The 89,058-nt window shown below is 56.0% G+C and carries 85 protein-coding genes and 1 riboswitch; of the genes, 54 read left to right on the top strand and 31 right to left on the bottom strand.

Annotation, left to right across the window (positions count from 1 at the left end; translation table 11 throughout):
• Positions 1-78 precede the first annotated feature (78 nt).
• Both AAF465_08925 and AAF465_08920 read left to right on the top strand, forming a co-directional pair.
• Positions 79-1,935, top strand: a complete 1,857-nt coding sequence (locus AAF465_08925) for a dockerin type I domain-containing protein (protein MEM7082845.1) — start codon at positions 79-81, stop codon at positions 1,933-1,935.
• Between the two features lie 16 nt (positions 1,936-1,951).
• Positions 1,952-3,376: a hypothetical protein gene (locus AAF465_08920; protein MEM7082844.1), complete on the top strand. Its 1,425-nt coding sequence runs from the start codon at positions 1,952-1,954 to the stop codon at positions 3,374-3,376.
• 3 nt (positions 3,377-3,379) lie between these two features.
• Here AAF465_08920 and AAF465_08915 read toward each other — a convergent pair whose 3' ends face one another.
• The 4 genes from AAF465_08915 to AAF465_08900 form a co-directional block, all read right to left on the bottom strand.
• Entirely contained in the window at positions 3,380-3,532 is a 153-nt protein-coding gene (locus AAF465_08915; protein ID MEM7082843.1) for a hypothetical protein, read from the bottom strand.
• A gap of 78 nt (positions 3,533-3,610) precedes the next feature.
• Positions 3,611-4,141, bottom strand: a complete 531-nt coding sequence (locus tag AAF465_08910; GenBank protein ID MEM7082842.1) for a dockerin type I domain-containing protein — start codon at positions 4,139-4,141, stop codon at positions 3,611-3,613.
• Between the two features lie 47 nt (positions 4,142-4,188).
• The gene (locus AAF465_08905; protein ID MEM7082841.1) at positions 4,189-5,073 is read right to left on the bottom strand and encodes a hypothetical protein; all 885 of its coding nucleotides are present in this window, start codon (positions 5,071-5,073) and stop codon (positions 4,189-4,191) included.
• A gap of 26 nt (positions 5,074-5,099) precedes the next feature.
• Positions 5,100-6,431, bottom strand: a complete 1,332-nt coding sequence (locus AAF465_08900; protein ID MEM7082840.1) for a hypothetical protein — start codon at positions 6,429-6,431, stop codon at positions 5,100-5,102.
• Between the two features lie 311 nt (positions 6,432-6,742).
• Between AAF465_08900 and AAF465_08895 the strand changes: the two genes are divergently transcribed.
• The 7 genes from AAF465_08895 (at position 6,743) to AAF465_08865 (ending at position 12,671) form a co-directional block, all read left to right on the top strand.
• Entirely contained in the window at positions 6,743-7,333 is a 591-nt protein-coding gene (locus AAF465_08895; GenBank protein ID MEM7082839.1) for a M15 family metallopeptidase, read from the top strand.
• Positions 7,334-7,381: 48 nt separating this feature from the next.
• Positions 7,382-7,804 (top strand): hypothetical protein, encoded by a 423-nt coding sequence (locus AAF465_08890; protein MEM7082838.1) that lies wholly within the window; start codon positions 7,382-7,384, stop codon positions 7,802-7,804.
• 20 nt (positions 7,805-7,824) lie between these two features.
• On the top strand, positions 7,825-8,187 hold the full coding sequence (locus tag AAF465_08885; protein MEM7082837.1) for a cupin domain-containing protein: 363 nt from the start codon (positions 7,825-7,827) through the stop codon (positions 8,185-8,187).
• Positions 8,187-8,729 carry a GNAT family N-acetyltransferase gene (locus AAF465_08880; protein ID MEM7082836.1) on the top strand — a complete coding sequence of 181 codons (543 nt, stop codon included), beginning with the start codon at positions 8,187-8,189 and terminating at the stop codon, positions 8,727-8,729. Before AAF465_08885 ends, AAF465_08880 begins: the two co-directional genes overlap by 1 nt.
• A 47-nt stretch (positions 8,730-8,776) precedes the next feature.
• Positions 8,777-9,292, top strand: coding sequence for a DNA-deoxyinosine glycosylase (locus AAF465_08875; protein MEM7082835.1), 516 nt, complete (start codon positions 8,777-8,779; stop codon positions 9,290-9,292).
• A gap of 85 nt (positions 9,293-9,377) precedes the next feature.
• Positions 9,378-10,196, top strand: coding sequence for a phosphatase PAP2 family protein (locus tag AAF465_08870; GenBank protein MEM7082834.1), 819 nt, complete (start codon positions 9,378-9,380; stop codon positions 10,194-10,196).
• A 306-nt stretch (positions 10,197-10,502) separates the two neighbouring features.
• Complete coding sequence (locus AAF465_08865; GenBank protein ID MEM7082833.1) at positions 10,503-12,671, top strand: FG-GAP-like repeat-containing protein; 2,169 nt, start codon at positions 10,503-10,505, stop codon at positions 12,669-12,671.
• Here AAF465_08865 and AAF465_08860 read toward each other — a convergent pair.
• Positions 12,668-14,278, bottom strand: a complete 1,611-nt coding sequence (locus tag AAF465_08860) for a hypothetical protein (GenBank protein ID MEM7082832.1) — start codon at positions 14,276-14,278, stop codon at positions 12,668-12,670. The two genes, AAF465_08865 and AAF465_08860, sit on opposite strands and share 4 nt — an antisense overlap.
• A 286-nt stretch (positions 14,279-14,564) precedes the next feature.
• On the opposite strand from AAF465_08860, the gene AAF465_08855 reads away from it, so the two are divergent.
• Both AAF465_08855 and mscL read left to right on the top strand, forming a co-directional pair.
• The gene (locus AAF465_08855; GenBank protein MEM7082831.1) at positions 14,565-14,906 is read left to right on the top strand and encodes a tRNA-binding protein; all 342 of its coding nucleotides are present in this window, start codon (positions 14,565-14,567) and stop codon (positions 14,904-14,906) included.
• Positions 14,907-15,111: 205 nt separating this feature from the next.
• Positions 15,112-15,522 (top strand): large conductance mechanosensitive channel protein MscL, encoded by a 411-nt coding sequence (gene mscL / locus AAF465_08850; GenBank protein ID MEM7082830.1) that lies wholly within the window; start codon positions 15,112-15,114, stop codon positions 15,520-15,522.
• An 89-nt stretch (positions 15,523-15,611) separates the two neighbouring features.
• On the opposite strand, the gene AAF465_08845 is transcribed toward mscL, so the two are convergent.
• A complete protein-coding gene (locus tag AAF465_08845; GenBank protein ID MEM7082829.1) occupies positions 15,612-16,820 on the bottom strand; it encodes a bifunctional alpha/beta hydrolase/OsmC family protein in 1,209 nt (402 codons plus the stop codon).
• Between the two features lie 50 nt (positions 16,821-16,870).
• Here AAF465_08845 and mnmE point away from each other — a divergent pair, with 50 nt between their 5' ends.
• The gene (gene mnmE, locus AAF465_08840; protein MEM7082828.1) at positions 16,871-18,223 is read left to right on the top strand and encodes a tRNA uridine-5-carboxymethylaminomethyl(34) synthesis GTPase MnmE; all 1,353 of its coding nucleotides are present in this window, start codon (positions 16,871-16,873) and stop codon (positions 18,221-18,223) included.
• Between the two features lie 18 nt (positions 18,224-18,241).
• Here mnmE and AAF465_08835 read toward each other — a convergent pair whose 3' ends face one another.
• From AAF465_08835 to AAF465_08825, 3 genes are all read right to left on the bottom strand, one after another.
• On the bottom strand, positions 18,242-19,444 hold the full coding sequence (locus AAF465_08835; GenBank protein ID MEM7082827.1) for a GGDEF domain-containing protein: 1,203 nt from the start codon (positions 19,442-19,444) through the stop codon (positions 18,242-18,244).
• 202 nt (positions 19,445-19,646) lie between these two features.
• On the bottom strand, positions 19,647-20,378 hold the full coding sequence (locus tag AAF465_08830) for an ATP-binding cassette domain-containing protein (protein ID MEM7082826.1): 732 nt from the start codon (positions 20,376-20,378) through the stop codon (positions 19,647-19,649).
• A complete protein-coding gene (locus AAF465_08825; protein ID MEM7082825.1) occupies positions 20,375-21,856 on the bottom strand; it encodes an alpha/beta hydrolase in 1,482 nt (493 codons plus the stop codon). The genes AAF465_08830 and AAF465_08825 overlap by 4 nt, the downstream gene beginning before the upstream one ends.
• A 301-nt stretch (positions 21,857-22,157) precedes the next feature.
• Here AAF465_08825 and mnmG point away from each other — a divergent pair, with 301 nt between their 5' ends.
• Together mnmG and AAF465_08815 are read left to right on the top strand one after the other, a co-directional pair.
• Positions 22,158-24,017, top strand: coding sequence for a tRNA uridine-5-carboxymethylaminomethyl(34) synthesis enzyme MnmG (gene mnmG, locus AAF465_08820; protein ID MEM7082824.1), 1,860 nt, complete (start codon positions 22,158-22,160; stop codon positions 24,015-24,017).
• A 361-nt stretch (positions 24,018-24,378) separates the two neighbouring features.
• A complete protein-coding gene (locus AAF465_08815; protein ID MEM7082823.1) occupies positions 24,379-24,588 on the top strand; it encodes a cold-shock protein in 210 nt (69 codons plus the stop codon).
• Between the two features lie 268 nt (positions 24,589-24,856).
• Here AAF465_08815 and AAF465_08810 read toward each other — a convergent pair whose 3' ends face one another.
• Positions 24,857-26,164, bottom strand: coding sequence for a DUF945 family protein (locus tag AAF465_08810; GenBank protein MEM7082822.1), 1,308 nt, complete (start codon positions 26,162-26,164; stop codon positions 24,857-24,859).
• A gap of 273 nt (positions 26,165-26,437) precedes the next feature.
• On the opposite strand from AAF465_08810, the gene AAF465_08805 reads away from it, so the two are divergent.
• From AAF465_08805 to AAF465_08775, 7 genes are all read left to right on the top strand, one after another.
• Complete coding sequence (locus tag AAF465_08805) at positions 26,438-27,424, top strand: MBL fold metallo-hydrolase (protein MEM7082821.1); 987 nt, start codon at positions 26,438-26,440, stop codon at positions 27,422-27,424.
• A gap of 109 nt (positions 27,425-27,533) precedes the next feature.
• Positions 27,534-29,003 (top strand): pyridoxal-dependent decarboxylase, encoded by a 1,470-nt coding sequence (locus AAF465_08800; GenBank protein MEM7082820.1) that lies wholly within the window; start codon positions 27,534-27,536, stop codon positions 29,001-29,003.
• 222 nt (positions 29,004-29,225) lie between these two features.
• Positions 29,226-29,411 carry a hypothetical protein gene (locus AAF465_08795; protein ID MEM7082819.1) on the top strand — a complete coding sequence of 62 codons (186 nt, stop codon included), beginning with the start codon at positions 29,226-29,228 and terminating at the stop codon, positions 29,409-29,411.
• 37 nt (positions 29,412-29,448) lie between these two features.
• Entirely contained in the window at positions 29,449-29,922 is a 474-nt protein-coding gene (sodN, locus tag AAF465_08790) for a superoxide dismutase, Ni (GenBank protein ID MEM7082818.1), read from the top strand.
• Positions 29,904-30,278 carry a nickel-type superoxide dismutase maturation protease gene (gene sodX / locus AAF465_08785; protein ID MEM7082817.1) on the top strand — a complete coding sequence of 125 codons (375 nt, stop codon included), beginning with the start codon at positions 29,904-29,906 and terminating at the stop codon, positions 30,276-30,278. Before sodN ends, sodX begins: the two co-directional genes overlap by 19 nt.
• 64 nt (positions 30,279-30,342) lie before the next feature.
• Complete coding sequence (gene rsmG / locus AAF465_08780; protein MEM7082816.1) at positions 30,343-30,990, top strand: 16S rRNA (guanine(527)-N(7))-methyltransferase RsmG; 648 nt, start codon at positions 30,343-30,345, stop codon at positions 30,988-30,990.
• Between the two features lie 28 nt (positions 30,991-31,018).
• Complete coding sequence (locus AAF465_08775) at positions 31,019-31,804, top strand: ParA family protein (GenBank protein ID MEM7082815.1); 786 nt, start codon at positions 31,019-31,021, stop codon at positions 31,802-31,804.
• A gap of 86 nt (positions 31,805-31,890) precedes the next feature.
• On the opposite strand, the gene AAF465_08770 is transcribed toward AAF465_08775, so the two are convergent.
• On the bottom strand, positions 31,891-32,100 hold the full coding sequence (locus tag AAF465_08770) for a hypothetical protein (protein MEM7082814.1): 210 nt from the start codon (positions 32,098-32,100) through the stop codon (positions 31,891-31,893).
• Between the two features lie 106 nt (positions 32,101-32,206).
• On the opposite strand from AAF465_08770, the gene AAF465_08765 reads away from it, so the two are divergent.
• Both AAF465_08765 and AAF465_08760 read left to right on the top strand, forming a co-directional pair.
• On the top strand, positions 32,207-36,385 hold the full coding sequence (locus AAF465_08765) for an EAL domain-containing protein (GenBank protein MEM7082813.1): 4,179 nt from the start codon (positions 32,207-32,209) through the stop codon (positions 36,383-36,385).
• Positions 36,386-36,477: 92 nt separating this feature from the next.
• On the top strand, positions 36,478-37,374 hold the full coding sequence (locus AAF465_08760; GenBank protein ID MEM7082812.1) for an HDOD domain-containing protein: 897 nt from the start codon (positions 36,478-36,480) through the stop codon (positions 37,372-37,374).
• A gap of 142 nt (positions 37,375-37,516) precedes the next feature.
• Here the strand turns inward: AAF465_08760 and AAF465_08755 are convergent, their stop codons facing one another.
• Complete coding sequence (locus AAF465_08755) at positions 37,517-37,786, bottom strand: GIY-YIG nuclease family protein (GenBank protein MEM7082811.1); 270 nt, start codon at positions 37,784-37,786, stop codon at positions 37,517-37,519.
• A 54-nt stretch (positions 37,787-37,840) separates the two neighbouring features.
• Between AAF465_08755 and glk the strand changes: the two genes are divergently transcribed.
• From glk to AAF465_08700, 11 genes are all read left to right on the top strand, one after another.
• On the top strand, positions 37,841-38,812 hold the full coding sequence (gene glk, locus AAF465_08750; protein MEM7082810.1) for a glucokinase: 972 nt from the start codon (positions 37,841-37,843) through the stop codon (positions 38,810-38,812).
• 152 nt (positions 38,813-38,964) lie between these two features.
• Positions 38,965-39,843, top strand: coding sequence for a ParB/RepB/Spo0J family partition protein (locus AAF465_08745; protein MEM7082809.1), 879 nt, complete (start codon positions 38,965-38,967; stop codon positions 39,841-39,843).
• Positions 39,844-40,447: 604 nt separating this feature from the next.
• On the top strand, positions 40,448-40,816 hold the full coding sequence (locus tag AAF465_08740) for an ATP synthase subunit I (GenBank protein MEM7082808.1): 369 nt from the start codon (positions 40,448-40,450) through the stop codon (positions 40,814-40,816).
• A gap of 17 nt (positions 40,817-40,833) precedes the next feature.
• Positions 40,834-41,853: a F0F1 ATP synthase subunit A gene (gene atpB / locus AAF465_08735; protein MEM7082807.1), complete on the top strand. Its 1,020-nt coding sequence runs from the start codon at positions 40,834-40,836 to the stop codon at positions 41,851-41,853.
• A gap of 50 nt (positions 41,854-41,903) precedes the next feature.
• Complete coding sequence (gene atpE, locus AAF465_08730) at positions 41,904-42,173, top strand: F0F1 ATP synthase subunit C (GenBank protein ID MEM7082806.1); 270 nt, start codon at positions 41,904-41,906, stop codon at positions 42,171-42,173.
• Between the two features lie 223 nt (positions 42,174-42,396).
• Positions 42,397-42,867 (top strand): F0F1 ATP synthase subunit B, encoded by a 471-nt coding sequence (locus tag AAF465_08725; protein MEM7082805.1) that lies wholly within the window; start codon positions 42,397-42,399, stop codon positions 42,865-42,867.
• On the top strand, positions 42,867-43,403 hold the full coding sequence (locus tag AAF465_08720; GenBank protein ID MEM7082804.1) for a F0F1 ATP synthase subunit delta: 537 nt from the start codon (positions 42,867-42,869) through the stop codon (positions 43,401-43,403). Before AAF465_08725 ends, AAF465_08720 begins: the two co-directional genes overlap by 1 nt.
• Positions 43,404-43,487: 84 nt before the next feature.
• Entirely contained in the window at positions 43,488-45,029 is a 1,542-nt protein-coding gene (gene atpA, locus AAF465_08715) for a F0F1 ATP synthase subunit alpha (GenBank protein MEM7082803.1), read from the top strand.
• 43 nt (positions 45,030-45,072) lie between these two features.
• Entirely contained in the window at positions 45,073-45,936 is an 864-nt protein-coding gene (gene atpG, locus AAF465_08710; GenBank protein ID MEM7082802.1) for a F0F1 ATP synthase subunit gamma, read from the top strand.
• A 75-nt stretch (positions 45,937-46,011) separates the two neighbouring features.
• Positions 46,012-47,391 (top strand): F0F1 ATP synthase subunit beta, encoded by a 1,380-nt coding sequence (gene atpD, locus AAF465_08705; protein MEM7082801.1) that lies wholly within the window; start codon positions 46,012-46,014, stop codon positions 47,389-47,391.
• Positions 47,392-47,467: 76 nt separating this feature from the next.
• Complete coding sequence (locus AAF465_08700; protein ID MEM7082800.1) at positions 47,468-47,890, top strand: F0F1 ATP synthase subunit epsilon; 423 nt, start codon at positions 47,468-47,470, stop codon at positions 47,888-47,890.
• A gap of 74 nt (positions 47,891-47,964) precedes the next feature.
• On the opposite strand, the gene AAF465_08695 is transcribed toward AAF465_08700, so the two are convergent.
• Positions 47,965-48,195 (bottom strand): hypothetical protein, encoded by a 231-nt coding sequence (locus AAF465_08695; protein MEM7082799.1) that lies wholly within the window; start codon positions 48,193-48,195, stop codon positions 47,965-47,967.
• A gap of 235 nt (positions 48,196-48,430) precedes the next feature.
• On the opposite strand from AAF465_08695, the gene AAF465_08690 reads away from it, so the two are divergent.
• From AAF465_08690 to AAF465_08665, 6 genes are all read left to right on the top strand, one after another.
• Positions 48,431-50,482, top strand: coding sequence for a multicopper oxidase domain-containing protein (locus tag AAF465_08690; protein ID MEM7082798.1), 2,052 nt, complete (start codon positions 48,431-48,433; stop codon positions 50,480-50,482).
• A gap of 83 nt (positions 50,483-50,565) precedes the next feature.
• Positions 50,566-52,389, top strand: a complete 1,824-nt coding sequence (locus AAF465_08685) for an FAD-dependent oxidoreductase (protein ID MEM7082797.1) — start codon at positions 50,566-50,568, stop codon at positions 52,387-52,389.
• Between the two features lie 416 nt (positions 52,390-52,805).
• Positions 52,806-53,666: a DUF6502 family protein gene (locus AAF465_08680; protein MEM7082796.1), complete on the top strand. Its 861-nt coding sequence runs from the start codon at positions 52,806-52,808 to the stop codon at positions 53,664-53,666.
• A gap of 42 nt (positions 53,667-53,708) precedes the next feature.
• On the top strand, positions 53,709-54,200 hold the full coding sequence (locus AAF465_08675) for a hypothetical protein (protein MEM7082795.1): 492 nt from the start codon (positions 53,709-53,711) through the stop codon (positions 54,198-54,200).
• Positions 54,201-54,370: 170 nt separating this feature from the next.
• A complete protein-coding gene (locus AAF465_08670) occupies positions 54,371-54,859 on the top strand; it encodes a hypothetical protein (GenBank protein MEM7082794.1) in 489 nt (162 codons plus the stop codon).
• Between the two features lie 96 nt (positions 54,860-54,955).
• Positions 54,956-55,705: a 2OG-Fe(II) oxygenase family protein gene (locus tag AAF465_08665; GenBank protein MEM7082793.1), complete on the top strand. Its 750-nt coding sequence runs from the start codon at positions 54,956-54,958 to the stop codon at positions 55,703-55,705.
• Positions 55,706-55,747: 42 nt separating this feature from the next.
• On the opposite strand, the gene AAF465_08660 is transcribed toward AAF465_08665, so the two are convergent.
• The gene (locus AAF465_08660) at positions 55,748-56,956 is read right to left on the bottom strand and encodes a TIGR04063 family PEP-CTERM/XrtA system glycosyltransferase (GenBank protein MEM7082792.1); all 1,209 of its coding nucleotides are present in this window, start codon (positions 56,954-56,956) and stop codon (positions 55,748-55,750) included.
• Positions 56,957-57,157: 201 nt separating this feature from the next.
• Between AAF465_08660 and AAF465_08655 the strand changes: the two genes are divergently transcribed.
• The 4 genes from AAF465_08655 (at position 57,158) to AAF465_08640 (ending at position 60,346) form a co-directional block, all read left to right on the top strand.
• The gene (locus AAF465_08655) at positions 57,158-57,994 is read left to right on the top strand and encodes a methylenetetrahydrofolate reductase (protein ID MEM7082791.1); all 837 of its coding nucleotides are present in this window, start codon (positions 57,158-57,160) and stop codon (positions 57,992-57,994) included.
• Between the two features lie 335 nt (positions 57,995-58,329).
• Positions 58,330-58,416: riboswitch (cyclic di-GMP riboswitch) on the top strand.
• 61 nt (positions 58,417-58,477) lie between these two features.
• Positions 58,478-59,014, top strand: a complete 537-nt coding sequence (locus tag AAF465_08650) for a hypothetical protein (protein MEM7082790.1) — start codon at positions 58,478-58,480, stop codon at positions 59,012-59,014.
• A gap of 63 nt (positions 59,015-59,077) precedes the next feature.
• A complete protein-coding gene (locus AAF465_08645) occupies positions 59,078-59,662 on the top strand; it encodes a hypothetical protein (protein ID MEM7082789.1) in 585 nt (194 codons plus the stop codon).
• Positions 59,663-59,866: 204 nt separating this feature from the next.
• Complete coding sequence (locus AAF465_08640; GenBank protein ID MEM7082788.1) at positions 59,867-60,346, top strand: hypothetical protein; 480 nt, start codon at positions 59,867-59,869, stop codon at positions 60,344-60,346.
• A gap of 70 nt (positions 60,347-60,416) precedes the next feature.
• On the opposite strand, the gene AAF465_08635 is transcribed toward AAF465_08640, so the two are convergent.
• From AAF465_08635 to AAF465_08625, 3 genes are all read right to left on the bottom strand, one after another.
• Positions 60,417-63,431 (bottom strand): TcfC E-set like domain-containing protein, encoded by a 3,015-nt coding sequence (locus tag AAF465_08635; protein MEM7082787.1) that lies wholly within the window; start codon positions 63,429-63,431, stop codon positions 60,417-60,419.
• A gap of 31 nt (positions 63,432-63,462) precedes the next feature.
• Positions 63,463-64,155 (bottom strand): hypothetical protein, encoded by a 693-nt coding sequence (locus AAF465_08630; protein MEM7082786.1) that lies wholly within the window; start codon positions 64,153-64,155, stop codon positions 63,463-63,465.
• A 630-nt stretch (positions 64,156-64,785) separates the two neighbouring features.
• Positions 64,786-65,418 carry a helix-turn-helix domain-containing protein gene (locus tag AAF465_08625; GenBank protein ID MEM7082785.1) on the bottom strand — a complete coding sequence of 211 codons (633 nt, stop codon included), beginning with the start codon at positions 65,416-65,418 and terminating at the stop codon, positions 64,786-64,788.
• 80 nt (positions 65,419-65,498) lie between these two features.
• Here AAF465_08625 and AAF465_08620 point away from each other — a divergent pair, with 80 nt between their 5' ends.
• Both AAF465_08620 and AAF465_08615 read left to right on the top strand, forming a co-directional pair.
• Positions 65,499-66,332, top strand: coding sequence for a metal-dependent hydrolase (locus AAF465_08620; GenBank protein ID MEM7082784.1), 834 nt, complete (start codon positions 65,499-65,501; stop codon positions 66,330-66,332).
• A gap of 147 nt (positions 66,333-66,479) precedes the next feature.
• Complete coding sequence (locus AAF465_08615) at positions 66,480-67,016, top strand: NlpC/P60 family protein (protein ID MEM7082783.1); 537 nt, start codon at positions 66,480-66,482, stop codon at positions 67,014-67,016.
• Here AAF465_08615 and rdgC read toward each other — a convergent pair whose 3' ends face one another.
• Entirely contained in the window at positions 67,017-67,916 is a 900-nt protein-coding gene (rdgC, locus tag AAF465_08610) for a recombination-associated protein RdgC (protein ID MEM7082782.1), read from the bottom strand.
• A gap of 340 nt (positions 67,917-68,256) precedes the next feature.
• Here rdgC and AAF465_08605 point away from each other — a divergent pair, with 340 nt between their 5' ends.
• The 5 genes from AAF465_08605 (at position 68,257) to AAF465_08585 (ending at position 71,867) form a co-directional block, all read left to right on the top strand.
• Entirely contained in the window at positions 68,257-69,027 is a 771-nt protein-coding gene (locus tag AAF465_08605; protein ID MEM7082781.1) for a hypothetical protein, read from the top strand.
• Positions 69,028-69,042: 15 nt separating this feature from the next.
• Positions 69,043-69,798: a hypothetical protein gene (locus tag AAF465_08600; GenBank protein MEM7082780.1), complete on the top strand. Its 756-nt coding sequence runs from the start codon at positions 69,043-69,045 to the stop codon at positions 69,796-69,798.
• A gap of 41 nt (positions 69,799-69,839) precedes the next feature.
• Positions 69,840-70,508: a glutathione S-transferase gene (locus AAF465_08595; protein ID MEM7082779.1), complete on the top strand. Its 669-nt coding sequence runs from the start codon at positions 69,840-69,842 to the stop codon at positions 70,506-70,508.
• Positions 70,456-71,049 carry a toprim domain-containing protein gene (locus tag AAF465_08590; GenBank protein MEM7082778.1) on the top strand — a complete coding sequence of 198 codons (594 nt, stop codon included), beginning with the start codon at positions 70,456-70,458 and terminating at the stop codon, positions 71,047-71,049. Before AAF465_08595 ends, AAF465_08590 begins: the two co-directional genes overlap by 53 nt.
• Before the next feature lie 137 nt (positions 71,050-71,186).
• A complete protein-coding gene (locus AAF465_08585) occupies positions 71,187-71,867 on the top strand; it encodes an SOS response-associated peptidase (protein ID MEM7082777.1) in 681 nt (226 codons plus the stop codon).
• A 122-nt stretch (positions 71,868-71,989) separates the two neighbouring features.
• On the opposite strand, the gene AAF465_08580 is transcribed toward AAF465_08585, so the two are convergent.
• From AAF465_08580 to AAF465_08565, 4 genes are all read right to left on the bottom strand, one after another.
• Positions 71,990-72,586 carry a protein tyrosine phosphatase family protein gene (locus tag AAF465_08580; protein ID MEM7082776.1) on the bottom strand — a complete coding sequence of 199 codons (597 nt, stop codon included), beginning with the start codon at positions 72,584-72,586 and terminating at the stop codon, positions 71,990-71,992.
• Complete coding sequence (gene asnS / locus AAF465_08575) at positions 72,573-73,952, bottom strand: asparagine--tRNA ligase (protein MEM7082775.1); 1,380 nt, start codon at positions 73,950-73,952, stop codon at positions 72,573-72,575. Before asnS ends, AAF465_08580 begins: the two co-directional genes overlap by 14 nt.
• Before the next feature lie 170 nt (positions 73,953-74,122).
• Positions 74,123-74,923, bottom strand: coding sequence for a choice-of-anchor H family protein (locus AAF465_08570; protein ID MEM7082774.1), 801 nt, complete (start codon positions 74,921-74,923; stop codon positions 74,123-74,125).
• 285 nt (positions 74,924-75,208) lie between these two features.
• Entirely contained in the window at positions 75,209-76,141 is a 933-nt protein-coding gene (locus AAF465_08565; protein ID MEM7082773.1) for an SDR family NAD(P)-dependent oxidoreductase, read from the bottom strand.
• A 451-nt stretch (positions 76,142-76,592) separates the two neighbouring features.
• Here AAF465_08565 and AAF465_08560 point away from each other — a divergent pair, with 451 nt between their 5' ends.
• Positions 76,593-79,157, top strand: coding sequence for a TonB-dependent receptor (locus AAF465_08560; protein ID MEM7082772.1), 2,565 nt, complete (start codon positions 76,593-76,595; stop codon positions 79,155-79,157).
• Between the two features lie 63 nt (positions 79,158-79,220).
• Here the strand turns inward: AAF465_08560 and icmF are convergent, their stop codons facing one another.
• From icmF to AAF465_08545, 3 genes are all read right to left on the bottom strand, one after another.
• The gene (icmF, locus tag AAF465_08555; protein ID MEM7082771.1) at positions 79,221-82,481 is read right to left on the bottom strand and encodes a fused isobutyryl-CoA mutase/GTPase IcmF; all 3,261 of its coding nucleotides are present in this window, start codon (positions 82,479-82,481) and stop codon (positions 79,221-79,223) included.
• Positions 82,478-83,107: a TetR/AcrR family transcriptional regulator gene (locus AAF465_08550; GenBank protein ID MEM7082770.1), complete on the bottom strand. Its 630-nt coding sequence runs from the start codon at positions 83,105-83,107 to the stop codon at positions 82,478-82,480. Before AAF465_08550 ends, icmF begins: the two co-directional genes overlap by 4 nt.
• Before the next feature lie 260 nt (positions 83,108-83,367).
• Complete coding sequence (locus tag AAF465_08545; protein ID MEM7082769.1) at positions 83,368-83,928, bottom strand: hypothetical protein; 561 nt, start codon at positions 83,926-83,928, stop codon at positions 83,368-83,370.
• Between the two features lie 165 nt (positions 83,929-84,093).
• Between AAF465_08545 and AAF465_08540 the strand changes: the two genes are divergently transcribed.
• The gene (locus AAF465_08540) at positions 84,094-84,546 is read left to right on the top strand and encodes an NAD(P)H-dependent oxidoreductase (GenBank protein MEM7082768.1); all 453 of its coding nucleotides are present in this window, start codon (positions 84,094-84,096) and stop codon (positions 84,544-84,546) included.
• Positions 84,547-84,567: 21 nt separating this feature from the next.
• Here the strand turns inward: AAF465_08540 and AAF465_08535 are convergent, their stop codons facing one another.
• The 6 genes from AAF465_08535 to AAF465_08510 form a co-directional block, all read right to left on the bottom strand.
• Positions 84,568-84,897: a multidrug efflux SMR transporter gene (locus AAF465_08535; protein MEM7082767.1), complete on the bottom strand. Its 330-nt coding sequence runs from the start codon at positions 84,895-84,897 to the stop codon at positions 84,568-84,570.
• Positions 84,898-84,939: 42 nt separating this feature from the next.
• Complete coding sequence (locus tag AAF465_08530; GenBank protein ID MEM7082766.1) at positions 84,940-85,701, bottom strand: HesA/MoeB/ThiF family protein; 762 nt, start codon at positions 85,699-85,701, stop codon at positions 84,940-84,942.
• 141 nt (positions 85,702-85,842) lie between these two features.
• Positions 85,843-86,865, bottom strand: coding sequence for an NAD(P)H-dependent glycerol-3-phosphate dehydrogenase (locus AAF465_08525; GenBank protein ID MEM7082765.1), 1,023 nt, complete (start codon positions 86,863-86,865; stop codon positions 85,843-85,845).
• A gap of 14 nt (positions 86,866-86,879) precedes the next feature.
• Positions 86,880-87,359 carry a protein-export chaperone SecB gene (gene secB / locus AAF465_08520; protein MEM7082764.1) on the bottom strand — a complete coding sequence of 160 codons (480 nt, stop codon included), beginning with the start codon at positions 87,357-87,359 and terminating at the stop codon, positions 86,880-86,882.
• Positions 87,360-87,400: 41 nt separating this feature from the next.
• Positions 87,401-87,655, bottom strand: a complete 255-nt coding sequence (gene grxC / locus AAF465_08515; protein MEM7082763.1) for a glutaredoxin 3 — start codon at positions 87,653-87,655, stop codon at positions 87,401-87,403.
• A 4-nt stretch (positions 87,656-87,659) separates the two neighbouring features.
• A complete protein-coding gene (locus AAF465_08510) occupies positions 87,660-88,085 on the bottom strand; it encodes a rhodanese-like domain-containing protein (protein ID MEM7082762.1) in 426 nt (141 codons plus the stop codon).
• Between the two features lie 316 nt (positions 88,086-88,401).
• On the opposite strand from AAF465_08510, the gene AAF465_08505 reads away from it, so the two are divergent.
• The coding region (locus tag AAF465_08505) for a 2,3-bisphosphoglycerate-independent phosphoglycerate mutase (GenBank protein MEM7082761.1) at positions 88,402-89,058 on the top strand (657 nt) is incomplete at its 3' end.

Below are 89,058 nucleotides of genomic sequence, written 5' to 3'. Positions count from 1 at the left end.
GTAAAGGAAGCGATTTATTGCTTACCCGTAGTAACACCAATCGAAAAACAAAGAACAACGTAAAAAAGGGGCAGGACAATGAGACAGGTTTCTTGGGCGCTGGCAGGTGCGCTCTTGCTGGCTATGCAGCCAGCAGTGGCGAGTGATCGAGACAATGACGGGGTGGAGGACCGCCGCGATAACTGTGTGGATCGGGCCAATCCACTGCAGATCGATTCGAACCGCGATGGCTTCGGTAACGCGTGTGATGCGGACTTAAATAACGACAACATTGTCGATGCGCACGACCGCGCGCTGATGCGGGCACGTTTGGGCAGTGCCGATCGCAATGCGGATATGGACGCGGACGGCAAGGTGACGGAAGCGGATTTGGCCGAGTTGGAAACACAACTATCGCGTGCGCCCGGTCCGAGTGGACTCTCGCGCCAAAACAACACGGCGATTGCCGATTTTAATGGCGACGGGCTATCCGACATGCTCATTGGCGTGCCTGGCAAGGTGGTCGAGGATGACTTTGGTATCGATGTTGATCAGGGTGCGGCGTTTTCGGCGTACAGCAACGGTAATGCCATCTCGCTGTCCGGCGAACAGTATTGGCATCAAGGCACAAGCGGCATTGCCGGGGCCATAGAAAACGACGATTTTTTTGGTCGGGCACTGGCAACGGGCGACTTCAACAACGACGGCTACGCCGACGCGGTGTTTGGCTTGCCCGAAGAGAATTTCGAAGACGGCTTTAATCGTTATGATGCCGGCATGATTGTGGTGGTGTATGGCTCATCCAGTGGACTCACGAGCAGCGGATCCGAGTCGTTCCACCAAGATACGCCCAATGTGCGCGGTGGAACCGAATCAGGTGACCTATTTGGCAGTTCATTTGCGGTCGGCGATTTTGATAACGACGGGTTTGACGATCTTGCGGTGGGCGTGCCCGGCGAAGACATTGAAGATAGTCCCGAAGGCGCGGGCATGGTGCAGGTGTTTTACGGGAATAACGGTGGCGTATCGACCGAAGACGACGTATGGCATCAGGGCAATACCGGTAATGGCTCGGTACACGAGTTTAATGACGAGTTTGGTACGTCACTGGCGGCGGGTGATTTCAATGGTGACGGTTACGACGATCTGGCCATCGGTGCGCCCAAAGAAGACCTCAGTGGTAACAACGATGCGGGCATGGTAACGGTGATTTACGGTAGGTCCGGCGGCTTATCCGCGGCCAATGACCAGGAGTGGACGCAAGACTCAAGCGGTATTGAAGGAGCGTCAGAAACCAATGACTTTTTTGGTGCGGCGTTGGCAACCGGCGATTTTGATGGCGACGGGTACGACGATCTGGCGATCGGCGTGCCAGAAGAAAATCTGACGGGGGCGGTTAATGCCGGGGCGGTCGCGGTGCTCTTTGGCAGTAGTAATCGGCTGACCAATCGCGACGAGTTTATTTCGCTTTCGAGCGCCACCATATCGTTGGCGACGAGCTTTGACGATAAGTTTGGTAGCGCGTTGGCGGTCGGCGATTTCGACGGGGATGGCATCGATGATTTGGCGGCCAGCGCGCCTTCGAAGGTGAGCGATAAGGATTTTGGCTGCGGCGTTGTGTATGTGATGCGCTATGACACAAGCGATGAGCGCTTTGAGCAAATTGTGGCGCTACCCGGCCAGGGTTGCCTATCGGGACTGATTGATGCCGAACAGTATGGCGCGACGCTCATGGCGCTCGACATTAATGGTGATGGTATTAGCGACCTCGCCGTCGGTGCGCCCAATGCACAAGGCACCTCAGCCACGCGAGCCGGCAAAGTGTATTACCACTTTGGCCGGCCCGATTTGCTGAACTACTACAACACGCTGCAGCAGGATCGACTGTGTTGTTCTAATCCCGATGGTTCCGATGATTTTGGCGCGGCATTGCCGTTCTCATCGTGGTGGAAGTGAGGTGAGGACAATGATAATGCGATTTAAAATGTGTGTGTCTGTATTGCTGCTGTGCGCATCGCTGCCCGGCGCGGCACAGTTCGATGAAGTGGTCGTCACGATTTACTTTTCGGGCACCAACCTTGACGGCTCGATGTGGAACGACAGTGACAGCCCCTTTGACCGACCCGAGACCGTGGCGTCTTTACATCGCGCGCAGTTGGCCGACGATCACCACCACAAGGGTATCGTCGACGGGATTGTGCAGAACCTAACGAACGATCCCTTCACGCCGCCCTGGGCCGAACAGCTCGATAAAGCGGAGGACATTTTTGATGAGCGGCCCGCGTGCAGCGGTGAATGCGTGATTCTCAACTTGGTCGGTTTTAGCCGCGGCGCGGTGTCGACTCTGCATACGGCGCATTCCTTTTACGCCAACGAACCGTCGCTGAAGAAGATCAACATCCTGGCGTTTGATCCGGTGCCGGGTGATCGACTGCGGACTAGCGCGATCTTCGTGCTGCCGCCGATCGCCGAATACGTGGGGTTTTATGCCAACGATGAACGATCGCTCGGGTTTGCGCCGGTGATTCCTTCTGACGCGAATACCGACGAAGCCGTGGATCTTTTCTTGGTGCCCGGCGCCCACAACACCATGATCGGCAGTGTGTATCGCAATGGTCATCGAGACGCGCACGGTGAGAGTGAATCTCGGCTTGATCCGATCTCGCGCGCGCTGCGTATTGTCGCGACCGAGCTGCTCGGGTCGAGCGCCTGGGGTGCTGTGCGGTTTGATCCCGATGGCAATGGGTCGGTAGCCATGGACTGGTACGAGGGCCAGGACGATGCAGCCGCTTTGCGCGATCAGTTTGTGAACAATACGCTGTTGCCGATATTCGATTCGTACTATGGCTTTATGCGCGAATTCAGTTTGGTTGCACCGGCCGATATCGATTTTCGTGAGGGTTGGTCGGGAGGCGATTGTGTGAATACCGACACAGCGGATCATTCGCGTCTGTCGCAGCGCTGTGTGTACACCGACGGATTTAATGGCACACCGATTGGCCAATCCGACGGCCCCCTCACTGGGGTAGACGATCTTCATTGGGTCGATGACTTTGTCAATGGCGAGTATCGCTTGTGGCGCTTGATAGAAGAACGTGGCCGGTTTGACACCGATAACGATGATATTGACTTTGCGGTCGACAACTGTCGGGCGAGGTTTAATCCGGATCAGATCGACGCCGATGGCGACGGCTATGGCAATGTGTGCGATGCGGACTTTAACAATGATTGCATTGTGAATTTTCTCGACTTCAGCCTATTCTCGAGTGCTTTTTTGAGCACGGATGCCGTGTACGACACCAACAATGATGGCATCGTCAATTTCTTGGATTTGACGCTGGTGGTCAATATGTTCTTTAACCCACCCGGACCCGGGGCGGGAAGTTGCGGTTCTTAGGTGCTACGACCCGTCATTGTTTTTTTCGTCGAGGACCTTGAGTTGGCGTTGAATGACTTGAAGTTTTCGGCGATCGGCGAGTGCCTTTTGTCGGAGCGACCATATGTAGGCCACAAGTGGAAAACCAAAGGCGAGAATGGCGAGCAGTGCAATCATAGAGACGCAGCGTAGCGCCGTCGCATCGTCCGCACAATGCCCCACGCACCGCAAGAAGCGGTGCGCGGGATGATGTGATCAGTCGTTGCCGCTCGGGCCGGGCGGGCCCAGGAAAAACAGCTGGAATCGAGCGATATCGATAAAGTTGACGACGTTGTCGCCAGTCAGATCCGCGTCAGGGTTCCAGTTGGGTGCGCCGGGCGAGGACAAGAAGGCGTCGATCATCAACGAATAGTCCACAAAGTTGACGCTCCCGTTGTTGTCGAGATCGGGGTCACACACGTTGCCATAGCCGTCGCCGTTGGAGTCGTACTGGGACGCATTAGGGTCCAATGTGCAGTTGTCCATAAAGTCGAGAATGGCATCGGTGTCGGTATCGGGTGCCGCCAAAAAGCCAGGCGTGAGCCGATAGTTGGCGCTCGTCGATTCGCCCAATGCAGAAGGTTGGGCCGGCGAATCGATCACGGTGTAGTTGGCCGAGCTCATCGGCACACCGCTTGCGTCGACCACGTCCCAGTCGATGCGGTAGTTGGCACTCGACTGTTGGCTGGCTGCGCTGCTCGTCGCAAGCGCGATGGACGTCAGGGCGAAAACTAGGAACTTTGTCATTGTCGGTTGCATGATTTTTCCATCGAGTCATTAAATTGGTGAAAACGTCAGGAACCCGGCTGGGAGATTCCCGTGGGGTTGGTGGGCGGTTTGGGCAGTCGTGAGACGTTACGTGTGTCCTCCCGGCTAGTAGCGGGCTCCGCATCGGTGACTGTCGAGATGGCCGGTGGTGACTGGCCTCCGGGTGCTGCGTTGCGCTCACCGCCGTCATGGACGCCAGCGGTTAGCTGCTCGTCAAGTCGACGTTGTTCGGCGTGCGCGTCTGGCAATGGATCAGTCGAGGGTGCCGTTGAGGCCAGTCGTTGTCGCTGTTCAGCCGATCGCTCTTGCCGAAACTCAAAGAGCTGTTGATATTCTCGCCGAATACTGGGGAGCTTGCTGATTTGCGACATGAGATCGTTGGTTTGGCCTGGAATGAGCGTGAGCGACTCACGCTTAAACGCGAGAGTTATTTGTTCAATAGGGTGATCATTGCCGGATACAGAGCGTTCGGGCGTCAGCACGACATCGATGGTCTCCCCCGAGATCAGCTGCGTACGCACGGTATTCCCGTTAAAGGCGAGCAGGGTGCCGGTGAGCAGTCGCTCACAACGCGGTCCGCTCTGTTCACGCGGCCGATTCGATCGCGCATCGAAGAACCCGTAGTGTTTGCAGCGGTCGATGAGCAAGCGTCGCTGGCTGGTGTCAAGTAGCAGAGCGTAGCCACTGGGCTTGTCCGTAAAAGCCGTGCGCCATTCCTTCGGCGCACGTGTCAGCCAGTCCGGCACTTGATAGGGGTCCGGCGTGGGCAGAGCATCGGGTTCTGTAGCGCTAGTCGTCGCTGCGTTCAATGCCGTTTGCTGAGCACCCGATTGCCCGATGAGCATACCCGCAAGCACCAGTGATGTGGCGGTCGCGGTAATCGCCAGCAGAGTCATTGGCGTGAGTTTCATGTCGTTGTCTCCTTTCCCACTATCACTCAATCAACGCGTGCGCAGATGGCAAAGCAGTTGCGTGTGCTGTTGGCGATATCGTATGAGGCGCCGCACTGGAAGGCTGAATCAGTGATGGGTGCCGCGATAGAGACACTGCCAAACAGTCCAGAGCTGCCGCTCGAGCCGCCACCCAGCAATTTCTTGCCCACCGGGCACGAGACTGTCACCAAGCCGTAGTAGCAGGGCAGATTACCGTGGGAATGACAGGAGACGCTCATTGAATCGAGAGGGTACGATTGGGAGACACGCTCCAGACCGATATCAACGTTGCCGGTGACCGCGAGCGAGGGGATGGTCACCGCGTGCGTGGACACGGGAATGCCGGTGCCGATGCCAATACCGTTGGTATCGGATTCAAAGATGATGCGACCACGTGCGACGTCTCGAAATTTGGTGTCGTTTTCGCGAACTTCAATAGACGCGAATTGTTGAGAGCCATCCGCGCTACGCCATCGGAAGCCGTTGAAATCGTCATAGATGTTGATATCAAACGCGCTATCGAAATCCACCTGTCCCTCCAGTGACGTGGCGCCGTTTACGGTCATGCCGTTTACCGCGTAATTGCCGCTACTGTCGAGTTCATCAGGACCGACCGCATCGTCGGCAATTTTTGGGCCGGTGACGGCATTGTCACCGAGCAATCCGTTGGTGACGCCGCCCGGCGCAATGGCGACACTGGCATTGCCGGACAAGGAACCGCCGATGAGTCCTGCACCGACGGACACACTTGTAATGTCGGCGCCAACGGCCTGCAACGCGGCAATGCTTGCCGTGTTGGCATTGATGTCGGCGTTATTGTTGTTGATGGCGACTTGGTTGGTCACGATGTCGCCGCTCGCGACGGCCACGTCTGACTGTACGGTCGACAGACCGGTTTGCACCGATGACACATCGCTTTGCAGATCGCCCACAGAGGTATTGATCGACGCGATGTCGGAGGATTGATCCAGATCGGCTGCCGTGGCGCCGGTCAGGGTATCGGCATCGGCCGATTTGAATGCGTAAGCGGAGGTGTTGAGTGCCCGACGGGGCAGCATCTCTTCGCCCGCGACGAATAATCCAACGTAGATGGGTGTGTCAAACAGTCCTGCTGGAAAGGGGTTCACCGGGTTGCCCAGCACGACGCTAAATAGACCATTGTCGGGCGACACGAGCTGGGTTTGGCTCCAGAGCGGTACGCCGCCGGTGTCGACGTTGTACGCCGCAAACGTGATCGACACGTCGCTGGTGATCGGCGAACCGGTGCTGTCAGTGAGGTAGGCCTGATAGCTGATGCCGTCGGGTACCGCTGCCTGGGCGGCTGCTGTGGACGCCATAAATATGGCTATAAAAACTATATTATTTAGATAGTTACGGAGTTTCATAAACGCCCCCATTTCCTTTCAGATAGTCACAAAGCTGTGGATGCGCCGACGTCCGGATTGTCTGCGGATCGGTGCGCGCCTAATGAGACATACCGTAAGGCGTTCGAAAGTGGCTCATCGGGCTGGGGCGGGCAAAATTAGACAGTTTGCGGGCCGTTCCGCCATGATGGACACTGAGCAGGGGTAGCCGCGTCTCAATCGAGGCACAACCGCGACCTTTGCGGTCATACTCGGCAAAAGAGGGCCATAGACAGGTCGACAACATGACGGTGGAAACAATCGGCGGTGGGGCGTATCGCGACGAATGGGTGGGCGACCTCGAGGCGAGAGCGCGCGCGGCCATCCGGCAACTCGGTGGCGACCCTCGACTGCTCAAAGAGCGCGATTTGCCGCTCTACGCGGATGGCACGGGACTGGTTGTGGGGGACACGAGCCGCCGGGGCATCGAACATCGACTAACGCCTGTGGCGGCTCAGGCCTGGCAATCAATGAAACGCAGTGCCGCCGAGGATCAGGTGTCGCTAATTTTGATCTCTGGGTTCCGCAGCTTTGCGCGGCAGTTCGAGATCGTGCGGCGCCGAGTCGAAGCGGGTGAGGCGATCGACGCGGTTTTTCGGGTGCTTGCGCCGCCGGGTTGTAGCCAACATCATTCTGGACGCGCGCTGGATATTGGTACGCTCGGCTGTGAGCCCGCCTCTCACCATTTTGCACGCACCTTGGCTTACGACTGGCTGTGTCGCCGCGCCGGTGAATTTGGTTTTGTCCTGTCGTATCCTGAGGGCAATCGTTTTGGCTATGCCTATGAGCCGTGGCATTGGTATTTGCCGCAAGCCAATCACGGTCAGACGTCCTGAACGCACTCGCACTTGCCGGATCGGCAAGGCTCAATTGGGGGAATAGAAATGAGAAACTCGATCGCCAATCGCGCGACAACACACCAACCGCTCGGTCTTCTCGCCGGGCTATGCCTGCTGATGATGGGGTTGCAAGCTTGCGCCGCCGAACCAGAGAGCCCTGATCATCGCAACGGCGAGGTGCGCGAACAGGACGGGTATCAAGTGTGGAGCACAGAGCTCAATCGGTGGGTGGGGCCAGTGCAGTTTTGGCGCACCTACGCGGCGATGAACGGCGGTCTGACCTGGGGAGAGCGCTCGGAATACCCCGAATACAACAAGGTCAAGGAAAACGATCTGATGATTATTCAGGTCGACAGCGGTCCGTGTTTGATGGAGTTTTTTCATCGTCGCTGGCGGCGTGCCAATGACGTGCGGCGTTGGGATCCAAAATTTAATGAGCTGGGTGGCTGCCCCAACGTGTTCGACTGATCACGTACCCGTATCACTCGATGACCGTCACCAATCTTGATAATGAATTTGCGACGCTTACCGAGTATTGGTCGCCTCGCATTGTCGAACGCGTCAATGACCAGTACATAAAGGTTGCGAAGGTAAAGGGCGAATTTACCTGGCACAAGCACGACGATGAGGACGAGCTCTTTTACGTGGTCAAAGGCCAACTCACTATTCAGTATGAGACCTATGAGGCACAGCTTGGTCCGGGCGATATGCATGTGGTGCCGCGCGATACGCTGCACCGACCCGTTGCGGAAAACGAGTGCTGGATTTGTCTTGTCGAACCTGTGTCGACGCGGCATACGGGCGATGTGGTCTCTGCGTTAACCAAGTCGCACGACGAGCAGCTACGCTAATGGCCTCGTCGGTCGGTCAGCCGCCGCCGTTGTCGACAGAGCGGCTGCGTATTCGGCCGTTTGTGCTCGACGACGCGCCCTTTATTGTGGCGTTGCTCAACGACCCCGATTTTATTCGCCATATCCGTGATCGCGGCGTACGCACGCTTGCCGACGCGCGCGAGTATCTGGCCGGCCCGCTCGACAGTTATGCTCGCCACGGGTTTGGATTGTGTTGTGTTATCGAAGTGGCAAGCGGCCAGGCGGTGGGGATGTGTGGACTGCTCCAACGAGAGCGGCTTCCGGCCCCCGATATCGGCTACGCGTTTTTGCCAGCGGCTAGGCGAAAAGGGTACGCGTATGAAGCTGCGCGCGGTGTGCTCCAGTTCGCTGGCGCGCAGGGCATCGGGCGTGTGCTGGCGATTACCAATGAACACAATCGAGCGTCGCAACAACTGTTGACCAAGCTGGGGTTTGATTACCTGGAGCAGGTCGTCTTCGATGACGATGAGCCACCGGTACACTGCTACGAAGTGCGACTCACGCCCGCCAGCAGTGAATGACTCGATCGAACTAGATTGACGGTACGGGCGGCCAACAGGGTGAACACATGAATGCAGAGGTCGCCTTTGCACCCATCGCGCGAACGGACGCTCGGGTACTGATTTTGGGCTCAATGCCCGGCCGTCGCTCATTGACCGAACAGCAATACTACGCGCACCAGCAGAACGCATTTTGGCGTATCGTGCAGCGGTTTACGGGCGTGGCGGCCACCGAACCGTATACGCGGCGCGTGGCCGGGCTGCTGGCGGCGCGCATCGCGGTATGGGATGTCATTCATTCCTGCGAGCGGCCCGGCAGCCTCGATGCCGATATAAACGGCGACACCATTGCCGTGAACGACTTTGAACGGTTCTATGCAGACCATACGGACGTTCATGCTGTGTTTTTCAACGGTGCGAAGGCCGCCAGCGAATATCGGCGTCGGGTAATACCGATGTTGAGTGAATCGTACGCCCAATTGATGACGCAACAGCTGTTGTCGACAAGTCCAGCGAATGCGCGCTATTCGATATCAGAAAAAAGTGCAGATTGGGCAGCGGTTGGCGCGGCGTTGGTTTCGTAGTCAGCGGCTTTCGATACTGTCGCGGCGCCAATTATTGGGCGACCGCGAGTTGGTTAATCCGTCACAGAGTTTGTACAATCCGCGCATGACCGACTATAAGTATTACGAAGCCTCGCCGCATGAGATTCAGTCAAAGGCGCTTTGGCCCATGATTCTTGGCGTGCTCCTCGTCGCCACCAGTTTTCTATTACCACCGTATGGAGGTGCCGCTTGGGTACAGCAGTACGGTGAGTTGACCGCGCCTGTTATCGCGCTGTCGGATTCAGTAAAAACGGCCGGCGCGGGATTGATCACCGTGTTATGCGTGGCGCTTTTAGCCACGCGGCGACGATTGTCGAGTCAATATCGGATTAAAGAAGCCGTCGCGTTGATCGGTGCCGTTATTATTTTTGCGGCGGGCGGTGCGATGGTGAATGAAAACACAATCAAACCGATATTCGAATCGCCCCGACCCAACGTTGTGTGGTTGGCGACTCAACAGGCCAGCAGTGAGGCGGGATTTTCGGTCGACGCCTATCACGCTCGTGAGTTGGCGACAGATCGTGCCCGCTTCATGCAGTCGGCGATCAATGCGCTCGGAACCGACGTGCCTAAGGCGATCGGACAACACTGGGTAAGTGAGCCTGGCTACTCGTTGCCTTCCGGGCACGCCTTTGCGAGCTTTTTCATCGCCACGTTTTTTGTGTTCTTTGCAACATCGTTTGTGAGCACCCGTCGTCATCTGCTGTTTTATTTGCTCATACCTTGGGCCGTGATGGTGAGTTACTCGCGCGTGTTCCTCAATGCGCACCGCCCACTGGATGTCACGCTTGGCGCGATTCAGGGGCTAGCAATTGGCATTCTCGCTTGGCTTGTCGCGCGTTGGATTGTGCGCAAGCTGGTGCATAGTGAAATCGGTGCCTAATTAAAACGCCCAACCCCTCGACTCAGCAGTCGACGGCAAGCCGCGCGATAACCACACGAGTCGCCCAGAGTTAACATAAATCGCATGGCCAACACCGTTTTTGGCTGCGGTGTTGCGTGGTTATGACATCTTTGCCACGTTGCAGCCTGGCATCACTGAATTTAAACGCTCATTGCATTGATCTTGAGGGGCGAAACGCAGTAGCCTGAACCTTGGTATTGCTGTCGAATAACATCGTCATTCAACCGAGCGTTGTTACGCGCCGTTGAAACGAAGACGAGACTGTCGATATACGTTGAGATGGATATGCAACTAACTACGCGTTTTAGTCTGGCTGTCGCTGTTCTTATGGTCATGTCATTTGCTCAGGCGATGGATATTAGCTTTACGGACGTTGCCGGCGATGTGGGCCTAAGCTATGCCGGGCAAACCTTCGGTCATTCGTGGGGAGATTTTGATCGAGATGGGTTTGTTGATGTTTATGTCAGTAATCATGGCCGAGATACCCGTATCTACCGAAACGTAAATGGGCAGATGTTTCAGGACATGAATGGACAGGTGACCGGCGACCTCACCGGCGACGTTCATGGCGGCGCTTGGGGCGATTTTGATAATGACGGCGATCGCGATCTGCTGTTCGTCGTGGGTTCAGTTGGTGGGATTGGCTCGGCACCGAATAGGCTCTTGGTCTATGAGGATGGCGCCTTCGTTGATCGGGCGGCGGAATTTGGCTTGGATAATCCGCTGTCGCGCGGTCGAATGGTGACTTGGCTCGATTGGAATATGGATGGGCTACTTGATGTTGGCTTTGCTAACTGGCCTCGGCCCGATGATCAGGCGCCCACCTCAATTTATACGCGGCAAGGGGTTGATGCGGGTTTCGTGTTCGACAATGATAATCTCAACTTCACGACGAATTTGAGTAACAGCTTTTTGGGGTTGGTGCAGGTCAACATACAACCTGAACCGGCGATGCTTGTGCACACCGTGTTTGGGTTTCCAGAAGGTTTCTACAACATCTCTCAGGCGCCGTTTTTCTCGATCGAACAGGCTACAGGGTTGCCTAATGTGGCGTCGGTGGGTGATTTCCAGGCAGATGACTTCGACGGCAATCTCGATCAAGAGTTGTTCTTTGTTCGTCATGTCGATTTTAACGAAGTTGAACTGGTCTCCAGCACCGATTTGCGCGCGCGCGTTTTCGGCCAGTCCTTTGGGGAGTTGAGTTTTACGTTTGAAGCGGAAGGGCCGATCGAGGTGACGGTTGGTCCAGACTTCAATGTTGCGCGTACGGCGATCAACATTGGCCCAACCGAAATAGCCCCAGATGACTATACGTTTATTTTGGATCCAACCGATGAATCGGTTATCGGCACGGCGCTTCATTTGCTGACCGTATCGCAGCTTTATATTCACTTTGATGAGCTCGAGCAGCATTGGGTATTTGCGATTACGAACCGGTTGCGAGCCAATGTGCACGTCGTCGCTCAGAATCCAATTACTAACGTTCAAACCTTGGGCTTTACGTCAGATCAAGGTGATCTCACGGCAGTTAAATTTAATCAATCGCCCCAAGGTTACGAGAGTTTCCCTTTCGCCTTCGGTCTTCAGAACGAGTACTCGTGCCGCTCAATCGCCACGGCCGATTTTGATAACGACATGGACCTCGATGTGTATATGGGCTGTTCAAGTGGCGCGGTCAATCGGACCAACGTGCTGCTGGAAAACGATGGCACCGGTAGCTTTACGGAAGTGCCCAACAGTGCCGGTGCGGCAGGTACGATTGAAGGCCGAACCGACGTTGTGACGGTGGCGGACTACAACAACGATGGTTTCATGGATATTTTGGTGGCGAACGGCATGGGCGACCTACCCTTCGCGACAGGCGAGACAGAGCTGTTTGAAAACAGTGCCGATAACGGCAACAACTGGATACATGTTGATCTCGAAGGTGTGACAGTAAATCGCGATGCAGTTGGAGCGTGGGTCGAGATCACTGCCGGTGGTAAGACTCAGAGCATGCTGCAAGACAACGGCACCAAGCGCTTTGCTCAAGATGATCAGCGCATGCATTTTGGTTTAGCGGACAACTCGACGGTCGACCAGATTTTTATTCGCTGGCCGGGTGGCCAAGAACAAACCGTCGGACCCTTTGCAGCGAATCAGATCGTGCATGTTTATCAGAATGTGGACTCGGACGGCGACGGCGTTTTCGATCACCTAGACAACTGCCGAGCGCTTGCGAACCCTCAGCAGCTCGATCCGGATGCGGACGGGTTTGGTAATCGATGCGACCCCGACTTAAACAATGATGGGGTTGTGAACTTTATCGATGTGCAGCAATTTCAAGCGAGTTTTTTGACGACCGACGTGCCCGCTGATTTTAGCGGCGACGGCAGCGTGAACTTTGTCGATTTGGCCATCCTCAGTAGCTTCTTTTTACAAGCGCCGGGGCCCGGCGCGTTTGGGCAAGACTAAAAACCTTGTTTCGCTTCGATCACCAGCTGCATGCTGTCGATCCCTTCTTTGCTGGTTAGTGGAAAGGCTAGGTCAATGTGTATGACTTTATTGCTGCCGCCGCGCTGACTGGCCAAGCGTAGACCGACGCCGGCATTCACCAACAGATCATCGTTGGTTTCACCTAGAATATTTTCGCCCCACACTTGTCCTACATCGGCAAATATCGCACCGCCGACGCGGAATATACGCAGCGGGTAAAACGTGCTGTAGTAACGTTGTTCTACGGTTAGGACTGCGCGGCCCCGTCCGTTGCGAAAACGCGTAGGGTAACCGCGCAGTCCCGATGAGCCGCCGAGCACTGTAAAGTCTTCCAAGTCGGGTCGCTCGGAATGAGTGGCGCTAAAGCGAGAGAAAAATCGCCACTTATCCGATTGACGCACGCTGAAACTGACAAACCCATTGGCGCGCAAATTCTGAGGTCGCCCGGACTCGATGCGCGTATTGAGGTTTGTTCCAATTTGCCATAGGACGGTGTCCGGTGAGCCGATGCTGCGAGAGGCGTTTGCGCCCAAAAACACGGCGTCACGATCCGATCCTAACAATTGGGGCGCGTAGCCGAACAGCAATGAGTACTGAGTACCCAAATAGACATCTTCTGTGCGTTCAATGCTCTGAAAATTCTGAGTGGTCACGAAGTTGTCTTCGAGTACATTGAGCGACACGTACGGGTAGTAAAATTCTCGGTCTGCCGGTCGCGCGATCGCCAGTTGGGGGTCGTCAGACAACGCGAATCGCGTGCGATCACCGGTAACGCCGGCGGTCAGTCGACGCACCCAACCGTTTTCCCGGCCTCTGGACCAGCCTTTGAAGAGGTTAAACTGATTTGAGAGTTGCTGAAACTCGGCGATGTCGTCGCCGTTTCGATACCACAGACGTGAGCCCTCGAAATAGTTAAGGCTGCCGCCTTGCGCGCGACGACTGTCCAGCGAAAAAAATGGCTGACTTAGGCCCAGTGAAAACGCGCCGCCATCATCGCTGTTCACGATGCCGAGATTAAAGCGCAGTCGGTTAAGCAGAAAGTTATTATTGCTATACAAGAGGAGGTTTGATGTTCGCTCAAGCTCCTCCGCGCGCGAGAGCGTGAGGCTTGCGCCCGTGCCCAGCAGGTTGTCATCTTCAATGCCCAGCGTGTAGAACGTATCGCCACCGGTTTTTGAAAAATCGATTTCCGGTGTCAGTGTCCAGATGTCGCGCGTAGTGACGAGTAAGTCGACCACGCCATTCGCCACCTGTTTTACTGACACACGTGCGTCGAACAGGTAGCGGTTGTTTCGCAGAATGCGCTCGGTCTCTCGGATAGTCGTCAGGTTAAGTGCGTCGCCTGGCGCAAACAAAATCTGTGAACGAATGACGTTTTCGCGTGTGACAATATGAAGGCGATTAGCCAAGTGGTGAAGGGCTTTGCCGTTTCCCTTATCGGGGGACTCAAACACGTTGTGTCGCTGGATGTCGATTTGGCCGATGTGTGCGCCCCGCGCTTCGAGTTCCGCCAGGGTTGGCCAGGCCGCCACCGGAAGGTGACTGACAAAGGCGAGCATCACGATCCAAGTGCGAAATGCGGTCACGCGGCTTAACCATCCGTGAAAAGAGCAGGTAGTATACGGCGAAACAGACGCCGTCTGTGTGCGCGACGTCTAATAAAGTGTGTCTGACCCGCTCAGGGTTCTTAGCTTTTTGGGCCGATGAGTGGCTAAACTGCCACACCGCAGTCGCGTGTGAAACGAACACTCGACTGGGTGGTGACCCACCGTGAATAAATCGCCTTAGTGGCCTTGAACGATGCATTTGGGACGTCGCCGCGCGACGCTCAGTCGAACGACTGGATATTTGGCTTATGATGAGGGAGTGGATATGACCGACACGATTGCCTGGCACGATTTTGAAAAAATCGCACTGTGCGTTGGCACAGTCATTGAGGTGAAGGCGTTTCCAGAAGCGCGTCGACCCGCGTGGATTTTGCACATCGATTTTGGCGACAAAATCGGCAAGCGCAAATCCAGCGCGCAGATCACTCAGTTGTACACCCCCGACGATTTAGTCGGGCGCCAGGTGATCGCTGTGGTTAATTTTCCGCCGAAGCAAATCGGTCCGTTGATGTCAGAGTGTCTTGTTACCGGTTTTGCCGATGCGGATGGCGCGATCGTGCTCGCGCAACCTGAGCGCGACGTGCCTAACGGCGCGCGATTGTGTTGAAAAACACGGCATATTCATTCGATATCCGACAATCAATCGCCATGCAGCAGGATAAACCTGTTCAGCAACTACGCGTTGACCCCCCAAATTATGTACAATTCCGGGCCATCGGAGTGAAGTGGAGCTCTGATACTCGGTCGGGTGTGCACACAGGGAGTCCGCCGCCCGCATCACAGTAATTAAACGGGAGGAACAGCTCGTGGGTATGATGAGTGAATTTAAAGATTTTGCCATGCGTGGCAATGTGATGGATATGGCAATCGGGATTGTGCTCGGTGGCGCGTTTGGCAAGATCGTTGCCTCGTTCGTCGGTGACGTATTGATGCCGTTGATCGGTAAGCTGTTGGGAGGTGTCGACTTTACGTCGAAGTTCATCAACCTCAGCGCCGAAAACTACGACACCCTGGCTGCGGCCGAAGAGGCTGGGGCATCGGTATTGCGCCATGGCAATTTCATCCAAACCGTCGTCGATTTTGTGATTATTGCCTTCGCTATTTTCTTGGTTGTCAAAGCGATTAATAGCGCTAAGAAAAAAGAAGAGGAAGCACCACCACCGGCGCCACCGGCCAACGAAGTGTTATTGGCGGAAATTCGCGATTTGCTTAAAAAGCAATAAGCCATGTAGTTCGCAAAAAAGCCGGCTGTTTCGACAGCCGGCTTTTTTGTGTCTGAGCGACTCGATAACGCGCCAACGGTGGCGACGACTCAGGCATCGGTTAATGTCGTGCGTACGTCAATCGTATTGTGCAGCGTCCGATGCACCGGGCAGCGGTTGGCGATTTCCAGCATTCGCGCGCGTTGCGTCTCGGATAAGTCGCCATCGAGGGTTAATATCCGGTCAAACACATCGATGGGCTTGGCGTCGGCGGAATCGGACTTCTCCTTGCGATGGGTCACATGACAAGTGGAGGACTCGAGCGGCCATTGTTTGCGCTCGGCATACATTTTGAGGGTCATCGTCGTGCAGGCCGCCAACGATGAACTCAATAGATCGAACGGCGCGGGTCCCGTGTTGGTGCCACCGACTGTCACGGGTTCGTCGGCCAGCATCGGGTGACCACCCACGTTCAAATGCGTTTTAAATCCGTCGGCGCGCGTGCGGGCGGCGGCGCCATGCATGCCTTCCTGAGGATAGGACGATTGCTCGGGTTCGAGGGATAAAAACCGTGTCGCCCACGCCGCGATCATTTTGCCGACGTACTCGGAATCTTCGCGGCGCGTGAGCAAATGATCCGCGTTATCAAGGCTCACAAAGCTCTTGGGGTGTTTCGCCGCTTTGAAAATGTCGGTCGCGTTGCTGATTTCGACGGTGTCATCGAGCGGCGCATGCATGACCAGTAAAGCCTTGCGAAGGTGCGCGACGGCGTCGAGCGCAGATTGATGTTCGATATCGTCTAAAAATTGGCGCTTGATCGTGAACGGACGCCCACCCAATGTCACATTGGCTACGCCGTGTTGTTGTATTTCGTCGCGTTTGCTGGTCATGAGCTTGGCCACATGGGCAGGTTCTGACGGTGAACCGATAGACGCCACGGCAAGCGCAGAATCAATTCGAGCGGCGGCTTTTAGTACTGCCGTACCACCCAACGAATGACCGGCGAGTAATCGAGGTGCGTCGAAATGCGCGGCTAAAAAGTCGGCGGCGGCGACCAGGTCGTCGACGTTGGAGGAAAAGTTCGTGTCAGCGAATTCCCCTTCGCTGTTGCCAAGTCCCGTGAAATCGAAAATCAGTGTGGCGATACCGGCCTCAGCGAGCGCGCGCGCAATATTGCGGGTAGCCGCAAGATTCTTGGTGCAGGTAAAGCAATGGGCAAACAGTGCATACGCCTTGGTCTCACCTGTGATTGGGGTGATGAGGCGGCCGGCCAGGGTGTCGCCGGAGCGGTTGGTAAAACTCACCGTCTGTGTGCTCACAATGTCTCCTTCAAGTGACGGATTAGACCGAGCGCTTTACAATACCGCGAATGGTTGACGCAGGCTTAACATTTACCGACGACACGATTGTCGCAGTGGCGACACCTCCAGGACGTGGTGGCGTCGGCATTGTGCGCGTATCCGGAGATCGAGCCGCAAAAATCGCCAAGGCGATCGGTGGCCGTGTACCGCCCGCACGCGTGGCAACGGCCGCCACCTTTCGAGATGCGGTCGGCGAGGCAATCGATCAGGGCATCATGTTGTATTTTGCTGCGCCAGCTTCATTCACCGGCGAGGATGTGTTGGAGTTGCACGGTCATGGCGGGCCAGTACCGATGGACATGCTCGTACACAGCTGCATCGCCCTCGGCGCGCGACTGGCGATGCCGGGTGAGTTTTCAAAGCGCGCGTTTCTCAATAATAAAATCGATTTAACTCAAGCCGAAGCGATCAGCGACCTGATCGACAGCGCCTCGCAGCAGGCTGCACGGGCGGCCGTGCGGTCGTTGTCGGGCGAGTTTGCCAAACGGATACGCATGCTGGTGATTGCGCTCACCGAGCTTCGTATGTACGTGGAAGCGGCGATTGATTTCCCCGAAGAAGAAGTCGATTTTCTGGCCGATCAAGAAGTGCAGCAACGAATTTCTTCACTTGAGCGATTGTTTGTCAATTTGCAAGAAGACGCTCAGCAGGGCCAGCTTCTTCGCGATGGCATGGTGCTTGTACTGGCCGGACCGCCCAACGTCGGCAAGTCCAGCTTACTGAATCGATTGGCGGGTTATGACGCGGCGATCGTGACGGCGCGACCCGGCACGACACGGGACGTGTTGCGCGAGGATCTGCATTTGGACGGTATGCCGCTCAGGGTGATCGATACGGCGGGTTTGCATGATTCGGATGATGAAATTGAGAAAGAAGGCATGCGGCGTGCGCGGGAAGCAATCCAACACGCGGATCACGTCTTGGTTCTCAGCGACATCAGCGACGTTGACGCGCCGTCGTTTACGGAGAATCTCCCCGACGGTGTGCCGGTGACACGGGTGGTGAACAAGATTGATCTTTCCCCTGATACGCCGCCCGGTAACCAGGGCGACGCCATGCTGTATGTGTCAGCCAAGTCCGGTGCCGGTATTGATTCGCTCAAGGCCCATTTAGCGAACGTGATGGGATACAGTGCGGTCGACGGTGGCAAACTCATTGCGCGTCGTCGTCATATACACGCGATTGAGCGCGCCTTTGCGCACATGGCGCTGGGTCGAGACGCGCTCTACAACATGAAGGCAGGCGAAATCATGGCTGAGGAATTGCGACTGGCGCAGCAGTGCCTGGGCGAAATCACGGGCCGTTTTACCAGCGATGACTTGCTCGGTCAGATTTTTTCGCGTTTTTGTATCGGCAAGTGAGCCTGAATCAGAGGTGATCTATTCGGTTTTTTTGCGCGCGCCAAACGAGCCCACAACAATATTGACCGCGGTGTTTTGATAATCGCTTTGCTCGATGCGTCCAAGCTGACTTTGGTCGATCTCGACCCGATTTCGGCCTTTGTTTTTTGCTTCGTAGAGTGCCACATCCGCGCGTCGAAGCATGTCTTCGATTGATTCATCCATTTCATACTGGCTGACCCCCGCTGACAAGGTCACCCGAAACACTTCATCAAACGAGGATTCTTCGGTCACTCGGCGAATTCGCTCAGCGCAACGAATGGCGCCGGCCAACGGTGTGTCAGGCAACACAACAATAAACTCTTCGCCGCCGTACCGACCGAAAAAACGATCTGTGACCCCGTGATCCACCAGGTCCATGCCGCGTAGTGTGCCTTTAATGCGTTCGGAAAAAGCCATGAGTACGCGGTCTCCCGCTAAATGGCCGTAGCGATCGTTGATGGTTTTGAAGTGATCCAGATCGAGCAAGCACACCGAGAACGTCGAGCCGGTACGCTGAGCACGCGCCACCTCTTGCTTCAACGCGTCCATGATGTAGCGGCGATTGAACGCATTGGTCAGATCGTCATGACTGGCCAGCTTGCCGATTTCATCGAGCGCCACACTGAGATCGCGATTACGTCGCCGCAGCTTATCGCGAAGCTGGCTCACATGACCCGCAAACACCGTGGCCCAGGCGACCAGACTGAGCAACACGCCGCCGCGAATTAACTCGGTGGCCACATCAAAGCGGTGAGGGAAAAAGACCGCATCCAGTGCGACCACCAGCGCGTAACCGGACACGGCAACCGCCGCCAGGGTCGCCATTTGGTGTGTGCGCAAACGGAACAGTCCAAACATGATGATCATGGTGTAGACCGACAAGAACAAACCGCGATGTTGTGCGTCGGCAAACATCAGGCAGAGCATCCAGGCCAGCGCCACCATTTGCTGAGGAATCGTTAGTGATGGATCGTCGTACTGTTTGTTGTAGCCGGAGCGAATGACCCAATAAAAATACAGGTTGCTCAAGCAGACGCCTGCGAAGATCACCATCATTAGATCGGTGCTAATTAGGCTATTGCCGGTGACCACGCTGAAGCTGCCGAATCCGACCGCGATCATGTACGACCCGAACGCCAAGAAGAAACGCTTGAGAATCAGCGTTTGCTTGGGATCGTTCTTCGGAAAGAGTCCGGGCATGGGGTGGCCATTGAACTGGGTGCGCAGTGGACCACAGCGTCTCAGTACGACCATTTTTATGGTGTGACCGGTGTCTCAAATGCCTTGATTTATAGGGAAAAAGGACTGGTTTTGGTATTAAGTTAAACCGGTTTTGCGCCGTTATTCTCTGTGCGCCGTCGGTTTCAGGCGAGCGTGGAGTGGTCGGTTTGGTTTGCGCTCGTTAGCCCAGCCCGCGTTCGCTACCGATTAGATGGATAAAAGCGTCTTCGAGCGAGTCTTGGCCACTGAGTGTGCGCAGAGAATCGATGCTGCCCTCAGCGGCGATGGTGCCGTCGGCGATGATAACGGCGTGATCGCACAATGCCCCGACCTCCTGCATCACGTGGCTGGAAAATAATACGCATTTACCCTGCGCTTTGAGCGCTCGAATGATGCGCCGAAGCGCGCGCGTGGCCATCACGTCGAGTCCGTTAGTGGGTTCATCGAGCAAGATGTTTTGCGGTTCGTGGATAAGAGCTCTGGCAAGGGCGACTTTCGTGCGCTGACCCTGCGAGAATCCTTTGGCTCGACGGTGCAGTATGTCCTCCATGTCGAGCAGTTCGGTCAGTTCGTCGATGCGGCGTCGAATGACGTTTGCCGGCAGTCCATACAATTTGCCAAAGTACGCCACGTTTTCCTTTGCGGTTAAGTTGGGATAGATGCCGGGGTTGTGCGTAAACACCCCCATATGGCGGCGCGCCTCGAGCGGATTTTGCCTGACGTCGATGTCGTCGACCAACGCCGTGCCTTGGTCTGGCTCGAGGATCGTATAGAGCATGCGAAGGGTGGTGGACTTGCCGGCACCGTTCGGTCCTAGCAGACCCGTGATCACGCCGTTGCTCGCGGTAAAGCTGACGTCGCGCACAGCGTCTACCTCGCCAAAGGATTTTTTTAACTGCTTTGCAACAATCACGGTGCCGATCCTGAGGGGCTAATAAAAAAGGGAGCGGGCTGCTGAACATCGAGACACTCAATATCGAGGGCCGCGTGGTCGGCCGTGCTGACAAAGGTTGCGAGCAATGTCGGCATGCAGCCGAGCTGAATCTGGCCATGCCCTTGGCCAGGCAGTGTGATGGCGCGGGCATTGCCCAGATAACGCGCGGCACGATCGCCATAAGCAGGCGGCGTAACCGGGTCCACTTCACCGGACAGCACGAGCACCGGCACGTCACTGGCAAACGGTTTGGTGAAGCCGTCATCGATCGGGCCCGAAGGCCAAACCGTGCAGGTTTCAATCAGACTCTGGTAAGAAAGGTCGCCCATGTACGCATTCATTAGCGTGGAACGGTCGATCCCCTCCTCGGTATAAAACGGCACGTCTTCGGTGCATACCACTGAATTGTGCATGCCGTACGCGAGCATGGTGCCAAGATTTTCCGCATTCAGTAACGCTTGTGCAGCAAGTGGCTGCAGGTTGCCTTGATCGGCTTCATTGATCATGTACGGCAGCAGGGCCGCGGTTTCGGGTGAGTAGCTCATCAAGCGCACAGCCATTAATAGATCGGTATAGCCAAAGTCGTCGAGCGACCGCTCCCCTGAAATGGGGTCAACGAACTCCAGCGCAATCGGCGCTGTTTGGGTGCGCTCAAGCAGACGCGTGAATTTGCGTTCAATGTCGCCGAACGCAACGTGACAGTCTGAGTCATTAATGCAGCGCGAGAAAATTAAGTCGAGCGCCCGTTGCGCGTCGGTGGCAATGGCTGGTCCCAGTGGTACATCGACCGGCACGACGCCATCGAGTACAACGGTGCGGGTGTGCTGCGGGTACTGGCGAAGATAATGCTGCGCCACGCGCGTACCATAGGACACGCCATAGATATCGAGTGTGTCGTAGCCCAGCGCGGCCCGCAGCTGATCCAGGTCGCGTACCGCCAGGCTGGTGGTATAAAACCGCGTATCGTCGCCCAACGTATCGAGGCATTGCTGCGCCAGAGCCCGCACTTGAGCCGGTGAGTAATTGCTGAGGTCCGCATCAGTGTCGTCAAACTCACACGCTTGGGCATTGGACTTTCCTGTGCCGCGCTGATCGATCAAAATAATGTCGCGCTCGCGTCGCACACGTTCAAACGCGCCGCGCAAACTGGCGTAGGCCTGCGTTGAAGCCTGGCCAGGTCCGCCGGCAATAATGGTAAAGGCGCTGTCGGCGGCGGCTCGCGAAAGCGCCGGCACTTTGGCGACAAACAGGGTCACGGTAGCCCCGTCGGGCGTTGCAGGATCGAGCGGTACGATCAATTCACCACACAGTGCTTTCGTGCGGGTGAACCCACCAAATCCCTCGATGCGGCACTCACTGAGCGCCAGCGCCTCGTTGGCTTGGAGTGGGTCGTCAGTGCAGGCGTTCAGCGCCCACAGCGTGGCCAACAAGAACAAGGCAGAGAGCGGACGACGCACGACGCGTGCGGGGTGGCGGAAGTGGGTCATAAGCCCGAAGAGTCAGCAAAAAACGGCCACAGTTTACACCAATGATCGGAACGAGTTGCGTCAGGGCGCGGTGTGCAGTGGCTTGGCGCGTCAAGACCAGTTTGCCCGATGGTGGCCGTGCGACAATGGCCCTTAAGAAAGTGTGAGTGGCGAAAATTTGGCCATTTTCATACAATCGCCCGCCGTAGGCGACTCCCCCCACTCTGTGGGTGCCGCGTAGCGGGAAGTGGGATTCGGCAGAAGGCGGCGCGTGCGCGCTGATCAGAGCAATATGAGCAGTACATTTGATGTCATTGTGGTCGGTGGTGGCCACGCCGGCACCGAGGCGAGTCTCGCCGCGGCGCGCTCGGGTGCGCGCACATTATTGCTCACACAAAACATCGAAACACTCGGCATGATGAGCTGCAATCCTGCGATTGGAGGGATTGGCAAAGGGCATCTAACGCGGGAAATCGATGCGCTCGGTGGCGTGATGGCCAAAGCGGCGGACGCCGCCGGGATTCAGTTTCGGGTGCTCAATGCGAGCAAAGGTCCTGCCGTGCGCGCGACCCGAGCACAGGCCGACCGCGCACTGTATCGACAGTACGTGCGCCAGGCCCTCGAGCAAGCGCCTAATCTCACGTTGTTCCAACAAAATGTTGAAGATCTACTATTGAGTCAGGACCGAGTGACGGGTGTTGTCACGCAGATGGGTCTTGAATTTCATGCGCAAGCGGTCGTGCTCACGGTGGGCACATTCCTCGGCGGAAAGATTCATATCGGCCGCAATCACTACTCGGGGGGTCGCGCGGGTGACGCGGCGTCGATTGGTCTTGCCGAGCGACTGCGCGAGCTGCCGTTTTGCGTCGAGCGATTAAAAACCGGCACGCCGCCTCGACTCGATGGGCGCACAATTGATTTTTCGCGGCTCACTCCACAGCCCGGAGACGATCCGCGACCGGTGTTTTCGTACACGGGCAGCGTTGACGACCATCCTCGACAGGTGCCGTGCTATCTCACGAAAACGAACGAACGTACGCACGACATCATTCGTGCGGCCATTCCAGACTCGCCGATGTACAGTGGTGCGATTGACGGTGTGGGGCCGCGCTATTGTCCGTCGGTAGAAGACAAAATCGTGCGCTTTGCGGACCGCACGTCACATCAGGTGTTTGTTGAGCCAGAAGGATTGACGGTATCGGAATACTACCCAAATGGTATTTCCACCAGTTTGCCGTACGCCGCGCAACTGGAGTTTGTGCACAGTATTGCCGGCTTTGAGCGCGCGCACATAACGCGGCCGGGGTATGCGATCGAGTACGACTTCTTTGATCCGCGCGGTTTGCATCACACACTCGAAACCCGCTACATCGATAGCCTGTATTTCGCCGGTCAAATCAATGGCACAACCGGTTATGAAGAGGCGGCTGCTCAGGGCTTGCTGGCTGGAGTTAATGCGGCGCGCCGTGCAGCGGGTACTGATGCCTGGTATCCCCGCCGCGACGAGGCGTACCTTGGCGTGTTGGTGGATGATCTGGTGACGCAAGGCACGCAAGAGCCCTATCGCATGTTTACCTCGCGTGCTGAGTACCGACTTTTACTGCGCGAAGACAACGCCGATTTGCGCTTGACGCCAGTCGGCCGTGAATTGGGTCTCGTCGACGATGAGCGGTGGGCGCGCTTCAATCGAAAGCGCGAGGCGATTGAGCAAGAAACCGCACGCTTGGCTGGGATCACTGTCCATCCTCATCACTTGTCCGACGAACAACAAGCGGCGATGGGTGGCATGAGTCGTGAAGCCAAGGCACTCGAGATGCTCAAGCGTCCTGACATGACCTATGCGACGCTCACGGATATCGAACGCGTCGGTGCGCCGGTTGATGATCCCCAGGTGGCGGAGCAGATCGAAATACAGGCGCGCTATGCCGGTTATATTGTGCGTCAACAATCCGAGATTGCGCGGCATCGTAAGAACGAATCCCTGCGCATCCCGGCGCATGTGGATTACGACACCGTTAACGGGTTGTCGAACGAGGTTCGCCAAAAACTCAAAGAGATCCAACCGGCCACGCTGGGCCAGGCGGGCCGCATCGCCGGTATGACCCCCGCCGCGCTGTCGCTGCTGTTAGTGCATCTTAAAAAATCCGCTTGACGCGGTGTGCACCGTCACTATCGCCGAGACTACGCCCCGGTTCGAGGTTCAAACACCGATCATCGTTCGCCTGCATCAGGTGCCGGCGTGTGGCGATAGCCGCGTCGGATGGTGAGCTGGAATCGGTCTAGCGGTGGTGTGCCAGGCCACTTGCTAGCGCAGAGTTTGAGGTTAGGGGATCGAATCGGTGAGAAAATAGACAAAAAGCCGGAAATCAGGGCTTTTTTTCGTTGCACCGAGCGCCGAAACAGGTACACTGACGTCGCTGGTTTGGGAGAGCTTCACTGAATTTTCACCCATCCAGTCTGGTTTTACCGAGTAAGTCGGCGTAAGCCGACCGTTAGTTTTTTAAGAGGATAGTATGTCAGATCTAATTACGGGAACCGTTAAGTGGTTCAATGACGAGAAAGGTTTTGGTTTCATCGAGCGCGAAGGCGGCAAAGATGTCTTTGTCCACTTCAGCGCGATCAACGGCGAAGGTCGCCGCACGTTGACCGAAGGCCAACAAGTCACCATGAAGGTTACTCAGGGCCAAAAGGGCCCACAAGCCGAAGAGGTTACGCCTCAGTAACAACGGCTGTCTCGACGATACTATCGTTCGACGCTGAGTTACGACAAAAGGCCGGTTCCGTGAGGAGCCGGCCTTTTTTCGTCGGCATCCGTTTGATAATCGAGTTGCCGGTGCGGGTTAATGCATCGGTTACGGGTTCGACACAGAGTGAACATGGCGCTGATCAAAACCCGTCTGACTAAAATGAGGGATAAAAAATACCCGCAGTCATGCGGGTATTTTAGTGTGTCGTATCGGCGCAATCCCGCGCTGGCGCGGGTAAGGCGTGTTAGAAGGGAAGCGGCACCGGCAGATCGTTGAGTAACAATACGCCGTCTTTGTAACTCATGCGCGCTTCAAAGGCGCCGTCTTTTTCTTCGACAAAACCCATCATCGAAGCCATCATGAAGCCGTTGGCCACATCGGGCGACAGCTCACTGATCGCGCTGACGACTCCTTCCGGAATCACCATGTTGCCAGAGGCTTGGCCATTGGCCATCACGGCCGGCAATGAGGTAGTGCCGGGCGGTAGCTGCATGTCGAGATCCATCTTGAGTGTATCGCCGCCCATTTCCACATTGAAACGCTCGAGTGTGAAGCCCACACCCTCGGCCAGCAGATCTTGCATCGCTGCCATCATGGCTGCGGGGTCTTCAAGCTCCGACTCATCCGCTAACGCGGAGGATTGAAGTTCTTGCGTCAGCTCAATGAATTTTTCCAGGGCGGCGGCGTTTACATTGTAGATCGCGCTCATGTCGATTCCATCGATGTTCATGACGGAGGTTTGAATGTCGCCGATCAAAAAGTCGGATTGGGCAATCGCGCGTCCATCGTCAACCGCCATGCTGCTTTTTACCGCCAGGTCGTTGAGTTCGAATGAGCCGGCCTGAGCCGCTGAAAAACGCATGTTGTCGAGTTTAATGTTGGTTTCGCCCTCACCGAGCTTGAAGCGTCGGATGTCATGCGTGCCCTCAATAGTCATCTCGCTGGTATTCATGGTGCCTTCTGCACTCGCAAGCTGAACGCTGCCGAGCGAACCGCTGAAGGTTGATTTGTCTCCAATCGTTGCGGAGATATCGGCACCATCCCAGCTGACGGTTGCCTCGTCTTCGAGTTTGAAATTGTCGATCGGGTCGGCCACGATGCGCGCCCATTGGCCAGCGCCAAGCGATGAGTACACGGTAACGGGTAGCTCGATCATCTCGCCGTTGCCGTATTTCAGCGACAGCGCACTTTCGGTTTGCGCGATGGCAGGACGCAAACCGCCTTTGGCTGGACTGGCCAGCGGTATCACGCCATGGGTCGCTTTGGTTTCGATGACCAATTTTGGCAACCCGTCATGATCCGCACCACCAATCAGATGTAGGCCGGCCGCGACCGCCGGATCGGTCAGGTCAAGTTCCACCGTTTGATCACTGCTGAACCAGCCGCGCTCAAACGACGAATCGGCAAGCTTAAAGGGACCCTGCTCGATCATCTGGGTGTAGGCGCTTTCCTCTTTTTCGATGGCGGATTCGACCAGGAAGCCGGTGACGCCGGGCGCGACAATAAACACGATGAGCGCTAGGGCGAGGGCAATTTTCAGGAACTTGGACATGTTGATTTCCGTGATTTTTCAAGGGTAAAAGAGAATACCACGGCCGTTCGGGGCGGGCACCCCAATCACCGTTTCAGGCGCGGCAATGGGGCGACGAAGACCGTGCGTGTAAGCATGGCTGTTGCCGGTCGTGAGCGGTACACTACCCACGGTCGCATCAATACGGTTTTGCACGGTCGCGTGCGCATGAACAACCGGCTTGGATTGCCGACGCGTCGTTCATTTTCCGCCTGCTGCGTCTCGCGGCGGGCGTAACCCAACATCGGAGCACACATGTCAGGTTCATCATCAGTGATGCCAAAATACACCGAAGTGGGCGAGGGCATCTACGCCGTTGACACCGAGTATATGCGCCCGCTGATGGACGCGAGTCATTTGATTGTCGATAAGGGTGAGGCGGCGTATGTCGACACCGGCACGTCACTGTCGGTGAGCAATCTCCTCGCGGCGTTGGCCGACATCGGACTCGATGTTAGTGCCGTCACCGCCGTTTTTCTGACCCATATCCACCTCGATCACGCGGGCGGCGCCGGTGAACTCATGCGTCACTTGCCCAACGCGCGTGCCTACATACACCCGCGCGGTGCGCCCCATATGCACGAACCGGAAAAGCTCATTGCCGGGACGATAGCGGTATACGGCGAAGCGCTGTATCACGCCACCTACGGTGAGATTGTGCCGATCGAAAAAGCGCGCATCGTTGAAGTCACCGACGGCATGCGCGTGACAGTAGGCACACGTGAATTCGAATTAATCCATACGCCCGGCCACGCACTGCATCACTATTGCCTGGTTGATCAGTCCGCTGAGCTCGTGTTTACCGGCGACACGTTTGGCGTGTCCTATCGCGAAACCGATACGGGCAAGGGAGCCTTTATTATTCCCACTACAACGCCCGTGCACTTCGATCCCGATGCCGCTCATGCGTCGATCGATCGAATTATGAGTTATGCACCCAAAAGTGCGTATCTGACTCACTATAGCCGCGTCACCGACCTCGAGCGACTGGCGGGCGATCTGCATGAAGGACTCGATCGGTATGTGCATATCTGTCAAGACTGTGAGGACGCAGATGATCGCGTGCGGGCCATTTTTGAACGACTCACTGACTACGTCTTTGGTCGATTGGACGAGCATGGTTACGATGGCGACTACGACGCGCGCAGCAGTATCCTAAAGGGTGATTTGATGCTGAACGCCCAAGGCCTGGACGTGTGGTTAAAGCGTCTGGCGAAACAGCGCGCCAGGGCGGAGGTATGATTTACCGCATTACGCTGGACGTGTTCCGCGTGCCGCGCCGCGTGTGCCAACGCTCGGCACCCGCCGATCGCAGCCCGTCGATTCATGGGACAAACAGCGGTAAGTGGGCATGAAAGAGGCTCACTATTCGCGTGATACTGCCTTAGCGCAACTCGCCGAGTTTGAAGAGGCGGTGGTGGCGACGCTGGCGACACATAGGGCTCACGCGCGAGCGAATATTGATGGCCTCGATGCCGCAACCGGTTGGGCGCCGATCGGCGACATTCTGCGTAACCTCGACATTGAGCGCTGGATCGATGAGGGGGGCATGGATGCGACCGCTTTCCAGGCGTTTTTGGCAAAGTACCTGAACTACAGCGTCAAATTTCGCCACCCTGGCTACATCGCGCATCAAGTCTCAGTGCCCGACTACCCGGCCGCCCTCGCGTCGCTCATCAACGGCGTCACCAACAACCCGATGGGTATTTTTGAAATGGGCTCGGCGGCCGCCACACTGGAGTTCAGCGTCATCAACTGGATGCTCCGTAAGGTTGGCTGGCCGCCGCAGGTGCTTGACGCGGCCCCCGGCGCGCCGCCCACCGCCGGCGGTGTGATGACCCACGGTGGATCGCTGGCAAACCTCACCGCGCTGCTCGCCGCCCGAGCTCGTGTCGCGCCGGATGCCTGGGAACAGGGGGTACCACATGACTTGGCGGTGCTGGTCCCGGCAAGCTCGCATTATTCCAACGCGCGAGCCGTATCGATTCTTGGGCTTGGCCGACAGGCGGTTTATGAACTGGAAGTCGATGCGTTTGGGGTGGTGCGTGTTGATCGTCTGGAGCAGGCGTTGGCCACCATTAAGTCGGACAACCGGCGCTGCATGGCGCTCATTGCCAATGCGTGTTCGACAGCCACCGGGTTGCATGATCCACTGCGACCGATCGGCGAGTTTTGCCGTACGCATAATATTTGGTTTCACGCCGATGCGTGTCACGGCGCGAGTGCGCTGATGAGTCCGGCGGTGCGCCATCATCTCGACGGGATTGAGCTGGCGGATTCCATCGTGTGGGATACCCACAAGATGATGCAGGTGCCCGTGTTGAGTGCGGCCGTCCTTCTGCGCGATGTCAGTGATTTTGATCGTGCGTTTCATCAAGAGGCGAGCTATCTCGCCTACGGCCAGAGTCTCGATAACTACGACACGATCACCCGCACCGTTGAATGCACGCGCAGCGCCATGGGCTTTAAGGTGTTTTTGAATCTCGCCTGGCGGGGCGAGGCGGCACTCGGTGACTATGTGCGTGAGCGCTACGAAGCGGCGCAGCGCTTTTATGCCCTGATTAGCGCCCGCCCGGGATTCAGTTGTCCCTATCGGCCCGAGACCAATATTCTGTGTTTTCGCTACGGCGAGGACGATGCCGAACAGGAGGCGGTGCGTGAACACCTGATGCGCACCGGACAGTTTCACATCACCTCGACATTGCTCAATGGCCGGCGCTACCTTCGCCTCACCGTGATGAATCGATTGACCAATGAAGCAACGATCGAGCGTCTGCTTGACGCCATTGAGCAAACGGCTCAAGAACGCCGCAACCCCTGACGCGGCATTAACGTACTGCATGGCTCACGTGCGGTATGAGTGATACCCTTTGGCACAGTTGAAGACAGGTTGGCGCTTGCGCTGCGTATCGAACCAGGAGTACATCCCGGCTACACCTCAGCAACCCCAGCGCACCTGAGTATTTTTCGACAAGCAGTGGCCGATGGTAGTAACGCCGCCCACTGTTGGGTATGTGATTCGTCTCTGAACAGGAATTTGATAATGAAAACACTCGTAACACTACTGGGTTCGGCCGCAGCACTGGCAAGTGGCGCGGCTATGGCGCACCCAGGCCATGAGCATCATCCGTTTCAAAGCAGCCTTCACGCCGAAAGCGGGTGGCTGATCGCCGCCATCGTGGTGGCGGTGCTGGTCACGGGCGCGGTAATTCGTCGCCGCAATGGTTAATCGCACGCGATTATCGACTGACATCGAGGAAAACATCATGTTAAAGACTTTAATGACACTGGCTGATCGCGTATCGGCCGCCCCCGAAGCCAGCGCGCACTGCGATGGACCCTGTGGCATCTACGACCCAGCGTCGGCGCGCATCAGTGCCGAAGCTGTGCGTTCGATGACCAAAAAAATGTTGGCGCTCGAGGCGCCTGCCGGCGGTGATAATGCTGCAATGGCGGCGTATCAAAACACCATGAGTCGCTACATTGCCATCAAAGAGCAGCAGGCGCACGAAACCAAGGAACACCTGCTGGTGCTGTGGACCGATTACTTCAAGCCCGAGCACCTTGAGCAATTTCCAAATCTACACGATGTATTTTGGAAAGCGGCGAAGCTGTGCTCGTCATGCAAGGTGGAAGTTTCACCACAGCATTGCGATGAGTTGATCGATGCGGTCAAAGACATTCACGATATCTTCTGGAAGTCGAAAAACCGAGACGTCGAATGGGTGTTGGCCGGGTAACGGTTGGCGATGGCCTTCCCGGGTGGCGTACCACCCGGGAAGTGTTGCTGTGGTTATTGGGCCGCCGGCGTCGATTCCGCGTGGTTAACCAAAGCATGCAACCCACGTTGCAAGCGGGCGGTTACGTGTTGGTCGATCCGAATGCGAGTGCGCACGGCGATTTGCGACCCGGAGAGTTGGTGGTTGCCTGTCATCCCCGTCAACCCGATCTGATCGTGGTTAAGCGGGTTGCCGCGATCCAACCGGGCGGCATTGTGCTCTTGAGCGATAATCCAAGTGGGAGTGAAGACAGCCGTCATTTTGGTCCGGTCCCGCATGCACTCATTCGCGGGCGGGTGACGCACGTCATTCACTAGGCGTCGCCTGGCACGTTGACCTTGCCTGAGCCACACAACGTACACACTTGTCTCCTCGGTATGCATGTCTGACCTAAACGAAACCGCGCTTCGACGCCAGCTCGACGAAGGCCTATCGGGCCTACAGAATGCGACACGGCCCAACGACACGCAGTGCGGTCAGTTGGTGGCCTTTGTCGCGCTCCTGGCAAAGTGGAATAAGGCGTATAACCTCACCGCGATTCGCGAGCCAGCCGATATGGTCAGCCACCATCTCCTCGATAGTCTAACGGTGGCGCCGCATCTGCATGGTCAACGCTGTGTTGATATCGGTACTGGGGCGGGTTTGCCCGGACTGCCGCTGGCCATCACGCATCCGGACAAATCGTTCTTACTGATTGATTCAAATAGTAAAAAAACACGTTTTATTACGCAGGCGGTGGCCGCGCTGTCGTTATTGAATGTGGAGGTGTGGCAGGGTCGTTCCGAACACTATGAAGCGGGCGCGGGCTTTGATACGGTGATGTGCCGGGCGGTGGCGAGTCTGCCTCGGCTGGTGGAGATTGGGGGACACCTGTTAAATAACGGTGGGCGTTTGGTCGCACAAAAAGGCCGGATGCCCGATGCCGAGCTGGCGGAGCTGCCGGTTGGCTGGCGCGCGACGACACATGTCGCACAGGTACCTGGACTGGAAAACAAAACACGGCACATTATTGTGCTCACACATCACTGACGCCGTCGTGGCGCAGCGGGTAGGCCGCATGAACAAGATTATTGCCATCGCAAACCAAAAAGGCGGTGTGGGAAAAACCACCACGTGCGTCAACCTCGCGGCCTCATTGAGTGCCACCAAGCGGCGGGTGTTGCTTGTTGATCTCGATCCACAAGGCAACGCTACGATGGGCAGCGGAGTGAACAAACACACGGCGGAAAATACCGCGGGTGCGGTGATGCTCGGTGAAGCCACCATCCAAAACACCATTGTCGCGGCCGACAAGTCCGGTTTTGATGTGGTGCCTGGCAATGATCAGCTGACCGCCGCGGAAGTGAATCTCATGAAAGAGTTTGGCCGTGAAACGCGGCTGAGCAAGGCGCTGGAACAGGTTCGCGACCAATACGACTACATTCTTATTGACTGCCCGCCGTCGCTAAATATGCTCACGGTGAATGCGCTGACAGCGGCGGACGGCGTCCTGATTCCAATGCAGTGTGAGTATTACGCGCTCGAGGGCTTAAGTGCGCTGGTGCAGACCATCGAACAGATCCGCGACGCGGTCAATCCGTCGTTGGAAATCGAGGGGATACTGCGCACTATGTTTGATCCGCGCAATAATTTGGCCAACGACGTGTCGTCTCAGCTTATCCTGCACTTTGGTGACACGGTGTACAGCACGGTCATTCCCCGCAACGTACGATTGGCCGAAGCCCCCAGTTTTGGCGTGCCGGTGATAAAACACGACAAGTCGTCCCGCGGTGCACTGGCGTATTTGGCGCTTGCCGGTGAAGTCAATCGTCGTCATGGCGATCGGCTACGCGAATCCGCCTAGCCCGACCATCGCTCGATCGCTGCGCAACACCTTATAAAAGCACCGCCCTAGCCCAAACCGGCACAAAAGCGCTCAACAGATTCGGCCTAGCCCAGGCCAGCCGACCCGTCTGCGCGTTCGATACTCTTTGTAAAGGCCACGCTGACCGGCGAATGCCGGTGCAGCCGAACGCGAATCCAGTCCAGTAACGCGCGGCGTAGCGCGCGCTGCGCCCAACCGTCGTTGCCGGTTGCCCGCCACGGCGCATCGTGCGTCGAACGTCGCCATTCTGGCGAGCCTGAACACGACCGTGTCATCGAGCGATCCTCCTTGCGAAGTGGACATAACGTCCTGATTTTCATCGCTCAAGTTCTGTCGGTGGCGGTCGCTATCTTATTCAGCAGGGGCTCGATGGCAGACAGCATGAAACTATATCAACAGCTTGCGCTTATTGTTGCAGTCGGCGTGTGCGCCTATGCGAATGCCGCTCATAAGGAACCGAAGGGTACCCTGTGGGAGGCAGAACCGCCGATGTTGCAATACGACACGGTGGATGGATTGAGTCAGGGCGACGTGTTGGCCATTACACAAGATGACGCGGGTCATCTTTGGGTGGCCACTCATCGAGGACTCAATCGCTATGATGGGGTTGAGTTTCTAAATTTCACCAAGGCCGATGGGCTGCTTTATAACTACGTAACGGCGCTTCACACCACCTCCGCTGGCCAGATTTGGCTGACCGATGCCAAAAGCAACCTGATTTTAATCGATAACACCTCGGTGACGAGCATCACCCCGCTCAAGGGGTTGAGTGATTCGGTTGTGCGAGAGTTCGTTCGGTTTCGCGGTCGCTTTGTGTTTGCGACAGAAGATGCAGGCCTGTTCAGTTTGCCAATTGGAAACCTCGATGCCACCCCGGCTCTCCTACGTGGTAGCCAGGAGAAAACATCGCAACTGAGCGTTTGGAATGATGCGCTATGGTTTGTGCAAGACAACCAACTCTTCAAATGGTCAGGTGGCAGCGACGTCGACATCGAGCTCGTGCAGGAGAACGTTGTCAGCAGCTACATGTTGGACGGCGTGCATTGGCTTGTGAATGAGCAGCGCGAAGTGGGCGTGCTCAAAGACGGTTGGTTTAGTGTTCGGCATACGGTCCCTGGCACCGACCCGATCAATAACATCGTCGCCGGTCGAACCGGCGATGTGTGGATCAGCACCGATGAAAGCGTCTATGGCTTCCTGTCACGCGTGGACTTAAGCGGCGAGCGTCGCGAAGAGTTCGTCTCGTTCCCCGATTTGGCAGAGGTCAATACCCTGTATATCGATCACGAGGACACGCTGTGGTTGGGGCGCTATGGCGGTCTATATCGCCATCTGGGTAATCGATTCACGCATTACCGAAATCGCTTTTCCGCCAACTCAAGTGTTGTTTGGGTGGTGACCCAAGACGATGCGGGTAATTTCTATTACGGCACCGGCACTTCCTTGCTGAAACACTCCACCAACCGTGTTGTCACAGACCTGTCTGCGCGCTACGACCTGCCTTCGGGCCGTGTTCGGGTGGTTGAATCCTATGTCGACGGTGTGCTTTATGTGGGTGTGGCGGGGCGAGGCCTTTTTCGTCTTGATACACAGCGTGATGTGGCAACGTTGGTGGCAGGTACGGCCAACCAGATCATTCTCGACTCCCATTTGGATGGCACCGGCCGTCTTTGGCTAGCCACAGACGGCGCGGGCATCTTGACTATTGATGTCGATGCGGCGGGTCCTGCAGTGCCGGTGGACGACTCCTCCAAAGGACCGATCTATTCACTGTCTGAGGACCCAGCGGGAAACATTTGGTACGGCGTCGATGAAGACGGTCTCGGCGTACTGCGACCGATGGCGAATGGCCAATATCGGCATGAATTTTACGGCGAGAAATACGGTCTGACCGACAAATTGTTTAGCCATGTCGAGGCGGCGGGCGAGAACGAAGTGTGGTTGGCCGGCGAGGATAGCGTTCTCATTCACTTCAAAGAGGGCCAAACTCGGGACTACACGCGGGATTCCCCAATGAGTGACCAAAACGTCTACTCCGTGTTTGTCCAAGACGATGGCTCGCTATTGTTGGGCGGCGAGAAAGGGGTGTTCTTCTTTGACCCGGCGACACTCTACAGTCGTGGACTCAGTTTGCTTCATGGGTTTATGGGGCTGGAAGTCAATGCGCACGCGAATTTTCTCGATCGCGATGGCTATCTGTGGTTTGGTACGATCGATGGCGCGACGCGCATGGATTTACGCTATGAAATGCCGACACGGGTGCCGATCACGCCGCAGGTGCTGAGCGCACGAACGCAAAAAACGCAAACGGGTCTTACGCCGGGTAGTCAGGTTGAGTACAGCGACAACGGCATGCAGTTTGTGTTTGATGGAGTCTCGCTGCTCGAGCCCCATTCGGTTGAATACAGCTATCGCCTAGTCGGCCACGACATTAATTGGAGCACGCCCGATCGCTCGCGTAGCGTGAACTACTCTGGTCTCCCGCCCGGTCAATACCGCTTCGAAGTTCGAGCTCGATATCTCGATGGACAGTGGTTTTTCAATAACGAGGCGTTCTCGTTCGAGGTGCTTGCACCGTTTTGGCTAAAGCGCTGGTTCCTGTTGTCGGTGCTTGCCGCCATCTTGTTTGTGTTGTACGCGGGATACGCCGTCCGGACACGGGCAATCAAGCGTCACAACCTCAAGTTGCGACGAGAAGTGGACGATCGCACAAAATCGATCGAAGAAGGGCACCGACGATTAGTTGCCAGCAATGAACAATTATTGCAGGAAAGCGAGGAGCGACGGCTTGCAGACATTGCTCGTGAAGAAGTTGAGACCCGGTTTCGCGTCGCGTTTCAATCGACACCCATCGGCATGGCATTTATTGATCGGGACGGTCTGATCCTGAATTCGAATCGTGCCTATCAGGAGATGTTTGTCCGGCCCGAGCGGCGTCAAGATGGCAGGCTTCGCATTAATGCTCTGACGTTCGTCGATGAGGAAGATCGCGGCACAATGCGCACGCAGTTTCTGCGGTTGTTAAATGATGAGTACGAATACTACGACACCGAATGTAGTTGTATTGCGCACGATGGTGAATTGCTCAATGCACGGCTGTTCTTAACGGCGGTGCGAAACGAACAGGGAGAGTTTGTTTATTGCATTGTACAGATACAAGACATCACAGAGGCTCGACGATTGACCGATGCGTTGGAGTATCAGGCGAGTTATGACGAACTGACTGGACTGGTCAATCGCCGCTCATTTCAGGCGGCGCTACAAAAGGCGCATAAGCAAAGCGAAGATGGCGATATACCGTCTTATCTCGTGCTCATGGATCTGGACCAATTTAAGATTGTCAATGATACATCCGGGCATTTAGCGGGTGATGAGTTGCTTCGACAGGTCAGCCAGATTATCCGCGACCAAGTGCGCGCCGATGATACCGTGGCGCGTCTGGGTGGCGATGAGTTTGGCCTTATTTTATGGCGATGTCCGAATGATGTGGCGCATCGCGTGGCGGAGTCGATTCGAGCCGCTGTTGAGGATTTCCAGTTCCAATGGGATACCAATACGTACCGTATTGGGGTCAGCATGGGCGCGGTGCGAGTCGACCAGTCATTGGGCACGATCGAAGAGATTACCCAGCTCGCTGACGCGGCGTGTTATCACTCAAAGGACGCTGGCAGAAACCGTGTTCACTTCGTTCAAGGCGATGGCGAGTCGGTGAATGAAAAGCGCGGCGAAGTGCGTTGGGTGCAGAGACTCAACGAAGCGATGGATAACAGCAGCTTCGCGCTCTACGGGCAGTTCATTCGCCCGGTTGAACCCATCGAGGGTGAGCCTGAGCGCATGGAAGTGTTGTTGCGCATGCGCGATCCAGACTCACGTAAGCTGATTCCACCTGGCGCCTTCTTACCGTCTGCCGAGCGATACGGACTCATTGTGAAGCTCGATAAGTGGGTTGTGGAGAATCTGTTCAAAACGCTGTATCTCCATCAGTCATTTGGCAGCCTCGGTCGTCGCTATTGGATTAATTTATCGGGCTCTAGCGTTGGAGATAAGCGGTTCGTTGATTTCTTGATCGACGCGGTTAAAAACTGTCGCCTACCCGAAGGCATGATCAATTTCGAAATTACCGAGACCGCCGTTATACGAAATGTCGGTGAGGCCGGTCGGATGATGTCGGCGCTGCACGATATGGGCTGCCAGTTTGCACTCGATGACTTCGGCAGCGGCCTGTCGTCTTTTGGTTACCTTAAGAAACTGCCGGTCGATTTCATAAAAATCGACGGCATGTTTATTCGCGATATCTTGACCGACGAAATCGATCGCATTTTTGTGCGTTCGATTATTGATATCGCTCGCACGATGAATATTAAGTCGATCGCTGAGTTTGTTGAGAATGACCAGATTCTCAATGCGGTAAAAGAGCTTGGCATCGATTACGTCCAGGGCTTTGGTGTTCATCGCCCTGAAACGGTGTTTGCCGAGTTACCTATGGGCGCCATGATCGGCCCTGACCCCGAAGCCGAAAACAAACTGATCCTGCCGCCTGACATCGAGCGTTCGGCATGAGGTCTTTCTTAATCTTCCCTGCGTTTCGACCCTGCCGTAGTGCTCGCACCGCGACGGCGTCGAAACCAATTAGCCATGAGTGAGAACGCATTATGGACACTACAATAGCCGCCGCCGACGTCGACACGTGCAATGCCAGCACGTTAGTCAGCATGATACGAAGTTTGCCGCCGCTGCCGGATGTCGCGCAGGAGATCATTGCGCGATTTCAGGATGAATTTATTAGTGGTAACGATATTGCGGATATTGTAAGCGGTGATCCGACGATCAGTGCGCGACTGTTTTCCTTAGCCAATTCTGCCTACTACGGTTTGCAGGAGCCGGTAAGTGACATGCGCGTTGTTGTCGGCCGCGTGTTGGGGCCAGATGCCGTGCGTTCACTGGCCTTTGCATTGGCGACCAATCGAACGTTTGATCTCAGCGCCTGCTTGGGCTTTGATTCTGACCGCTTTTGGAACCGAGCTCTAAACACGGCCGCGGCGGCACAACGATTCTCGAAGGTGGTCGAAGACCTCGATCCAACCGAACGAGAGTTTGCCTATATTGCTGGCCTTTGCCACAGCCTCGGCTTGATGGCGCTGGCGTGCAGTCTGCCTGAGAAGACCAGTGATGTGCTCAATGCACACACTGAAGACGATGAGCTCAAAATGGAAGAGTTGTGCGTGGGTAAACTGGGCTACTCGATCGAAACCGTTACCCATGAGCTGGTTAATCACTGGAAGCTGCCGCAGGAGATTGTGGTGGCCTATCAACATCGGGCTGAGCAGCGTTCCGCCGACAACAAGCTCGCGTCGATTCTCGAAGCGTCTATCAAGGCGTCACGGCAGATTGAACACATGCTTAGCGCGACCGAGCCGACCGATCTGCACATTCCCTATATTGCCAAGGACCTGCCCGACGTAGAGTTAAATACGCTCAAAAAAGCAACAGTGGGCACCGAGGCCCAACGGCAAGCGACCGAGACGACTGTGAAAGCGATGGTCGGTTAGCGAGCCGCAAGCGATTACGATGTGTTGGTCGTATCGCAGCAAGAAAGATTGCGTTGGTACTCGCGGTTCGGTATCCGGCATCGGACATTTGGTGTACCGCTCGGCAAACCTTTACCGACGTGGGGCACGGCGCCCCAGCCATTCACGCGTGTTGTTGAATCAGCTGCCGTTTTTGTTGGGCAGACAGTTGTTTAATCGCGTATTCGCGTCGTAATGCACTGCCACGGTCGGAGGCGACTTCGCGGTAGACCAAGCTGACCGGTCGTCGCACGCGCGTGTACTTCGCCCCTCGGCCTGCGTTATGAAGACTGATGCGTCGATCGACGTCTGTGCTGATGCCGGTGTAGAGAGTCCGATCGGCGCATTCGACTATGTAAACATGCCAGTTGTCAGTCGTGGGTGTTGTTTTCATTGGTGTCTATACTATCATTCTCGCGGTCATTCCCTGAATTGAACGCGAGCTACCTTGACGCTGCTGACTTCAACTTACACGCTTCTTGCTGATGTGGGCGGTACGCACACACGGTGTGCAGTGGGGACAGAAAAGGGTCTGCTGGCCATTGAGGCGTTTGATAACGACCGGTTTGACTCGCTGGAAGCGCTGCTGCATCGCTATGTGGCGCGGCAAAAGGCGCAGCATGGTGAGGTCGAAGAAGTCATTTTGGGTGTAGCAGGACCGGTCAATGGCGATCGGGTGGATATGCTCAATCGCGACTGGCATTTTATGGCCTCGGACATTAGCCATGCGGTCGGCGCGCGGCAAACTCGACTGATCAATGATTTTGAGGCGTTAGCTTACTCATTGTCGATGCTACCCAGCGACGACGTGGTGCAAAACGGCGGCAACCCCACGCCGTCGCCCTACGCCACTAAGGCGGTGCTGGGTGCGGGCACCGGTCTTGGCGTGTCGAGTGCGGTATGGACCGGCTCGCGCTGGCTCGCTGTGCCCGGCGAGGGTGGGCATGTCACCCTGGCGGCGAACACCGAACAAGAAGAGGCATTGTGTCGGTATTTGCGGGACAAATACGGCCACGCATCGGCCGAACGCGCGCTGTCCGGTGCCGGTTTGCAGAACGTCTACCACTTTATTTCCAAAAAAGAGGCGTCGCCGTCTGCCATTAGCGAGTTGGCCAAAGCAGGCGATGCCGAGGCGCTCGAGGTGTTTGCGCTGTTTTTTAATCTCCTGGCCAATGTCGGTGCGAACCTGGCGCTTACGCTCGGCGCATCGGGCGGGGTTTATGTCGGTGGCGGCATCGTCAAAAAGAACCAGGGTCTGCTAAACCATCAGGCGTTTCGAACGCGCTTCGAAAACAAAGGGCGATATCGCCACTATTTGGCGAAGATTCCGGTGTATTACATCTACAGCGACACACCCGCACTGTTGGGCCTTTACTATCTGCGTCAGCAGGCGCGTATTGAGCTGCCGCTAAGCGATTAACGTTCCACCGTTCTGTCGCGCGGCGCGGCCCATCGGTGGCGAGGGTCCGACAACAGCCGTTGGGGCGATCGCCTGATCACGCTCGACATTGCGCTGGTTGTGGCCAGCGGTTACGTTTATATTGTCGACCCTCATTGAGACGCGAGCACACCATGGCGGGAAAACGAAAAGGTCTGGGCACCGGGTTGGATGCACTGTTAAGCGGTGAGGCCCGGCGCAAACCGGCAGCCGCCGGTGCGGCCGAGTCCTCGGCAACGGTTGGGCTCAAAGAACTGCCGGTCGATTTACTCGAGCGTGGCGAAATGCAGCCTCGGGTCGATATGCGGCCTGAGGCGCTTCAGGAGCTGGCCGATTCGATTAAGTCACAAGGCATTGCTCAGCCGATTCTCGTGCGGCCTAAGTCCGGTGGCAAATACGAAATCGTCGCGGGTGAACGCCGCTGGCGAGCCGCGCAGCTCGCGGGGCTCGACAAGGTGCCGGCCGTCGTACGTGATCTTGACGATACGCAAGCCACGGCGCTGGCGCTCATTGAGAACATGCAGCGCGAAGACCTCAACCCGATGGAAGAGTCGCGCGGCCTCTACAAACTTAAGCAAAAGACTGAGTGTACCCATCAGGAACTCGCGGAGATGGTGGGTCGCTCGCGCGCGTCGGTGAGTAACCTCATGCGGCTCATGGAGCTCGAGCTCGACGTGCAGAAAATGTTGGAGTCGCGTGAACTTGAAATGGGCCATGCGCGGGCGCTGCTCGGACTGAGCGGTCGACAGCAACTGCGGGCTGCGCGTGATGTTGTGGCGGGTGGCCTGTCCGTGCGGGCAACGGAGCGGCTCGTTCAATCACTGACAAAACCCGAGGCCGCAAAATCCCCCGCGCGCACAGTCGACAACGATGTGCGCCGACTTGAAAACGAGCTCAGTGAAAAGCTCGGCACACGAGTGACCTTTCAGCAGGGCGCCGGTGGGAAGGGTAAGTTATTGATTAATTACAACTCTTTGGAAGAGCTCGAAGGTATTCTCGCCCACATCAAGTAGTGTTTCGGCCGTTTCTGAGCGCAATCTAGCTCGCCGTTGCCGGTGACATCGCCCCGAGGTCATGCCCAATAATCCGCGGCGTTCGTCCACAACAGAGGCCTCGAACGCGGGCTGGCCGCGCCGCCCGGAACGGCGCCCCGAATCAGTATGACCTGTTAGGTGATCGCCTCACGGACCCGTCTGCGCGATCCTATCGTGCGGCGCGCACCGTTGCGCAGGTGCTGTTTGTCGGCGGGTCGATACGCACAGCAAGCACCGCTTGCCCGTTCACGGTGGCGAATGGATCGCGCAGGGAGATCGATGATTCATGAAAATTGAGTCGGTAAGTGGCTGATTTCGCGAGTGCCAGATCGGTGCTCGAACGCCGTTATTCGAGGCGCGGAATGGCTGTAAAAATAGGCGAAAAGTTTTCCGTGCGCGTTGTTGTATAGCCGCAGCGCCCCCATTATAATACCGGCGCTTTTCGCTGGTGCGCCTTGCTCGGTAGAGCACGGTAAATAACTGAATTTTCGTCACAATCCAACACGATTATGACGGAAACGGGACGCGTTCCGCCCAGTCTGGGTTTCAGTTCGCCATGCGGTGAAAAGTGGGAGTAGCACACGTGAATGCGGTGACAAAAATCTTGCTGGCGCAGCTCGGTCTGACCGGGGTGGCGGGCATAGTGGGCCTGGTGGCTGCCGGGCGAGTCGCCGGGTATTCAGCGGTGTTGGGAGGAATGATCGGCGTGATTCCGAGCGCGTTTTTGGCCGCTCGCATGATGGCTGTGCGCCAGTCTGGCAATCCTCGCAAAATGCTGAACGCCGCCTACGTGGGCGAAGCCTTTAAATGGCTGCTGACGTTTGGGCTGTTTTTGGGTGTGTATCTTCTGGTGTCGCCATTACATGCGGGGGCACTGTTAGCCGGATTTATTGGAGTGCACGCGGGCGTATGGCTGGCCATCCTCGCGGATCGACACGCACTGACACGATAAGAGAAGTAGAGAGTTTCATGGCAGCGAGTGAACACGGCCCAGCCACTTCAGGCGAATACATTCAACACCACCTGCAAAACTTACAGGTTTGTAAGGTCGATGGCGCGTGGGTTTGGAATGAATGCAACGGCAATTTCTGGACCATCAACGTCGACTCGATGTTTTGGGCGATTTTTCTGGGCGGTCTCTTTCTATTCGTCTTTAGTCGCTTGACAAAAACCGCCACCGATGGCGTGCCGACGCGCTGGCAGGCCTTCCTCGAAATGATTATCGATTTCGTGAATAAGAGTGTGGAGGACGGCTTCAACGCCAAGAGCCGATTCATTGCGCCGTTAGCATTGACCGTATTTGTTTGGGTGTTCTTGATGAACCTCATGGATCTGGTGCCCGTAGATTGGATCCCTGAACTCGCCCTGGCGGCAGGCATTCCCTACATGAAAGTGGTGCCGACGACCGATGTGAACATTACGTTTGCTATGTCAATCACAGTATTCATGCTCATTATTTTCTATAGCCTCAAGCACAAAGGTGCTTGGGAGTTCGGTAAAGAATTCTGGGCGCACCCCATCTCGCCACCGTCCAAAGGCGTTGGTTTGATCTTTTGGCCGTTTGTCGTGGCATTTAACCTGATTCTCGAAACGGTCGCCTTTATCGCTAAGCCGGTGTCGCTGTCGCTGCGACTGTTCGGCAATCTCTATGCGGGCGAACTGATCTTTATATTGATTGCCATCATGGGCGCTAACGCCGCGTCGGAAGGCACTGCATCCGTTGTGCCGTGGATTGCAATGGCGCTCATTATTGTGGCGACCATTCTTCGTGTGAAAGGCAAGATCTCGACCTGGCCCTTCGTGATTAGCCTGGTTGTCATTATGGCGGTGGCGATCGCGCTAGCCGGTAGCGGTGTACTCATTCCGCAAGGCGGCATGTTGCTGCATCTCATGTGGGCAATTTTTCATATTTTGGTGATTGTGCTGCAGGCCTTCGTATTCATGATGCTGACCATCGTGTATCTGGGTTTGGCCAGTCAGCATCATTGAGCATTTTTATTTTAAGAAAGCCCGTGGTGGGCATTGTTTAGGAGACAAAGATGGAACATGTAATTGGTAGCACAGCTATTGCGGTCGCCCTGCTGATCGGTTTGGGTGCCCTGGGTGTGGGTATCGGCATGGGTCTTTTGGGTGGAAAATTCCTGGAAGGCGCTGCGCGTCAACCTGAGCTGGCTGCAGACCTGCAAACCAAAATGTTTATCGTGGTGGCGCTACTTGACGCCGTGGCGATGATCGGTGTGGGTATTGCGCTGTTCTTCACCTTTGCCAACCCGTTTGTGGGCCAGCTGCAAAACGCGCTGGGCGGATAACCGATCCGAATCCACCGGTTTGTTCGGTTTGTGTCAGGTGTGCTCGCGTAGTCGCGGGCGCACCGGCTGAATCCGGTTTCTTGACGGCTCGGACATGCGATGTGAGCCGCTCTGTCAGCAGAGGATCGTCACTGTTGCTGTTGGGAAGAACCGATTCACTTGTTGCGAACATCCACACGGATTAAAGCAGTGTCGTTAGCGACACCCCCTTTAGGAGCTAGTTGTGAATATTAATGCCACTCTGATCGCCCAAACGATCGCCTTCATTATGTTTGCGCTCTTTTGCGCAAAGTTTGTCTGGCCGCCTTTGATGAAGGCACTTGATGAACGACGCGAAAAAATCGCGGAAGGTTTGGCCGCTGGTGAGCGCGCGATCGAAGCGCAAGCCGAGGCGGAGGCCGAAGCGAAGACGTTGATTGCCGAAGCGCGAACGCAGGCCCAGGACATTATTGAAAGTGCGACCAAACGCGCTGGCGGCATTGTCGAGGAGGCGAAAACCGACGCGATCAAAGAACGCGAGCGACAGCTCTCGGCGGCGAAGTCGGAAATCGAGCAGGAAATTAATCGCGCGAAAGACGATCTGCGTGGTCAGGTCTCCGCGATTGCATTGGCGAGCGCTGAAAAAATTCTCCAACGTGAGATCGATGCCGATGCGCACAATGATCTCCTCTCGAAACTGGCGGCGGAAATCTAGTGGCCGATCTCAGCACTATCGCGCGACCTTACGCCAAAGCGGTGTTTGAGCTCGCGCTTAACGGTGGCAAGCTCGACCGCTGGTCCGAGATGCTCAACACCCTGGCAACCATTGCGGCGGACGCCGACATGACCAGTTTTATTGCCAATCCCAAAGCCACCGCGCGACAGGTGGCCGACACCGTGGCCGACGTGGCCGGCGGCGGGTTGGACGAAGCCGGCATCAATTTGATTAAACTGCTCGCGGAAAATGGCCGAGTCTCGGCTTTGCCGGATATCGCGGCACAGTTTGAGCTACTGAAAATTGACGCTGAGAACTCGGTCGATGTGGAAGTGACGTCGGTTGAGCCGATGTCAGACGACCATAAGTCTCGGTTGGGTGAGTCACTGCGGCGTAAGCTCGGTCGCGATGTGCGCATGACGTTTAACACCGATCCAGCCTTGCTGGGTGGCGCGCTGATCAAGGCCGGTGATTTGATCATCGACGGCACGGTGCGCGGGCGCCTGGACAAAATGGCGGGCAATCTCGCCGACTAGCAATACGCCGGACGTATACCGGCACTGCAAGAATATAAGCGCGATGGCATTGGCCGTCGCACCGACAATTAAGAGGAAAAAACCATGTCACTTAAGGCATCCGAAATCAGCGATCTGATCAAGCAGCGCATCGAGCGCTTCGAGTCTGCCGCTGAAGCTCGTAACGTGGGGACCGTTATCGCGGTGACCGACGGCATTATTCGCATCCACGGTCTCGCCGACGTGCAGTACGTTGAAATGCTCGAGTTTCCCGGCGACACCTTCGGCATGGCGCTCAACCTTGAGCAAGATTCCGTCGGTGCCGTGGTGCTGGGCGACTACAAACACATTTCGGAAGGCGACACAGTCAAAACCACTGGCCGAATTCTTGAAGTGCCAGTGGGTGACGAACTCGTTGGTCGCGTGGTCGATGCACTGGGTCGTCCCATTGATGGCAAAGGCCCGATCAACACCAAACACAGCGCGCCGATTGAAAAAGTGGCGCCGGGCGTGATTGCCCGTCAGTCGGTCGACCAGCCGGTCCAAACCGGCCTTAAGTCGATTGACGCCATGGTGCCCGTCGGCCGCGGCCAGCGTGAGCTGATCATCGGTGACCGCCAAACCGGTAAGACGGCGGTGGCGATCGACGCGATCATCAACCAAAAAGGCCAGGACATGGTCTGCATTTATGTGGCGATCGGTCAGAAAGCCTCGTCGGTAGCCAGCGTGGTGCGCAAACTCGAAGAGCACGGCGCCATGGACCACACGATTGTGGTGGCGGCGAACGCGGCCGAATCCCCAGCGCTGCAGTACATCGCGCCGTATGCCGGTTGCTCGATGGGCGAGTTCTTCCGCGACCGCGGTGAAGACGCGCTGATCGTGTATGACGATCTGTCGAAGCAGGCCGTGGCCTATCGTCAGGTCTCGCTGCTGCTGCGTCGTCCGCCGGGTCGTGAAGCGTATCCCGGTGACGTGTTCTACCTTCACTCACGCCTGCTTGAGCGCGCTGCGCGGATCAACGCCGACTACGTGGAAAAAATCACCGACGGCAAAGTAAAAGGCAAAACCGGTTCGTTGACGGCGCTGCCGATCATTGAAACCCAGGCCGGCGACGTATCGGCATTCGTACCGACCAACGTGATTTCGATTACCGACGGTCAGATCTTCCTCGAGACCGATCTGTTCAACGCCGGTATTCGTCCGGCGATCAACGCCGGTTTGTCGGTGTCGCGTGTGGGTGGTTCAGCACAAACCAAAGTGATTAAAAAGCTCGGTGGCGGTGTGCGTTTGGCGCTTGCTCAGTACCGTGAGCTTGCCGCGTTCGCGCAGTTCGCCTCGGATCTTGACGACGCGACGCGTAAGCAGCTTGAGCGCGGTAAGCGGGTGACGGAACTGATGAAACAAGCGCAATACTCACCGATGTCGGTGGGCGAGATGGCGCTGTCACTGTACGCCGTGGAAAACGGCTATCTCGACGATGTTGAAGAGAACAAAATTGTCGCGTTTGAAAACGCCATGGTGGCGTTTGCGAAAGATAAGTACAGCAGCGTGATCGATGGCATTACGCAAAGCGGTAACTACGGCGACGAAGAGAAAGACGGTCTCAAGAAGATTGTCGACGACTTCGTTAAATCCGGCTCTTACTAAACGCTCCACACCCTACGGTCAACGCAGCTAAGGCGAACGCACTATGTCAGGCGCAAAAGAGATACGCACTAAGATCAAGAGTGTGAAGAACACTCAAAAGATCACCAAAGCCATGGAGATGGTGGCGGCGAGTAAGATGCGTAAAGCACAGGATCGTATGGCCATGTCTCGGCCTTACGCGCAAAAGATCAGCGCGGTTATCGGTCACCTTAACAAGGCGAATCCAGACTATCGCCACCCGTTTTTGACGGAGCGCGAGGAAGTAAAGAGCGTTGGGTACATTGTCGTGACAACCGACCGCGGCCTGTGTGGTGGTTTGAACGTGAACCTACTCAAGGCGCTCGTCGCGGATATGGCTCAGTGGAACGCCAAAGGCGTTGAGGTGAACTTGTGTCTGATCGGTGCCAAAGGCTCTTCGTTCTTCCAGCGGTTTGGCGGCAACGTCAAAGCCCAGGTAACGCATCTTGGTGATAAACCCAAAATTGCGGATTTAATCGGCACCGTCAAAGTGATGTTGGATGATTATTCCGAAGGCAGTATCGATCGTCTGTTTTTGGCGAACAACGTATTTGTGAATACGATGAGCCAAACGCCGACCATCACCACGTTGCTGCCGGCAGAAACCCTCGACGCTGACGACTTGCAGGACAACTGGGACTACATTTACGAGCCCGACGCGGCCGAGCTGCTTGATGAGTTGCTGCTGCGCTACATCGAATCGCAGGTCTATCGCGCCGCGCTTGAGAATGTGGCGAGTGAAATGTCGGCGCGAATGGTGGCAATGAAGAGTGCCTCTGAGAATGCGGGCGAGATCATCGACAATCTGCAGCTGGTGTACAACAAAGCGCGCCAAGCGGCGATTACGCAGGAACTATCAGAAATTGTAGGCGGTGCAGCGGCCGTTTAAGGCGCGCACGGCAAGAACGATTGTTTATTTTTTAAAAAACGTGGCACGCGGGGCGTGCAAATTGAGGATGACATCATGAGCGCTGGTAAAACCGTTCAAATCATTGGGGCTGTTGTTGACGTGGAATTTCCGCGAGACGCCATTCCAAAAGTGTACGACGCACTCACACTCGACGAGAACGATCTCACCCTCGAGGTGCAGCAGCAGCTCGGCGACGGCGTGGTGCGCACCATCGCCATGGGTTCCAGTGAGGGTCTCAAGCGCGGCATGAGCGTAACCAACACCGGCAACCCCATTCTCGTGCCGGTAGGCACGAAAACCCTGGGCCGTATTATGGACGTGCTGGGTGAGCCGATCGATGAGAAAGGCGCAATCGGTGAAGAAGAGCGTTTGCCGATTCACCGCGCTGCCCCTGGTTACGAGGATCAGGCCGCGACCAACGAGCTGCTCGAAACCGGCATTAAAGTGATCGACCTCCTTTGTCCGTTTGCCAAGGGCGGTAAGGTCGGCCTGTTCGGCGGTGCTGGTGTGGGTAAGACCGTGAACATGATGGAGTTGATTCGTAACATCGCGACCGAGCACAGCGGCTACTCTGTGTTTGCCGGCGTGGGTGAGCGTACTCGTGAGGGCAACGACTTCTACCACGAGATGACCGACTCGAACGTGATCGACAAAGTGTCGCTTGTTTACGGTCAGATGAATGAGCCTCCGGGTAACCGTCTGCGTGTGGCGCTCACGGGCCTCACCATGTCTGAGTACTTCCGCGACGAAGGTCGTGACGTGCTGCTCTTCATCGATAATATTTACCGCTACACCCTGGCCGGTACCGAGGTGTCCGCGCTGCTGGGTCGTATGCCGTCGGCCGTGGGCTATCAGCCGACGCTGGCCGAAGAGATGGGTGTGCTGCAGGAGCGCATTACCTCGACCAAGACCGGTTCGATCACCTCGATTCAGGCCGTCTACGTGCCGGCCGATGACTTGACCGACCCGTCGCCAGCCACCACGTTTGCTCACCTTGACGCCACGGTGGTGCTGTCGCGTGCGATTTCGGAACTGGGTATCTATCCGGCGGTGGATCCGCTCGATTCAACGTCGCGTCAGCTTGATCCGCTCATCGTGGGGCAGGAACACTACGACACCGCGCGAGCGGTGCAGGGCATCTTGCAGCGCTATAAAGAACTGCAGGACATCATCGCGATTCTGGGTATGGATGAGTTGTCTGAAGAAGATAAGCTCACTGTGTCCCGTGCTCGTAAAATTCAGCGCTTCTTGTCACAGCCGTTCTTCGTGGCCGAAGTGTTTACCGGTACACCGGGTCAGTATGTGTCGCTCAAAGACACCATTCGCGCCTTCCAGGACATCGCCAGCGGTCAGTACGATCATCTGCCGGAGCAAGCGTTCTACATGGTTGGCACGATCGATCAGGTTGTCGAAAAGGCGAAAACGATTTCGTAGTGGTACGGCTCGCGTTAGCGGGCCCGTCCGTGACCGAATTGCACACTTGTATTACTAACCAATCAGGCAAAGAAGTATGGCCAGCACCATTCACGTTGACATTGTAAGCGCCGAAGGCGCGCTGTTTGATGGTAACGCCGCGAGAGTCATTGTGCCCGGCATGATGGGTGAGCTAGGCATTGCGCCTCGCCATGCGCCGCTCATTACGGCACTGCAGTCCGGTGAGGTGCGTCTGTTGGATGAAGAGGGCAACGAAGAGTTCTTTTTTGTCTCGGGCGGCATTCTTGAAATTCAGCCATTCAATGTCACCATCTTGGCCGACACCGCGCTGCGGGCGGATGACATCGACGAGGCGGCAGCTGAAGAAGCCGAAAAAGCCGCTCGAGAAGCGTTGTCCGGTGCGGCAAATCACACGGATTTCAGTCGGGCCCAGTCGGATCTGGCGGAAGCCGCAGCGCGACTTAAAGTGCTGCGCCACCTCAAAGCCGCCAAAAAATAACGGCGCCACCAATCCATCGATAACCGCCGATCGACCCGTGCGATCGGCGGTTTTTTGTATCCGCGATGGGTCATTTAGCCGGCGAGCGGGCGGGTTGCATCGCCCTGCGGGCCTGCGGTGGGTGGCGGCTTCTGTTCATCAAGATGGTGTGCTAACGTCACCGCATGCGCGTGCTTCTTACCTTTTTGGTTGTGGCGGTGGTCGGTCAGCTTTTTGCGGTGCCGAGTTTTTGTGATGTTACCGATACGGTCCCGCAGGCGATTCACCAGCCGGCGCACGATTGCTGTCCGGATGAGGCTGCTCATAGCGCAAGTGATCTTTCAACCGAACACTGTGAATGTGTAGACGGCGTTACTTCGATGGGGCCGCGTCATCATTTTGATCTATCCATTCTCGATCCCGCCCTGGGCGTGGCGGACGATCTTGCGTGCGCGCTGGCATCGATAACCGAAGCGCCGTTGCGTCCGCCGACCCGCGCCTGATCAGAGCAGCCTATTGCGGCTGCACCGATGTGTTGTCTATCTGATCGCGGAGTGTGTTATGCGCCCATTACTATTTTTGCTCTTTTCTTTATTTGCATTCAGCGCATTCGCTGAAATGCGTTCTTATGACTTAGTTATTGACCAAGCGACAGTGAATTACTCAGGTACACCGCGCATGGCGATGACCGTGAATGGTGGAATACCCGGTCCAACTATTGAGGCTACGCTCGGTGATACGCTCACGGTCAATGTGCACAATAAGTTGGATGTTGAAACGTCGATTCACTGGCACGGGATTTTGCTTCCCAATCGCCAGGACGGCGTACCCTACCTTACAACGCCACCCCTCAAGCCGGGCAAGACACTGACGTTCGAGTTTCCACTCGTCCACAGTGGTACCTACTGGTATCACTCGCATACCGGACTGCAAGAGCAGCGCGGGGTGTATGGGTCGATTGTGATCCATGACGAAATCGATGAGCGCGAGGCGGATCGCGAGCATGTGGTGGTCTTGTCCGATTGGACCGACGAGGACCCTAATGAAGTAATGCGAACGCTAAAGCGGGGGAGTCACTATTACGCGTTAAAAAAAGGGGCCATGCAAAGTATCTGGGGTGCTCTACAACGTGATGCGATAGGCGCGATGTTGCAGCAGTCCTCGGATCGGATGCCACCAATGGATATTTCCGATGTAGCCTACGACGCGTTTCTGACCAACGGGAAAAAGGCTGACTATTTGGCGGCGAAGCCCGGTGAGATCGTTAAGCTGCGAATTATCAACGCGGGCGCATCGACTTACTTTTATACTGAGTACGCCGCGCATCGACAGCGGATCGTTGCGGCCGATGGGTTGCGCGTACAGCCGGTGCGCGTCGCGCGCAATTTGATGACCATTGCGGAGACTTATGACGTCACCGTTAAAGTACCTGAGTCCGGCATGGCGGAGTTCCGCGCCACGGCACAAGATGGTTCTGGGCACACGTCATTGTTCATCGGCGACACCAAGTCCAATGAGATTCTGTATGCGCCGGATGTGCCAGCGCCGGATCTATATAACTTGCACGCCGGGCATGGGGATATGGGTGGCCATGGCGAGATGGACCACTCGATGCATGGTGGTATGGATCACTCTATGCACGGTGCCACGGAGGATCGCCCGATGACACCCTACGATCAATTGCAGGCGCGAGTCGATACACGAATGTGGGCGTCGCAGCCGGTTAGAGATATCGAGTTCACATTAAACGGTGACATGAATCGCTACGTTTGGGCGTTCAACGGCAAGACGCTTCGAGAAGTTGACTACATTAAGATCAATCGAGGCGAACGAATCAGAATTACGCTCATAAACGAAACGATGATGCATCACCCAATGCATTTGCACGGACATTTTTTTCGAGTGATTAACCAGTACGGCAAATACTCACCATTGAAACACACGGTGGATGTGCCGCCTATGGGGCGGCGTGTCATTGAGTTTGATGCGAATGCAGAGCGAGACTGGTTTTTCCATTGCCACGTTCTCTATCATATGAAAGGGGGCATGTCGCGCATCTTCTCGTACAACGATTCAGAGTATGACGCGGATATGGTCAAGTGGCATGACATGTTCAAAAATAAGAAAGAGCCATGGTATCGATGGACGGACACGGGTCTGATGAGTCACATGTCGGCTGGAAAGGCGGTGTTTGCCAACACGCGGAAAACCTGGATGGCTAAGTGGGAGTTGGACCGCGAAAACGACTATGAGGTCGAACTGAGTTATGGCCATTATTACGATCGTTTTTTATCCACGGAGTTTGGCGTAGAGCTCAGTGACAGTCTCGACGAAGATCAAGAGACAGAGGTGTACGCGGCGGTCAACTACTTACTCCCGTATCTTTTTGAGAGCCAACTGCGAGTGAATCAAGAGGGAGAGGTGCGCCTGATGCTGGAAAAAGAGCTGCAGTTAACCAGTCGCCTTCATCTCGAGCTGGAAGCGGAATACGACACCGAAGAAGAAGAGGAATGGTCTGCAACGTTGGGGTATACCCTCCGCAAAAACCTGGATTTGGTCGTGAATACGCATTCCGAGTTTGGTACTGGTGCCGGATTTGAGTTTCGTTTTTAGGTGAAGGACACGTAACGTCGACGGGTGTTCGCGCCTCAGGTAGGGTGGTGTTGAAACGTGTCAATAACCACCGGGAGAATTGTGTGATCACACGGCGTGAATTTTTAAATGGTACGGCGGTGACGGTCGGCGCCAGCCTGACTTCGCCTTGGATCGACGCGTTTGGCGCCGTGGCCCAGCAGCATGCCGAGTACTACCCGCCTGCCTTGACTGGATTACGTGGCTCGCACGATGGCTCATGGGAAACCATGCACCGCAGAGTAGCGGGTAAAACTTGGCCGCCGCAAACACCGGAGGCAGAATACGATCTGGTTGTGGTGGGCGCCGGCATTAGCGGTTTAGCGGCCGCGTATTACTATCGACGTAAAAACCCTGACGCGCGGGTGTTGCTGCTCGATAATCACGATGATTTTGGCGGGCATGCCAAACGCAATGAATTCACCATCGACAAGAGAACCACGATCACCTATGGCGGCACCGAGTCGATCGACTCGCCCGGCTCCTATACCGACATCGCCAGCCAGCTGCTAAAGGATGTTGGTATCGATGTGCAGCGCTTTTACACTTACTTTGATCAGGAATTTAACGCGCGCCACGAGATGCAGATGGCGGTTGTGTTTGATGAAGCGACCTATGGTGAGAGAAAAGTGGTCAATGGGTATGGCGATCTCCCTTGGCATGAATTTGCAGCACGGGCGCCGCTGTCCGACACAGCTCGGCAGGATCTGGTTCGGGCGTTTACGGAGGAGACCGACTATCTTGCCGGTCTGACGCGAGAAGAAAAATACGCGTTACTGAGTCGGATTAGTTACTACGACTATCTCAAAGACTATGTAAAGGTTGATCAGCAGGTGCTCGAGCTCTACCGTCGATGGGGTATTAGCTTTTGGTGTGTCGGCATTGACGAGATCCCGGCGATTCACATTCCCAACTACGACGACGGTGGTGGTATGCCGGGCTTGCGCTGGACCATGCCGCGGGTGGGTTATCGTGGTAGCGAGCCGTATATCTTTCATTTTCCAGATGGCAACGCGTCGGTGGCGCGTCTGTTGGTTCGTGCCTTAATACCTGCCGCGATGCCGGGCGTGTCGATGGAAGATGTGGTTACCGAACGGGCCGACTATTCGAAACTCGATCAAAAAGACCAGGCGGTAGCGATACGGTTAAACAGTACGGTTGTGGATGTACGTCACACCGCGTCGAAGGATGCCGTCGATGTGACCTACCTGCGCGATGTACCGCGCACTGTGCGCGCTCGCCACTGCGTCATGGCCTGCTACAACAGTGCGATTCCCTATTTGTGTTCGGAGTTGCCTAAGAAACAAGTTGAGGGTCTCAATTACAACGTGAAAATTCCGCTTGTGTACACAAAGGTCGCATTGCGCAATTGGCGTGCGTTTAAAAAACTGGGGGCGTCGTATATTTACTTCACCAACGATTTTTATAAGCAGATTGAGTTTGATTATCCCGTTTCAATGGGTACGTACGACTACGGCGATGGCCCGAATGACCCCATGATTCTGCACATGTGCCATGTGCCGCACTTTACGGATATCCAAGGTCCAGAACAGTGGCGGGCCGGACGGCGCCAGATGCTGGGTTTGCCCTTTTCCACTTACGAGCAGCACGCGATCGACCAGATCGAGCAAGTGGTGGGTAAGTTTGGTTTCAACGCTGAGCGTGATGTGGTGGGTATTACCGTTAATCGCTGGTCGCACGGCTATTCGTACAGCCCCGATTTGCTGTGGGAGCCCGCGTGGACAGATGAATCGGAAAAGCCATGGGTTATTGGCCGTCAGCCCTTTGGGCGCATTGCGATCGCTAACTCCGACGCGGGCGCTGAAGCCACGACCGACGCCGCGATTTTCCATGCTCATCGTGCGGTTTCAGAACTCATCGGCGATTAATCACGCGCGATGAGGTGTGGGTGTGGCTGCGTTGCGTGAATCGACCCCGCACTGCGTGCCGGCCTGTGACCGATTGGCCCTGGTGTGGCTTGAGGCTTTATTAAATCTATGAATTTATTGATAATTATAGAATTCGCATGGCCGGCATGCGGTGCCCATAGAGCGGCGCCACGCCAATGGAATCGACGTAATATGTCACATCGCTTCGCCAATCGTCGTGGCGGGACTCGGGTAAATGCTCGGCATTTTCCCTCCACTGCTCGATCAGGTTAGTATTATCGTCAATGGGAACAATGCAAAGAGCCCACTAATTAAAGATAAAACCGTTCGAATAACGAACAGCGGCTCTTTGCGTATCTAACGTTTAATTAATTCGATGATAGGGCGATCATCGCGAAGTCTATGGAGCGGGTTTTATGCAAGCTGCACACAACTATTCGTATCTGATTCGTCAAACGCAAAATAAATTACTGTCGACGGTACTTCGGCCCATCGTTGGTATTTTGCTGCGCGCCGGCGTGCCGTTTCAGACGTTTTCATCTTCGGTCCGCCGTATCTATGTCGATGTGGCAAGAGACGAGTTTGGGATTCGCGGACGCAAGACCAACATCTCGCGTGTCGCGATGCTCACCGGGTTGTCGCGTACGATGGTGCGCGCGGCGCTGGACGAAGCCAACGCCGAAAAAAACTTTCCGCAAGACGATGAGGGCCTCGATAGCCTGCGCCATTTGTCGCGCATTCTACTGGGTTGGTACGTAGACGATCGATTCACCGACGATGAAGGCAATCCGAGGCCATTGTCGATCGAAGGGCACAACGGTGAGCCCGGATTTAATGCGCTGTATGATGACTACAGTGGCAAACTTGCGCCGTCGTCTGCCATGCTCAAAGAGCTGCTGGAAGTCGGCGCGGTTGAGTCGCTTTCAGATGGACGCATCATCGCGCGCAGTCGCCAGTACATTCCACGCAAAACCGATGCCTCGAATCTGGATCGAGTGTGCCGCGTCGTGGCCGATCTTGCCGAAACGGGTAGTTACAATCTGCATCGGAACGAAGGGCAGGTCAGTCGTTTTGAACGCATCGCAACCAATCAGCACATACCCGCTTCGCAAGAGGCGGCGTTTCATGCTTTCTTGGAACAGGAAGGTCAGCGTTTTCTTGAGCGGGTCGACGACTGGTTGTCGAACGTTGAGAATGCGGAAGCCGGAGAACCGATGAAACGCGTTGGGGTGGGTGTGTACGAAATCAATTCCGCACCGGTAAACGAAGACAACTAGAATTTAATACAACGACAATAAAACACGCAGCAGGGTAATAAAATGGTCAAGAACGCATTGGTATTTTCAGTCTCGGGTATGTTGGCGCTGGCCTTTGCCGCCGTGGGCTACGCTGAGATTACGGGCAGTGGTTTTCGTCACGCTGATTGCGGTGGCAAACTCAATATCACTGTGTTCCACGACCGCAATGACAATGGCATTCACGAGCGGGACGAAGAGGGCTTTCCGAAAGCGGAGCTCTTCCTCTCAATGACGCACTACGCTGAATTGGGCGCCGAGAAGTTTGTGACGAACAATAAAGGCTTTGTGCAAGTTGATTTCCTGTGTGAAGGGCGATACTCGATGGAAGTCGATCCCGAGTCTCTGCCGCCTGGCGCGGTTTTTACCGGCATGTATGAAGCCGGAGAACTCATTGTTGATGCGCCGGCTGGCACGATCAGCGTGCTGCTGTCTAAAGGCACCGGCAAACTTGAGCCGGGCACCCTGAATCTGGACGTGGCGTTTACATCTTTAACCCGAGGTGGGCGCTACTAATCAGCAGGGAGGCACCTCACCGAGCATGCTGAGTAATGTGCAACGACACGCGGGTCGTGAGGGCAAGGAATTGAGAGTCATGGATGACCGGCAGATTTATTCGGTGACGGGACCGTTGGCGTTTTCCTGTGTCGATCGGCCGGTGTCGTCTTGTGTGAAGTGACGGTGCGATGTCCGACGACGTAACCATCCCCATCGAAGTACTCAATCCGGATGTCGAACATTCGTTTCAGCGTCTGCTGCGCGGCATTACTCCGGTGCACTTCGATGACGCGCTCACCATCGATGTGTCGACCACCCTGACCGATGGTGCCTATGTCGTCACGCACGACAATCAGGACCACGGTTTTTATCATCTCAGTGTGTACAGTGTTCCGGCCTGGAATTCGCTCCAGTCAACGATCGCAAATCGTTGGCCTGATGACCATGAGCGCCGCATTCTCGAGCTGTCGCGGGTCAATGCGAATCAAGAGGACGCATGGGTGGAGAACGGCAAACTGACAGGCGTCACGCCGTCACAGCTCGACTACGCGCGCATCGTCGGCGAAGCCGTTCTGGTGGGGCAAGGGGATTGCCTGTTGCTGATGAATCCAGATAGTTTGCGCGCGAGTATGGCGGATGGTTTTGAGCACGATTTTTCCGCCGTTTGGCCGCTCTGAATACCTCAACCCACGGACATAAATGCAGCGACTGACGTCGGAAGCCTGCTCATTCTGGGGTAAACTTGGGCGCTTACTCATCGCCTGGATTTGACCATGCTTCACCCTGATCTTGAGATCGATTCTCTGGCTGCCGCCTACGCGAGTGACGAGCGTGTACGCATAACGAATGTGTTGGCCGACGATGTGGCCGAGCGACTGGGTCAGATATTGGGCGAGCGCTTGCCCTATGAATTTGCGTATGTGGCGAATGGTGACGGCACGTCCATGTCGATGGAAAATCTCGCGGCGCTCACGCCGGAACAGCGCAAGGCATTATTCGGCGCTATTTATTCGGAGGCCTCGCGCGGCGTCGGGTATTTATACGGGCGTTTTCACTTGGGCGCGGTCATGCCTTACGCCGACACGCTGGTTGGCGAGGAGACGCAAGCGGCGAAAGACGATCTGGTGTTTTTGAATGACTTCTATGCGTTTCTAAATTCCAAGGAATTGCTGTCCACGATTGAAGCGATTACGTCAGCAGCGGACTTAACGCGGGCAGATGGTCAAGCCACCGCGTATCGGCCCGGTCATTTCCTCACCCGCCATCGTGACGATCCGTCAGGTCAAGAGCGCCGGTTGGCGTATGTTTTTGGGTTCAGTCCGGCGTGGCATCCCGACTGGGGTGGACTGCTGCAGTTTTTCGAGGAAGACGGCACGCCGCGAGACGCTTGGACACCGGAATTTAATACGCTGTCATTATTTGATGTGCGTCATATTCACTCCGTGACGCATGTTGCGCCTTACGCAGCGACGCCTAGGCTATCGATTACGGGCTGGTTTCGAGCCGACGAACTCGACGCATAGTCGTTCAGCGGCACGGGTTGCAGAGGGGGCCGAGCGTTCGGCTTAGCGTTTTGCCAGCAACGATTCGAACACCGGCGCGTAGTGGCTGATGCTCTTGTCCCAGTTTCGCTCCTGCTCCACAAAACGACGACCGGCGGCAATGCGTGATGGCCATTGGTCGGGCGATGCCAACAAATGATTCACCGAACGCGCAAGATCGGTTGCATCGCCGGCCTTGAACAGACTGCCCGTCACGCCCTCTTCGATGAGCTCTTTGTGCCCGCCGACATCAGAAGCCACGAGAAGCCGGCCCTGGGCCATCGATTCCAGCGGTTTGAGCGGCGTGACCAGTTCGGTCAGGCGCATTGAATGGCGCGGGTAGGCGAGCACGTCGATCAAGTCGTAGTAGCGGTTAACCTCTTCGTGCGGCACACGACCGGTAAACACGACTTTATCAGTTAGATTCAGGCGTGCGACCTGTGCACGCAGAGCTTCGTCTTGAAAGCCACCGCCAACCAGCAACAATCGCGCGTTCGCATGCTCCTTGACAATGGCGGGGAAGGCGTCGACGAGCAGATCAAGGCCCTCATAGGCATAAAACGAACCGATAAAGCCGATGACGGTCGCGCCTCCGAGACCGAGTTGTTCGGCGAACGTCGAATCTTTGCCCTGGCTGACCGCAAACTTATCAATGTTGACGGCATTGGGGATCACGGTGATTTTCTCTGGATGTATGCCCCGTGCGATTAAGTCTTGTCGTATGCCGTCACAAATGGTGGTGACAGCCGCCGCCTTGCGGACGACATACGTTTCGAGCATGCGGGTGGCACGATATCGAAGGCTGCCCTCCGTGGTGCTGCCATGATCGACAGCGGCGTCTTCCCAAAAGGCGCGCAGCTCATACACCAGAGGCTTGTTGTACTGGCGCGCAAGTCGAATACCGGCCAAACCATTCAATGCGGGTGAATGCGCCTGAATAATGTCGGGGTTGAATGACTCCATCCAATTTGCGCCGGCTGCGGCGAGGTCGTCGGTGACCGCAAACTGATGCAGCACCGGCAGTCGACGCTTGAGCACCGGTCGTTCATCACTTCGATGATAGGTCACGTCGTCGACGGTGTGCGGCGTGTTCTTCTCGCGATCCTGTTTGGTGCTGGTGAGCTGCTCAGTCGTCCAGCCACGTGCTCGCTGGGCGCGCAGGATGTTGTGGGTGCGAAAACTGTAGCCACTGTGAAGCGGCAAGGAGTGGTCGAGAAGATGCAAAATGCGCACGGCATGTCCCTTGGTGTCATTACACGTACTCGCGCTATTCTGCCATAGATCGGTCGATCGAATGGGCACGCGATCACGGTTTGGCGCACGCGACGTCCGAGATTCTGTGCCCGACTCGATGTCGCTTCCGGTCATTTGGCGCGGTCGTTTGTTGCTATATTCGCGAGCCTCACGAAGTCCTTTTTACCCGAGATCACCGCCATGTCCGAGCATCGCCCACTCCCCGCATCCATCGAAGTTGTGCCTAAACAGATCAATGCGGCTGACGACCTTGAAACGTGGTTTCCATCGGGCACGCGCGTGTATTTGCCGGATGTTGGTGTGGACCCACTCGATGTGTTGGTCGACAGTGCCGTAAAACTGCGTGAGCATGGGTATGAACCAGTGCCCCACTTTCCGGCTCGTCGCATGAAAGACAGAGCCGAGCTCGAGCTGAGACTCAATCGGTTGAGCGGCGAGGCCGGTGCGACAGATATCTTGATCATTGGTGGCGGTCTTGAGAAGGAGGCGGGCGAGTTCGCCTCCACCATGGATGTACTGGATACGGGTCTGATCGACAACTACGGCATTCGGCACATCGGCGTCGCTGGACACCCCGAAGGGTCGCCTGATTTTACCGATGAAGTGGCCATGGAGGCGCTCAAGTTTAAGCAAGATTTTCAGAATCGTACCGATACGGCGCTGACAATCGTTACACAGTTTGGATTCGATGCGGAACGGTTTGTTCAGTGGGCGGAAGGACTGGCCGCAAACGGTATCGATTTGCCGGTGCATCTTGGGGTGACCGGACCGGCCAAACTGACGACACTCGTGAAATTTGCTGTGATGTGTGGCGTCGGGCCGTCATTGCAGTTTCTGAAAAAACGCGCGGCAGCGGTCACAACGTTGGTGAGTGGCTTTGACCCCGAGATTGTTGCCGGTCCCATTGATGCCCACTGCGCCAAAACACCGAATTCTGCGATCAAGCAGCTCCACGTGTTTCCATTTGGTGGTGCTAAAAAAGCATCCGCGTGGTTAGTCGATCGCGGTAGCTGGTAATACGCTGCTTGACCAGCGCTGAGAACGCGCACCGCAAACCCACTCTGTGATCGTCCGACGTTCGCGTGCGCAACCTGTCGTGACTGCCCCAAAGTCGGTGTCGTCGTTTTGCATAATGTAAGCCGTGTCCGGTATTACGTCATGCTGCATTGTATTGCCTGCACTTTACTTAACGCCTACATCGGTGTCGGTCGATCAATATTCTGTGAACTGGGACACGATTGATCAAGACGTTATGAGAGTCTGGTCACGACTGAACAGGATCTGTTTCGCTACTATTTACTTCGTTTCTGCAGTAACGCTCCGGCCAGGCTCAGTCTTGACCCTGCGTGCGACGAATGAACGGGCAAAGCTTCTGAAAGGGAGTGACGCAAAGTTACCGGTCTAAGGGAAGTGATTCCTACGACGGCGGGATTACCAAAGCCGCACTACCCCGATCATAGTTATCGGCCAAGCGGTCAAAAACTTTAGGAGTGAATAAGCATGTTAGATAAGAAAGTACGTGGCCTGGTGATTGCTGGTGCTGTTATGGCGTTGTCAGCGCCGACTGTTTACGCCGCTACACAGGGTGCTGTGGGCGGTAACTCGACCGGTACGCTCGACATCTCGGTTGATGTAGACGATGAAGTACGCATCTCAAACCTGACCGATATCACCGGTTCGTTTGACGGCACGAACGATGTGACCGGTTCATCAAACGCGTGTGTGTATCGAAACGGTACGGGCCTTTACAACATCACTGCCTCTGGTGACGGTGCGGCCAACGCCTTTACCTTAACCGATGGTGTCATTGCTTCGCCGATTCCTTATTCGGTCGAATTTAACGATGGCTCGGGCCCAACCGCCCTGTCAACAGGCGTCACGGCTTCGGGCATGACCGGTGCCGATCAAGGTTCCGATACCTGCGCGACGACCGGTAACAACGCCACAATTTCTGTGACTGTGGCCGCCGCAGACCTCTTGCCAGCGCCGGCAGCGACCTATGTGGGTACGCTGACGCTGGTGGTTGCTCCCGAGTAATCTGGGAATCCGCTCCGACGTGGTGCGCATTTCGGTGCGCACCACTGTTGTGCCCGTCACCTGATGTCGAATCGACTTCGTCCATTGCGTAGCCTCGCGCTTTCGTTGGTTACACTGTGTCTGCTTTTACCAGCGACGGTGCAGGCAGCGACGCAAGGCACAACCGCCCCTGGCATTTCTACCGGTAGCGTTGACGTGGTGGTGACCACGGGCCTCGTGGCGCGCGTCAGCGGACTCAACGACATTAACTTCGGCACTTGGTCTGGAGCAGGCGACCTTTCGGCATCCGACAATCTCTGTATTGGTCGCAGTGGCGTGGGGCTGTTTGGAACAGGCATCTATCGCGTGCGCCTCGATGGCGATGGCGATGCCTTTGACGTCAACGCCTTCACACTATCTAATGGTACCGATCTTCTTTACTATAATGTTGCGTTCAATGATGCGGTCGGCGCTGGTGGTACACCCGTGACCGGTGGCGTGATGCTCAACAATCAAACCGGCTTCGGATTTTGGCAGTTTCTAAACGTCGTGTTCGGTTGCGCGGTCAATAATGCAAACATCGAGGTGACCATACCGGCGACGGAGCTGAATTCAGCGCCCGCCGGCAACTACACCGGCACGCTCACAATTGTTCTTATTCCCGAATAAGTCCGCTTCCTCGTTGACTGACTCTTTTTTCCGGTGCGTTTTTCGGTAAGGCGAATAGCCTCGGATCACGACGCCAGTCTGCTTCCAAGACCAAATATTCTACGATGTCTGTGCGTCACTGCTACCAGGGCATACGGCGTCAGCCAGTCGATTCTGTGACGGCTTTAACACCGGCTTACCATAATCGTGGTTACACTCTTTAGTATGAACCCACTGCGCCTGTATTTAGCGCCAACGCTGTTGGCACTTGGTCTTTGTCTGGCGTCGCCGGACACGGCGGCGCAGCGCATTGTGATCAATGAACTGAGCGACATCGACTTTGGGTCAGCGTCTTCCACGGGTGGTCGGCTGCGTGCCGATATGCGCTTTTGCGTCGCCTTAGATGAGCGGCGACCGTACCGCGTGTTGGCATACGGTGAAGAGGTCGGGGGAGCGTTTGAGCTGCATAGCGGCCCCTATCGAATTCCTTATCGGGTGCGCTACACGGATCGATGGCGCGCGCGAGGCTTTCGTAATCTGACACCGGGCCAGCCCCTGATGGACTTGCGCGCGCGTGGCAACTTTCAAGGCGTTTGCAACCGTCCAAACGCTCGAATTCGAGTAATCCTTCCGGCCAATGCGTTGCTGCAGGCACCGGCTGGAAGCTATCGATCAACGCTCACATTAATGGTCACCCCCGAGTAATCGCGCTGTTGGGTTGGGCCATCCTCTAATTGTGCGAGCGATTGCTCTTTCGTTCAGCCTGGTGGCGAGCCTACCGGCAAACTAGTTCATCCAGCACAACAACCGTTTCGTTTTTGTCCCAATCGGGCAGTGACAATCGACACGTGGAGTCACCACGCTTGAGCTGTTGATCGTCGGTATTGGTGACCTCGATTTGAAACCAACCGTTTTCGTCGGTGGAGGCAAAGCCGGGGAGGCCAGCGAATGCATGATGCGGAATGGGGTTGCCTTCTTCATCCACCGCTCTGCCGATAATCACAAGTTGTCGCTGAATACGGAATGTGAGCGTTTCGACGTTGCCAGGATAGAGCGTCACCGAGTGTTGGGTTTCGTCCATCTCCACCAGGTCCCCGCCGCGCGCAACTAAACGGATGTCGTAGGTTTCGTATGGCGGCAGTGAAATGATGGTTCGTGAGCCACTGCGAGCATAGCCTTGACTCTGCTTGTCCACGATCACTTCGAATACAGCGTCAGGAGCGTCTCCGGCAATGTCGATAATGACCGACGAAGCATTCGCGCGACGTCCGCCAAAGGCGACTTGTGTGCCTGACGACACCAGCCCAAAGCGCGCGTTTGCAATGTAGGATGCGCCCGGCTGCTCACCGCCAAATGACTGCTGCACTTCGAATTCACCGACACCGCGCGGCGTTTCACCACTGATTCGCGCACCCAATACGCTGCGATCGACCGCCCGGTCAATAAAGGCGCTGGCACGGTAAACGCCGTTTGGATCGTCGCGCAACGTTTGTGTGTAACGGGCGTTGAGCAAGGCATCGGTAGAGCCGCGGCTAGTGTATTGAAGCCGGGGCTGAACCGTTGCGTTGCGCGCATTTTCGCGGAAGCGATAGTCGACGCCAAAGCGGATGATGCTGTCGTCGGTACTGAATGAGGTGTCTACGCTTACACTCAGTGAGGAACGGGCAAAGCGGCGGAGTTCCCGCGCGTAGTTGATCCCCAGCGATTTGAAATCTCGACTGCCGCGCATATCCCAGCGACTTTGTGCCAAAAGGCGACCCTCAAAAAATGGGAAGCTGGCCGATAGGTTGGCTTGCGTGTAGGCGCGAGGCAGCACTTCTATCTCATCGACCATAATCGCGCGATCACCACTAATACGGCGTATGTCGGCACTCACTGCGATATCATCCCGCTGCCAGACGGCGCGTAAACCAACTCCCGTACTGTCGCCGGCCATCACGGTGGTTTGAAGCTGTAACCCGGGCTGAAACCAGATTAGTCCGCCTTCAATGAGCGTGGCGTCGCCGATCGCACTGACGGACGTTTCGAAACCGAAGTTATCGCGCAGGCGCCGAGCCGTGCCCGCGCGCAGCCAGTGTCCACTGGTTAGTGTTGGCAAGGCACCCCGTGTCAGGGTCATTTGGCCCGCTTCGGCAAAATACAGCGGTCGATCCATTGGGGGCAGCATTGACGAACGGGTAAAGTAGTAGGGCGTGTCTTGGTATTGACCTGATTCGTCCACCACGCGAACAGTCAAATTGTAGGCGCCGTCCGGTAGACGTGAGGTATCAAGCTGTTGATTGCCCGCCGCATAGAATCGCGAATCGAGCAGTTGGTCACCGCGCAGAATGTCGACCCGTGCACGTTGACTCAAAAAAGCGAACAGGGGTGTGGCTTGTGCATATTGCAGATCGGTACGCGTATTAAGCGACGAAGCGACCCGAGCCCCCACCAATGTCTGTTCGGCGAAAAACGTGGTGTTTTGTATCCGCGAGCGGAACGCACCCGCTTCGTATTCCCAGTCTCGCGCATCGTGCTTGACGGTAAGTTCTTCAAGGGAAAAACCGTTGTTATCGATATCGTATTGCGCTTCGATTCGACTCTCTCGATACGAGTATAGCGACGTGCCGGAAAGATTGATGAGATTGTTGGTTTGATCACCATTCGCCGAGAGTGAAAACGCATGTACGGATGCCGAGCGGGTGGTGGAGCGCGGCAGATAATCGCTGTCGGCGAGAAACTGTGTTTCGAGATAATCGGGGTGGATGAATAATTCAGCGCGATAGCGCGATTCGTCAACGATCAATGCCGCAATGTCTGGCTCAATCACTCCGCAGTCGGTTTCGTATTCGCTGTAGCACAGCTGATCGCTATGGGTGTCGAGTGGGCCAGTCAGTGCATTGAGCAGCGCCGGATCCTCTTTTGCATCGGGTATCGCCGCAATGACTTCGAGTGGATCGTCAAACGTCAGGGTGCCCATGTTGAACGTTGCCATCACGCTCGCGATGAGCCGCTGAGCGTAAATGACGTCCACGAGAGTGGTTTGGGCGCCGGCTAAATCCTCAAACCCGGGGGGCGGCGCGCTCGACACTTCAAAACCAGTGTCCTCGATATCGGCGGGCGTCGGTGGCGGTAAGCGCTTGGCGGTTACATCGACTTGTTCCATGACCGGTTCGCGAAACGGTTTAATCGGCGCGTCGATCACCGGTGCGGACAGTGTGGCGTCCGACTCGCTGCCTGGGTTCGTGGGTTTCAGCGACGGTGCCAGTTCGATCGTTGGTGTTGAGGTCGGTAGCGGTTCTTGTGCGTTGTCAACGGTCGGTTCCGTATCTTCGACGGTAATCGCCTGTGAGCGGGTGTCGACGGGCGGGTCGTTGGCAACAGGTGGTCGTATCACCGCCGGTTCAACCGCGGGTGATAAGGCGGTTGTTGTCGGGGCGCTATCGCCCTGTTCTACCGCTGCGGGAACGTCTTTTATCGATTCACGTACCGCGCGTGGTGGCTTGGGTGTTGGCGCACTGGGCGAGGGTCGAGCGGCATCAGAATCAGCGTTGACCGACTCGTCGTCTTCCTTGCCCCACGATGGGGGTGGCAGGAGAGGCATCGGTCCGAGAGTGAAGACGGGCTCGGCTTTGGGCGCATCCGGTTTAGCGGCTTCGGCCGTGAGGTCGAGGGGCGTGACTGGCGTCGCGCCGGTATTCACCGACTCGGATTGCTGCGCAGTCGCCAGTGGAGCAAGTGGCAGGCACAAGGCCACCAGCAGGACACGCGCCATCGGTGCGACGCGCAAGCTCAATACGGTGGGCACCACGATCGTTCGCCGGTGTTGCCGTTACACCAGACTAGTAGACCGCCACAGAGTTTTTTCGACCGACCGCTAGAAAATACTCCACCGGGCGATCCAGCGGCAGATCGACACCCCATTCGTTGCCCGGGTAGATACGCTTTCCACTCAGCGGTTCACATTGTTCCTTGTCTTGAGTGTCAAATGGACACTGGTAGCCCTCGCGCATCAGCACGTTGGTGTTACCTTCGTTTCGCACACTGAGGCGCTTGCCGTCGCGCTCCACGATCAAGCCCGGCTGAGCATTAACCGGCTGTGTGAGGACCAGTACCTCATAACCGATTAAGATTTTAACGCCGGTTGCATTCGCTTTAACCTCGTTCACAACTGGCGTTATGGCGACACGGTAAACGTGTTCACGTTGGGCGTTTGGCTTGAGATTCACAAAGCGTACGAGTTTGCGGCCGCCGGGCGGGATTACCAATTTATTGGGCGATACGAGAAGACCGGCAGTTTTTGGGTTGGCAATGATTTCCCGCGATTCTTCGACGGTGCCCGGGGCGTGCACAATTGACGGTGACACTTTGATGTACATCGGTTCGTCGGTCGGGTTTTCGATTTCGATGTCTTCACGGTTGGGTTGGTCGGGTCCAAAGTGAATGATTGAGTTACTCACAATCATCGAAGCATACGTGGGCGCGGTGGCGGCGATCAGAACGATGGCCGATAAAACGATTACGGTGCGGTTCATTGTTGGTCCTGCTATGCGTGGCGGCGATGCACCGATACGTCGGTGCGGCATTAACTTAACGTCAGTTTAGGGGTTCCCCCGATGGCGGGGTGTGATCGTTTTCTCAATCCGGCAAATTTGTCCTTAATCAGAGCCTTAAGTGTATTTAGAGGGGCGCAATTAGACGCTGTGACGCCGCACGCTGGCGGCGCTTTTGAGGCCTGGTCAGTGCGCTTACGCAAGGCGGCAAACAGTGGTGATTCAGATCGAGCGTTGGCGTGTCACGGTTCAGACGAGACCGGCCGAATTGACATAATCTTTTTTTGGGCGTGGAGACGCCGCCCCGTATTTGACGTGTTCGTCATGTCGGCGTACCGTTTGTCTTAACGCTATTGTCTGGGGGGACGAGTGTTTGAAGCGATCGCTTCGTTGCGCGTGTGCGTTGCATACGGCCGCCATCTTCCTGCGACTTTATTTTTACCGCCGAGAGGCGGTGTCGATCCGATGTGGGCGTGAACCCGATTTCGTCGGCGGGTAGAAAAGTAATTCTGTCCGACGTGCGAAACGGGGATGTAGTCGGATCAACCAACCCGATAGTGACCTGACACGGATGTCGGACTTATAACGGAGCAGCGAACCTGCTCCGTTTTTTTATTGATCACTGTCGCCCGGCAGCGTAGCGCGCTGTTCGATGCGATCGCACAACCATCTCACATAGGCATTTCGCTGCTCATGCATGCCAAGCGTCGGTCGCAGCGTGTCGCCGAGAATGCCGTGTCCGCAGGCGGCGATCAGCACGTGGTAGACCACAAACCGCGCTTCGCGTTTTCGCACTGGCTGCTGGCGAATCCGCGACAAATTTTGCTGCACGAGAATCGTCATATCGCCGAACAGATGCCCATAGGTTTCGTTGATACGCGTGAGATGGTTGTCGCGTTTCGGGCCAGCAATCACCAGCCAGGCGAGTAGATTGGCGTGACCGCTTGGACCGAGCGCATCGAAAATTCGCTCAACGACGCTGTACACCGTGTCGGTTTGGTCGGCGCTGGACAACGCTTGGGCCACTTCTTCAAATAGCTTGATCGACAACCGCTTACCGAGGGCCTGTTTGAGCCCTTCGGCGCTGCCAAAATGATGCAGGATAGACGAATGAACGATGTTGGCCTCTTCGGCCACCGCCGTCATGCGCAATCCGTCAACACCATGATTGATAAGACATTTCTCAGCCGCCTGCAATATGTTCTCGCGGGCGACTTCCGGCGTAAGGCGTACACGTTTAGTCATATATTGACATTATTGTCAGTAGCGATATGCTCATTGTGAAGTAACCCTACCGAAATTTCGCGACAGATACGAGGCACCCAATGCACGCGGATAGTCTGAGTAAAACCCCAAGGGACGTAGCCATTGAACCGCGGGATGTGCGCTTTGAACTTGGCGCGCATTTGGGAGGTAATTGGTGCGCAGGCGATGCGTTCCGCACCGACTTTGCCAATGCATTATCGCTGTCTTTCCCTCGTGGCGAAAAGTTTTTCGTTGATTCGGTTCGGCATTTTTTGCCGCAGCTGAAAGACGAGCAGCTGATCAAAGATGTGCGTCATTTTGTGCAGCAAGAATCGATGCATCGTCGAGAACATGAGCGCTACAACCGCGCATTGTGTGACGCTCGTGGCTACATCAAAGACGATATCGAGTCGATTTACGTTACCCGCATCGAACAGTCATCAACACTACCGCCAATGGTGCAATTGGCGATCACGGTTTGTCTGGAGCATTTCACCGCGTTGTTTGCACACGGTGTGCTCACCGACGCGCGTTGGCTCGAGGGAGTGGATCCGGAGCTCGCCGCGCTTTGGCAATGGCACGCGCTCGAGGAAACCGAGCACAAATCGGTAGCGTTTGATGTCTATGAGGCCGTTGGCGGTAGCCGGCGCATGTTACGCACGACGATGCGTGTGGTGCTGATCCGGTTTTTTAAAAACACCCTGCGAACCATGCGAAAAATGCAGCGCGCGGAGGGTCGGCCGATGGAGCCCTTAGCCTACTGGTTCAAGGGTTTGCGTTTCTTGTTTGGCAAGCGCGGACTCCTCACGCAGCAAAAACACCTGTTCGCGGCGTTTTTTCGGGACGATTTTCATCCGTGGGAACATGATAATCGCGAATTGATTGTGGCCACCACCGAACGACTGGCATTATAGAGACAGGGCTCTTTAGGACCTGACCGCTATGCCTGACCCATTGCCCGTCTGTGGTGGCGAGCCCCGGCGGGTGGTCGGCAGCGCATTTGATCCAAACACACGGAGTAGGCGATCGATTCCAACCCTTCCGATTCGTCATTGGCCAACATGCGTCGGCTTAAACGCGTGGGCGCCGTGGCACTTGTCATCGGCGTATCCGCCTGTGGCGCCATGCGATGGGAAGAGGGCCCTGTGGATCGTTCGTCACCGACCGTGAGTGCCCCGCCACAACAGGCGCCTCGCGCGCCTGTCGAGTCCTCGAACTCATCGAAAACAGTCAGCGCGTTGCTCAACGACTATTACACGGACTGGCGTGGCACACCGTATCGATTTGGTGGCGTTAGCCGCGATGGCATCGATTGCTCGGCCTTCACACAACAGGCCTTACGCAACACGCTGGGGGTGCGGCTTCCGCGCACGACCTCTTTGCAGCTTCGAGCGGGTCGTTCAATATTAAGAAATCAGGTGCAAGCGGGTGATCTGGTGTTTTTTAAAACGGGGGAGACCCTCAACCATGTAGGGATAATGCTCGGCGGGGCAAAGTTTATGCATGCCTCAACCAGTCGAGGGGTGACCATCTCGCGTCTCGACGATCGCTATTGGTCGGCGCGGGTAATCGGCTATCGCCGCGTGACCGGCGAATGACTACGTTTTGGCTGCCCCACCAAACTCACTAAGTAGGTCTTCGAGGAGCTGACTCACTTCGATGGTCATGACGGAAAAGTCTTGATCGAAGCGCGCTGCTTCATCGTCGGTGTCGTTTTCGGTTTCACTTACGCTGTCTTCAAACTTCACGCGTTTAATCACAAAATCATCAGACAACAAGAAGCGAATAGCGTTGCGCCAGCTGAGCGCTAGCTGCGTGACACGCTTGCCGGCCAGTAGGTGCTGTTTGATCTCTTCGCCGCCCATGTCTTGCTGCTTGCAGCGAACAATATTCTTGGCATCTCGACTGTTTTTGAGCTCACACTCATCATCGAGCTCGAATCCTTTTGGTGTCCGTCGTTTGACCCATCGGGTCATGATGTCAGCCGCATCACCGTGGCAGGAGAGGGGGACGACCGGCAATTCGCCGAGCGCCGCGCGCAGACAATCGAGAAAGTCGTCGGCCTTGCCCGGACTGGCCGTGTCGACGACCAACAGTTGATTCTTGGTGTCAAAATAGGCGTTCGTGAAGCTTGAGCGTGTTAATGCCGTCGGCAACAACGAGTGAAGAATGTCTTCTTTGAAACGCGTTTTTTCCTTGCGGTATATTTTGCGCGCTTCACGTTCCTCAAACACCGTCACCTTGTCCTCGAGCAACTCATTGATTGCTGCCGCGGGCAATATTTTTTCCTGGCGGCGCGCGGTGATCAGACGGTAGTGTCCCACGGAATGCACCAGGTCAACGCCGAGCTTGCCAAGCGGGGGCACCCAGCCGAAACGGGAAAAGTCCATTTTGGCGCACGGCTTAAAGCGGTTTTTGGATAGCTGCTCGCTGAGCGCTTCGGCCGACAAATCGAGGGAGCCCGTCAGGCGGTAGACGCGTAGATTTTTAAACCACATTAGAGACTCGCGCTGGCAAAAAAGAGCACCGATTCTCCGTACCGGAGAGCGCAAAATCAAGGCCAAAACGAGTGTGTTTGGCAGTCAAAAAAATCAATTGCTACAACAAGGGTTTCCGGCAGAGTCTCTGCAGTGGGTGGGGCGCTGCTCGCCAATGGCGAACCGATGGGCACACCCGCGCGCATGCCAGGCGTGGATATGGAGTGCACAGCCGATCATGGCGAAGACCAAAAGCGGGGTAGGGGAGGCATCTGGCCGACCCGTGTCTTTGGCGGGCCGAGCCCCAGCGCATCGTAGGAGTCTCGGAACGACTGCGACCGCGTCGTGTCGGAGGACAATAGTGACTATACTGACGGCATTGCCAAAAGCCGATCCATGGAGTGCGCGTATGAAACCGCTATCCCTGTCCGAAGGCGGACGCCATCATGCTGTTAGCGGGCAGCTTTTATTCACTGCGCTGGTGATATTTGTACTGAGTATCGGGCCCGTTGATGCATGGGCAGAGGACTGGCAGGTGGTCAAAACCAAAAGCGGTGCGGTCGTTAAACAAAAAGCGGTTGCCGACAGTGCATTTAAGGTGACACGCGGCACGCTCACCAGCTCGGCCGGACTTTTTGATCTGCTGGCTGTTCTCCGAGACGTCGCTTCCTGTCCGAAGTGGCTGCATAAGTGTAAATTCGGCGAGGTCATGTCGAGCGACACGGTTGCCGAGAGCCTCAACTACACGGTGATTGATTCACCACTGATGCTCAAAGATCGCGATACCGTGGTGCGCTCGCGCATCACCTACTCGGCGGATCCCGAGCGGATCTTTATCCAGATGACCGGTGAGGAAGCGGCGCGGTCGCTGGAACGAAAGCGGGTGCGTGTACTTGATTTTGAAGGCTATTGGCTGCTCGAAAAACACGAGACCGGAGTTGTGTTGACCTACCAGGTATTTATGGATCCGCAAGTGGCGACCAAAGGTGCGGCAAACTCCACGCTTGCCACGTCCGTACTCGAAACGCTGATCGGTGTTGATCGTCTGGCCAAAACCAAGCCGTATTTGAACAGTGCTGTGTCCGCTGATCGCCTTTCGGCGATTACCGGCACGATCGCGTTACCCGAATAACACGCGGACTTGGCTATGAGGACGGTTGTGATTCAAAGCCACCGGCAACCGCTGCCGCACGCATGGATGCACGCGTGTATCGACTCGGTAAAAAACTGGGCACAAGTTCGTGGCTATGAATACGTATGGCTCGGCGATGCGCTGTTTTACGGTTTAAGCGCTCAACAGCGCGAACGTACCCGCAAACAACGCGTGGTGGCCAGCGACTTGGGCCGGTTGCAAACGCTCTTAGCCTATCGACGGGCGGGTGCGGATCGTGTCGTATGGTGCGATGCGGATACGCTCGTCATTGCTGACGACGCGCTTGAGCTGCCCGATCGCGGTGGCGCGGTCGGCCGAGAGATCTGGATTCAAGGCAGCACGACCCGCGGCGGCGCCCCAAAGGTGTATGCCAAAGTGCACAATGCGTTTATGGCGTTTTGCCGCGACGATGTCTTTTTGCCGTTTTACGCAGAGAGTTGCTCGAGGTTACTCGATCGACATGAAGGCCCCTATGTTGATCAGTTCCTAGGGCCCAAACTGCTTACCGCGCTGCATAATTTGGTGCAGCTACCGGTCATTGAGAACGCCAATGTACTGAGTCCTCGTGTCATCACCGACCTCAACCAAGGAAAAGGGCCGTTTCTCGATGCGTTTTGTCGTCGACTCGAGCGCGTGCCGGCGGCGCTAAATCTGTGTGCCTCATCCGTCCGACGCGGTGAGCTGAGCGAGCGAGCGATGAGCGATGCGGTTGAGCGGCTTGTGGCTAAGGGCGCTTCCCTCTTTATCTGATCGAAGAATCGTATTACGGCTGATGAGCCGATGGAGGCATTATGATAGTGGTACACCACCTGCAAAACTCGCGCTCGCAGCGCATCTTATGGATGCTCGAGGAATTGGGCGTTGATTATAAAGTGAAGCGCTATGAGCGCGACGCATCGACGCAGCTCGCGCCGCCTGAATTACTGGACGTACACCCACTGGGTAAGTCGCCTGTCATCTCCGATGGGGATCGCGTGATTGCCGAGTCTGGTGCGATTGTGGAATATTTGGCGCGTGAATATGGCGACGGACAACTCGCCCCTCCGGTCGGTAGTGATGACTACAATACCTATCAATACTGGCTGCACTTTGCCGAAGGATCGCTGATGTCCCCATTGCTGATGAGACTTGTATTCAGTCGCATTAAGGAGTCGCCGATGCCTTTTTTTGCGAAGCCCATCGCCAAAGGTATCGCCAATAAAGTGCTGTCGTCGTTTGTCCAACCAAACATAGATCGACAAATGGCGTTTATCGATGCACATCTTGCGGAACGCGAGTGGTTTGCCGGACCGACCCTGACAGGCGCGGATATTCAAATGAGTTTTCCACTTGAGGCGGCATTGGCGCGTGACAAGCGGATTGCCCAGCACACGCACATTCTGCAGTTTGTGGAAAAGGTGCAAGAACGTGAAGCGTATCAGCGCGCACTCGCTCAAGGCGGACCCTACGATTACGCCTGAACATCAAAAAGAGCTGTTTCTGGTTGAAGGAAAGAGCGCGGCGAGTACGCTCAATCAAGTGCGCAATCGTGCGCAGCAAGAGATATTTGCACTACAGGGTAAGCTGCTGAACGTACGGCACGCGTCACTTGAGACCATCGAGGCCAACGCGCTATGTGTCCAACTGATTGAGCGACTCGGCTGCGGCATCGCGGAGCAATGCCAGCCTGAGAAGCTGCGTGCCGATCGGGTCGTGCTGCTTACCGATCCGGATGTGGATGGCGCTCACGCCCGGGCGTTGTTGGCGATATTTTTTGGCAAAGTACTGCGGCCGCTTGTCGAATCCGGCAAAGTGCTGGCCGTCATACCGCCAGGGTGGCGTGGTGTTTCGGGCTCTGATTCACAGTATTTTTGGACGCAGGACGAACTCGACGCGTATCGCGTGCGAAATCGAGCGGCAAGCGTCATGCGTTTTCGAGGAGTCGCGCAGTTCAGTCAAGCCGAGTGCCACACGTTGTTGCTTGATCCATCGACACGGCGACAGGTGCGCCTAAGCCTGTAGCGCGCGATCCATCGCGCGGACCCGACACGTATTCTGTCGCGTCAAGAGCATGGTCGAGTGTGCCGAGCCTCGAGTGCTGTTTTTTCCTCGCTTGGAATCGTAGTATGACTTGAACATGATGAGGATGAAGAAAACAGATGTGCGGCCGCTTTAACGTCACCGACGATCCGGCCGTGCATGCGCTACTTGCGCTACTGGATATTGATTTAGGTCCATTGCCAGTGCGGTACAACATCGCGCCAACTGACAGTGTGCCTGTGGTCCATTACTGGGAAGGCGAGCGTGTGATCAGCGACATGCGCTGGTGGCTCGTGCCGCATTGGAGCAGCGGTCCTTCGACGAAATACGCGATGTTCAATGCCCGCGCCGAGCGGCTCAATCAAAGCCGTGCCTATCAAGGACCATTTCGTCACAAGCGTGCGGTGTTGCCAGCCAGTTCATTTGTTGAATGGCAGCGAAAAGACGGAGAGAAAACACCGTTTTTATTTGATTCCCCGGGACAAGGTTTGGCATTCGCCGGGCTTTGGGATTATTGGACTGACGGCACCGAGCATGTGTTGTCGTGCTCGATTGTGACCACCGAAGCGTCACCTGAGTTTGCACCGTATCATCACCGCATGCCCGTTCTCCTCGATGCTGAAGGCGCGACTCGCTGGCTGGATCAGGCCCAAGATGAGAGTGCATTGCGAACGCTGTTCGAGCCATCGCTACCTTACGCCTTGCAGGCGACCCCGATCGATCGGACCTATAACAACTCGCGCAACAAACAACAGCCCGTGGCACTCGAGCGGCCCGTGCCGCTCAAGCAAGCTAAATAGCGCTTGTACAGCGGACCCTGGCAGACGTGCCAATCGTGAAACGAATTGGCTTCGGATTGAGTTCGCGCATCGGTTCCCATCATGGCGCTTGAGAACCCAACGCGAAAACCAGCGTGCGACGTTTAGTCGGCGGCGGGCACCTTAAAGTCGATGTCGTGTCTATCGAGTGTGGTGTTGATGAGCGTCGCCCATGTTTCGTTCGGCGTCCAAATCGTTTGCATGTCCGCTAGCGCATCAGTTGGTGCGACCTGCTGATTAATCACCCGGTGAAGCATGGCAAACGCCGTTGCGCGCATGTTCATTTGGCAGTGAAGAAACACATTGTCGTCAGAGTGTTCACGCATAAAGCGTAAAAAGGTGTCGACATCCTCTTGCGTCGGTTCGTGCCAATCGACGGCGATATTCAGATACTGCATGTTGGCCGCCGCAACGAGCGCGGCCTCATCGTCCAGTGAGCCGTCCGCATCCGGCGGCGCAATGTTGATCACGTGGTCGACCCCATTGCTCGCCAGTTGTTGGATAAACGCGGCATCGGGCATGCCGGCGCTGGAGAACGATGCGTCATACACGAGATAGTTCACCGGCTCGCCGTCATTGCTTTGCATCGCATGATCGTTCGCACTGCCGCTGCAAGCGACCACCAACGCGCAGGCGATCAGGGCCGCGAATGCACGAACGCGTGTGTTGATCACTGTCATGGTGTGCTTAAAAGCTGGCATTGTTGGGTACCCGTGGGTAAGGGATGGTGTCACGAATGTTCTCCATGCCCGTCACATAAAGCACGAGTCGCTCAAAGCCGGCGCCGAAGCCGGCGTGTGGAACGGTACCGTAGCGGCGCAAATCGCGGTACCACCATAGATCGTCTGAGAGTCCGAGTGACTGAAGCTTGGCATCGAGCACGTCCAGCCGTTCTTCTCGTTGCGCGCCGCCGATGATTTCACCGACGCCGGGAACCAGCACGTCCATCGCGGCCACCGTTTTATCGTCGTCGTTCTGGCGCATATAAAACGCTTTGATTTCTTTCGGGTAGTTCACCACGATCACGGGTCCGCCCACGTGTTTCTCGGTGAGATACCGTTCGTGTTCAGACTGTAAATCGAGTCCCCATTCAACGGGAAACTCAAACGATTGTTTGGACTTGATCAGAATATCGATAGCGTCGGAATAGTCCATGACAGTAAACGGCTTCTGGATGACGCCTTCGATACGCTCAATCGCCTGCTTGTCGACATGCTGATTGAAAAACGCCATGTCGTCCGGCACAGCGTCTAGCGTGGTGGCAAACACGTTTTTTAGAAAATCCTCGGCAAGGGCAGCATTATCCGCTAGGTCCGCAAAGGCAATTTCCGGCTCGATCATCCAAAATTCCGCCAGGTGGCGACTCGTGTTGGAATTCTCAGCGCGGAACGTGGGGCCGAAGGTGTACACTTTGTTGAGCGAGCAACAGTAGCTCTCGACGTTGAGCTGGCCCGATACAGTCAAAAAAGTCTCTTTGCCGAAAAAATCGTTGTCGTAATCCGACGGTTTATTCACCACATCTAACTTACTCACGCGGAATAAATCTCCGGCGCCTTCACAGTCGCTCGCGGTGATGATCGGCGTATTAACCCACAGATAACCACGCTCATTAAAGTACTGATGTACCGCGTTAGCGATTGCGTTTCGGACGCGCGCCATCGCGCCGAAGGTGTTGGTCCGCGGGCGCAAATGCGCCACGGTGCGGAGAAATTCGAAACTGTGACGTTTTTTCGATATGGGATACGTATCGGGGTCGTCGACCCAACCGATGACCGTCACGTGTGTCGCCTGAATTTCGCGATCCTGACCGCGGCCGTCTACGGCGACCAATTTACCGGTGATTTCAACCGAACAACCGGTGACGATTTCGATGATCTCATTTTCGTAATTGGCCAGATCACCGTCAGCGATGGCCTGAATCGTATCAAAGCAGGACCCGTCGTGAAGTTGGATAAATGAAAACCCGCCTTTCGAGGTGCGGCGCGAGCGTACCCACCCCTGAACCGTTACGGTTTCATCGGGCTCCACGCGGTGGCCAAGAATGTCTTTTATGCTGTGAGTGGTCATCGGAACCGTCCATCCTAAAAACGCAATGGCGTAGTTTACACCGAGCGATTGGGGATGTCCGGCGTGTGCGGTCGATCGTGGAAGGGCGGGTCGAAAAAAAATCGTATCGGGTGAGGGATCGCGACGGCGGACAGGGAGCCGCCGTCGCGATGGGGGAGCTGGCTTCGAATTTAGCCAGCGGCAAGAAGCGGTTGTCGTGTTCGGCGTATGAGTGCCACGCTGAGTAGCAACATAAAGAGCGACAGCTGCGACAGACTGCCGCCACCGCCGTGTGAATGACTCACGATGGGCTCTGGACCCAGCGTGATTATGCCGATGTCCTTTTGCTGATCTTCCAGCGGTGCGTCGTCGAGTTCCGGGCTGTCGCTGGGGCCAAAATCGGCAACGAAGTCGCCTGTATCGGCGTCATAGAGTTCGATCAGCACATCGTAGTAAGCCGTCGGGTAGCCCGAGTAGAGTTCAGTTTCGACGGTGTAGTCGTCGTTGCCGCTGTCGTTAAACAGTGTGAAGATTTCTGTCGTGTAGTAAAGCTCCCACGGACCACCTTCCAAGCTAAAGTACAGCATGGCGTAGACATCGGCCGTAACGTAATCGGTGTCGGCGTCGAAATTGACATCGATGCCGTAGTAGTGACCATCCAGATCGTCGTCAAAATACAGCGTGACATCGGCGTCGTAGATGTCGAAATCACCGTATACGCTGCGTTTCTTATCCGTCGATGCGTCGGAGCGTGGTTTTTGTGTGACCGTTGCGGGCGGTGCTAGCCGTCCGGTGACGCTGTTTGCCGAGCTGGGTACGCCGCGGCTCGTGGCGATGCGTTCGGTGACGTTCACCGAGTCGCTTGTCGGTAATGACTGCCCCTGCGCACTCAGTGAAAAAAAGGCGACGAGTACGCCGGCTGCAACGGCGCCGAGATCGAATGCGTAGCGAAGTAGTGGGCGGCCGAGGCCAAAAGTGGACTGAGTTCGCACGGATGACTCCTGAGGTGTTGCGATGATGACTGTAGTACACCACGGGCAGCCTGAACCTGGCCTGAACTGCTTAAATTGATGCTTAAGCTATTGTTTATTCATATTAAAAATACGTATCGATCGTGATGTGGTGGGCGTCAAAGGCAATGGCTGAAGGATGTGGTTGCTGGATAATCGACAGGCGATTAGGCCCTGGCAACCTGTTCGCGTTTGCACGCCACGGGCGGTGGATGCGATGCGAGAAACGCTGGGCGGCGCCGACACGCCGGGATTGACAGTACGTTGCTAGCGGTCTGAGAGTGAGGCGAGTTTTGAATCGAGCAGGCTAACTAAATGCGCGCCGGAGGCGCTTAGGCGCTTAGTCATGCTATAGATGTGTGCGTTACGCAGGGCCCGATCGAACCAAATACCAGGCTCGGACTGCTCCGGCGTGGTGGCGCCAAGCCATAGCGCGGTGTCGGCCCCTTGTGCAGGTGTGCGCAGAATGCGGCCAAGTACCGCGTGAAACCGTGGCAATGAGGTCTTGACGCCCTGGGTATTTACCCAGCCTGGATGCATGACGTAGTAGTGGCGGCCGGCATCGTGTTCGCGCCAATAGTCGGTAAGGATGACCTGCGCGCGCTTGTGTAGCGCATACGCCATTAAGCCATCGTGATCGTCAAGCGTATCGAGACGGTCACTGAGCAGCGGCACGTTGTACATGCCGCCCGAACTCATATTGATAACGCGCGCTCCGGTCGCCAACCGATGTTTGTCGCGCAATGTGCGCGTTAGTAAGTAGTGGCCGAGCAAATTCGTCGCAAAGGACGCCTCAAAGCCCTCGGATGTGGCGATGGGCTCATGCAGCATCACGCCCACGTTATTAACCAGTACATCCAACTGTTTCGATTGAGTCAGTGCATGACTCAGTGATTCGACGGCGGACATTGATGAGAGATCGTAAGACAAGGCCGTAAAGCGAGCCGCTTGTTCGGGTGTGGTCGGTACATCGTCCAGCGCCGCTCGGTTTCGGGCAACACCGACGACGTGCGCGCCGTGTTCAAGCGCTAATCGCCCTAATGCTCGACCGATGCCATCGGACGCTCCGGTTATCAACCACGTTTGCCCCTCAAGCGAGGGAATCGCACGCCAGCGGCGTTTACGCACGTGGAAAGGCGGCGCGGTGAAACTGGGAAGGAAGCGCAAATAAAATAAAAGTGCGCCGATTAATCGCTGCATGTCGGTTCCGTAAACGGCCTGAATCTAGTTAAAAACGGCAAAGCGGTCGGTCAATGAGGCTACTTCCAGCGCGTTAAGAACGAGTGAAGGGTAAGGTGTTTGCTTATCTATACAACCCCTACTTAACAAATTATGCGTCGTGACCGCGACCTTTTAATCGATTAAAAACATCCGATTAGAGTAGGCGACAAATTCAATGACGCATTGAACGCGGCACCTCGCAGGTTCTTCGCTGCCCCGGGTTGGCGCGATGAATGTGTGGTGTGAAACACACATAGCGGTGTCGTTCGTCGCGACGCATCACACGTCGTCTTTTATTGCATAAGGAATTGTTATATAAAGGCGGCACTGGACCCATAAGTAGCTGATTTTTGGTATTTGTTGCACATTTGCAACGACTCATCGCAGTTGGCGCTGAACGGGACGGTCTTACTTACAGAGGATTCATTTCATGCAACGAGTAACTCTCAAACGCGTTTTGCTGATTGGGGCAGCATGCGCGACGGCCTCGTTCAGTTACACCGCGCCGGCTGTGGCGCAAGATGGTGAGCTGGAAGAAGTCATCATTACCGGTACACGAGCGCGCGCTCGTTCAGCGACCGAATCACCGGCTCCGGTGGACGTGCTGAGCGGCGACGAGTTCGCTAATCAGGGCGACACCGATTTGAGTTCGCTGATTCGAAACGTGGTGCCGTCTTATAACGTCAACACGCAACCTATCAGTGATGCCGCCACCATCGTGCGTCCCGCCAACCTTCGCGGTCTGGCACCCGACCACACATTGGTGCTCATCAATGGTAAACGCCGCCATCGTGCGTCGGTCATTTACTGGCTGGGTAACGGTATCGCCAACGGGGCACAAGGGCCGGACATTTCCGCGATCCCTTCCATTGCGTTGAAGCAGCTTGAAGTGCTGCGCGACGGCGCCGCGGCCCAGTATGGTTCGGACGCCATTGCCGGCGTGATGAACTTCATTCTTAAAGATGATTCGGAGGGCGGCTCGCTCAACGTCAAATACGGTTCGCATTATGAAGGCGATGGTGATTTGGTGAGCATCGAAGGCAACATCGGTCTGCCGCTGTCGAGCAACGGTTTTGCCAACTTAAGTTTTGAGTATGGCGAAGCAGACGATACGGATCGCAGTATTCAGCGTGATGACGCCGCCGGACTGATTGCCGCTGGCAACACCGCGGTGGCCAATCCAGCGCAAATCTGGGGTTCGCCTAAGATTGAAGACAGCTGGAAGTTCTGGGGTAATTTTGGCCTAGACCTTGGCAATGGCGCTGAAGCGTATGCGCACGCTAACTATGTCACCAAGCACGTCGATGGAGGCTTTTACTTCCGTAATCCGAACACGCGCGGTGCGGTGTTTAGTGATGACGGTGGCGCTTCGCTGCTCGTGGGTGACCTAACCGGCGATATGTCTGGCGGTTGCATGAACATTCCGATCACCAATAACATTCCCGATCCAACGATGTTGGCGGATGTATTCGCCGATCCGAATTGCTTCACGTTCCAGGAAATTTTCCCGGGCGGCTTCACGCCACGCTTCGGTGGTGATGTCAGCGACTCAGCTCTGACTGCCGGTGTGAAAGGTGAGTGGAACTACGGTAGCGGTCTGCGCTACGACTTCAGCGGTTCGGTGGGTCGTAACGAAGTGGACTTCTTTATCAACAACACCGTGAACGCCTCGCTGGGCCCAGCGACGCCAACGATGTTTGATCCAGGTGCCTACATTCAATTCGAACGTCAACTCAATGCCGATTTCGCCTACAACCCACGTGAGAACGTGAACGTCGCATTCGGTGCGGAATACCGACTCGAAGAGTTTGAAGTGCGTGTCGGTCAGGAAGAGTCGTTTGACATCGGTCCATTGGCTGCTCAAGGCTTCAGCGCTGCATCGAACGGTTTCCCAGGCTTTAGTAACATCGCCGGTGGCCAGTTCGGACGTGAAAACGTTGCGCTGTACGTCGACACCGAATGGGACGTCAATGACGCGCTGTTGCTCGGCGCCGCGTTGCGCTGGGAAGACTTCCAGGACTTTGGTACCACGACTAACTTCAAAGTGGCGGGTAACTATCGTGTATCCGATAACCTTGGCTTCCGTGCGACATTCAGCACGGGCTTCAAGGCACCGACACCGGGTCAGTCGAACGCGTTCAACGTATCCACCGAGTTCGATTTCACCATCAACGACCTCGTGAATAATGGCACCGTGCCTTCCACTACGGCTGTCGCCCAGCTTCGAGGTGGTGCGGCGCTTGAGCCTGAAGAGTCTACTAACTTCACGTTTGGTACGTTCTTCAATCTCGGTGCTCTGGAAGTGACGATTGACTACTTCAACATCGAAATTGACGATCGTTTGAACCTGTCGCCAAACTTTGCGCTGACTCAGGCTGAGATCGACGGTCTGGTTGCCGCCGGTGTGACCAGCGCGGGTAACCTCCAGAACTTCCGCTTCTTCTCGAATAGTTTCGACACGGAAACCACCGGTTTCGATATTGTCGCAACCTATCCAATCGAGTGGGGCGGTGGTCTGACCGATCTGACCTTCACGTTTAACAACACCGAAACCGACGTGACGTCGCCACTTGAGCGAATCGCGTTTGGTACGTCGGATCAGAACGCGTTGAGCGCCGCTCAGCAGCAGTCGGCAATCGACTCTGCTGCGGGTCGTGTGGCGCAGATCGAAACCGGTCTGCCGGAAACACGCTGGAATCTGCAGGCTCAGCACACGGTCAATAACTGGCGCTTCCTGGCGCGTGCTAGCTTCTACGACGATTGGTTCGATTCAGAAGACGGACGAACCTACGACGGCAAGACGCTGGTTGACGTGGAGGCCTCATACGACCTGACCGAACGTCAGAAAATCATCATTGGCGTGAACAACGTGTTTGATGAAGTGCCGGATGAAAACCCGGATGCGGCAGCTGGTGTGGGTAACCGCTACAGCCAGTTCTCGCCCTTCGGCTTTAACGGCGGCTTCTGGTATGCCCGTTATAACTACAGCTTCTAACCGATAGCTGCAGGCAATATAAAGCCCCGACGCGGTAACGCGTCGGGGCTTTTTTTATGAGCGCTACATGTTGCGTCGGTATTGGCCGCCGACTTCAAACAGAGCGTTTGTGATCTGTCCCAACGAACAATAGCGAGTGGCTTCCATGAGCGCGGCAAAGCCATTCTCGCCGTTTACGATGGCGAGTTTGACCCTCTCAAGATGCGCTTGCGCGACGTCTTTATGCGTCTCGTGAAACGCCGCCAGACGTTGAATCTGACGCTGCTTTTCATCCTCGGTTGAGCGGGCAAGCTCGATCTCCTCACCTTCTGTTGATGCGTCGGGCAAGAATGTATTGACGCCGATAATAGGCAGCGAGCCGTCGTGCTTCTTATGTTCGTAATACATCGACTCTTCCTGGATCTTTCCACGTTGATACCCGGTCTCCATTGCGCCCAATACACCGCCGCGATCGGAGATGCGCTCGAATTCACGCAGTACCGCTTCCTCGACTAGGTCGGTGAGCTCTTCGACAATAAACGCGCCTTGATTGGGGTTTTCATTTTTTGCGACGCCGAATTCGCGATTGATGATCAGCTGGATGGCCATCGCGCGACGCACCGATTCTTCGGTGGGCGTAGTGATCGCTTCATCATACGCGTTGGTGTGCAGGCTGTTGCAATTGTCATTGATCGCAAGCAGCGCTTGTAGCGTCGTGCGAATGTCGTTGAAGTCCATTTCCTGTGCGTGCAGTGAGCGCCCCGATGTTTGGATATGGTATTTGAGTTTTTGGCTGCGTTCGTTCGCCCCGTATTTATCGCGCATGGTGGTGGCCCAGATGCGCCGCGCGACCCTTCCCATGACGGTGTATTCCGGATCCATGCCGTTTGAGAAGAAGAACGACAGATTGGGCGCGAAGTCGTCAATACGCATGCCGCGTGCTAAATAGGTTTCAACATAGGTGAAACCATTGGCCAGCGTAAACGCCAATTGCGAAATCGGATTAGCGCCGGCCTCGGCAATGTGATAGCCGCTAATGGAGACTGAATAAAAACGGCGAATATTGTGATCAATAAAGTACTGCGCAATGTCGCCCATCATGCGCAGACTGAAGTCGGTTGAGAAAATGCACGTGTTTTGGCCTTGATCTTCTTTCAGGATATCCGCCTGGACGGTGCCGCGCACATGGCTGACGGCAAAACTCTTGAGCTGTGCGTATTCGTCCGCGTTCGGCTCGCGATTGTGTTGATCGACAAACGCGGCGTGCTGTTGGTCGATTGCCGTATTAAGGAAGAACGCCAAAATAGTTGGTGCCGGCCCGTTGATGGTCATCGACACCGACGTGCCTGGATCGCACAAATCAAAACCGTCATAGAGCACTTTCATGTCGTCGAGCGTGGCAATCGAGACGCCGGCGTTACCGATTTTTCCGTAGATGTCCGGTCGTACCGCCGGATCGAAACCGTACAGCGTGACCGAGTCAAATGCCGTCGACAGTCGCTTAGCCTCGGAGTGCTCGGAGAGTTGTTTGAAGCGCCGGTTGGTGCGGAACGCATCGCCTTCGCCGGCAAACATTCGGGCTGGATCTTCCCCTTCTCGTCGAAACGCGAATACACCGCTGGTGAATGGGAAGCGGCCGGGGACATTGTCCTTCATCAGCCACTTGAGTCGCTCTCCGTGATCCGCAAAAACAGGCAGGGATACTTTTGCAATACGGGTGCCAGACAAACTCGTGCTGCTGATGCGTTGCTCGATGGTTTTGCCGTTGGGTAGAGTCACCGTTAGTGAGTCACCCGAGTACGTGTCAGCCAGTTGGTGCCAGTCGTCAAGCAGCGTTTTGGAAGCCGGCTCAAGGGCATCGGCTTTTTCGTTGGCAAGCTCAGTGAGTGCGGCGGTCGCATCGGGCGCTCGGTCGCCCAGCATGTCGATCGTCGCACGTACCTGCTGATGTGCCCGCGCCGCATCGGATTGCGCTGTCACGTTGGTGTGGTAGCTGCGGACAGATTCGGCAATCTCGGCCAGGTAGCGTTGACGCTGCGGCGGCACGATGATGGTCCTCTCTGACGAACTGCGACGGTTGACTGGCGCAAGTTGCGACGGGTAGTCGGTGAGTCCTTTTTCCACTAGCTGTCGTTTGAGGTATTGATACGCCGCGGTCACCCCATCATCATTAAACCGAGAGGCGATGCTGCCAAATACCGGCATCTCATGGGGTTGTTGCGAGAAGGCCTGGCGGTTGCGCTGCACTTGTTTGGCCACATCGCGCAGGGCGTCGTCGCTGCCTTTACGATCAAACTTATTGATAACGACCACATCGGCGTAGTCGAGCATATCGATCTTCTCAAGCTGGCTTTGTGCACCGAACTCCGGTGTCATCACGTACATGGCTGTGTCCACGAATGGCACGATGCCCGCGTCACCCTGACCAATACCAGGCGTTTCAACCACCACCAAATCGAATCCGGAGTGACGCGCGGCTGAGATAACGTCGGGCAGGTAGTCCGGCACTTCACCGGTCGTACCGCGTGTCGCGAGCGACCGCATGTAGATATTGGGATGATAAATGGCGTTCATTCGAATTCGATCGCCGAGCAGTGCGCCACCCGTTTTACGCCGCGTCGGATCCACTGCCAAGATGGCGATGCGCACGCTATCACCACTGTCTTGTCGAAAGCGCTGGATGATCTCGTCAGTGAGCGAGGACTTCCCCGCGCCGCCGGTGCCGGTGATACCGAGCACCGGCACCGGTGGCGCAGAGGCACTGAGCGATGCCAGCGCGGGTTTGTCGTAGGCACCGTTCTCAATGCCGGTAATGACCTGCGCCAGGTTCGTCGCCGTATACTGCGGTAGGGAATCGAGTGTGGGTGCCGCTGGCGCCTGTGCCGCTGCGGTCCGCGCGAGCATATCGTCAATCATGCCCTGCAGTCCCAGTTGCTGACCGTCGTGCGGGGAATACAAGCGCTCGACGCCGTAGGCCTGAAGCGATTGAATTTCGTCATAAACGATCACGCCGCCCCCGCCGCCAAATACTTTGATATGGCCAGCACCGTGCTCCTTGAGCATATCGATCATGTAGCGGAAATACTCGTTGTGCCCACCTTGATACGAGCTGATGGCGATAGCCTGCACGTCTTCTTGCAGTGCGGACTCGACCACATCGGCGACGGAGCGATTGTGTGCGAGGTGCACCACCTCAGCGCCGGAGCCTTGAAGGATGCGTCGCATGATATTGATCGAGGCATCATGCCCGTCAAAGAGCGAGGCGGCCGTCACAAAACGCAGCGGCGTAGCGGCCGGGTCGGCGTTGGGTGCTGGAGGCTGAATCAATGGCGTAATGGTGCTCATGATGAGTTCCTTGCATGCATCGCATGCTGCATCGTATGAATAAGTTGATCGTGCTGGGCGGCAACGGCGGCATGGTCGTCGGGTCGAGCAAGCCAGTGGTAGGCCATGCCAATAATCGCGGCGCTAAATTGGGCGCCGACCGCCTTCGCGTGCGCATCGGTCACCGACGGGTCCGTCTCGAGCACCCATTGTGCGACATCTCGCTGCCGGCGTTGATCAATGTTGCGGACAACCTCTCGTGTATCGGATGTGGGGCTAACCGCGCTGAGCCAGAGCATATAGAATGCTCGCACCGGCGCCTCGTTGTCGCAGCACAGTGCGCAATGCGCGCGCACTGCTGCGGTCATCGCTTCGACCCCACTGAGTCCTTCGGTGACAGCGCTAAGCTGCGCCAGCCAATGTTCACCAACGCGCCGGAGTACAAACTCGAACAGGCCCTGTTTGTTGCCGAACCGATAGCCGGCCAGACCACGGCTGTAGCCCGCACGCTCGCCAACGGCCTTGAGCGTTGTGTCGTCCAGACCTTTTTCAGTGATTAGTTCGACGGCCGCCTGAAACATGCGACGGTCGGACTCGTGTGTACGTTCGGCGTGCGACCGACGAGGAGATGGGGCGGTAAGTGTCATGGGCGTATTCTACTCATTTGCTTGTATCAAGCAAGTAAATAATCTCAGACTTCAGTATTTACAGAGGGTTACGATTTCTCGTAGCGGTGTACAGCGTGTGCAGAAGTGCTTAGTCAGGGATGATCGCGTAGGAAGCGATTCCCCCAATCGCCGCCTGAGACGCTGACGATCCCCTATTTGCTGTGTTGGTGGCTGTCGTTCGCGGATCGAGAAGGAGGATCAACGCGCCGTGTCTGCGCGAGCGGGAAGGAGACGTCGAATCAGATGGAGTTCGCGACGCGGCGCTGAATCATGCCGTCACACGAATCGCGGCGACAGCTGATTTCGACCTCGCGTAGATCGCTGATGCGCTCGGCAAAATACTCTCGGCCAATTTGAAAGACTGCGATGTGGGGATCACTTTGGTGAAACTGAATAAAAGGCGACAGCTGAGCGCCGAGTGGATAATCTTCTTCGGCGAGTACGCGCACTTCAAAGGACCGGACCAAGATTGCGCCGAAACTGCAGTGACCATTGGTGCCGTCTCGAAATTCAACAAACACGGAGGCGTCGTACTCAAATCGAAATTCGTACGTGGCATAGAAACAATTACCGTAGCCTGTGGTGGCATCGATCTCTACGCGTTCATTGAATTCGATGAAACCGCCCATCGGTATCGATGTGGCGGTACTTTCTTCAATTGAATAATCACGTGCACTTTTCGCCTCGAGTCCGGGCTCGCCAATGATGGTTTCGATTTCCGCGCTGCAGCCGGCGACCGCGCCGAGCAGTACGACTGTACAAAGCGCTAATAATCGAAAGACCGTCTGAATCGTATGCATGGGATGTGTTCGTCGACATAAGTTGAACGCCGGACCTGACGCCATGGGTACAGTGTAACCCGGCCGTGTCGCAAATACAGTGATTTGATCGATAATCCACCGACCGATACGCATTGCGTAACGTCCGCAAAACTGCCAGCATCGTTTCTTTGGCCAGGAAACCTTATGCCTCGTCTACTCATCGTGGCCAACACGCCCTCCACGAACACGCTCGCGCTGGCAAGCGCCGTTGCGCGTGGGGCAGAGGGGTCGTCGATCGACGTCGTCCGCAAGACGCCACTTGATGCACGCAGCTCAGACGTTCAGCAAGCAGATGCGATCATTGTTGGGACCACCGAGAATTTTGGGGCCATGAGTGGTTTGATCAAAGATTTTTTCGAACGCATCTACTACGACTGTCTGGAACAGACGCAGGGATTACCGTTCGCGCTTTATGTGCGGGCGGGTCTGGACGGGCAGGGTACGCTCGATGGTGTTCAGCGCATCACGAGTGGTCTTCGCTGGAAGCTCATTCAAGCACCGCTTCTCCTGCATGGCCAATATCAGGAGTCGTTTGAAGCAGACTGTGAGGCGTTGGGCGAACTGGTCGCAGCGGGCACAGAAGCCGGCATTTTTTAGCGCTTGATGGGACCGACCTGATTAGCCCGAATCGCTGAGTTTGAGGCCGATTACGCCGGAGATGATGAGCAACATACAGGCGATGCGCACCCAGTGTTGCGATTCGCCAAGCCACAGCATGCCGAAAATGGCGACGCCCAACGCCCCAATGCCAACCCATACCGCATAGGCTGTTCCAAGCGGCACGTGTTTGAGTGACCACGACAGCAAACCAAAACTGACGATCATGCAGCCGATTGTAAACAGGGTCGGACCTGCCTTACTGAAGCCGTCGGAGTGCTTCATGCCGATCACCCATAACACTTCAAACAGCCCCGCTAAAAAGAGCGCACCCCATGCCAAGTTAGCCATGGGAGAGGCCCTGTGCGCCGACGCGAATCGATTCGTAAACGATCATGTCTGTCCACCCTCTGAGCATGCCGGACAGTGCGGGTCTTTGCGCAATGTTATCGCACGCCATTGCAGGCGACGCGCGTCAAACAGCAACAAGCTGCCCGCGTTATTGTCATTGTAAACCAGAATATTCAGCACCGCGGTTGCGGCCATGCTGCCCACGACGCCTACCAGCGGTGACATCACGCCCTGTCCTTGGCAGTCTCCGGTTGCCTCATCGCTTTCGGCGTATAGACATCGATAGCACGGGCTGTCCGACACGTCATGGCGAAATACCGCGAGCTGACCCTCTTCGCGTATGGCCGCCGCCGAGACCAATGGTGTGCCTGTGGCGATGGCGGCTCGATTTATGGCAAAGCGTGAGCCGAAATTGTCGGTGCAGTCGACCACACAGTGACAATCGCTCAGCGCATCGCGCAGCTCCGTCTCCGTGAGTCGCGAGGGTAACGGTTTGTAATCGACCAATGGGTTGATTGCGCGTAAGCGCTCCTGCGCGGATTCGACTTTGAGGCGGTTAACGTCCTCGGAACTATGCAGCGGTTGACGCGGTAAATTCGACAAGTCGACGCTGTCAAAATCATTCAGTTTGAGCGTGCCGACTCCCGATGCGGCAAGGTAGGTGGCGACCGGCGAGCCCAAACCGCCAAGCCCGATGATCATCACTGTTTTGTTGGCCAGCGCGTGTTGTCCCGCTTCGCCCCAGTTAGGGAGCGATATCTGTCGTGCGTAGCGTGTGCGCCAGAGCGTGGATTGATCGGTCACGTTCGTCCTTCAAACTAACAGCGTTGGCGTGTCGAAAGGGGTCGCAGTCGCCGAGGGGACGCGCTACTGGCCGAACCTGCTTTGGCTAAATCATACCAAGCCGCATTGGGTGCGTCCGATACCATTGTGCCGTGTGTGCGGTTAGGCCGACTTGGCGGTGGATTCCGGCTTGAGACTGCGCCGCATGAGGTCGGTGACGGCCTGCTGAGGTGATTTGTTTTCGTAGAGCACCGCGTACAGCTCGGAGACGATGGGCATTTCCACATCGTGCATTTGTGCAACCTGCCATACCGCCTTGGCGGCGCGCACGCCTTCAACGACTTGCCCGATCTCCTTGGCCGCTTCCTCTATGCTCTGTCCTGCGGCCAACGCCAAACCCATACGGCGATTGCGCGACAGGTTGTCGGTGCAGGTGAGCATCAGATCACCCACGCCTGCGAGACCGAGAAAGGTCTCCTGCTGGGCACCAAGCGCTTGGCCTAATCGCGACATTTCTACAATGCCCCGGGTGATGAGCGCGACGCGAGTGTTGGCGCCAAAGCCTAGGCCATCTGAGATACCGGCGCCAATTGCCAGCACGTTTTTCACGGCGCCACCGACTTCGACGCCAATCATGTCATCGGTCGTGTAGGCGCGGAACGAATCGTCGGAGATTGAACTCGCCAAATCCAGCGCAAACGCTTCGTTGGTGGAGGCGATACTCATCGCCGTGGGGAGGCCCCGTCCAACTTCGGCCGCAAAGGTGGGGCCCGATAGCACTGCTGTAGGGATGTTATCGCCCAGTACCTCTCGCGCGATTTGGTGAGGCAGCTTGCCGCTGTTTTCCTCAAACCCTTTGGTCGCCCAACACACGCGACCGTCAAGCGGCAAGAGGAACTCAAGCTTCTCAAGGGTGGCACGGAAGCTGTGGCTCGGTACCCCGATAAGGATGTCACGGGCGCCGGATACCGCTTCGGCAAAATCGGTCACGACGTGGAGGTTGTCGGGGAACGGGCAGTCGGGCAGATAGATATCGTTGACCCGCGCGTCTCGCATTGCTTCTATATGGCGCTCATTGCGGCCCCACATCACGGTATCGCGCCCACTGCGAGCGAACTGAATCGCCAGCGCCGTGCCCCAAGAGCCAGCGCCCAGTACGACGAGTGGTGAGGGGTGATTGCTCATCGCTCGGGGCTAGGCTAGTGCCGCTCGTTCGTTTGCTGTGCTTCTGACTGTGCTTTTTGTAGCTCTTGCTGATGTTGTGCGAGAAGCGCGTCGAAGTTTATGGGCTGGAGCGCGAGATTGGGGAATCCGCCGCGACTCACAAGGTCGGCTACTGCTGCCCGCGCGTAAGGGAACAGCTGGTTGGGGCAGAAACTACCCGCCACGTGTTTAATCTCTTCTTCGGTGAAGCCCTTGATGACGAACACACCGGCTTGTTGAACCTCGCATAGAAAAATGGTGCTGCCCTCAACTTTGGTGTCGAGCGTGACGGTCAGTACCACCTCATACAGGTCGTCGCCGTCGAGTTTCGACGAGCGTGTGTTGAGCTGCATGTTGACGTCGGGTTCCCATTTTTCAGCAAACACCGCTGGTGCGCGGGGCGATTCAAAAGAAATGTCTTTGACGTAGATTCGCTGGATAGCGACTTGTCGTTCGTCGGCGGATTGTTCTGCCATGTTCGTAACCTGTTTTTGGGGCGCGGAGGCCGTGACTGAAATTAAGATGCCAGAAGCGTGTCTAGCTCGCCTTTGCGTTCGAGCGCATAAAGCTCATCGCAACCGCCAATGTGGTGATCGCCAAAAAATATTTGTGGCACGCTGGTACGTCCTGAGCGCTCGCGCATGATTGCGCGTTGCTCGGAGTCCTTGTCCACACGGATCTCCTCGAAATCAATGTTCTTATGATTGAGTAGCTGTTTGGCGCGAATGCAAAATGGGCAAAAGCCGGTGCCATATAAAACCATCTTGTTCATGTTGTTACTTACCTTCTTCGAGCGGCAGGTTATCGCCCTTCCATGCGGTGAGACCGCCTTTTAAATTGACGGCTTTGTATTCCATCCGTCGTAGTAATGTACTGGCGCGAGCGCCGAGCATGCCGTTATCGTCATAAACGATAATGAACTTGTCCTTGTGTGCGGCGAGCTTTTTCGCCGCTTTGGCCTCAAGATCGTCTAGCGCAATGTTCAGTGCGCTGAGAATATGCCCTGAACGGAACCGTTCGATACTGCGTATATCGACTACCTTCGCGCCATTGTTAATGAGCGCGACGGTCTCGGAGGGCGTGACATCAATTCCTTTGCGGCTAAGAAGCCGAAATTCGTTGGCGATCAAAATCATCGTCAAAATGATAGCCAGACCCACTAAATAGGGGTGATTGCTGGAAAATTCAATGATCTGCTGCATGGTTGCGAATCGTCCCGTAAAACAGTTACTTGAGGCCATAGGCTAAGGGCGCGGCATTATAACACTGCGCTATATTTGAAGAACAACTAACGCAGAGTCGTGGTCGGAAAGTTGATTTTTACGCCCGCTGGACCCTGTTTTCGGCTCATGTACACTCCGCTAGTTCCGCCCCGTCGATCATCAGGACACTGTCCTGAGACTTTCGCAACGGGCTGCTAGAATACGGGCACAGGCGCGACCGCGGCTAACGCGCTGACACTATTCACTATATCCAGCAGCTGATGCGGACAGTTGGCGGGATGGAAGGACAATTGTTATGCCAAAGCCAGACGTGCGGCCGGTGGCGCTGATTATCATGGATGGTTGGGGCCACTCGGAAGAGGTTGAGCACAATGCTATTTTGGCGGCTGATACCCCTCATTTTGACCGACTTCGCCGCGATTTTGCCTGGGGATTGATCGGTACCTCAGGGCTCAATGTGGGCCTGCCTTCCGGTCAAATGGGGAATTCCGAAGTCGGGCACCTGAACTTGGGGTCCGGTCGCGTGGTGTATCAGGACTATACGCGCATCGGTGCGGCGATCGACGACGGCAGCTTCAATGACAATGCGGCGTTAGTGGCGGCCATGGACGGCGCACGAGATTCGGGCCGTGCCCTGCATCTGATGGGGCTGTTGAGCGCAGGTGGCGTGCACAGTCATGAGGACCATTTCGTTGCTGCGATCAAAATGGCCGTGTCGCGTGGGGTCACGCAGCTTTATGTCCACGCCATGCTCGATGGCCGTGATCGGCCACCGCGCAGTGCCAAGCCCTCGATTGAGCGCCTCGAAGCATTGATGGCAGAGGCGGGCGTGGGCCGAATCGCCACGTTGGCGGGTCGCTATTACGCGATGGACCGCGACAATCGTTGGGATCGCATCGAGCGAGCCTACACGCTGTACACCACAGGCGACGCGCCGCACGCTACTCCAACC

Source organism: Pseudomonadota bacterium (assembly GCA_039028935.1).
In the GTDB taxonomy this organism is placed as follows: Bacteria; Pseudomonadota; Gammaproteobacteria; order Steroidobacterales; family SZUA-146; genus SZUA-146.
Note: the sequence above shows the minus strand (reverse complement) of the source record. Positions and strands in the feature narration are given on the sequence as shown.

Excerpts from the sequence above, each read along its gene's own strand:
- AAF465_08925 (MEM7082845.1), top strand. The coding sequence starts at position 79 with ATGAGACAGGTTTCTTGGGCGCTGGCAGGTGCGCTCTTGCTGGCTATG.
- AAF465_08920 (MEM7082844.1), top strand. The coding sequence starts at position 1,952 with ATGCGATTTAAAATGTGTGTGTCTGTATTGCTGCTGTGCGCATCGCTG.
- AAF465_08915 (MEM7082843.1), bottom strand. The coding sequence starts at position 3,532 with ATGATTGCACTGCTCGCCATTCTCGCCTTTGGTTTTCCACTTGTGGCC.
- AAF465_08910 (MEM7082842.1), bottom strand. The coding sequence starts at position 4,141 with ATGACAAAGTTCCTAGTTTTCGCCCTGACGTCCATCGCGCTTGCGACG.
- AAF465_08905 (MEM7082841.1), bottom strand. The coding sequence starts at position 5,073 with ATGAAACTCACGCCAATGACTCTGCTGGCGATTACCGCGACCGCCACA.
- AAF465_08900 (MEM7082840.1), bottom strand. The coding sequence starts at position 6,431 with ATGGCGTCCACAGCAGCCGCCCAGGCAGCGGTACCCGACGGCATCAGC.
- AAF465_08895 (MEM7082839.1), top strand. The coding sequence starts at position 6,743 with ATGACGGTGGAAACAATCGGCGGTGGGGCGTATCGCGACGAATGGGTG.
- AAF465_08890 (MEM7082838.1), top strand. The coding sequence starts at position 7,382 with ATGAGAAACTCGATCGCCAATCGCGCGACAACACACCAACCGCTCGGT.
- AAF465_08885 (MEM7082837.1), top strand. The coding sequence starts at position 7,825 with ATGACCGTCACCAATCTTGATAATGAATTTGCGACGCTTACCGAGTAT.
- AAF465_08880 (MEM7082836.1), top strand. The coding sequence starts at position 8,187 with ATGGCCTCGTCGGTCGGTCAGCCGCCGCCGTTGTCGACAGAGCGGCTG.
- AAF465_08875 (MEM7082835.1), top strand. The coding sequence starts at position 8,777 with ATGAATGCAGAGGTCGCCTTTGCACCCATCGCGCGAACGGACGCTCGG.
- AAF465_08870 (MEM7082834.1), top strand. The coding sequence starts at position 9,378 with ATGACCGACTATAAGTATTACGAAGCCTCGCCGCATGAGATTCAGTCA.
- AAF465_08865 (MEM7082833.1), top strand. The coding sequence starts at position 10,503 with ATGCAACTAACTACGCGTTTTAGTCTGGCTGTCGCTGTTCTTATGGTC.
- AAF465_08855 (MEM7082831.1), top strand. The coding sequence starts at position 14,565 with ATGACCGACACGATTGCCTGGCACGATTTTGAAAAAATCGCACTGTGC.
- mscL (MEM7082830.1), top strand. The coding sequence starts at position 15,112 with ATGATGAGTGAATTTAAAGATTTTGCCATGCGTGGCAATGTGATGGAT.
- mnmE (MEM7082828.1), top strand. The coding sequence starts at position 16,871 with ATGGTTGACGCAGGCTTAACATTTACCGACGACACGATTGTCGCAGTG.
- AAF465_08835 (MEM7082827.1), bottom strand. The coding sequence starts at position 19,444 with ATGCCCGGACTCTTTCCGAAGAACGATCCCAAGCAAACGCTGATTCTC.
- mnmG (MEM7082824.1), top strand. The coding sequence starts at position 22,158 with ATGAGCAGTACATTTGATGTCATTGTGGTCGGTGGTGGCCACGCCGGC.
- AAF465_08815 (MEM7082823.1), top strand. The coding sequence starts at position 24,379 with ATGTCAGATCTAATTACGGGAACCGTTAAGTGGTTCAATGACGAGAAA.
- AAF465_08810 (MEM7082822.1), bottom strand. The coding sequence starts at position 26,164 with ATGTCCAAGTTCCTGAAAATTGCCCTCGCCCTAGCGCTCATCGTGTTT.
- AAF465_08805 (MEM7082821.1), top strand. The coding sequence starts at position 26,438 with ATGTCAGGTTCATCATCAGTGATGCCAAAATACACCGAAGTGGGCGAG.
- AAF465_08800 (MEM7082820.1), top strand. The coding sequence starts at position 27,534 with ATGAAAGAGGCTCACTATTCGCGTGATACTGCCTTAGCGCAACTCGCC.
- AAF465_08795 (MEM7082819.1), top strand. The coding sequence starts at position 29,226 with ATGAAAACACTCGTAACACTACTGGGTTCGGCCGCAGCACTGGCAAGT.
- sodN (MEM7082818.1), top strand. The coding sequence starts at position 29,449 with ATGTTAAAGACTTTAATGACACTGGCTGATCGCGTATCGGCCGCCCCC.
- sodX (MEM7082817.1), top strand. The coding sequence starts at position 29,904 with ATGGGTGTTGGCCGGGTAACGGTTGGCGATGGCCTTCCCGGGTGGCGT.
- rsmG (MEM7082816.1), top strand. The coding sequence starts at position 30,343 with ATGTCTGACCTAAACGAAACCGCGCTTCGACGCCAGCTCGACGAAGGC.
- AAF465_08775 (MEM7082815.1), top strand. The coding sequence starts at position 31,019 with ATGAACAAGATTATTGCCATCGCAAACCAAAAAGGCGGTGTGGGAAAA.
- AAF465_08770 (MEM7082814.1), bottom strand. The coding sequence starts at position 32,100 with ATGACACGGTCGTGTTCAGGCTCGCCAGAATGGCGACGTTCGACGCAC.
- AAF465_08765 (MEM7082813.1), top strand. The coding sequence starts at position 32,207 with ATGAAACTATATCAACAGCTTGCGCTTATTGTTGCAGTCGGCGTGTGC.
- AAF465_08760 (MEM7082812.1), top strand. The coding sequence starts at position 36,478 with ATGGACACTACAATAGCCGCCGCCGACGTCGACACGTGCAATGCCAGC.
- AAF465_08755 (MEM7082811.1), bottom strand. The coding sequence starts at position 37,786 with ATGAAAACAACACCCACGACTGACAACTGGCATGTTTACATAGTCGAA.
- AAF465_08745 (MEM7082809.1), top strand. The coding sequence starts at position 38,965 with ATGGCGGGAAAACGAAAAGGTCTGGGCACCGGGTTGGATGCACTGTTA.
- atpB (MEM7082807.1), top strand. The coding sequence starts at position 40,834 with ATGGCAGCGAGTGAACACGGCCCAGCCACTTCAGGCGAATACATTCAA.
- atpE (MEM7082806.1), top strand. The coding sequence starts at position 41,904 with ATGGAACATGTAATTGGTAGCACAGCTATTGCGGTCGCCCTGCTGATC.
- atpA (MEM7082803.1), top strand. The coding sequence starts at position 43,488 with ATGTCACTTAAGGCATCCGAAATCAGCGATCTGATCAAGCAGCGCATC.
- atpG (MEM7082802.1), top strand. The coding sequence starts at position 45,073 with ATGTCAGGCGCAAAAGAGATACGCACTAAGATCAAGAGTGTGAAGAAC.
- atpD (MEM7082801.1), top strand. The coding sequence starts at position 46,012 with ATGAGCGCTGGTAAAACCGTTCAAATCATTGGGGCTGTTGTTGACGTG.
- AAF465_08700 (MEM7082800.1), top strand. The coding sequence starts at position 47,468 with ATGGCCAGCACCATTCACGTTGACATTGTAAGCGCCGAAGGCGCGCTG.
- AAF465_08695 (MEM7082799.1), bottom strand. The coding sequence starts at position 48,195 with ATGAGCAGCCTCATCCGGACAGCAATCGTGCGCCGGCTGGTGAATCGC.
- AAF465_08690 (MEM7082798.1), top strand. The coding sequence starts at position 48,431 with ATGCGCCCATTACTATTTTTGCTCTTTTCTTTATTTGCATTCAGCGCA.
- AAF465_08680 (MEM7082796.1), top strand. The coding sequence starts at position 52,806 with ATGCAAGCTGCACACAACTATTCGTATCTGATTCGTCAAACGCAAAAT.
- AAF465_08675 (MEM7082795.1), top strand. The coding sequence starts at position 53,709 with ATGGTCAAGAACGCATTGGTATTTTCAGTCTCGGGTATGTTGGCGCTG.
- AAF465_08670 (MEM7082794.1), top strand. The coding sequence starts at position 54,371 with ATGTCCGACGACGTAACCATCCCCATCGAAGTACTCAATCCGGATGTC.
- AAF465_08665 (MEM7082793.1), top strand. The coding sequence starts at position 54,956 with ATGCTTCACCCTGATCTTGAGATCGATTCTCTGGCTGCCGCCTACGCG.
- AAF465_08655 (MEM7082791.1), top strand. The coding sequence starts at position 57,158 with ATGTCCGAGCATCGCCCACTCCCCGCATCCATCGAAGTTGTGCCTAAA.
- AAF465_08650 (MEM7082790.1), top strand. The coding sequence starts at position 58,478 with ATGTTAGATAAGAAAGTACGTGGCCTGGTGATTGCTGGTGCTGTTATG.
- AAF465_08645 (MEM7082789.1), top strand. The coding sequence starts at position 59,078 with ATGTCGAATCGACTTCGTCCATTGCGTAGCCTCGCGCTTTCGTTGGTT.
- AAF465_08640 (MEM7082788.1), top strand. The coding sequence starts at position 59,867 with ATGAACCCACTGCGCCTGTATTTAGCGCCAACGCTGTTGGCACTTGGT.
- AAF465_08630 (MEM7082786.1), bottom strand. The coding sequence starts at position 64,155 with ATGAACCGCACCGTAATCGTTTTATCGGCCATCGTTCTGATCGCCGCC.
- AAF465_08625 (MEM7082785.1), bottom strand. The coding sequence starts at position 65,418 with ATGACTAAACGTGTACGCCTTACGCCGGAAGTCGCCCGCGAGAACATA.
- AAF465_08620 (MEM7082784.1), top strand. The coding sequence starts at position 65,499 with ATGCACGCGGATAGTCTGAGTAAAACCCCAAGGGACGTAGCCATTGAA.
- AAF465_08615 (MEM7082783.1), top strand. The coding sequence starts at position 66,480 with ATGCGTCGGCTTAAACGCGTGGGCGCCGTGGCACTTGTCATCGGCGTA.
- rdgC (MEM7082782.1), bottom strand. The coding sequence starts at position 67,916 with ATGTGGTTTAAAAATCTACGCGTCTACCGCCTGACGGGCTCCCTCGAT.
- AAF465_08600 (MEM7082780.1), top strand. The coding sequence starts at position 69,043 with ATGAGGACGGTTGTGATTCAAAGCCACCGGCAACCGCTGCCGCACGCA.
- AAF465_08595 (MEM7082779.1), top strand. The coding sequence starts at position 69,840 with ATGATAGTGGTACACCACCTGCAAAACTCGCGCTCGCAGCGCATCTTA.
- AAF465_08585 (MEM7082777.1), top strand. The coding sequence starts at position 71,187 with ATGTGCGGCCGCTTTAACGTCACCGACGATCCGGCCGTGCATGCGCTA.
- AAF465_08580 (MEM7082776.1), bottom strand. The coding sequence starts at position 72,586 with ATGCCAGCTTTTAAGCACACCATGACAGTGATCAACACACGCGTTCGT.
- asnS (MEM7082775.1), bottom strand. The coding sequence starts at position 73,952 with ATGACCACTCACAGCATAAAAGACATTCTTGGCCACCGCGTGGAGCCC.
- AAF465_08565 (MEM7082773.1), bottom strand. The coding sequence starts at position 76,141 with ATGCAGCGATTAATCGGCGCACTTTTATTTTATTTGCGCTTCCTTCCC.
- AAF465_08560 (MEM7082772.1), top strand. The coding sequence starts at position 76,593 with ATGCAACGAGTAACTCTCAAACGCGTTTTGCTGATTGGGGCAGCATGC.
- icmF (MEM7082771.1), bottom strand. The coding sequence starts at position 82,481 with ATGAGCACCATTACGCCATTGATTCAGCCTCCAGCACCCAACGCCGAC.
- AAF465_08550 (MEM7082770.1), bottom strand. The coding sequence starts at position 83,107 with ATGACACTTACCGCCCCATCTCCTCGTCGGTCGCACGCCGAACGTACA.
- AAF465_08545 (MEM7082769.1), bottom strand. The coding sequence starts at position 83,928 with ATGCATACGATTCAGACGGTCTTTCGATTATTAGCGCTTTGTACAGTC.
- AAF465_08540 (MEM7082768.1), top strand. The coding sequence starts at position 84,094 with ATGCCTCGTCTACTCATCGTGGCCAACACGCCCTCCACGAACACGCTC.
- AAF465_08535 (MEM7082767.1), bottom strand. The coding sequence starts at position 84,897 with ATGGCTAACTTGGCATGGGGTGCGCTCTTTTTAGCGGGGCTGTTTGAA.
- AAF465_08525 (MEM7082765.1), bottom strand. The coding sequence starts at position 86,865 with ATGAGCAATCACCCCTCACCACTCGTCGTACTGGGCGCTGGCTCTTGG.
- secB (MEM7082764.1), bottom strand. The coding sequence starts at position 87,359 with ATGGCAGAACAATCCGCCGACGAACGACAAGTCGCTATCCAGCGAATC.
- grxC (MEM7082763.1), bottom strand. The coding sequence starts at position 87,655 with ATGAACAAGATGGTTTTATATGGCACCGGCTTTTGCCCATTTTGCATT.
- AAF465_08510 (MEM7082762.1), bottom strand. The coding sequence starts at position 88,085 with ATGCAGCAGATCATTGAATTTTCCAGCAATCACCCCTATTTAGTGGGT.